The organism is Klebsiella sp. RIT-PI-d (genome assembly GCF_001187865.1).
GTDB lineage: Bacteria > Pseudomonadota > Gammaproteobacteria > Enterobacterales > Enterobacteriaceae > Superficieibacter.
In genome coordinates this window covers 634,387-749,729 of record NZ_LGIT01000009.1, presented here as the reverse complement: position 1 = coordinate 749,729, position 115,343 = coordinate 634,387, and the positions used below count along the sequence as shown (strand labels likewise).

At 52.3% G+C, this 115,343-nt stretch carries 91 protein-coding genes and 3 tRNA genes (2 of these 94 only partly in view); 36 read left to right on the top strand and 58 right to left on the bottom strand.

Features of this window, described 5'->3' with window-relative positions:
- The 7 genes from AC791_RS10020 to AC791_RS09990 all read left to right on the top strand — a co-directional run.
- Positions 1–535, top strand: partial view of a lipoprotein gene (locus tag AC791_RS10020; protein WP_049840305.1) — the 3' portion only. It extends 26 nt beyond the left edge of the window; the window shows 535 of its 561 coding nt (coding positions 27–561); its start codon lies off the left edge, out of view; its stop codon occupies positions 533–535.
- A gap of 152 nt (positions 536–687) precedes the next feature.
- A complete protein-coding gene (gene pyrC / locus AC791_RS10015; protein ID WP_049840304.1) occupies positions 688–1,734 on the top strand; it encodes a dihydroorotase in 1,047 nt (348 codons plus the stop codon).
- 70 nt (positions 1,735–1,804) lie between these two features.
- Positions 1,805–2,050, top strand: coding sequence for a DNA damage-inducible protein I (gene dinI, locus AC791_RS10010; RefSeq protein ID WP_049840303.1), 246 nt, complete (start codon positions 1,805–1,807; stop codon positions 2,048–2,050).
- Between the two features lie 283 nt (positions 2,051–2,333).
- A complete protein-coding gene (bssS, locus tag AC791_RS10005) occupies positions 2,334–2,588 on the top strand; it encodes a biofilm formation regulator BssS (protein ID WP_049840302.1) in 255 nt (84 codons plus the stop codon).
- Between the two features lie 125 nt (positions 2,589–2,713).
- Positions 2,714–3,832 carry an N-methyl-L-tryptophan oxidase gene (gene solA / locus AC791_RS10000; RefSeq protein ID WP_049840301.1) on the top strand — a complete coding sequence of 373 codons (1,119 nt, stop codon included), beginning with the start codon at positions 2,714–2,716 and terminating at the stop codon, positions 3,830–3,832.
- 370 nt (positions 3,833–4,202) lie between these two features.
- Positions 4,203–4,769 (top strand): cytochrome b, encoded by a 567-nt coding sequence (locus AC791_RS09995; RefSeq protein ID WP_049840300.1) that lies wholly within the window; start codon positions 4,203–4,205, stop codon positions 4,767–4,769.
- Position 4,770: 1 nt separating this feature from the next.
- Positions 4,771–5,346, top strand: a complete 576-nt coding sequence (locus AC791_RS09990; protein ID WP_049840299.1) for a YceI family protein — start codon at positions 4,771–4,773, stop codon at positions 5,344–5,346.
- A gap of 37 nt (positions 5,347–5,383) precedes the next feature.
- On the opposite strand, the gene AC791_RS09985 is transcribed toward AC791_RS09990, so the two are convergent.
- Positions 5,384–6,433 (bottom strand): rhodanese-related sulfurtransferase, encoded by a 1,050-nt coding sequence (locus tag AC791_RS09985; protein ID WP_049840298.1) that lies wholly within the window; start codon positions 6,431–6,433, stop codon positions 5,384–5,386.
- 219 nt (positions 6,434–6,652) lie between these two features.
- On the opposite strand from AC791_RS09985, the gene AC791_RS09980 reads away from it, so the two are divergent.
- The 3 genes from AC791_RS09980 (at position 6,653) to AC791_RS09970 (ending at position 9,563) form a co-directional block, all read left to right on the top strand.
- A complete protein-coding gene (locus tag AC791_RS09980) occupies positions 6,653–7,573 on the top strand; it encodes a Kdo(2)-lipid IV(A) acyltransferase (RefSeq protein ID WP_049840297.1) in 921 nt (306 codons plus the stop codon).
- 262 nt (positions 7,574–7,835) lie between these two features.
- Positions 7,836–9,068, top strand: a complete 1,233-nt coding sequence (gene mdtG / locus AC791_RS09975) for a multidrug efflux MFS transporter MdtG (protein ID WP_049840296.1) — start codon at positions 7,836–7,838, stop codon at positions 9,066–9,068.
- 117 nt (positions 9,069–9,185) lie between these two features.
- On the top strand, positions 9,186–9,563 hold the full coding sequence (locus AC791_RS09970) for a MysB family protein (protein WP_049840295.1): 378 nt from the start codon (positions 9,186–9,188) through the stop codon (positions 9,561–9,563).
- A 29-nt stretch (positions 9,564–9,592) separates the two neighbouring features.
- Here the strand turns inward: AC791_RS09970 and AC791_RS09965 are convergent, their stop codons facing one another.
- Genes AC791_RS09965 through mdoG form a run of 3 tightly spaced genes read right to left on the bottom strand, consistent with a single transcriptional unit; the run spans position 9,593 to position 13,943 of the window.
- The gene (locus tag AC791_RS09965; protein ID WP_049840294.1) at positions 9,593–9,820 is read right to left on the bottom strand and encodes a YceK/YidQ family lipoprotein; all 228 of its coding nucleotides are present in this window, start codon (positions 9,818–9,820) and stop codon (positions 9,593–9,595) included.
- Between the two features lie 54 nt (positions 9,821–9,874).
- Complete coding sequence (gene mdoH, locus AC791_RS09960) at positions 9,875–12,415, bottom strand: glucans biosynthesis glucosyltransferase MdoH (RefSeq protein WP_049840293.1); 2,541 nt, start codon at positions 12,413–12,415, stop codon at positions 9,875–9,877.
- Positions 12,408–13,943, bottom strand: a complete 1,536-nt coding sequence (mdoG, locus tag AC791_RS09955; RefSeq protein WP_148677819.1) for a glucans biosynthesis protein MdoG — start codon at positions 13,941–13,943, stop codon at positions 12,408–12,410. Before mdoG ends, mdoH begins: the two co-directional genes overlap by 8 nt.
- A gap of 270 nt (positions 13,944–14,213) precedes the next feature.
- On the opposite strand from mdoG, the gene mdoC reads away from it, so the two are divergent.
- On the top strand, positions 14,214–15,371 hold the full coding sequence (gene mdoC, locus AC791_RS09950) for a glucans biosynthesis protein MdoC (protein ID WP_049840291.1): 1,158 nt from the start codon (positions 14,214–14,216) through the stop codon (positions 15,369–15,371).
- A gap of 31 nt (positions 15,372–15,402) precedes the next feature.
- On the opposite strand, the gene AC791_RS09945 is transcribed toward mdoC, so the two are convergent.
- From AC791_RS09945 to ghrA, 7 genes are all read right to left on the bottom strand, one after another.
- On the bottom strand, positions 15,403–16,890 hold the full coding sequence (locus AC791_RS09945) for a phospholipase D family protein (protein WP_049840290.1): 1,488 nt from the start codon (positions 16,888–16,890) through the stop codon (positions 15,403–15,405).
- A complete protein-coding gene (gene ymdB, locus AC791_RS09940) occupies positions 16,823–17,365 on the bottom strand; it encodes an O-acetyl-ADP-ribose deacetylase (protein ID WP_049840289.1) in 543 nt (180 codons plus the stop codon). Before ymdB ends, AC791_RS09945 begins: the two co-directional genes overlap by 68 nt.
- Before the next feature lie 96 nt (positions 17,366–17,461).
- On the bottom strand, positions 17,462–17,779 hold the full coding sequence (locus tag AC791_RS09935; protein WP_049840288.1) for a hypothetical protein: 318 nt from the start codon (positions 17,777–17,779) through the stop codon (positions 17,462–17,464).
- 235 nt (positions 17,780–18,014) lie between these two features.
- Positions 18,015–18,467 carry a DUF1097 domain-containing protein gene (locus AC791_RS09930; protein ID WP_148677787.1) on the bottom strand — a complete coding sequence of 151 codons (453 nt, stop codon included), beginning with the start codon at positions 18,465–18,467 and terminating at the stop codon, positions 18,015–18,017.
- Positions 18,468–18,569: 102 nt separating this feature from the next.
- Positions 18,570–19,124, bottom strand: a complete 555-nt coding sequence (locus AC791_RS09925; protein WP_049840287.1) for a TorD/DmsD family molecular chaperone — start codon at positions 19,122–19,124, stop codon at positions 18,570–18,572.
- 21 nt (positions 19,125–19,145) lie between these two features.
- Positions 19,146–19,883, bottom strand: a complete 738-nt coding sequence (locus tag AC791_RS09920; RefSeq protein WP_049840286.1) for a phosphatase — start codon at positions 19,881–19,883, stop codon at positions 19,146–19,148.
- A gap of 74 nt (positions 19,884–19,957) precedes the next feature.
- On the bottom strand, positions 19,958–20,896 hold the full coding sequence (ghrA, locus tag AC791_RS09915) for a glyoxylate/hydroxypyruvate reductase GhrA (protein WP_049840285.1): 939 nt from the start codon (positions 20,894–20,896) through the stop codon (positions 19,958–19,960).
- Positions 20,897–21,151: 255 nt separating this feature from the next.
- On the opposite strand from ghrA, the gene AC791_RS09910 reads away from it, so the two are divergent.
- A tRNA-Ser gene (locus AC791_RS09910) sits at positions 21,152–21,239 on the top strand.
- 4 nt (positions 21,240–21,243) lie between these two features.
- Here AC791_RS09910 and AC791_RS20950 read toward each other — a convergent pair.
- Positions 21,244–21,453: a PAAR domain-containing protein gene (locus AC791_RS20950; protein WP_072094327.1), complete on the bottom strand. Its 210-nt coding sequence runs from the start codon at positions 21,451–21,453 to the stop codon at positions 21,244–21,246.
- A gap of 720 nt (positions 21,454–22,173) precedes the next feature.
- Between AC791_RS20950 and AC791_RS09905 the strand changes: the two genes are divergently transcribed.
- Positions 22,174–22,261, top strand: a tRNA-Ser gene (locus tag AC791_RS09905).
- A 185-nt stretch (positions 22,262–22,446) separates the two neighbouring features.
- Here the strand turns inward: AC791_RS09905 and AC791_RS09900 are convergent.
- The 6 genes from AC791_RS09900 to putP form a co-directional block, all read right to left on the bottom strand.
- The gene (locus AC791_RS09900; protein WP_049840284.1) at positions 22,447–27,672 is read right to left on the bottom strand and encodes a hypothetical protein; all 5,226 of its coding nucleotides are present in this window, start codon (positions 27,670–27,672) and stop codon (positions 22,447–22,449) included.
- Between the two features lie 261 nt (positions 27,673–27,933).
- Positions 27,934–28,722 (bottom strand): phosphate starvation-inducible protein PhoH, encoded by a 789-nt coding sequence (gene phoH / locus AC791_RS09895; RefSeq protein ID WP_049840283.1) that lies wholly within the window; start codon positions 28,720–28,722, stop codon positions 27,934–27,936.
- 497 nt (positions 28,723–29,219) lie between these two features.
- Positions 29,220–30,503, bottom strand: coding sequence for an iron uptake transporter deferrochelatase/peroxidase subunit (efeB, locus tag AC791_RS09885; RefSeq protein ID WP_049840281.1), 1,284 nt, complete (start codon positions 30,501–30,503; stop codon positions 29,220–29,222).
- Between the two features lie 4 nt (positions 30,504–30,507).
- Positions 30,508–31,635, bottom strand: a complete 1,128-nt coding sequence (gene efeO / locus AC791_RS09880; protein ID WP_049840280.1) for an iron uptake system protein EfeO — start codon at positions 31,633–31,635, stop codon at positions 30,508–30,510.
- 49 nt (positions 31,636–31,684) lie between these two features.
- Positions 31,685–32,518: an iron uptake transporter permease EfeU gene (efeU, locus tag AC791_RS09875; RefSeq protein WP_049840279.1), complete on the bottom strand. Its 834-nt coding sequence runs from the start codon at positions 32,516–32,518 to the stop codon at positions 31,685–31,687.
- A gap of 205 nt (positions 32,519–32,723) precedes the next feature.
- Entirely contained in the window at positions 32,724–34,220 is a 1,497-nt protein-coding gene (gene putP / locus AC791_RS09870) for a sodium/proline symporter PutP (RefSeq protein ID WP_049840278.1), read from the bottom strand.
- Between the two features lie 444 nt (positions 34,221–34,664).
- Here putP and putA point away from each other — a divergent pair, with 444 nt between their 5' ends.
- Both putA and AC791_RS09860 read left to right on the top strand, forming a co-directional pair.
- Positions 34,665–38,624 (top strand): trifunctional transcriptional regulator/proline dehydrogenase/L-glutamate gamma-semialdehyde dehydrogenase, encoded by a 3,960-nt coding sequence (gene putA, locus AC791_RS09865; RefSeq protein ID WP_049840277.1) that lies wholly within the window; start codon positions 34,665–34,667, stop codon positions 38,622–38,624.
- A 78-nt stretch (positions 38,625–38,702) separates the two neighbouring features.
- Positions 38,703–39,098 carry a lysozyme inhibitor LprI family protein gene (locus tag AC791_RS09860; protein ID WP_049840276.1) on the top strand — a complete coding sequence of 132 codons (396 nt, stop codon included), beginning with the start codon at positions 38,703–38,705 and terminating at the stop codon, positions 39,096–39,098.
- 143 nt (positions 39,099–39,241) lie between these two features.
- Here the strand turns inward: AC791_RS09860 and AC791_RS09855 are convergent, their stop codons facing one another.
- Positions 39,242–39,412 (bottom strand): general stress protein, encoded by a 171-nt coding sequence (locus AC791_RS09855; RefSeq protein WP_049840275.1) that lies wholly within the window; start codon positions 39,410–39,412, stop codon positions 39,242–39,244.
- 446 nt (positions 39,413–39,858) lie between these two features.
- On the opposite strand from AC791_RS09855, the gene AC791_RS09850 reads away from it, so the two are divergent.
- The 3 genes from AC791_RS09850 (at position 39,859) to AC791_RS09840 (ending at position 43,166) form a co-directional block, all read left to right on the top strand.
- Positions 39,859–41,559, top strand: coding sequence for a hypothetical protein (locus AC791_RS09850; RefSeq protein WP_148677786.1), 1,701 nt, complete (start codon positions 39,859–39,861; stop codon positions 41,557–41,559).
- Positions 41,560–41,833: 274 nt separating this feature from the next.
- Positions 41,834–42,706, top strand: a complete 873-nt coding sequence (locus AC791_RS09845) for a hypothetical protein (RefSeq protein ID WP_049840273.1) — start codon at positions 41,834–41,836, stop codon at positions 42,704–42,706.
- A 232-nt stretch (positions 42,707–42,938) separates the two neighbouring features.
- Positions 42,939–43,166, top strand: a complete 228-nt coding sequence (locus AC791_RS09840; protein ID WP_049840272.1) for a YccJ family protein — start codon at positions 42,939–42,941, stop codon at positions 43,164–43,166.
- 41 nt (positions 43,167–43,207) lie between these two features.
- Here the strand turns inward: AC791_RS09840 and agp are convergent, their stop codons facing one another.
- The 8 genes from agp to AC791_RS09800 all read right to left on the bottom strand — a co-directional run bounded on the left by agp (position 43,208) and on the right by AC791_RS09800 (position 59,859).
- Entirely contained in the window at positions 43,208–44,452 is a 1,245-nt protein-coding gene (agp, locus tag AC791_RS09835) for a bifunctional glucose-1-phosphatase/inositol phosphatase (protein ID WP_049840271.1), read from the bottom strand.
- Between the two features lie 274 nt (positions 44,453–44,726).
- Positions 44,727–45,107 carry a hypothetical protein gene (locus tag AC791_RS09830; protein ID WP_072094325.1) on the bottom strand — a complete coding sequence of 127 codons (381 nt, stop codon included), beginning with the start codon at positions 45,105–45,107 and terminating at the stop codon, positions 44,727–44,729.
- Positions 45,107–45,463, bottom strand: a complete 357-nt coding sequence (locus tag AC791_RS09825; RefSeq protein WP_049840270.1) for a hypothetical protein — start codon at positions 45,461–45,463, stop codon at positions 45,107–45,109. Before AC791_RS09825 ends, AC791_RS09830 begins: the two co-directional genes overlap by 1 nt.
- Before the next feature lie 12 nt (positions 45,464–45,475).
- On the bottom strand, positions 45,476–54,115 hold the full coding sequence (locus AC791_RS09820; RefSeq protein ID WP_049840269.1) for a hemagglutinin repeat-containing protein: 8,640 nt from the start codon (positions 54,113–54,115) through the stop codon (positions 45,476–45,478).
- 13 nt (positions 54,116–54,128) lie between these two features.
- Positions 54,129–54,656: a toxin-activating lysine-acyltransferase gene (locus AC791_RS09815; protein ID WP_049840268.1), complete on the bottom strand. Its 528-nt coding sequence runs from the start codon at positions 54,654–54,656 to the stop codon at positions 54,129–54,131.
- A gap of 10 nt (positions 54,657–54,666) precedes the next feature.
- On the bottom strand, positions 54,667–56,361 hold the full coding sequence (locus tag AC791_RS09810; RefSeq protein WP_077264621.1) for a ShlB/FhaC/HecB family hemolysin secretion/activation protein: 1,695 nt from the start codon (positions 56,359–56,361) through the stop codon (positions 54,667–54,669).
- A gap of 427 nt (positions 56,362–56,788) precedes the next feature.
- Positions 56,789–58,399, bottom strand: a complete 1,611-nt coding sequence (locus tag AC791_RS09805) for an FAD-NAD(P)-binding protein (RefSeq protein WP_049840267.1) — start codon at positions 58,397–58,399, stop codon at positions 56,789–56,791.
- A 221-nt stretch (positions 58,400–58,620) separates the two neighbouring features.
- Positions 58,621–59,859, bottom strand: coding sequence for a pyridoxal-phosphate-dependent aminotransferase family protein (locus tag AC791_RS09800; protein WP_049840266.1), 1,239 nt, complete (start codon positions 59,857–59,859; stop codon positions 58,621–58,623).
- A 186-nt stretch (positions 59,860–60,045) separates the two neighbouring features.
- Between AC791_RS09800 and AC791_RS09795 the strand changes: the two genes are divergently transcribed.
- Positions 60,046–60,861: an MBL fold metallo-hydrolase gene (locus tag AC791_RS09795; protein WP_077264620.1), complete on the top strand. Its 816-nt coding sequence runs from the start codon at positions 60,046–60,048 to the stop codon at positions 60,859–60,861.
- A 14-nt stretch (positions 60,862–60,875) separates the two neighbouring features.
- On the opposite strand, the gene AC791_RS09790 is transcribed toward AC791_RS09795, so the two are convergent.
- From AC791_RS09790 to AC791_RS09780, 3 genes are all read right to left on the bottom strand, one after another.
- A complete protein-coding gene (locus AC791_RS09790) occupies positions 60,876–61,160 on the bottom strand; it encodes a DUF2623 family protein (protein WP_049841583.1) in 285 nt (94 codons plus the stop codon).
- Between the two features lie 181 nt (positions 61,161–61,341).
- A tRNA-Ser gene (locus AC791_RS09785) sits at positions 61,342–61,429 on the bottom strand.
- A gap of 143 nt (positions 61,430–61,572) precedes the next feature.
- Positions 61,573–63,201, bottom strand: coding sequence for an ABC transporter substrate-binding protein (locus tag AC791_RS09780; protein ID WP_049840265.1), 1,629 nt, complete (start codon positions 63,199–63,201; stop codon positions 61,573–61,575).
- A gap of 269 nt (positions 63,202–63,470) precedes the next feature.
- On the opposite strand from AC791_RS09780, the gene yccA reads away from it, so the two are divergent.
- Positions 63,471–64,130, top strand: a complete 660-nt coding sequence (gene yccA, locus AC791_RS09775; RefSeq protein WP_049840264.1) for an FtsH protease modulator YccA — start codon at positions 63,471–63,473, stop codon at positions 64,128–64,130.
- An 88-nt stretch (positions 64,131–64,218) separates the two neighbouring features.
- Positions 64,219–64,548, top strand: a complete 330-nt coding sequence (tusE, locus tag AC791_RS09770; protein WP_049840263.1) for a sulfurtransferase TusE — start codon at positions 64,219–64,221, stop codon at positions 64,546–64,548.
- Here tusE and yccX read toward each other — a convergent pair.
- Complete coding sequence (gene yccX, locus AC791_RS09765; protein WP_049840262.1) at positions 64,545–64,838, bottom strand: acylphosphatase; 294 nt, start codon at positions 64,836–64,838, stop codon at positions 64,545–64,547. The two genes, tusE and yccX, sit on opposite strands and share 4 nt — an antisense overlap.
- Before the next feature lie 150 nt (positions 64,839–64,988).
- Between yccX and rlmI the strand changes: the two genes are divergently transcribed.
- Positions 64,989–66,179: a 23S rRNA (cytosine(1962)-C(5))-methyltransferase RlmI gene (gene rlmI / locus AC791_RS09760; RefSeq protein WP_049840261.1), complete on the top strand. Its 1,191-nt coding sequence runs from the start codon at positions 64,989–64,991 to the stop codon at positions 66,177–66,179.
- Between the two features lie 62 nt (positions 66,180–66,241).
- Positions 66,242–66,559: a heat shock protein HspQ gene (hspQ, locus tag AC791_RS09755; RefSeq protein ID WP_049840260.1), complete on the top strand. Its 318-nt coding sequence runs from the start codon at positions 66,242–66,244 to the stop codon at positions 66,557–66,559.
- Between the two features lie 54 nt (positions 66,560–66,613).
- Here hspQ and AC791_RS09750 read toward each other — a convergent pair whose 3' ends face one another.
- On the bottom strand, positions 66,614–67,027 hold the full coding sequence (locus AC791_RS09750) for a CoA-binding protein (RefSeq protein ID WP_049840259.1): 414 nt from the start codon (positions 67,025–67,027) through the stop codon (positions 66,614–66,616).
- A 180-nt stretch (positions 67,028–67,207) separates the two neighbouring features.
- On the opposite strand from AC791_RS09750, the gene mgsA reads away from it, so the two are divergent.
- Positions 67,208–67,666 carry a methylglyoxal synthase gene (gene mgsA, locus AC791_RS09745; RefSeq protein ID WP_049840258.1) on the top strand — a complete coding sequence of 153 codons (459 nt, stop codon included), beginning with the start codon at positions 67,208–67,210 and terminating at the stop codon, positions 67,664–67,666.
- Positions 67,667–67,673: 7 nt separating this feature from the next.
- Here mgsA and helD read toward each other — a convergent pair whose 3' ends face one another.
- Positions 67,674–69,728: a DNA helicase IV gene (helD, locus tag AC791_RS09740; protein ID WP_049840257.1), complete on the bottom strand. Its 2,055-nt coding sequence runs from the start codon at positions 69,726–69,728 to the stop codon at positions 67,674–67,676.
- A gap of 222 nt (positions 69,729–69,950) precedes the next feature.
- Here helD and yccS point away from each other — a divergent pair, with 222 nt between their 5' ends.
- Positions 69,951–72,083: a YccS family putative transporter gene (gene yccS / locus AC791_RS09735; RefSeq protein ID WP_049840256.1), complete on the top strand. Its 2,133-nt coding sequence runs from the start codon at positions 69,951–69,953 to the stop codon at positions 72,081–72,083.
- A gap of 45 nt (positions 72,084–72,128) precedes the next feature.
- On the opposite strand, the gene AC791_RS09730 is transcribed toward yccS, so the two are convergent.
- Positions 72,129–72,752 (bottom strand): TfoX/Sxy family DNA transformation protein, encoded by a 624-nt coding sequence (locus AC791_RS09730; RefSeq protein WP_049840255.1) that lies wholly within the window; start codon positions 72,750–72,752, stop codon positions 72,129–72,131.
- A gap of 217 nt (positions 72,753–72,969) precedes the next feature.
- Here AC791_RS09730 and sulA point away from each other — a divergent pair, with 217 nt between their 5' ends.
- Complete coding sequence (gene sulA, locus AC791_RS09725; protein WP_049840254.1) at positions 72,970–73,482, top strand: SOS-induced cell division inhibitor SulA; 513 nt, start codon at positions 72,970–72,972, stop codon at positions 73,480–73,482.
- A 351-nt stretch (positions 73,483–73,833) separates the two neighbouring features.
- On the top strand, positions 73,834–74,892 hold the full coding sequence (ompA, locus tag AC791_RS09720; protein WP_148677785.1) for a porin OmpA: 1,059 nt from the start codon (positions 73,834–73,836) through the stop codon (positions 74,890–74,892).
- A gap of 64 nt (positions 74,893–74,956) precedes the next feature.
- On the opposite strand, the gene matP is transcribed toward ompA, so the two are convergent.
- The gene (gene matP, locus AC791_RS09715; protein ID WP_049841582.1) at positions 74,957–75,409 is read right to left on the bottom strand and encodes a macrodomain Ter protein MatP; all 453 of its coding nucleotides are present in this window, start codon (positions 75,407–75,409) and stop codon (positions 74,957–74,959) included.
- Between the two features lie 182 nt (positions 75,410–75,591).
- Here matP and AC791_RS09710 point away from each other — a divergent pair, with 182 nt between their 5' ends.
- Together AC791_RS09710 and fabA are read left to right on the top strand one after the other, a co-directional pair.
- The gene (locus AC791_RS09710) at positions 75,592–77,352 is read left to right on the top strand and encodes an AAA family ATPase (protein WP_049840252.1); all 1,761 of its coding nucleotides are present in this window, start codon (positions 75,592–75,594) and stop codon (positions 77,350–77,352) included.
- Positions 77,353–77,420: 68 nt separating this feature from the next.
- Positions 77,421–77,939: a bifunctional 3-hydroxydecanoyl-ACP dehydratase/trans-2-decenoyl-ACP isomerase gene (gene fabA, locus AC791_RS09705; protein WP_049840251.1), complete on the top strand. Its 519-nt coding sequence runs from the start codon at positions 77,421–77,423 to the stop codon at positions 77,937–77,939.
- A 56-nt stretch (positions 77,940–77,995) separates the two neighbouring features.
- Here the strand turns inward: fabA and rmf are convergent, their stop codons facing one another.
- The 6 genes from rmf to rlmKL all read right to left on the bottom strand — a co-directional run bounded on the left by rmf (position 77,996) and on the right by rlmKL (position 85,922).
- Complete coding sequence (rmf, locus tag AC791_RS09700) at positions 77,996–78,166, bottom strand: ribosome modulation factor (RefSeq protein WP_049840250.1); 171 nt, start codon at positions 78,164–78,166, stop codon at positions 77,996–77,998.
- A gap of 254 nt (positions 78,167–78,420) precedes the next feature.
- Positions 78,421–78,984: a membrane integrity-associated transporter subunit PqiC gene (pqiC, locus tag AC791_RS09695; protein ID WP_049840249.1), complete on the bottom strand. Its 564-nt coding sequence runs from the start codon at positions 78,982–78,984 to the stop codon at positions 78,421–78,423.
- The gene (pqiB, locus tag AC791_RS09690) at positions 78,981–80,621 is read right to left on the bottom strand and encodes an intermembrane transport protein PqiB (RefSeq protein ID WP_049840248.1); all 1,641 of its coding nucleotides are present in this window, start codon (positions 80,619–80,621) and stop codon (positions 78,981–78,983) included. Before pqiB ends, pqiC begins: the two co-directional genes overlap by 4 nt.
- Position 80,622: 1 nt before the next feature.
- Positions 80,623–81,879 (bottom strand): membrane integrity-associated transporter subunit PqiA, encoded by a 1,257-nt coding sequence (gene pqiA, locus AC791_RS09685; protein ID WP_049840247.1) that lies wholly within the window; start codon positions 81,877–81,879, stop codon positions 80,623–80,625.
- A gap of 14 nt (positions 81,880–81,893) precedes the next feature.
- Positions 81,894–83,801 carry an ABC transporter ATP-binding protein gene (locus AC791_RS09680; protein WP_049840246.1) on the bottom strand — a complete coding sequence of 636 codons (1,908 nt, stop codon included), beginning with the start codon at positions 83,799–83,801 and terminating at the stop codon, positions 81,894–81,896.
- Positions 83,802–83,813: 12 nt separating this feature from the next.
- Positions 83,814–85,922, bottom strand: coding sequence for a bifunctional 23S rRNA (guanine(2069)-N(7))-methyltransferase RlmK/23S rRNA (guanine(2445)-N(2))-methyltransferase RlmL (gene rlmKL, locus AC791_RS09675; RefSeq protein ID WP_049840245.1), 2,109 nt, complete (start codon positions 85,920–85,922; stop codon positions 83,814–83,816).
- Between the two features lie 101 nt (positions 85,923–86,023).
- Between rlmKL and AC791_RS09670 the strand changes: the two genes are divergently transcribed.
- On the top strand, positions 86,024–87,130 hold the full coding sequence (locus tag AC791_RS09670) for a YcbX family protein (RefSeq protein WP_049840244.1): 1,107 nt from the start codon (positions 86,024–86,026) through the stop codon (positions 87,128–87,130).
- Here AC791_RS09670 and zapC read toward each other — a convergent pair.
- The 3 genes from zapC to AC791_RS20855 form a co-directional block, all read right to left on the bottom strand.
- Positions 87,127–87,666, bottom strand: a complete 540-nt coding sequence (gene zapC / locus AC791_RS09665; protein WP_049840243.1) for a cell division protein ZapC — start codon at positions 87,664–87,666, stop codon at positions 87,127–87,129. The genes AC791_RS09670 and zapC overlap by 4 nt on opposite strands.
- 163 nt (positions 87,667–87,829) lie before the next feature.
- Positions 87,830–88,840: a quinone-dependent dihydroorotate dehydrogenase gene (pyrD, locus tag AC791_RS09660; protein ID WP_049840242.1), complete on the bottom strand. Its 1,011-nt coding sequence runs from the start codon at positions 88,838–88,840 to the stop codon at positions 87,830–87,832.
- A gap of 125 nt (positions 88,841–88,965) precedes the next feature.
- The gene (locus tag AC791_RS20855; protein ID WP_265597047.1) at positions 88,966–89,097 is read right to left on the bottom strand and encodes a hypothetical protein; all 132 of its coding nucleotides are present in this window, start codon (positions 89,095–89,097) and stop codon (positions 88,966–88,968) included.
- Between AC791_RS20855 and ssuE the strand changes: the two genes are divergently transcribed.
- A complete protein-coding gene (gene ssuE, locus AC791_RS09655) occupies positions 89,090–89,662 on the top strand; it encodes an NADPH-dependent FMN reductase (protein ID WP_049840241.1) in 573 nt (190 codons plus the stop codon). The two genes, AC791_RS20855 and ssuE, sit on opposite strands and share 8 nt — an antisense overlap.
- Before the next feature lie 92 nt (positions 89,663–89,754).
- Here the strand turns inward: ssuE and pepN are convergent, their stop codons facing one another.
- Positions 89,755–92,367 carry an aminopeptidase N gene (pepN, locus tag AC791_RS09650; RefSeq protein ID WP_049840240.1) on the bottom strand — a complete coding sequence of 871 codons (2,613 nt, stop codon included), beginning with the start codon at positions 92,365–92,367 and terminating at the stop codon, positions 89,755–89,757.
- A 536-nt stretch (positions 92,368–92,903) separates the two neighbouring features.
- Between pepN and pncB the strand changes: the two genes are divergently transcribed.
- From pncB to AC791_RS09630, 4 genes are all read left to right on the top strand, one after another.
- Positions 92,904–94,106: a nicotinate phosphoribosyltransferase gene (gene pncB, locus AC791_RS09645; RefSeq protein WP_049840239.1), complete on the top strand. Its 1,203-nt coding sequence runs from the start codon at positions 92,904–92,906 to the stop codon at positions 94,104–94,106.
- A 177-nt stretch (positions 94,107–94,283) separates the two neighbouring features.
- On the top strand, positions 94,284–95,684 hold the full coding sequence (asnS, locus tag AC791_RS09640; protein WP_049840238.1) for an asparagine--tRNA ligase: 1,401 nt from the start codon (positions 94,284–94,286) through the stop codon (positions 95,682–95,684).
- Positions 95,685–96,306: 622 nt separating this feature from the next.
- Positions 96,307–97,380: a porin OmpF gene (gene ompF / locus AC791_RS09635; protein WP_049840237.1), complete on the top strand. Its 1,074-nt coding sequence runs from the start codon at positions 96,307–96,309 to the stop codon at positions 97,378–97,380.
- A gap of 184 nt (positions 97,381–97,564) precedes the next feature.
- Positions 97,565–98,755, top strand: coding sequence for an amino acid aminotransferase (locus AC791_RS09630; protein WP_049840236.1), 1,191 nt, complete (start codon positions 97,565–97,567; stop codon positions 98,753–98,755).
- Between the two features lie 60 nt (positions 98,756–98,815).
- On the opposite strand, the gene AC791_RS09625 is transcribed toward AC791_RS09630, so the two are convergent.
- From AC791_RS09625 to cmoM, 7 genes are all read right to left on the bottom strand, one after another.
- Positions 98,816–99,463 (bottom strand): MBL fold metallo-hydrolase, encoded by a 648-nt coding sequence (locus AC791_RS09625; protein ID WP_049840235.1) that lies wholly within the window; start codon positions 99,461–99,463, stop codon positions 98,816–98,818.
- 27 nt (positions 99,464–99,490) lie between these two features.
- Complete coding sequence (locus tag AC791_RS09620) at positions 99,491–100,042, bottom strand: YcbK family protein (protein ID WP_049840234.1); 552 nt, start codon at positions 100,040–100,042, stop codon at positions 99,491–99,493.
- 186 nt (positions 100,043–100,228) lie between these two features.
- Positions 100,229–102,025 carry a L,D-transpeptidase gene (gene ldtD, locus AC791_RS09615; RefSeq protein WP_049840233.1) on the bottom strand — a complete coding sequence of 599 codons (1,797 nt, stop codon included), beginning with the start codon at positions 102,023–102,025 and terminating at the stop codon, positions 100,229–100,231.
- A 174-nt stretch (positions 102,026–102,199) separates the two neighbouring features.
- A complete protein-coding gene (gene mukB, locus AC791_RS09610; RefSeq protein WP_049840232.1) occupies positions 102,200–106,648 on the bottom strand; it encodes a chromosome partition protein MukB in 4,449 nt (1,482 codons plus the stop codon).
- Positions 106,648–107,352 (bottom strand): chromosome partition protein MukE, encoded by a 705-nt coding sequence (gene mukE / locus AC791_RS09605; protein WP_049840231.1) that lies wholly within the window; start codon positions 107,350–107,352, stop codon positions 106,648–106,650. Before mukE ends, mukB begins: the two co-directional genes overlap by 1 nt.
- Positions 107,333–108,673 carry a chromosome partition protein MukF gene (gene mukF / locus AC791_RS09600; protein WP_049840230.1) on the bottom strand — a complete coding sequence of 447 codons (1,341 nt, stop codon included), beginning with the start codon at positions 108,671–108,673 and terminating at the stop codon, positions 107,333–107,335. Before mukF ends, mukE begins: the two co-directional genes overlap by 20 nt.
- Positions 108,666–109,460, bottom strand: a complete 795-nt coding sequence (gene cmoM, locus AC791_RS09595; RefSeq protein WP_049840229.1) for a tRNA uridine 5-oxyacetic acid(34) methyltransferase CmoM — start codon at positions 109,458–109,460, stop codon at positions 108,666–108,668. The genes mukF and cmoM overlap by 8 nt, the downstream gene beginning before the upstream one ends.
- 121 nt (positions 109,461–109,581) lie before the next feature.
- Between cmoM and elyC the strand changes: the two genes are divergently transcribed.
- On the top strand, positions 109,582–110,361 hold the full coding sequence (elyC, locus tag AC791_RS09590; RefSeq protein WP_049840228.1) for an envelope biogenesis factor ElyC: 780 nt from the start codon (positions 109,582–109,584) through the stop codon (positions 110,359–110,361).
- Here elyC and AC791_RS09585 read toward each other — a convergent pair.
- The 6 genes from AC791_RS09585 to msbA form a co-directional block, all read right to left on the bottom strand.
- Complete coding sequence (locus AC791_RS09585) at positions 110,338–111,231, bottom strand: YcbJ family phosphotransferase (protein ID WP_049840227.1); 894 nt, start codon at positions 111,229–111,231, stop codon at positions 110,338–110,340. The two genes, elyC and AC791_RS09585, sit on opposite strands and share 24 nt — an antisense overlap.
- Before the next feature lie 141 nt (positions 111,232–111,372).
- On the bottom strand, positions 111,373–112,119 hold the full coding sequence (gene kdsB / locus AC791_RS09580) for a 3-deoxy-manno-octulosonate cytidylyltransferase (protein WP_049840226.1): 747 nt from the start codon (positions 112,117–112,119) through the stop codon (positions 111,373–111,375).
- Entirely contained in the window at positions 112,116–112,298 is a 183-nt protein-coding gene (locus AC791_RS09575; protein WP_049840225.1) for a Trm112 family protein, read from the bottom strand. Before AC791_RS09575 ends, kdsB begins: the two co-directional genes overlap by 4 nt.
- A 52-nt stretch (positions 112,299–112,350) precedes the next feature.
- Positions 112,351–113,568 (bottom strand): winged helix-turn-helix domain-containing protein, encoded by a 1,218-nt coding sequence (locus AC791_RS09570; RefSeq protein ID WP_049840224.1) that lies wholly within the window; start codon positions 113,566–113,568, stop codon positions 112,351–112,353.
- A 40-nt stretch (positions 113,569–113,608) separates the two neighbouring features.
- Positions 113,609–114,589: a tetraacyldisaccharide 4'-kinase gene (gene lpxK / locus AC791_RS09565; protein ID WP_049840223.1), complete on the bottom strand. Its 981-nt coding sequence runs from the start codon at positions 114,587–114,589 to the stop codon at positions 113,609–113,611.
- Positions 114,586–115,343: the 3' portion of a lipid A ABC transporter ATP-binding protein/permease MsbA gene (gene msbA / locus AC791_RS09560; RefSeq protein ID WP_049840222.1), read on the bottom strand. 991 nt of this gene lie beyond the right edge of the window; the window shows 758 of its 1,749 coding nt (coding positions 992–1,749); the start codon falls outside the window, past its right edge; its stop codon occupies positions 114,586–114,588. The genes lpxK and msbA overlap by 4 nt, the downstream gene beginning before the upstream one ends.

Sequence of the window (115,343 nt, the reverse complement as noted above, 5' to 3'; positions counted from 1 at the left end):
TCTGGTTGCCAGCGGTCTGATGGCCGGATGCAATCAGCTTACCCAGTACACGGTAAGCGAGTCGGAAATTAACCAGGCCCTGCAAAAGCGAAATAATTTCTCGAAAGATATTGGTCTGCCGGGTGTTGCAGATGCGCATATTGTGCTGAATCATCTCACCAGCGCTATCGGTCGGGAAGAGGCAAACAAAGTTACCCTTAGTGGCGATGCGCTGCTGGATATGAATTCCCTGTTTGGCAGTCAGAAAGCCACCATTACCCTGAAGCTAAAAGCGCTGCCGACGTTTAATAAAGAACAAGGTGCGATCTACCTCCAGGAAATGGAAGTGATCAATGCCGACGTGAAGCCAGAAAAGATGCAGCCGGTAGTACAAACGTTATTGCCCTATCTTAATCAATCACTGCGTAACTACTTTAATCACCAGCCAGCCTACGTCCTGAAAGATGATGGCGGCAAGGGGGAAGCGCTGGCGAAGAAATATGCGAAGGGAATAGACGTTAAACCGGGCGTTATTGTGATCCCTTTTACCGATTAATCGTGTGTTAATCCCGCGGTCAGGCCCGATACGTCAATGCTATCGGGGCTGGCCCATGACAAAGCACAGCAATAAAAGAGTGCAAACGAAAACGTTTACGCTTATTCTTAGTGCCCGGCAAAAACCGTCCTGACACCCGCCGGAGCGCTCTAATGACTGACCAACTGCATGTATTAAAAATCCGCCGCCCTGACGACTGGCATCTCCATCTGCGCGATGGTGAGATGCTTAAAACCGTCGTACCTTATACCAGTGAAGTCTATGCCAGGGCGATCGTCATGCCTAACCTGGCACCGCCGGTGGTCACGGTAGATGCCGCAATAGCCTATCGCCAGCGTATTCTCGACGCCGTCCCTGCCGGTCACACCTTCACCCCACTCATGACCTGCTACCTGACTGACGATCTCTCCCCGGCAGAAATAGAGCGCGGTTTCCTTGAAGGCGTCTTTACCGCGGCCAAACTCTATCCGGCCAATGCCACCACGAACTCAAGCCACGGCGTCTCTCATATTGATGCCATTATGCCGGTGCTTGAACGGATGGAAAAACTGGGAATGCCGCTGCTGGTTCACGGTGAAGTGACCCAGGCGGATATCGATATCTTCGATCGTGAAGCACGATTTATTGAAACGGTTATGGTGCCGTTGCGCCAGCGTTTACCGGGGCTGAGAGTGGTCTTTGAGCACATTACCACTAAAGATGCCGCCGATTACGTGCGTGAAGGCGATGAGCGGCTGGCGGCCACTATCACCCCGCAGCATCTGATGTTTAACCGCAATCATATGCTGGTCGGTGGCGTGCGCCCTCACCTCTATTGTCTGCCTGTTCTTAAACGTAACATTCACCAGCAGGCGCTGCGAGAGCTGGTCGCCAGCGGTTTCGAACGTGTGTTTCTCGGGACCGACTCTGCTCCTCACGCGCGTCATCGTAAAGAGGCCAGCTGCGGTTGCGCAGGCTGTTTTAATGCGCCCACCGCACTTGCCAGCTATGCCACAGTATTTGATGAGATGAACGCGCTTGACCATCTTGAAGCATTTTGCTCCCTGAACGGACCGCGTTTTTATCAGTTGCCGGTCAATGACACGTTTATTGAGCTGGTACGCCAGGACAGTCAGGTTGTCGATTCGATTGCCCTGACTGATGATACCCTCATTCCTTTCCTCGCCGGCGAACGCGTGGGCTGGACCGTAGTGAAATAATTGTCAGCCCCTGTTGTAAATCGCTGCGCCAGACTGTATAAATATACAGTGCATTCAACAGGGGGCAATTATGCGTATCGAAGTCACCATCGCCAGAACCACATCCTTACCGCCCGGTGCGGTGGACGCTCTCGCGGGCGAGCTGTCCCGGCGGGTTCTCATTCATTTCCCTGATTGTGACGGTAACGTCAGCGTACGTTATGCTGCTGCCAATAACCTCAGCGTGTTTGGTGGTCTTAAAGAAGACAAAGATCGCATCCGTGAAATTCTCCAGGAGACCTGGGAAAGCGCTGACGACTGGTTCACTACCGATTAATTTTTGCTCCCTCATTGTGCATGTTTGCCGGGTCGCCCCGGCTTTTTTTATTTTTTTGCCGCTGCTTTTTTTAGTCAGTTTCTTATTGATTCCCGGAGTTGCTAAAAATTAAAGAATAAGCCCGCGCTTAATTGTTCAAAAAAAACACGGTAAGTAAAAAACATCCTGCGCTAAACCTATTTTCTGCACTCTTTTATCTTTTTATTGATATACTTAAGTTGCTTCAAACAAAACGCATTGAACCCAGGAGCTATCGTCTTTTAACGCATACAAAGGGGTCATGATGGAAAAGAATAATGAAGTCATCCAGACCCATCCTCTTGTCGGATGGGACATCAGCACCGTAGACAGCTACGATGCGCTGATGCTGCGTTTACATTACCAGACCCCCAACCAGCCTGAAACAGAGGATGCCGAAATCGGTCAGACACTGTGGCTGACGACAGACGTTGCACGCCAGTTTATTTCTATTCTGGAAGCAGGCATTGCTAAAATTGAATCCGGCGAATATCAAATTAATGAGTATCGCAGGCATTAACACAATGCAAATTTAATGCTTTATGTTCAGTTCAAAGGCACCCGCTGGGTGCCTTTCTTATTTGCGCCGCATCATAAAATACGTATGCTACTGGTTGTTAATTAATATTATTTTGTGGGAGCGCCATGCAATACGATCTGATCATTATTGGCAGTGGATCCGTTGGAGCCGCCGCGGGCTATTATGCGTCGCGTGCCGGGCTAAAGGTCTTAATGACCGATGCCCATCTGCCTCCCCATACTGAAGGCAGCCATCATGGCGATACGCGTTTAATGCGTCATGCTTACGGAGAGGGTGAAAAATACGTGCCGCTGGTCCTGCGGGCGCAAGCACTATGGGATACATTTGCCGCTGAAAGCGGTGAGGCGGTTTTTGAGCGAACCGGCGTGGTTAATCTGGGTCCGGCAAACTCACCCTTCCTGGCAAACGTTGCGGCCAGCGCACAACAGTGGCAGCTGGCGACAGAACATCTTGATGCTCAGGCGATAATGGCACGCTGGCCAGAAATCCGCGTCCCGGAAAACTATATCGGCATTTTTGAAGCAAATTCTGGCGTATTACGCAGCGAGCTGGCCATTAAAACATGGATTAATCTGGCCCGCGAGGCGGGATGCGCGCAACTGTTTAATTGCCCGGTCACTGCCCTTCACCATCATGATTCTGGTATCACCATTGATACCGCTGATGGCCAGTATCATGCCCGCAAAGTCCTGATCAGCGCCGGAACGTGGGTGACAAAACTGCTGCCCTCGCTGCCGCTGCAGCCGGTACGCAAAATTTTTGCCTGGCATCAGGCTGACGGTCGTTACAGTACTAAAAATCATTTTCCTGCCTTCACCGGCGAGCTGGCTAACGGCGATCAGTTTTATGGTTTCCCGGCAGAAGATAACGAACTCAAAATCGGCAAACATAACGGCGGGCAGATTATTCATGCGCCAGAGGAGCGTCATGCATTCGGCGCGGTTGCCAGCGACGGTTCGGAATCATTCTCATTTTTGCGCCAAATCCTTCCCGGCATCGGCGGCTGCCTTTACGGCGCAGCCTGCACCTACGATAACTCTACGGATGAGGATTTTATTATCGATACGCTGCCGGGTCATCCTGAGACATTACTGATCACCGGATTGAGCGGCCACGGTTTTAAATTTGCCCCGGCGCTGGGTGAAATCGCCGTGCAATTTGCGCAGGATGAACGCAGTCAATTTGACTTAAGCCCATTTTCACTTGCGCGCTTTCAGGCTTAATCCCGATGTTGCGGTTCGTCCGACCGCAACTTATTTTCTGGTCATGTTCATTCCATTTTGCTGCTATTTAATTAGCAGGCTCAGTGTTGGCCGCGCTTTATTCAGCATTACGACTAATGCTGACAAAAACTGACATTTTCTGAAAAAAGTTAAAAAATGCGCGTAAAATTTTGAATAATGGCCTTCACGGCTGAGCCTTCTCAACAGGCGTTTTTGGTTTAAAAAAACGAATACCCTGAATAAAAAACTGATTTTAATTCATAATAATTGATTAAGTTAAAATAGTTATAAAATTATGCTAATTTGATGTTGCAATATACAAGTCAGCCCATCATTGTAAGCACACTTAATTCGTTACGAGATGCCAGGTATGAACCTGCGAAATAGTTCTTATCGCTATGGATTTGTTTCAATTGCGCTGCACTGGCTGGTGGCCATTGCCGTCTATGGCATGTTTGCCCTGGGTCTGTGGATGGTCACACTCAGCTATTACGACGGCTGGTATCATAAAGCGCCTGAGCTGCATAAAAGTATTGGCATTATGCTGATGCTCACGCTGGTTGTTCGCCTGATCTGGCGCACGGTTTCACCCGCCCCTGCCCCACTGAGGCATTACTCAAGACTTACCCGCATCAGCGCGGTGCTGGCACATATCGCGCTATACCTGCTGCTGTTTGCCATCATCATCAGTGGTTATCTTATTTCTACCGCTGACGGTCAGCCAATCAGCGTATTCGGCCTCTTTGACGTGCCTGCGACGCTGACCGATGCTGGTGTCCAGGCCGATCTGGCGGGTACGCTGCATTTGTGGCTGGCCTGGAGCGTAGTCGTGCTCTCAGCACTCCATGCGCTTGCCGCATGTAAACATCATTTCATCGATAAAGACGATACCCTGCGCCGTATGCTGGGAACATCGTCACCTGACTCTGGAGCGTAATATGAAAAAAAGCCTGCAAGGATTGTTTCTCAGCACTCTGCTGCTGACCGCCGGTTCTGCCATCGCCGCCGATTATAAGATTGATAAAGAAGGACAGCACGCCTTCGTCAATTTCCGTATTCAGCACCTTGGCTATAGCTGGCTGTACGGCACATTCCGCGATTTTGACGGCACCTTTACCTTTGACGAAAAAAATCCGGCGGCGGATAAAGTGAACGTCACACTGAATACTAACAGTGTGGATACCAATCATGCCGAGCGCGATAAGCATCTTCGCAGCGCCGATTTTCTGAATGTGGCTAAATTCCCGCAGGCCACCTTTACGTCTACCGCAGTTAAAGCCAACGGCGACGCGCTGGATGTGACCGGTAATTTAACCCTGAACGGCGTAACAAAACCGGTCACCCTGAAAGCGAAAATGATCGGCCAGGGTGACGATCCGTGGGGCGGTAAGCGTGCGGGTTTCGAAGCAGCAGGGAAAATCAGCCTGAAAGAATTTAATATCAAAACCGACCTTGGTCCGGCCTCGCAGGATGTGGAGCTGATTATTTCGGTTGAAGGCGTACAGCAGAAGTAATATTTAGCCCGGCACGTTAACTGCCGGGCTGATTGCTCTACTCGGGATCGGGAATACCGAGTTGGGTATTCAGGCGTCCACGAGACTTGTTAAAAATCTTATTGCCATTTTCACGTCCGGCGCGCAGCTGGCGCTGCTCTTCTTCCGGCAATGCACGCTCCGTCTGGCAGGCTTCACTACAACAGCCAGAGTATTTCTCTGCGCAGGTCGGGCACTGGATAAACAGCAAATGGCAGCCGTCATTCAGGCAGTTAGTATGAAGGTCGCATGACGCGCCGCACTGATGGCAGTGCGCAATCACATCATCAGAAATTCGCTCGCCCATCCGCTCGTCGAAGACAAAGTTTTTACCGATAAAGCGCACCGGCAGTCCCTGTTCACGCGCGCGTCGTGCGTACTCGATAATCCCACCTTCAATATGCCAGACCTTGCTAAAACCGTTATGTTTCATCCAGGCGCTGGCTTTCTCGCAGCGAATGCCTCCGGTGCAGTACATCACAATTTTTTTATCTTTGTGCTGCTGCATCATTTCAACGGCTTTGGGCAACTGCTCGCGAAACGTGTCGGCAGGAATTTCCAGCGCATTCTCAAAATGCCCCACTTCATATTCATAGTGGTTGCGCATATCAATAAATAACGCGTCCGGATCGTCAAGCATCGCATTCACATCGGCCGCTTTAAGATAATCGCCAACATCGCTGGCATCAAAACTGGCATCGTCGATACCGTCAGCCACGATACGCTCGCGCACTTTCATGCGCAGTACCCAGAATGATTTACCATCATCGTCGAGCGCAATATTCAGACGCAGCCCCTGAAGCGCGGGATCAACGCTGTCCAGCAGCGCCCGTAGCGCATCGGTTTTGCTTTGCGGCACGCTAATTTGGGCATTAATACCTTCATGCGCCAGATAAATCCGGCCAAAGACGTTAAGCGTCGTCAGGGCAGCATACAGCGCGTCCCGGGTGGCTTTCGGATCGGCTATGGTAAAATACTTATAGAATGAGATTGTCGTGCGCGGTTCGGTCTCGGCCAACATCCGCGCTTTGAGTTCCTCATTCGAAATGCGGTTGTGTAACACTGGCATGGTGTACGTCCTGCAAAGTTGAATGAATGGTTTAAACGGGCGGCATCATATAGCAATAACTGCTAATTTACATCCCCACATTTTTAGCTACATTTCTTTCATCTTTAACCCTTACTATATATAACCGCTGCTTAAGTACTCACTTCGTCGCACAGCATGTTGGCAACAGAGAAAAAAATGCGACAATACGCACGTTGTAATTTTAATCACAGGAATGACATGACGCATTTACCGAAGTTCAATGTGGGGCTGCTGCATCCGCGATACTGGTTAACCTGGCTGGGCATTGGCATATTGTGGCTGGTCGTTCAACTCCCCTATCCGGTACTTTACCGCCTCGGACATGCTCTTGGTCATCTGGCACAGCGCGTGATGAAAGGCCGGGTCAAAATTGCACGCCGCAACCTTGAACTGTGTTTTCCGGAAATGAGCCAGGCGCAGCGTGATGATATGGTTCATAAGAATTTTGAATCCGTCGGCATGGGCCTGCTGGAAACGGGTATGGCCTGGTTCTGGTCAGATCGTCGCATGGCACGCTGGACGGAAGAGCGCGGAATGGACGCCATAAAAGAGCAAATTGCTCAGGGGCGCGGCATTTTGCTGATCGGCGTCCATTTTCTGACGCTGGAAATGGGCGCGCGCATTTTTGGCATGCATCTTCCGGGGATTGGCGTGTATCGCCCTAACGATAACCCGGTGCTGGACTGGCTACAGACCTGGGGTCGTATGCGTTCAAATAAAGATATGATCGATCGTAAAGACGTGAAAGGCATGATCCGCGCGCTTAAAAACTGCGATGTGCTCTGGTACGCGCCGGATCATGATTATGGTCCGCGTACCAGCGTATTTGTGCCTTTCTTTGCCGTTGAACAGGCAGCTTCAACCTCCGGGACCTGGATGCTGGCGCGGATGTCCAAAGCGTGTATTGCTCCTTTCGTACCCCGCCGCAAGCCCGATGGCAAAGGTTATGAGCTTATCGCGCTTGAGCCTGAGTGCAATCCGCCGCTGGATGATGCAGAAACAACAGCGGCCTGGATGAATAAGATCGTCGAGAAGTGCATTATGATGGCCCCCGAGCAGTATATGTGGCTGCATCGGCGTTTTAAAACGCGTCCGGCCGGAATGCCCTCACGCTATTAATTTAACGGCCACCGTGCCCGGTGATCCTCAGTTACCGGGCCGGTGCTGTGCCCCACGGTCTAATTTTTAGAATCAACGGGCCGGGCAAGATGCGGTTACCCCGGACATCACACATCACCATAGTGAATGGGTTTATTTATTTCCCGCCTCTAAGCTATAAAAGCTATCCCGTTTGCAGCACGGTCTACCCCGGCGCATAATCAATCGTATTATCCTGTTGTTAGCTAAACTACATCCATCATGTACTGCGTTGTGGGAGCCTATGCCCTCTTCAGATATCCCAATAAACTGGAAACGTAATCTTACCGTCACCTGGTTTGGCTGTTTCTTAACGGGTGCGGCATTCAGTCTGGTTATGCCGTTTCTGCCACTGTACGTTGAACAGCTTGGCGTCACCGGTCACAGCGCGCTAAATATGTGGTCAGGCCTGGTCTTTAGCATCACGTTCTTATTTTCAGCCATTGCCTCTCCACTGTGGGGCGGGCTCGCCGACCGTAAGGGCCGTAAAATCATGCTGCTGCGATCCGCACTCGGTATGGCGATCGTAATGCTGCTAATGGGACTGGCGCAGAACATCTGGCAATTATTGATCCTGCGTGCCCTGCTGGGGCTGCTGGGCGGCTTTATACCCAATGCTAATGCGCTGATCGCCACGCAGATCCCGCGCAATAAAAGCGGCTGGGCGCTGGGTACGCTCTCAACAGGTGCGGTAAGCGGCGCGCTACTCGGCCCGCTGGCAGGGGGGCTGCTGGCCGACACTTACGGCCTGCGTCCGGTATTCTTTATGACTGCCAGCGTACTGTTTTTATGCTTCCTTCTGACGCTATTCTTTATTCGCGAACAGTTTATCCCGGTCTCCCGTAAAGAAATGCTTCATGCACGTCAGGTTCTTGGCTCATTAAAGAATCCTCGTCTGGTACTGAGCCTGTTTATTACCACCCTGATTATCCAGGTCGCTACCGGATCAATCGCGCCAATTTTGACGCTTTACGTGCGCGAGCTGGCAGGCAATGTCGGTAACATCGCATTTATAAGCGGTATGATCGCATCGGTGCCGGGCGTCGCCGCACTGATGAGTGCGCCACGCCTGGGCAAACTGGGCGATCGTATCGGCCCGGAGAAAATCTTAATTGCCGCACTGGTTATCTCGGTGCTGCTGCTGATCCCCATGTCATTTGTGCAGACACCGCTGCAGTTAGCTATTCTGCGCTTTCTGCTGGGTGCCGCAGACGGTGCGTTATTACCTGCGGTACAAACGCTGCTGGTCTATAACTCAACTAACCAAATTGCCGGGCGTATTTTTAGTTATAATCAGTCCTTCCGTGATATTGGCAACGTAACCGGTCCGCTTATTGGCGCGGCTGTCTCTGCCAGCTATGGTTTTCGTGCCGTGTTCCTGGTAACCGCCTGCGTCGTACTGTTTAACGTCTTTTACTCGACGCTGACCCTTCGCCGCCGACGCGCTAAATCGCGACCGGAACAACCGCTTGATTAACCAGATTTTCCCCGGCAGCGGACACAGGGTAAATGATTTTTTAGCGTTGAACCTTGCACTGGCAAATATTCAGCTATCCTTTCCCTGAACAACACGTCGAACTCCAGGGAGAAACCAATGACTATGTATGCCACGCTCGAAGAAGCCATTGATGCGGCGCGCGAAGAATTTCTTGCCAATACTCCGGGTATTGAAGAGGAAGAGGCCAATATTCAGCAACTCAGTATTCAGAAATATGTGTTACAGGATGGCGACATCATGTGGCAAGCCGAGTTTTTTGCTGAGGAAGGCGAAACCGGTGAGGGGCTGCCCGTGCTGAGTGGTGAAGCGGCGCAAAGCGTATTTGATGACGACTACGACGAAATCGAACTGCGTCAGGAGTGGCTGGAAGAAAATACTCTTCATGAGTGGGATGACGGCGAATTTCAGCTCTCTCCTCCGCTTGATACCGAAGAAGGCCACGCGGCGGCTGACGAATGGGATATCCGTGATTAACGCATAACGCAATCCATCCTCACGGGCGGTTACTCATACGGCCCGTGACTCGCATCCAGCGGTAATAACAGCGTATCAAAAATCAGCGAAAACGGCAGATCCAGCACCGTTAGCCAGCGCCAGCTGGAGTCGCGCACATCCCACTGCACCCCAGGATAATATTGATTGCCATGACCCTGTCCGGGAACGGCTCGGCTGATAATACTTCCGCAGCCGCAGAGCATGACTGCCATCGCTATGATCAATACTAATCGCATGTACTCTCCAGCCTCAGGCTAAAAAAATACCGGCCCTGAGGCCGGTATTTGTGTTTAATCAGGATGATTCGTTTTCAGGGCCAGCGGGTTTAACGCCAGTTGCTGATAGTAATTCACCCAGGAAGAGTACCGTTCAGGCGCGCTCCACACGCGGTAATGGAGACGCGAAAGCGTAACCGGATCGCTCAACAGCACCAGACGACGGTCGCGATTAAGTTTTTCCGGCGTGTCGTTTAATGCCTGCTCAACATGGCGGGCGCGGGCTATCTCAAGGATATTCCCTTTTCCGTGGCGACCCGTAGCCATCGCGGTTGCCAGCGCGTTGAAGGACGGATTAAACACGGCATGCATAAAGCCGTTTTTTAACGAACGCTGAATGTTAAGTTCGAGGAAGCGATCGGTATCAACCAGCACCTGCGGCGGTGAATACTCTTCCGGGATCAGGAACAGTTTCCAGCGTTTGGTGCGCAGTCCGACGGTCGACCGGCTGGAAATAACCGATACGAATGGCGAGAGGATCAGCGAGAACACAATCGGTGCCAGCCAGAACAGGAAGCGCAGATCCAGCCACGCCATACCGACTGCCCACACCAGCCCTAACAACATTTGCGAGCCGTGGCGCTTAAAGGCTTCGATCCAGGAAGTGGAGTCATCATCACGCTGCGGTGAGTTCCACACCACTTCCCAGCCGAGGAACGCGCTCACCACGAATACCGTATGGAACAACATACGCACCGGTGCCAGCAGGACCGAAAACAAAACTTCCAGCAGCAAGGAGAGCGTGACGCGCATAAAGCCGCCGTACTCTTTAGGTCCTTTGCACCACACCAGAATGATACTGAGCAGTTTTGGCAGGAACAGCAGCACCATGGTGGAGGCAAACAGGGCAATAGCCAGTTCCGGACGCCACTGCGGCCATACCGGAAACAGCTGACGCGGCTGGAGGAAATATTGCGGTTCCGTCAGCGCATGAACGACCTGCAGAGCCGTCGACAGCGCCAGGAACATAAACCACAGCGGCGCAGAGAGATAGGACATCACGCCGGTTAAAAACACCGCGCGGTGAACCGGGTGCATGCCTTTCACCAGGAACAGGCGGAAGTTCATCAGATTACCGTGGCACCAGCGGCGATCGCGCTTCAGCTCATCAAGCAGGTTAGGCGGCAACTCTTCATATGAACCGGGCAGATCGTAGGCAATCCACACGCCCCATCCGGCACGACGCATTAGCGCTGCTTCTACAAAATCGTGCGACAGAATTGAACCGGCAAAGGAACCTTCACCCGGTAACGGTGCCAGCGCACAGTGCTCAATAAAGGGTTTTACGCGAATAATCGCATTATGTCCCCAGTAGTGCGACTCGCCCAGCTGCCAGAAGTGCAGACCGGCCGTAAACAGTGGACCGTAAACGCGGGTCGCAAACTGCTGACAGCGCGCGTAGAGCGTATCCATGCCGGACGCTTTCGGTGACGACTGAATGATACCCGCATTAGGATTTGCTTCCATCAGGCGCACAAGCCCCGTCAGGCACTCACCCGTCATCACCGAGTCGGCATCCAGTACCACCATATAGCTGTACTGACTTCCCCAGCGACGACAGAAGTCATCGATGTTGCCGCTTTTGCGTTTTACGCGGCGGCGGCGGCGGCGGTAGAAAATCTGCCCTTCGCCCTGCACTTCCGCAATAAGCTCCATCCAGGCTTTCTGCTCGGAAACGCAGATATCCGGATCGTAGCTATCGCTAAGGATATAGACATCGAAGTGCTGCTGCTGGCCTGTGGCTTTCACCGACTCCCAGGTGGCTCGCAAACCGGCAAATACGCGGTCCACATCCTCATTACAGATGGGCATGATAAGCGCGGTACGGTGCGCCGGGTCCAGTGGTTCATCGCCGGTGGTAGAGGCAGAAATACTGTATCTGTCCTTACCGATGAGCAGCTGCAAAAAGCCCATCAGCGCGGTCCAGAACCCCGCAGAAACCCAGCAGAACAACACGGCAAAGAGGATTAAGATCCCGGTTTGCAGGATGTAAGGCAGAAGCTGCATGAATGACACCAGCAGATCCTGTCCCATCATGTCACCGGGATTAATCAGCGCCCAACCCTGATAAGGAAGAATGGTCTTCATATACCAGGTGGCGACAACCGTCTGCGCCAGGGTTAATAACAGCAGGATATAACGGCGAATGGTGCCCATTATACGCCACTGTTGCTCGCTCACCTGCTGCTCTTTGGTCAATCGGGAAAGATAGCGCGGCTGCTGTTCGCGACCCCGCAGGCGATCCCAGAAGCGCCCGACCGGGTTGGTACGCCACGGATCGGGAAACATTGAGGAACGCTTCGCTTTCGGCATCGCGTGAAGCTGCGTACGTCCCAGATCGTCTTTTATCAGCTGATCTTTGCCTGAAGAGTCCGGCCAGCTATGTTCAAGACGTGACTTCACCGAACCCAGCGGAGAGTCATCTTCATGTTCGAAGCGCTGATGCTCAGCATCAAGCGCCTCATGCACCCCGCGGATATCCGTATCGGCTGGAATTGCCGCTTTTTCAGCATCCGTGAGCGGCAAAGCGTCGATATACTTCGTTGTATTATTCATTGGCAGGTAACTGATAGCTCCAGGTTTCACTCAGCGTCTGGTCAGCGTTAACCAGCGCGGCGCGCATCTCAGTGGTCTGCTTCGGATCTTTGATCTTCGTACGCAGCGTCAGACGCCAGCCTTTGGTGACTGGATTATAGCGCACCGTGTTTTCAACGATTTCGCCGTTATCGCCGATGCTGACTTGTGCGGTGACAGGCGTCGTTTCCGGCAGTTTCTTCATCTCTTCGCCCGCGAAGTCAATGATGAGAGCCAGCGTGCCATCAGGCTGACGAATAAGATTGGATTGCTTCACATCACCCGCCGAGCGGCGTGTTTGGGTGACGTAGGCGTTATCCGCTGCGTGCAGCTTGTCTTCATCGCGACTGAAGGTAATGGCGTAATTAAAGTTCATCTCTTTACCGGCATCAGGCAGCTGATCCGGCGTCCAGTACGCCACGATATTATCGTTGGTTTCATCATTGGTTGGGATTTCTACCAGCTCAACCTTTCCTTTGCCCCAATCGCCTTTCGGCGTGATCCAGGCGCTCGGGCGCAGATCGTAACGATCGTCAAGGTCTTCATAGCGGTTAAACTGACGGCCGCGCTGCAACAAACCAAAGCCCTGAGGATTTTCCATCGCGTAGCTGCTTACCCCTAAATGTTTCGGGTTATTCAGCGGACGCCAGATCCATTCACCATTACCGGCATGGATCGACAGGCCATTTGAATCATGCAGCTCAGGACGGAAGTTGGTGGAGGAGGAAGGTTGATTCGGTCCAAACAGGAACATACTGGTCAGCGGAGCCACGCCCAGTTTACCGACTTTATCGCGCAGATAGACTTTTGACTGGACATCAACCACCGTGTCGCGACCCGGTATGATAGTGAAGCGGTAAGCCCCGGTTGCACGCGGGGAATCAAGCAGCGCGTAAATATTCAGCCGTTTATCCGTTGGTTTCGGTCGCTCAATCCAGAACTCGCGAAAATGCGGGAACTCTTCGCCGGATGGCAGCGCGGTATCAATTGCCAGACCGCGTGCGGAGAGACCATATACCTGCCCCTGACCCAATACGCGGAAGTAGCTCGCGCCAAGCATACTTACAATTTCGTCGTTCTTATCTTTACTGTTAACCGGGTAAAGCACTTTGAAACCCGCAAAGCCGAGGTCTTTTACCGTGTCTTTGTCATGCTGGACATTGCCAAAATTGAAGTAGTCCGGGCTGTATTTAATTTTACGCACGGCATTGGACGTGACTTCATTAATCTTGACTGGCGTATCGAAGTACATCCCCTGATGATAAAATTCGAGCTTGAATGGAGTCTTGATGTTGCTCCAGTAAGCCTTGTCGTGGTTGAATTGAATCTGCTGATAATCCGCATATTTCATGTCGCGGAAGACGGAGGGCAGATTGCTTTTAGGTGCATCGTAGCCTTTACCAGCCAGAGACTGAGCCTGCTTCGCTACATCATCAATGGAGAACGCCCATGCAGATGAGGAGCACAGGGACAACGTTATGGCTACGCCTAACCAGCGCATTTTCATCATCTGTAATTTATTTTTCATAGTAAGTAAGCACTTCCCCCTTTGTGTGCTTAAATCGATCCGATCCATTTTAATGGAAACTCTGGCAATCCGACAACATAATCCCCAATTTGTTCAGCTTGCAGCTTAGGGTATAAGCAACCTTCAGCCGCATTTTGCACTTTACGTGCTTATCCTGGAGACAGCTCTTCCGTCCTGGTGTAGGGTTGCAGCGGATGTTAACATTATCGCGTCTGGTGATAAGACGAAAAGTCTGAGAATGCAAACAATTATATGAGCAAATTACCCGCACAACGTGAATATTTCCTCGACTCCATTCGCGCATGGTTGATGCTTTTGGGGATCCCCTTTCATATTTCGTTGATCTATTCCAGCCACAGCTGGCATGTAAATAGTGCCGAACCATCGTGGTGGCTGACGCTGTTTAACGATTTTATTCATGCTTTTCGGATGCAGGTTTTCTTCGTTATTTCCGGCTATTTTTCATACATGCTTTTTTTGCGTTATCCCCTCAAAAAATGGTGGAAAGTCCGCGTTGAGCGCGTCGGTATTCCGATGCTTACGGCAATACCATTATTAACGCTACCGCAGTTTATAATGCTGCAATATGTAAAAGGCAAAACCGAAACGTGGCACACGCTTTCATTATATGAAAAATATAATACCCTGGTGTGGGAACTGACTTCGCACCTGTGGTTTTTATTGGTCCTGACCATTCTGACCACCTTAGGGCTATGGCTATTTAGCGTGCTTCGGCGGCGACAGGCACGGCAGCAGGGTACATTGCTTGCCAATATTACCCTCGGCAAACTCACGATTGCCTTTCTGATCCTTGGCATTATTTACGCCGCGCTGCGTCGTGTACTTCTGATTGTCTGTTCGCCGGTGCTTAGCGATGGGCTGTTTAACTTTGTCGTCATGCAGACGTTATTTTATACCCCATTTTTTGTCCTCGGTGCGCTGGCCTTTATTAATCCCCGCCTGAAAGAGCTTTTCACCACCCCGTCTCGCGGGTGCATGTTCGGCGCGATTGTCGGATTTGTCGCCTATCTGCTGAATCAACGCTACGGCAGCCCGGACGCGTGGATGTATGAAACCGAATCGGTTGTCACCATGGTATTTGGCCTGTGGATGGTCAACGTCGTGTTTTCTTTTGGGCATCGACTGCTTAATTTCCAGTCGGCGCGAGTCACTTATTTCGTTAATGCCTCGCTATTTATCTACCTGGTTCATCACCCGTTAACGCTATTGTTTGGCGCTTATATCACGCCGCAGATTAGCTCTAATACGCTGGGATTTTTTACCGGGCTGATTTTCGTTGTCGGTTCAGCACTAATCCTGTATGAAATTCATCTGCGCATTCCACTGCTGCGCTTTCTTTTTTCAGGCAAACCGCAACCCACGAAAGATAAACCGCCGGTGGCCGTTTAATAATAAATAGCCCCCTGGTATGGGGGGCTACTTATAATAACCATTCGACCGGCAGGCGATAAACCAGTCTGACCAGTACACGCTGCCAGAAACGTGAATCAGGCTCTTTTTTCAGTACAACTGTTTTACCGTCCTGTTCTTCAATCCAGTTAACTCTTCCCCAGCGATCCAGTTTTAATTGCCAGGCCGCGTGACGCTGGCTCTTAAGAAAATTATGGTGAATTTTTTGCGCCAGCGGTTCGCTGTCAATCACAAAGCCCATTTCGGTATTGAGCATCGCCGAGCGTGGATCGAAATTAAATGAGCCAATAAAAACCTTGCTGTTATCCACGCTGAACGTTTTCGCGTGCAGGCTGGAACCTGAGTTTCCGGTCAGACCGCTATCATGCAGGCCCGGCGCAGGCTTTGACGTCGGCTTGAGCTCAAAAAGCTCTACCCCATGGCGCAGCAGTTTTTTACGCCAGCGGGCATACCCGGCATGCACCACTGCCACATCATTTGCCGCCAGCGAATTGGTCAGGATCGCGACTTTGACGCCACGGCGGACCATTTGCAGGATCATCGCCACGCCTGCCCGTCCCGGCACAAAATAAGAAGAGATAATATCGATCTGTTTTTCCGGCGCACCCATGACATTCATCAGGCGCTGCGGCAGCAGCGTACGCTTGCGGGCTTTCCCCTGCCCCTTACGAGGATCGTCGCTAAGTAAGCGGGTATACGCCCACAGCAAAGGAAGCGTACCCTCTTCCAGTCGTGAAACAAATAAGGTAGTTTTCAGCTTGTGTAGATATTGCTGCGCGTATTTATCATTAAGCCATTCATCAGGGATAGTGACACGACGGTTAATATCTTCTTCAGAAATATCGAGCACTTGCTGGAGAGTAGATACGGACTTACATTCCCAGTAACGCTGAAAATCGTCTGCGACGTCCTGTACCACATGACCCAGCGCCATAACATCAAGATCGGTAAATAACGGCTCTTTTCCCGCACCAAAATAGGCATCACCAACGTTTCTGCCGCCAATAATGGTCACCTCACCATCGACGGTAAAACTTTTGTTGTGCATCCGGCGATTAAGACGGGCAAAGTCAGTGAGATATCCAAGAATACGCAGCGTGCGAAAAGAGAAGGAATTAAACAGACGAACTTCTATATTGCGGTGAGCATCCAGCAGGCGCAGCGTATCATCCAGCCCCACCGTGTTGTTGTCATCCAGCAAAAGACGGACTTTGACGCCCCGCTCCGCCGCTTCAAGCAGCACGCGAAACATCAGGCGACCGGACATATCGTCTTCCCAGATATAATACTGTACATCCAGGGTACGCTCAGCCATTTGCGCCAGCCGATATCGTGCGGCAAAGGCGTCAAGGCTATCTTCAAGAGGTAAGAGACCGCAAAGGTCGGGATGTGCCGCACGGGCCGGGGCGATTGCTCGCCCCAGACGCGTATTATGCGACTGGCTTGTGTCCCTGCCGGGTGAGTAGTCGCTCATAAAGTTCTGCATTTTCCTCATCATAACAAACGAAGTATATCTGCTCTGGCTGAGGACGCCGGGTTATGTAATCCGAAACGGCATTAAATGCGATTTCTGCGGCTGCCGCTTTCGGGTAGCCATAAATACCCGTACTGATTGCAGGGAAGGCAATGGAGTGGAAATCGTTGTCACGGGCAAGCTGCAAGCTGTTACGATAAGCATCTTCCAGCAGTCGGGCTTCGTTATGCTCTCCCCCACGCCAGACAGGCCCCACCGTATGAATCACGGCTTTTGCCGGGAGATCTCCCGCCAGTGTAATGACAGCATGGCCCGGCGCACATTCACCCTGTTGCTGGCGCACGACCTTGCAGGCGTCCAGTAAAGCGGAACCTGCTGCATGATGAATGGCCCCATCCACGCCGCCGCCGCCCATTAAGCTGCTATTCGCCGCGTTGACGATGACATCTACCTGCATAGTGGTGATATCACCCCGAATAACCTGGATGCGAGATTGCATATTTTTCTCCTGCTGGCATCGGTACCGTTCAGTTTATCTTACTCCGATACAGAGAAGAAGGCGCGCTCTGACAATGTCTCTAAGCAGGCTAACGAATTAACGATATCGGACGGTATAGATCCCGAGGGTTCGCTGTGCATCCAGGTACTGTAACGACGTTTTTTCAAACAGCGCACTGTTGATTTCCTGAGGATACGACGTACCCAGCGCGCGATGATAAGTCTGCGCCTGGCCATCGCGTACGCAGGTCATCGTCAACTGACGGTCAGCTGTATTGATGCCGCACACAGGCTCAACTATTTGCCCCTGAAAACGAATGGTGCCCCCGGGTGCCTGCTGTTGGGCATAAGCCTGAGTAGATAACGCGCCGATTGACATCTGAAACGCAAAAAACAGGTAATAAGATAATTTCATGTTTACTATCCTTGGGCAAAAAGCCGCGAAGACCGGAATTAAAACGAATCGTTACCTATATTTATTACACTTTTTTAACAAATTGACAAATAAGCATTAACTATTAAATTAATTTACTTTTCCGAAAACGCATACTTTAAATGACAACAAATTCGAGCGAAAAAAAAGATGATAAGGTCCACATACCCGTCAAAAACAGGGATCTCTTGTGCAGAAAAGGAACAGGGGAAAGGGATTATTTTGTGCGGGAGGCCAGCCAGAGACCGCTATTTTTCATGGCAAAACCGAATATCAGTCCGAGCAACACCGACGGGACGACCAGCTTGTAGTCACCCTGCCCGGCGAAGGTAGCGCAGGCACCGATAAAGGTTCCGGGAACAAAAGAGAGTAATAACTGCTTTGCCTGAATGCACATTAAAAAGGCGACAATGCCGGTCATCAGGTAACTGATAATCTCGATATGTGGGGCCAGCGCACTACCATACATAATAACTAAAGCCCATACCACGCCACTCATTAACGTACAGGCAGAAACCGCCAGCCCCCTGAGGCCGCCTTGCGGACAGGCAAAATATGCCGTACATCCGAGAAACCCGGCCCAGCTTAATAAGCCTAATGAGACAGCAGCCCAGCCCCAGAGACCGGAGAGAATGCCCGTTGTGATTGCAATAGCGAGAAGTGTGCTCATGGCGCGCATCATATCAGATGCGCGCCGAACAAAAGAGATCTGACGCACAATGATTACAGCAAAAATTGCTTCATTGCATTTTAATTGTGATTTTAGTCACAATTATTCGCCCTCTTCTTCTTCCAGTTCTTCCCACATTGCAGCGATGGCCTCACGCGTAAGCTGTGCAAGGGTTCGCCAGAACGGCGTTATCGCATGGGCTTCGACTTTACCGAGGAAAGTCTCAAACCACGGCAAAATAAACTCTGCAAAAAGCGTGTCCTGCGCTTCGCTTTCATCTTCCGCAGCTTGATCTTCAAGCCACGAGGCCGCGAGCAGCAATGTACCAAAATGGTCGGCTGGCGCTTCAGTCAGTGGCATACCGCGCGCGCTAAGAAAGGCGCGAACCTCATTTTCCGTCGCACCCTCGACCCACGCGCTGCGAAACGGCGCTACGGCGCAATCTGCACCGACAAACAGAGCGTTATAGTCGGCAGCCACTGGCTCAGGATCGAAACTTTTTTGCAGTCGAGCCAGCAGTTCGTCCTGCTCCAGCGGCCAGCTTGCGGTCAGTTTTCCCTCTTTGATCAGGGTAAACAGCGGGATCAGCAGCGGATCTTGTGGTTGTCGGTAGTAAAGCGAGCCAAGAACGCGGCACAGTATTGAAAACTCATTCATGCAGTAATTCCATTCATCAGATTAAAAATCGGCAAATTCAGGGATGGGAGCCATGCCGCGGGACTCCAGAAAATTCAGTAACCGCCGTGGTGAAACGTTGAGAATACGATCCTCAGGGAAATTAACCTCATCAAGAATTTTACGGCACTCGGTAAAATCGCCTAGCGTGAACGCAGTATGAGAATCTGAACCCAGCGCAACCCAGCCGCCCGCGTCGCGCACCGCCGCCGCAATCGCCCGGCAGTTATCGCTGCTGCCTTTGCGGGAGTGCACAAATGACGAGTTGTTAATTTCCAGCGCCACCTGATATTTTGCCGCCGCCGCCGCAATGGCCGGAATATCCACCGGAAATTTAGGATTGCCTGGATGGCTAATGATATGGACGAGGCCGTTGGCCATAGTGGCAATCATCGCCGCAGTATGCGCGGCTTTATCCTGCGGCGGGAAGACCTGCTCGTGGAAACCCGCGATGATAAGATCAAGCGAGGGTAGCATTGGACCGGAGCAGTCAATCTCACCTGGCGTGGTTTTGATGTTGGCTTCAATGCCGCGCAGAATGCCGACACCGTCGACAATGCGTGGCCATATGCGCATATTAATAAAGTGCCAGTAATGTGGCGCATCGACCATATCCGGACCATGATCGGTGATAGCAAACAGTTTGATGCCTTTACTCTTCGCCTGGGCAATATAGTCGCTAAGCGTGCTGTAAGCATGGGTGCTGGCGACGGTATGCATATGCAGATCGACAGGATACATCGTTCTCTCCTTTGATATTTAGCGCAAGGATAACAGGTAATACACAGCGATATTAAGTAAAACCCGGGCCGGACTCAGTAACCGCGCTGGCGATCGACCAGCCCCGTCACTGGCTGACCGTTTTCAAACCCGCGGATGGTTGTGGCAATAAAGTCGATAGCCTCCGCAGGGCGCGTTACCGCTGCCACATGAGGCGTCATTGCCACGCGCGGATGTGCCCACAACGGGCTATCGGCATCGAGCGGCTCATGAGAGAAAACATCGAGCATGGCACCTTTTAACTTGCCGCTGTCCAGCGCCTGTAACAGATCCGCTTCAACCACGTGAACGCCACGCGCCAGGTTTAGTAGATAACTTTGATCCTGAAGTTGATTTAACCGATCAAGATTAATGATGCCCACGGTTTCGGGCGTGTGCGGTAGTAAATTGATCAATACCCTGGTGCCGGCAAGAAAGTCATTTAGTTCATGTTGCCCGGCAAAACTTTCCACGCCAGGCCACGATTTCTGGCTGCGGCTCCAGCAGCGAAGTGGAAATCCCCATTCCTGAAGACGTTCTGCCACTTTCTTGCCCAGTACGCCTGCACCGAGGATGCCGACGGTGAAATCCTGCGTTTGATACGCCTCCAGCGGCTGCCAGCGGGCCTGAGATTTCAATGCCTGATAGTCATCAAACCGACGGAACCAGTGTAATACCTGACTGACGGCATATTCCTGCATCTGCTGGCCCATCCCGGTATCTTCAAGACGAAACAGCGCGGTGGCGTCAGCCAGCATCTCAGGATGAGCGTGCAATTTTTTCAGGATCGAATCAACGCCGGCACCGAGCGCAAACACCGCCTTTAGCTGACGCCCCTGTAACATCTCTACGGGTGGCTCCCAGACCAGCGCATAATCCGCAGGCCGCTGGTCTCCCTCCTCCCACTGCCGCACCTGCGCGCCGGGAAGTTTATTTTCCAGAGCGTTTTTCCAGTATTCAAAATCAAAGGTAGGATGATAAAAAATCAGATCCATATTCACTCCTGCTTGTACGACGCCTCTGCACCAGCGTCCATTTCTAATTGATCTACTGTGATTTTGAGGATAACAAATTTCTGCGGCGAGTTTGGTAAAAAGCCATGCGGCGATAAAAAAGACGCTTTTTGTTTATTCCGAAAGCAACCTGACGCAAGTTTAGCTAAACGCTTCATTAAAGGTAAAAAGAGCATTGACGAGAGCGGCGAATTTACTTACATTAGCGCCCGTTCCACTAGCGTGGACCAACAATTTGGTGAGGTGTCCGAGTGGCTGAAGGAGCACGCCTGGAAAGTGTGTATACGGCAACGTATCGAGGGTTCGAACCCCTCTCTCACCGCCATCTTTTAAGAAGAGCCCGTACGCAAGTACGGGCTTTTTTTTATGCTTCCTGACCAGAGGAGGCAATAACGGACAACCGTTCGTTGCCCGCAGGTTGCTTTATCGCCTTCTCTTGCAATGACTTTTCCAGACAGGCAATGGTATTCACAACCCTCTGCGATGCTCCCACCGCAGGTGGTTTTATCCCCACGAACCAGATAATTACCTTTCGCCATAATGGCATTTACTTTCACTCACGCTCGGCGTTAATGGTGTAGCAATGCAGTCCGCGCCGGATCGATAGCAATTAGCTCATCCGCAGACGAAATTGTGAAGCCAGACATCATTTTGGTGGTAAAAAGAGAACACTAATATTGCTTTATTACAGCCTCTCGTTGTGATCGATTTAAGCCGCATAAGCAAAGATGCTGCAGCGTGGAATCAAATTCAAGCAGAATTTACTTTTAGGATTTTGCCCCGGAAAAAACCACCTATTATGCACTATCTAAACACTTTCATTTGATTAACATTAAAAATATTTCGTTTTATAACCTTCAGGCCATCAAGCTACAAAATATTCAAATATATCAAACATATGTGAAGTCACTTTCAAATATCCGGATATCTAACAAGCCTGCGCAAACCTTAAAAACATAACCATACAACTAACTCAGAATTGAATAAAAAATACGAACTGGCAAGATCTTATATATGATAAAATGGTTTTCAGCTAATAAATTTCGTATGTGAGGTAAGACGAATGAACCTCTCAAGAATAAAGTAAATCTTTATTAACAGCCCACTTTGCAAGCAGCTATCAGGATGGAAGTGAGTCAGCAACACTGTTTAAGTCTTAACCGGAAGATCGATAAAACGTAAAATCTTCTTGACCGTTTTAGCTCAACTCCCTATAGTAGCGCCCCGTTGCCCTGCAAGGTCAGGCAGCGATACAATATGGTGAGGTGTCCGAGTGGCTGAAGGAGCACGCCTGGAAAGTGTGTATACGGCAACGTATCGAGGGTTCGAACCCCTCTCTCACCGCCATATTCAAGTTGAGAGCCTGTACGAAAGTACAGGCTCTTTTCTTATTTGTAAAAGATTTTAGATAATCTTACCTGTAGAAAATAGTGCCTTGATCTTAACGTCAGTCAAGACTCATGTTTATGAGTTGGCACACTTTTTAGTGCAATCCACTTCTAAAAGTTCTGATTAATTTAACAGTATCCTTTTCAGTTCGTTACAGAACTGCCTGAGGCGGTATTACCATCTTCATCTGCGAAATGTTGATCATAAAAAACCTGTGCTTCGCTATTTACAATTTGATCAATGTTTTTTCCAGCTATTTCTACTTCTGGAACCCTGGAGTAATCCAACTGAAAGAATCTAATCGCAACATCCAGGCCTCTATCTTTAGCAAGTCTGCTCTTAAAAAAATTAACCATATCGGTATACTTTTTAAAATAGGCCATACCGTAATTAGGATCATAAAAAATATATTCTACTTTACCATTTCTTTTTACTTTCGATAATAACATAGTATGTTCGGGGATATCTACCCTGACTGCCCCACCCTCGACGCCAAACAAATTAGATTCAGAGTTGCTCAATGTATTAATATTGACCTCTGGAAGTGCTTTGCCGTTAAATTCGGAAGGGTTGTTATTTCCATGTAACTCCACGAGCGATTGATAGATAGGTTCGTTCTTAATATCTGTTGACTCGTAGAGGCCCATCAATTTATCTGCAAACTGAGATTCCTGTCCAATTTGTATGGCCCAGCCCATCATAATCGATGCTGGCAGGCACCTACCCGACTTTCCTCTTAAGAAAATGTTTTGTGGAAAAAGAATAACCTTATGTGCTTTTATTGCCGACGATTTCCACTCTTTAGCTTGCACGGCGGCATTATATAAATTAATTTCCCTGAGGGTTTCATTGATCCTACTGCTTAAAGCTCCACGGGTGGTCGCTTTGGTCTCAGGATCAAGGAATAAGTCGAGTTGCTCATCAAAAGTTAGATCGTCATATATACGATATTCGGTAGCTTTATAATTTTCTCTGGCATCCTGGAAATCCTGTCGAGCTTTGATAATTCGTTCCGAGCCAGCCGATGTTGAAGCATAAGTTTTAGAAATTCGTGATACGTCGTTAACTTTATTTTCATCAAATTTAATACGTTTGAACGTGTATTTACCAATAACAATCTTAGTTCTAAACACATTAGACAATAACCCTCCCCCGGCATTTTGAAGCCTGTAGGCTAACAAATGCAGTTTATTCCCGCGTACCCAGGTTACACCATTATCATTCGAGACCTCAATTTGCCCATTATTGACTCTGCCAAGCAATTCCACTTCCCCAACTACGAAGGTGCGTTCTGGCATAGTTGAACTAAGAGTGTATTCAGGGCTATTATTATGAATCGATTCAAGCTCTTCCAGCGATGCACTTTCCTCGATAGTTTTGCTAAATTTCAATTTTGAGCACATATTTTTTGTCGTCAAATAAGAATCTGCAACACTCAGGCCTGACGCTAAAAGTGCCTGGTAGATGGCAAGTGGATCACCCGTTTCTGCGGCTATTTTAATAGCGTTTCCAAGCATCGCTAAATCGATAACTTTATTTCCAATCATCATTGCGTATTTTATCAGCTGGCCGCCAAGACGGGTGAATTTCCCTACTTTAGCAGCAGCACTACCACCAGGAAGTATACCGAGAACTAAGCCAGCTACAGCTAATGGATCAGGCTCTCTGCCTTCCAGCAAATCATGCGTAATGTTCGCGACAGATTGTGTGAAATTAAGAACACATCCCATCGGGGAAAATGATGTCACCACCCCAAAAGTGGTATCAATCCAGCTACCTATATACTCAGCCTGGTCTATAAGTATTTCAGTTTCCTGGATCGTCGCGCCTTCCAGAGCACTACTAATTAACTGCACCTGCCCGCTAAGTTTTGAGAATGGCTTTGCAAATGACTCAGTATATTGCGACGCTGTAAGGCCAGCCCATGTAAATTCAAGAGGCATTTTCATAGGCACTTTTGTAATCCCGGAATTATGATGCGAGGATTGCACCGGATTTGAGGCAGCGGCGGGAACCTGATGCGGTTGTTGACGAGGCTGAGGGTCAAAAGCGTCAGGCGGTATTCCTCTTTTGACCCTGCCTGACGAAGAACCGGAAGCGGCCTCGCGACTATCTGAAGGCGGCTCAACATTCGGATCCTGCTGTAATGACGATGATTGACTTACCGGCCCGTCGTCCGTATCGCTTAACCCAGGATTTATCCATGCCGCGTCATTATCTTCAGACGTAATCTCATCTGTTTGACCGGGCGCTAATGCTTTTTTATCTCCTGCACTATAATATTCGGCCGGGTGCGGTGTATTGGGAATAATACCGTTTTCGATTTTTTCTGTACGCCAGCCCGCGCTCACGCCCTTAAAACCGCTAATAAACATGCCATCGGTTATTGAATCGAATGCCATTCTCTCTGGAGAATCCATTTTAAGTTTTTTCGTTTTTTCACCTTCTGCTACCGACTGAAAGACTGCAACAAAACAATTTTCATTACGTTCCCAATACAAATTATACAACGCTGCGCCGATAGTGACTCCAGCACCTATACCAAGTTTAACCATGCCGGGCACAGGCGTGGTCAATAAGCTAAAACCAAGCTGGACTAATTTCTTTTCCAGCATGCTATAAATTGCTTTGTAAGGCTTGTCATTTCCGGGCATTGTATAGTTGTTAACTTTATTAACTTTGTAGGGTATTTTTATTGATGCTTTTAAAATTTTATAAGGTAATCGTACGAGGTTACTTAATGAATATGTTACTGTATCCAGGGTTGACTCGAAAGCCAGTTCAATGACAACACGCGTCACTCCTCGCGATGTTCTTCTCTGTCCCCACGATACAATATAATCACTAATCTTCTTTTCCAGGTCCACATATTGCTGTGGACTCATTGGCAATCTTAGCTCGTTATTGTGGGCATTTTTAAACTCAGTGGCGAGCCTGGTTGAAAAAAGATATCCTTCCGGATCTCCGGTCGAAAGTATATCCTCTGTTAGCCCTACCTTTTTAAGCGAGGAAAGCATCTGTGCAGGCTCAGGTAAAGGTAGATTGTGCCGATTCACTGCTCTGGAAAGCGTGGCCCAATGCTTTGTAAGCCGTGAGCCTCGCGAATATTCATCCAGCGATCTTTCGGCGAGCCGCGAAGAGGCTATCGATATTTTTTCCTTTATCTTTACCGCCAATAATTGCGCTTTTCTGGCCTCAGTTTTAGTTACAGATAAATTTCGACTCGACTTTTCAGCCGCCATCAGGGCGTTATTTAATGCGTTTACGGCAGTGGCAAGCTCTCTGGCGATATCAGGCATGAAATGTTCTGCCATCGTATTAACTTTTTCCCACAGGACGTTTGCGGTATCATCAGATAATCTTTCGTCTGCTATATTCTTAACTGAAAGCCACTGACGTTCAAGCTCATCCTGAATACCCTCAGTGGTGCAACCGTGATTTTCAACAACCTTTCGGGCATAATCAATATCACCTTGTAATAATCGTTCTAAAACCGCCAATTTCTCTTGCAGTTGATTTTCGGGTTTTTCCTGATCCAGGCTGCTGCGTATCCATTCCCTGACCAGGACGTTTATATCATCTTCATCCTGTATGCTGACCACATTATCATCATCTTTCGACTCTTTTTCACAAATCTCAGCATCAGGCATTAACATTGCGTCTATTTTTCGTAGACCTTTGGCTTTTATCAGTAGTGCACTGCTGGCATACTGAATTTTTATTGCTGGCTGTTGCCATTGCCATAAAATGCTTCTGATGACAGAGTTGGCAATGGTATTTTCCATTTGTTTTGATGAGAGGGTAGTTGTACGATCACTTTTCAAAAGCCGGGCAATTTTGTATATATACCCCGTTCCTATCGTCGCCCCTACCTGTAGTTGTAGATACCTCTTATCAAAAAATTTTACGATGCCTTGTCTAAGCGAGGTCGATCGTGATAAAGACGTCGTCACCTTTTTTCCATCCACTTTATCCAGGGCCCCGGAAGGAGCATGGATATTTGAGTTAAGCGATATTTCTGTTAGTTCGCAAAACAGCTGCTGGAGATAATCGGCTAATTTGATAAAGAAAACCCTGGGCCCGCCCGACAGCTGATACGCTTTTATATTGGCTTTTTTGGTTTCATCGGATATGGCTTTGATGACGGGATCAAGGACGGTCAATACCCATGATGCCGTTCTGGCTCCCATTAGATAAGACCAGTCAGCTTTTGCCGCAGGATTTGCGATTATCTTCTCTACGGCTCCCGTTATCGTTTCTTCATTATAAGCATCAGGATCGGGTAAGGTGTCAATAAGCTCGGTGACGAGCATCTTATGCCTTTTTTCTGGTGTACTGTAGTTATCTATGGAAAATAATACCTGGATAATACGGATGAATATCCGCAGCGTTGACTCCAGTCTTCTGACCAGTGACTGGGCGGCTTTCCGACTTCCCAGTGTCTCGTCCCCTGATGTAGGACCCTTTATAATCGCAACTTGTTGATTAACCCAATCCTGTGCGCTGCCGTCTAAAAAGCGGTACGAAAACCACTTTATTTGATTTATATGATTAACCAGCCACTCACAATCTGGTGGCGCGCTGACAGAGGCCTGAAGGGCCAAATAAGATTCAGCCTCCGCAAGGGTTTGACGCAGCTGCGTCACTAACATTGGGTCCATGCCGGGGATCTGGCGATTATGCCCCTTTCGCCTGAACTCCTGTGCTTCTCGTAAACGCGCCTCACTGATAAAAGATAATATACCGCCATCATCATTGTCAGGCATCGGTGATATCGAGACATTATGCATATCATCAGCGGATGATGAGACGAAGGAGGTGCTAATTAGCGGCAAAATCATATGCGCATTTTTCAAAACATGCTGCGCCATGATATTTCTTAGTAATCCGACTGCTTCAGGAGACTCAGGGTGTAGATCCTGCTGCTCAAGTAACTGGAATCGCTCTTCAGACGTCAGGCCCATTAATATGGTCCGATAGAAGCAATCGCCATCTCTTGCAATAGCTATTTCTTTACCATCGTCTAATAGTGTGTAGTGATTAAGGTGTAAGCGCAATTGCAGTGCCTCACGACCCTCAGTCAGAGATTCTGGATAACAGTGTTGATATTTTTCAACATCAATAATAAGTGCACGATTTTGTGGCCATGAAGGCAACTGCGTAATCAATTGAGGAATAATATCTGCCGCTAAATTATCCCAGGAACCTGGAGTAACAATATTTTGCAAAAAATCATCCAGAGCTCCATCATGCTCTTTAATATTATTATTTTTAGACGCATTTTTTTCAGCTACATCAGCCTGATTGCACCCACTATAATTTCTGTGTTTATACTCATATTGATAACCATTACTGTTAAAACGTATCATGATAAATCCAGAGTTATTGATAAGCAGAAAATAAACATTAAATTTATTAATGTATATTACTCTAACTGACTCCGGCCGAAATAAATTACTATTTATTTCAGCTGACGATACAAACGATAAAGGATCATAAGCTCGTAAAAAACACAGATTCCGCTGCGACGTAAAGTGCCACAGAGCTTATTTTTTAAATTTTAAACTGCTTATATTCACCAGGTAGAAAAAATAAGGCCCGGTTTCCCGGGCCTGGGGCAGAAACAGATATCAGTAATAGGCCTGCAGCGTACGCTGACAGAGCGCCGAGCGCACACAGTCGTCGGTGGTAAAACGGACCACGCCAATCATTTCATCTTCTTCAAAACGCGCCAGCGCATCGCTCAGCCCGGAGTTAACATGCGACGGCAGATCGCACTGGGTGATATCACCATTAACGATGACCGTCACATTTTCCCCAAGGCGGGTTAAAAACATCTTCATCTGCGCTGCGGTTACGTTCTGAGCCTCGTCAAGAATGACCACCGCGTTTTCAAAGGTGCGTCCACGCATATAGGCGAACGGCGCGATTTCTACCTTGCCGATTTCAGGGCGCAGACAGTACTGCATAAATGAGGCCCCCAGTCGTTTAACCAGCACGTCGTAGACAGGGCGAAAGTACGGTGCAAACTTCTCGGAAATATCGCCGGGTAAGAAACCGAGGTCTTCATCGGCCTGCAAAACCGGGCGTGTGACAATAATCCGCTCCACGTCCTTATGGATCAAGGCTTCTGCGGCTTTGGCTGCACTAATCCAGGTCTTGCCGCAGCCTGCCTCACCGGTAGCAAAAATCAACTTTTTGCTTTCAATTGCATGCAGATAATGTGCCTGAGCTTCATTGCGTGCTTCTATGGGGGAATTATCACGGCAGTCCCGCGCCATCCCGATAGATTCTACGCCGCTCATCTGGACAAGCGAGGTGACCGACTCTTCTTCACGTTGTTTATGGCTACGCGAATCCCGTCTCAGCACACGTTTCGCTTCACGACGCGCTTTGATCACTGCTTTTTGTCTTCCCATGGATAGCACCTTGAGTTGTTAATTAACATCCACGTGTCACCTGCGACACGATTATGTACAGAAACATCTGCGATTTGGCTTCCTTGTAAGCCATGACGTGCATTTTAACGGACAGCCACGCACGGCTTATTATCCCGCACGTACTGTCGGTAAACTCGTTTGCTGACCTGAATAGGGAAAAAAATGGGCTGGAGTTGAGAGTGACGAAGGAGCTACCTCCGCATTTACAGGGATGAATTATTGCCACAACATGTCTGATTCTGGATGCTACCATTCACCCTCTCCTGCTGCAAAGACATCCTGTCAAAGGTCATCACTCATACTTAAGTAAATCAAATAATCGCAAACTTGCAACATTACGTTTACGTTAAAGTAACAAAAATATCTGATTTGTGATGTCCCAAGCGTCTTATATTTATGTTACAGCAATATAACAATGGATGAATAAGCGGAAAAAGTTATGATCTGACGCGCCAGTACGCCCGTCAGATCGTAGATTAAGCTTGCAGAAGCGTTTGGCCGAGATAATGCGTGCTGTCCCGTACGCCAGGCAATACAAAAAAGTAGCCGCCGCCAACAGGTTTAATGTACTCCTCCAGCGCTTCGCCGTTCAGTCGATGTTGTACTGTCAAAAAGCCCTTTTGCAGATCGTGTTGATAGCAGACAAAAAGCAGTCCCATATCAAGCTGGCCCGCATTAGTTACGCCAAGTGAATAACTGTAGCCCCGGCGCATCATCAGACTGGATTGGGTCTCAGGCGTGCGAGGATTGGCCAGCCGAATATGGCTGTCCAGCGCAATCCTCTCGCCATCTGGATCCTTTGTGTAGTCGGGTACATCATATTCATGATGCATCCCAAGCGGCGCGCCGGTAATTTTATCGCGCCCAAAAATAGTCTGCTGCTCCTTAAGCGGTGTGCGGTCCCAGAACTCAACGTGAAACTGAATGATACGTACCGCCTGATAGCTACCGCCGATCGCCCAGGCCGGTTCATTCTGATCTGGCGTGACCCATACCACGTCATCCATCAGCTTACTATTCTGGCTATCAGGGTTCGCGGTGCCGTCTTTAAAGCCCAGCAGATTAATCGGCGTCTCTTTACCGTGACTGCGGGCAGCATGATCGGAGATAAATCCTTCCCGCTTCCAGCGCACGCTCAAGAGATCCGGAGTGTGCTTAATAATGTCACGCAGGGCATGGATCACCGTGTCCTGGGTATTGGCGCAGATTTGCAGCAGCAGATCGCCATGACACAACGCGGCATCCAGTGAATCATTAGGAAAGCGGGTCATCTTTTGCAAATTTTTCGGCTTATGCGCTGCCAGACCAAAACGGTCGTCAAACAGTGAGTGACCGAGCGACAGCGTGATGGTCAGGTTATCCGGCGCAATAAATTTGCCAAGAATGCCTGAATCAACAGGCGGCATCCGCGGGTTTGGCGTGTCGGGCGCAGGACCACCGGCAGTTAAAAAGGCGATTCGCCGGGTGAGCAGGCGGAATAGCCGCTCCAGCGCGGCGTTGTCATCTGCCAGCACATCAAAGGCTACCAGCATCATTGCCGCCTGCTGCGGGGTCAGAACACCAGCCTGATGAGCGCCGTAAAAAGGCTGGGTTTCCATTCGCGCCTCCGGTGACAGAGTCCCTGGCGCGCTTTGTGGTTTGCCCGCGTAGGCCATCGGACAGCCGCCTCCCACCACCAGCGCGCCGCCCAGCGCGCCAAAATTTTTTAATAAGCGCCGGCGTGAGGGCTGGTCAACGCCGGCGCTTTTACGATCGGACATGAGATTAATCCAGTCCCAGAATGCCGCGTAGCTGCGCCAGGTCTTCTGCCAGCGTGGTGACAGGGCCTTTCAGGGCGTTACGATCCGCATCGGTAAGTTTGTCATAAGTTTCAAAACCGTCTTTGATGCGGTATTTCGCCAGGATAGTATCGACTTTTTTGAAATTAGCATCGACCTTTGCCAGCAATGCAGCGTTCTCTTTCTGCAACTGTGGACGCAGCAGATCGACAATCTTCTGAGCACCGTCAATGTTGGCCTGAAAATCCCACAGATCGGTATGGCTATAGCGATCTTCTTCACCGCTAATTTTGCTCGATGCAACCTCTTCAATTAGCCCCGCTGCGCCACCGACGACTTTTGACGGTGGGAAAGCCAGCTCACTAATGCGTTTTTGCAGCTCAACGACATCGGTGTACAGTCCGTCAGCGTAAGCTTCCATGCCTTTAGTACTGTTGTCGCCGAACAGCGCTTTCTCCAGACGGTGGAAGCCGGTGAATTTTGGATCGGCCGCTTTTTGCTCATAATCATCTTCACGGGCATCAATCGCACCATCAAGATCGGAAAACAGTTCGGCGATGGGTTCGATGCGCTCGTAGTGCTGGCGGGTCGGGGCGTACAGCGCTTTGGCCTTTTCAATATCACCGGCTTTAACCGCATCCGTAAACGCTTTGGTTTGTTGCACCAGCGCGGCGGTTTGTGCTGTTACATAGGTTTTATACTCTGCGATCGCCCCGCTTAATGATAAAAGCGCGTTGCTTTTACCGGCATCCGCTGTTGCGGCGCCAGTCACCGTAAGCTTACCTTTTGGATTGGTCAGCAGACCACAGGTCATGTCATATTCCCCTGGCTGAAGCGTGGCGGTCATTTTTTGAGTGAACCCCGGCGCGATGTTTTCCCGCTCCTCGACCACCATAACCCCTTTAAGGATCTCCCATTCCAGCGCTTTCTGGCTGTGGTTTTGAATAATGAACTGCGTTTTACCGGCTTTCACCGTCAGATTCATGGGTTCACACTGCGTATCAGTGACCGTGACTTTGACCTGCGGCACATCGGCAGCCTGAACAGCAAAGGCTGACGCAATCAGCGCTGCGACGCTCAGTTGCAGGGCACTACGGCTAATATTGGTGGTCATAGTACATCCTTTCAAAAGTATGTTGTAACTAAATGGCTATCGGATGGCATCAGGGTGCAGAGGTCTGTGATGCCGCGCCGTTGCGCGGCGGCCAGACAAACAGGATCAGCGCCGGGATGAGGTAAATAAAATAAACCGCAACTTCACTGATGCTCGGCGCTTCCTGATAGCCAAAAATGCCCTCAAGCAGCGTCCCGAACAGTGAATGGGTCGACAAAACCTGGCTTAAATCAAACGCCAGGTTCTGGAAATGGTTCCACAATCCAGCCTCGTGAAAAGCGCGGATCGCCCCTGCCGCCAGTCCGGCTGCAACGAACAGAATAAACAAGCTGGTCCATTTGAAGAATGCGCCGAGGTTAAGCCGCACGCCGCCCCAGTAGAGCAAAAAGCCCAGTACGATCGCGGTTGCCAGACCGAGGACTGCGCCCAGCGAGGGCCAGATCCCCACGTCCTGCTGAAAAGCCGCCAGCAAAAAAAACACCGACTCCAGTCCTTCCCGCGCCACGGCGAAAAAGACCATCAGGATCAGCGCCCAGCCGTGGTTACCGCCGCTGTGAAAAGCGTTATCAACGGCCTGCTCCAGCTGCTGCTTAACGTTGCGTGAGACCTTACGCATCCAGAACACCATCCAGGTCAGGATCGCCACGGCAACCACCGCGACCAGTCCCTCAAACAATTCCTGCTCTTTTTGCGGAAACTCACCGGTAGTTTCGTTAATAAAAATACCGAGAGACAGACAGAGCGCGGCGGCCAGTACCACGCCGAGCCACATAATGCCGATCCAGCGTCCCCGCTGCGTACGCTTCAGATAGCTGGCAATCAGGCTGACAATCAGCGCCGCCTCCAGCCCTTCGCGTAACATAATGAGAAATGGCACGAACATCGGTACGCCCTTATCTCAACTACGGTCAATAGTTGAAAAGAAAAGTAAATGTGAGTGATAGTGATTATCATTACGCCAAAAAGAAAAACAAGCGAAATATTGTTACGCGACGGGAATAATTGATACGGGAGTGAAGAGTAACGAAGATTATCAGCAATAAAAAAGGCGGGGAAATATCCCCGCCTTATCAGAAACGCCTGAAGCGTTATTTTGCCGGAGGCGCACTGTTATAATGTGCATCCGCCTGAGCGAAGCGTTGCTGCATGGTGGCCGACGGGGCTTTACCGATCAGGCTGAAGACGATAATCCCGACGCTCGCAAAAATAAACCCAGGAATGATTTCATACAGGCCAAACCAGGCAAATTGCTTCCAGACAATCACGGTGACTGCACCAATGACCATTCCGGCCAGCGCACCGTTACGGGTCATTCGCGACCACAGTACCGAGAACAGAATAACCGGTCCGAATGCGGCCCCGAACCCTGCCCAGGCGTAGCTCACCAGACCCAGCACCCGGTTTTCTGGATTTGCCGCCAGCGCAACTGAAATCAGCGCAACCACCAGCACCATCATTCGTCCGACCCATACCAGTTCTTTCTGGCTGGCCCCTTTGCGTAAAAACGCTTTGTAGAGATCTTCGGTAATGGCGCTAGAGCACACCAGTAACTGACAGCTTAAGGTAGACATTACTGCCGCGAGGATCGCAGAGAGTAATATTCCGGCAATCCACGGATTGAACAGCAGCTGTGCCAGCTCAATGAATACGCGCTCCGCATTCTGGTTAACGGCACCCGCCAGCGATGGATTATTATTAAAGTAGGCAATGCCGTAGAAACCGACGGCGACCGCACCGGCCAGACACAGGACCATCCAGATCATACTGATGCGACGTGCATGAACGATAGTGTGATGCGAATCGGCCGCCATAAAGCGCGCCAGAATGTGCGGCTGACCGAAATAACCCAGTCCCCAGCCCATCAACGAAATAATCGCAACCACATCCAGCCCTTTCAGCATATCGACGTTATCCACGCTCTTCTGACGGATAACCTCAAGCGAATCGCCAAAGCCACCCACTGAGATCACCACCATAATCGGCGTCAGGATCAGCGCGAAAATCATCAGGCTGGCCTGCACGGTATCGGTCCAGCTGACGGCCAGAAACCCACCAATAAAGGTGTAAATAATGGTCGCTGCGGCACCGGCCCACAGTGCAGTTTCATAACTCATGCCAAAGGTACTTTCGAACAGACGCGCCCCGGCAACGATGCCCGATGCACAGTAGATGGTGAAGAAAATCAGGATTACCACGGCAGAGATAATACGCAACAGACGGCTGCTATCTTCAAAGCGACCCGAGAAGTAATCTGGCAGGGTCAGGGCATTGTTATTGGCCTCGGTGTGCACACGCAACCGCCCGGCAACCAGTTTCCAGTTGATCCATGCGCCCAGCGTCAGCCCGATGGCAATCCAGCTCTCTGAGATGCCGGAAATAAAGATAGCGCCGGGCAGCCCCATTAAAAGCCAGCCACTCATATCCGATGCTCCGGCAGAGAGTGCGGTCACCAGCGGCCCCATGCGGCGACCACCAAGAATATAATCATCAAAGTTCTTTGTTGAGCGCCAGGCAAAAAAGCCAATCAATATCATGCCAAAAATATAAATAAGGAATGTCACCAGCATTGGGGTGCTTATAGCCATTAACCATCTCCAGAGTGTTATAGACCCGTCATCATTCTTGTAGCCGGGATCCCGGCTGCGCGAAGTATGTGGGCACATCTTTTATTATGCCGCCGATTACGGTGGCAATATGCTGTCATCGTCAGGCGACGTATCCTGCCGCAACCTTTTACTATTCACAAATGGTTTAACACAGCATTCACATCATTTTTATCACAACACAAATATGATTTTCTTTTAGGTTGCACTCGCTCACGCTTTTCACGGTTGCACCGGACAAAAGTGTTAAGTGGCGCATATAACGCGGCACCACGGTTAACCGATACTCACGAATCCAGGTAACTTTTAGTTAACATTAATGGTAATTTCATCCTTGCAAGCGCGGTCACATTTAACAAGGTTGCACAAAGTTGCAACATGCCGGATAGTCATTCGCTATAACGAACAGCACAACAGGAGTACGGCATGGCGACCACCACTATGGGTGTTAAACTTGACGATGCCACGCGCGAGCGAATTAAAGCGGCGGCAAACAGAATCGATCGCACCCCGCACTGGCTTATCAAGCAGGCTATTTTTAATTACCTCGAACAGCTGGAAAGCAACGAGCCGGTTGCCGAATTTCCGGCGCTGCACGGTAATATGGCTGAACAGGATGATGCTCCGGCACACGTGGACGAAATTCATCAGCCTTTTCTCGACTTTGCTGAACAAATTCTCCCGCAGTCGGTGAATCGGGCAGCCATTACCGCCGCCTGGCGACGTCCGGAAAGCGAAGCGGTTTCAATGCTGCTGGAACAGGCGCGCCTCCCGCAGGCCATTGATGAAAAGTCGCATAAACTGGCTCACCGGCTGGCGCAAACCCTACGCCAGCAAAAGAATGCCAGCGGTCGGGCCGGTATGGTCCAGAGCCTGCTACAGGAGTTTTCGCTCTCATCGCAGGAAGGCGTGGCGTTGATGTGTCTCGCTGAAGCCCTGCTGCGTATCCCGGATAAGGCCACCCGCGATGCGCTAATCCGCGACAAAATCAGTAATGGCAACTGGCAATCGCACATTGGCCGTAGCCCGTCGCTGTTTGTTAATGCTGCCACCTGGGGTCTGCTGTTCACCGGCCGCCTGGTGTCCACGCATAACGAATCCAATCTTTCACACTCGCTTAACCGGATCATCGGTAAGAGCGGTGAACCGCTGATCCGCAAAGGCGTGGATATGGCGATGCGTCTGATGGGCGAGCAGTTTGTGACCGGCGAAACCATTTCTGCGGCGCTGGCAAATGCCCGTAAGCTGGAAGAAAAAGGCTTTCGCTACTCTTACGATATGCTGGGCGAAGCCGCACTGACCGCCACAGATGCCGATGCCTATATGGTGTCTTATCAGCAGGCGATTCATGCTATCGGTAAAGCCTCTAACGGACGCGGGATCTACGAAGGTCCGGGAATTTCCATCAAGCTTTCTGCCCTGCATCCTCGCTACAGCCGCGCGCAGTATGACCGGGTGATGGACGAACTTTATCCACGTCTTAAATCGCTCACGCTATTAGCTCGTCAGTATGATGTCGGGATCAACATTGATGCTGAAGAGGCCGATCGGCTGGAGATCTCCCTCGATCTTCTGGAAAAACTCTGTTTTGAGCCAGAACTGGAAGGCTGGAACGGAATTGGTTTTGTGATCCAGGCGTATTTGAAGCGCTGTCCGTTCGTCATTGATTATCTGATAGATCTCGCCACCCGCAGTCGTCGTCGGCTGATGATCCGTCTGGTAAAAGGTGCGTACTGGGATAGCGAAATTAAACGGGCGCAAATGGAAGGGCTGGAAGGGTATCCGGTCTATACCCGCAAGGTGTATACCGATGTATCTTACCTCGCCTGCGCTAAAAAACTGCTGGCGGCGCCTAATCTGATCTATCCGCAGTTTGCCACCCATAATGCGCATACCCTGGCGGCAATTTACCATCTGGCCGGGCAAAACTACTATCCGGGACAGTATGAGTTCCAGTGTCTGCACGGGATGGGTGAGCCGCTGTATGAGCAGGTGGTAGGAAAAGTGGCCGACGGCAAACTTAATCGTCCCTGCCGCATTTATGCTCCGGTTGGCACCCACGAAACGCTGCTGGCCTATCTGGTTCGCCGCCTGCTGGAGAATGGCGCGAATACCTCTTTCGTCAACCGTATCGCTGATACCACCCTGCCGCTTGACGAGCTGGTGGCAAACCCGGTGACCGCCGTCGAAAAGCTGGCGGTTCAGGAAGGTGAAATAGGTCTGCCGCATCCAAAAATCCCGCTGCCGCGGGATCTGTATGGTACCGGACGCCTGAACTCTGCCGGGCTGGATCTGGCGAATGAACATCGTCTGGCGTCGCTTTCTTCGGCATTACTCAATAGCGCGGCGCAAAAATGGCTGGCGCTTCCGGTGCTGGCAGAAGCGGTTGAAGAAGGTGAGATGACACCGCTGGTGAACCCGGCCGAGCCGGGCGATATTGTTGGTTTTGTGCGTGAGTCCAGCGATGCCGAAGTTGATCGCGCCCTGACCCACGCGCTTAATCAGGCTCCGGTGTGGTTCGCCACGCCGCCGCAGGAGCGCGCTGCTATCCTGCAACGCGCAGCGGTGCTGATGGAAGACCGAATGCAAACACTGATCGGTATTCTGGTACGCGAAGCAGGAAAAACGTTCAGCAATGCCATTGCCGAAGTACGCGAAGCGGTAGACTTCCTGCATTATTATGCGGGACAGGTGCGCGATGATTTTGACAACGAAACCCATCGTCCGCTGGGACCCGTGGTGTGTATCAGTCCGTGGAACTTCCCGCTGGCTATCTTCACCGGACAAATTGCCGCCGCGCTGGCCGCGGGTAACACCGTGCTGGCTAAACCCGCGGAGCAGACGCCGCTGATTGCCGCTCAGGGCGTGGCGATCCTGCTTGAGGCAGGCGTTCCGCCCGGCGTAGTGCAGCTGCTGCCGGGACGCGGTGAGAGCGTGGGTGCGCGTCTTACTGCCGACGAGCGCGTACGGGGAGTGATGTTTACCGGCTCCACTGATGTGGCCAGTCTGCTCCAGCGCAGCGTTGCTACGCGGCTGGATGCGCAGGGCCGTCCGACGCCGCTTATCGCGGAAACCGGCGGACTTAACGCGATGATTGTTGACTCCTCGGCGCTCACTGAGCAAGTGGTGATAGACGTGCTGGCCTCCGCATTTGACAGCGCCGGTCAGCGCTGCTCGGCGCTAAGGGTATTGTGTATTCAGGAGGATGCCGCCGATCATACGTTAACCATGCTGCGCGGTGCGATGGCTGAGTGCAGGATGGGCAATCCGGGGCGTCTGAGTACCGACATCGGTCCGGTGATCGATGCTGAAGCCAAAGCCAACATTGAGCGTCATATCCAGGAAATGCGCGCCAAAGGACGTCCCGTTTTTCAGGCTGCCCGCGATGTCGGCAGCGACAGCCGTGAATGGCGCAGCGGCACGTTTATTCCGCCAACGCTGATTGAACTGGACAGCGTGGATGAGATTAAAAAAGAGATTTTTGGTCCGGTGCTACACGTCGTACGCTACGCGCGTCGCGAACTGCCGCAGCTGCTGGAGCAGATTAATGCCGCGGGTTATGGTCTGACCCTGGGCGTTCATACCCGAATTGATGAAACCATTGCTCAGGTGACAGGTAAAGCAAAAGTAGGCAACCTCTACGTTAACCGTAATATGGTGGGCGCGGTGGTCGGCGTACAGCCGTTTGGCGGAGAAGGTTTGTCCGGAACCGGTCCGAAAGCGGGTGGGCCACTGTATTTATATCGCCTGTTGGCCAGTCGCCCGCAAAATGCGCCTGCCACCACCCTCGCCCGTCAGGATGGCGAACGTCCGGTTGATGCACAGATGAAAACGCTACTGATCCAGCCGCTTATCGCGCTGACGGCGTGGTCCGCTGACCGCCCTGCTCTTCAGATCCTGTGCCAGCATTTTAGCGAACAGGCGCAAACCGGCACCCAGCGCCTGCTGCCGGGGCCTACCGGCGAGCGTAATACCTGGACCCTGATGCCACGTGAAAATGTGCTTTGTCTGGCAGATAATGCAGAAGATACGCTGGTCCAGCTTGCTGCCGTCATGGCGGTGGGTGGTCGTAGCATATGGCCAGAAGGCGCACTACATCGCGATCTCTATCAACAGCTTCCGGCGCAGGTGCAGGCTCGTATCGATTTTATAGCGCTGCAAAATATCGCGTCAGAAGAGATGGATGCCGTTATTTTCCACGGCGATTCGGATAAGCTACGTGAGCTGTGTGAGGACATTGCCCGCCGCGAAGGAGCAATCATTCCCCTGCTCGGCTTTGCCCGCGGTGAGACAGATATTCCGCTGGAGCGCCTCTACATTGAGCGTTCTCTGAGCATCAACACTGCCGCCGCAGGCGGAAACGCCAGCCTGATGACCATTGGTTAATATTTTTAGGCCGGTAAGCCTGTGGGGTAAATGCCGCACGGGCTTAATCCCGGGAACATTTATTGATTGAGGAATACCATGAAGCGAATGACGTTGCTGATAACCAGCGTGCTATTCAGCATCCCGGCTTTTGCCGACGACTGTGGCAATGCCGCTACACAGCTGGAGATGAACCAGTGTAGTGGGCAACAGTATCTGGCTGCCGATAAAAAATTAAATGAGACCTGGAAAACGGTGCTGAGTCGTGCAGAAGCTCCACAAAAGGAATTATTTAAAAAGGCGCAGCAAAAATGGATCGCCCTGCGCGATGCCGATTGCGAACTGGTCGCCTCAGCGACTGAAGGAGGAAGCGTTCAGCCGCTTATTCGCAACCAGTGCATGACCGAAAAGACAGAAGAGCGCAACGCCTGGCTGGGTTCGATGCTGCAATGCGAAGAGGGGGATTTAAGCTGCCCGCTGCCACCAGCCCGTTAGCCGATAATCATTAAAAGCAGGCAAAGAAAAACCGCCGGGGGTAAACCCGGCGGTCAGGGGGGACTTCAGGAAATACACGTTTTTCAGTTACTGATTTAAGCGACTTACCTGATCTACTTCAACTGCAACTTCAAAACAGTCATCTAGCTACTGCTATTACGACTGCTCTTACCCCCTTTTTTGCCAGCTTCAGAGGCGCGCTGAGGATCGTTCTTAAAATTCCCGCCGCTCTGCTGACCACCTTTACGGCCTGCTTCTGATGCTCTTTCCCGGTTCTCTGCAAAGTTGCCAGAGCCACCACGATGGTTTGCCATTACTGACCTCCACTATTGATTAGACATCATACTGCATTCAGTAAAAGAGTTTTCTTTCACCTCACGGCAATCTGCTCAAACATAATCTGCGCCGCGTAGAGTTAAGCATAGTGAAATACGGCTTGTTGACCAGCGTTCATTAATATTTTGCAACAGCATCAGCGGCAAAAAGGGTCTTTTTCTGCTCGGCAAAACATAAGCATCTATTATGTGTTGGAAAATTAAGGGCGATAAAATGTTTCATTTTACTACCTGCCTGTTAAAAAACTGATACCAGTAAAAAGATAAGAGACGTTAAGCGTTAAAAGACTAAACAAAGTCAAAATAAAATCAAATAAATGGCTTAAAAAGTCATAAATAGACTTGCTAATGACTTTTCCAAGTGTAATATACGCGCATCAAAAGCCAATGCTAACCCTAAAGTCTATATTTCTTCTTCAGGAATAATGATGATGCCATATCATGCTAACTCTTTGATCTCTTTTTTTGTTCTTGCCTCACTATCATCTTTTTCACACGCGTCAAACGTAGATGTGAATGCTTTTTTTCACAAAGTTGATAACGCTAAAGCAGATCTTTCGCGCTACGATCTGTTCAACGAGGCAGTCAATGCCTGGGATAATCTGAATGCAAGAGATCGGATGGTAACGGAAAGCCTTGCGGATAAAACGTCTGACGCAAGCATCATTGGCGATGTTATTGGCACAGCGAAACAGCGTGGTCACGATGCTCCTATCCCGACAAACTGGGATCGGAGCAAAACGCAGGCATTTCTTGATCAGGCGCATCAGCAGCAGTCAGGGCTGCTGGCTGGAACAGCGACGAACGATCGGGCGGAAATGAATGCTGCCGATATTCAAAAACAAATCCGTCAGCTTGAAGCGATTAATGCACGCGTTGGCGATGATCACACCCAGATTAACACGCTCGAAACGACTCTTGCTGGCGATGAAATCGCTCAGGCAAACCGCGATCGTACCGCCAGCCAACATGTACAGCCGGTTGTGGGTAGAGATGGCATGGATGGCAAAGATGGTATCGATGGACGTAACGGCGTGGATGGTAAAGACGGCATGGATGGCAAAGACGGTAAAGACGGCGTTACCACTACGATTATTAAAGTTAAAACGGATACCATCACACAAAACCAGGTAAAAGCTAATACGGCTCAAATCGCCAGACAGAGCCGTGCTAACGACCTTCAGATTGCTCAGCTCGAAATGAACAGGCTGCGCATTGATGAAAATCGTGCCGATATGAGTGCAACAAAAGCCTCTCTACACGGCGATGAGCTTGCTCAGGCAAACCGCGATCGCACCGCCAGCCAGCACGTGCAGCCGGTCGTGGGCCGGGACGGGATAGATGGGGTGACGACCACCATTACCAGGATTGAAACAGATACCGTCACACAAAATCAGGTGAAAACCAATGCTGCGGAAATCGCTAAGCAGACACGGCAGGTTGAAGCCACCAATGAGCGTATTGATGAAAGTCGTGCGGATATCAGCGCAACGAGAGCCACATTGCAGGGCGATGAGCTTGCCCAGGCAAACCGCGAGCGTACCGCCAGCCAGCATGTGCAGGCGGTCGTGGGCAAAGATGGCATTGACGGTAAAAACGGTGCTGCAGGTAAAGATGGAGAGACCGGTCAGAGGGGGAAAGACGGCGCCATCACAACTATCACCAGAGTTGAAACTGACACTGCCACGCAACAACAAGTCAGCAACAATAAAACCGCTATCAGTAGTAACACGGCGGCAATCCGCGGCGTGCGTTCTGAACAGGCTACGCAGGGTGAGTATATTCAACGTCAGGCGAACGTGATTAACCAGCACTCAGTGCGAATTGAGCAAAACTCTGCTGCTATATCACGCAACAGCCAGCGGATTGATCAAAATGCGAAGCGTATTGATGATACGCGTGAGGATCTCAAGCGCGGTCTGAATAACGCAGCCGCCATGACCGGCCTGCATTATCACTCCAATGATGCATATGCTTTGTCAGCCGGCACCGCCAATGGCGACGGCGCTGCGCTGGCGGGCGGTTTGTCTCACAGCCTTACTGACCATACGTCGGCCACTGCTCAGGCATCAAGTGCCATGAATGGTAACTGGATGGCCTCTGTTGGTTTTTCAGGTGATTTCTAAGTAATACCAGGCTTTCGCGCCGTCAGAGTATGCTTTCTGACGGTGCGAAAAGGCGCAATTGATTTAAAAATCTGTTCTCTGCTCGCTTTCAACAAACATCGATTTTCTGAATAATTTAAGCTCTTACGCCTGCCATCTGTAAGCGTTCAAAACATCAGGCTACAGTCTTTACGTAATCTTACTCTTCAGAGACTAAAGCCGCATTGTGAGCTAACGTATTACTATAATAAGCTATGTTATTATGCCTGAGGTAAATCTACAGGGAATCACCTAAATGCCACATATATTTATAGAGCTAAAAGGCATCAAGCCTGGCGTAGAGACGCCTGCGGATCTCAGCTATGTTATTAAAGATGACAAGCATACCGTTTTTTCAATGTCGGCGACCGTAGTGGAATGGATTAAAGGCACCGTTGATTTTGCCGGCGGACAGCCCCTGACAAAACTTAAAAATTGCTGCTTTGCATTTGACGATGGTAAAGAGTTCATTGAGTTTGACAGCAAGGGAAAAGTTAAGCCTTCTACCACAGTTACGCCTGACTGGTTTCCCGATTGCGGCAAGTTTATGCGCGAACAGTGGCTAAAAAATAATGAGATGTACGATCTTCCGGTTGTCGATTTTATTAAAACGTTCCTCGACACCTTCGACGATGTAAAAGATCGCCGCAGGCATTGCGATCTGCTGTTTGATCTTCATCTCGATCAGGTGAAAATACCTCCCGTTAGCGATGCGCATCCCCCGGCAGGTAAGATCGGTAATAAAAACAGGTTATCCACGCAACCTAAAATTCATGACCTGAATTCCTTCGACATCTTCGATCGTTTTTTTGAGCGGCTGGCGGAAACCGTAGAAAAAAATCAGTTTCCCACGATGCAAATTCTCACCGGCTATGAAAATCTTAATAAAGCGCCGACGCCGCTTAAGGGCGCGATGAGAACCTGGTTCCGGGCCATCACCGGCGAGCTGCCGCCAAATAATAAACGCGTCGATGCCGGTAATTCAGCTCTTTTTTGTGCACCTATTCGCACCACGTTGCAGCAAATCCGCCAGTATGGCAAAGAACGTTATTACGGCGAATTGTCGCAGGCGATTCAGCAGGCCGGAGAATTAACCCTCGATAAGTTTACGTTCAGATTTCCGCGCTGATCCGTTTTACCTTACTCTTCAGGCTGCCTTTCGGCAGCCTTTCCCGGCGATAATACACCTGAGTGGTCGTCAAGCATCCTGGACCAGGACTTCTCCGCATAGCTACATAACAAAATCAAGACTATAGTTTTAATGAGCGTACAGGAGTCCTTGCAAACGCGCCCTCCGGGTCTCGCGGCCGGGATCGTACAGGCAGTAAAATGCCATGGCACATTTTTCACAGGAGAACAGAATGTCTACTCAAGAATCGAAAGCGCATCGCGTAGGTGAATGGGCCAGTTTACGTAATACCTCGCCTGAGATTGCGGAAGCTATCTTTGAACTGGCTGACTACGATGAAACGCTGGTCGAGAAAATCTGGGAAGAAGGCAATGACGAAGTGCTGGTCCGTGCCTTTGAGAAAACGGATAAAGACTCGCTGTTCTGGGGTGAGCAGACCATTGAACGTAAGAACGTGTAATCTGCGTCTCCTCCGCACCGGCGGAGGAGAACCATCTTATCTTAATTTTTGACTGCCGCCTGCATCACCTCTTTGAATTTATCCATCGGGCAAAAACCATCTGCATCTGTCGGGCAACCGCTTAGCGCGAGGGTGACACGCTGCGGCGGCGCATCCAGAGTCAATTTGTCCGTATTGCGGATCTGTTTTGCGCTTTGATAAACATACTCAATCTTCATCAACTCACGATTGCCTTTCTCATCATGCCAGCGCTCGAAGACAATTTTGCCGCCGATCGGCGTGCGCTCATTCTGATCGTGCAGTTCATAAGGTTTAAAATCGAGTGCGGTTAATAGCGAGCCAATATTGGAATCGTGTCCCACCAGCAGGGTAATTTTTGGCGTTTTATCCGCCTCTTTGACCAGCGCATTATCAATATATTTCACCAGCGGCGCGGCCACGTTGCGTGCTACTTCCGGCGAAGTAAACAGGCTATCCTGATAGCCGTTTTTCAGACGAGAAAGCACGCGCCACTGCTCGTCGGTTTTTATCTTGCCCCAGGCCACCTGATCCAGCGGAAAACCTTCATAGTATTGCAGCGTAAAAGCGTCTACCAGCGAGTTACCCACTTTCAATGGCCCGGACACGCCCGGCTCCGCCTGATATTTGGCGCTAAAGGTATCTTTTGGCTCGGTCAGCGAACAGGTCTGCTTCTCTTTACAGGAGGGCGAGTCTTTATAATCCACAATTTGCTCCAGCAGCTGGTAGCTTTCAGCAAGCTTCATCTGCTGACGTTCTTTATCCATCGCCGTGGTCGCCGTCTCTCTAAACGCCTCAGAATTATCGGTGATCACCGGGTTAAACGTGGGATCCATGGTACCCATTTTTTCCTGATGATGGACCGGCATATCACAGCCGGGAAAGGCGCCGGTAATAAAGAACTGGGCCGTGGCCACGGTACGTTGCAGGCTGTTGGCATACGCATAAACGGTTTCCGGGGCCGGACATTCACCGGAGGTCACCATTCCCTGCTGCGCCAGCCATTCACGCATATAGTGGCCCATATAAACCTCAAGGATGCCGCCTTTAGTCGTGAGCTGACCGCCTGGTACATCCCACTCCGGCCATTTTTGTGGCGTCGACTGTTCCAGCACGCTGCCGTTATTGGCAAGCGGGGCGCGCAGATTGTGGCGGCTCATGATCAGAACCTGCTGGAGCGTATAGCCTTCCGGAGTAGTTTGCGCCTGCGCGCCGCCTGCTGCTAACAGCGATCCCGTGACCACTGCTGCGAGTAATGTTTTTTTCATGCCCTGCCCTCAATGTTAAGCGTGGGTTAATTGTGACAAATTTATGACACACAGCGATGAGATGGCGGGATTACGGTGGCGATTCTGTGACAGAGCGCATATTCAGGGCGTAAAAAAGGCCGCCGTGGCGACCTTGCGGTTTACTTTTTCTCAGGAGTCGGCTGTTTATCACCCGATTCCGGGGCATTGTGCGGATCGTCTTTTTCAATAGTTTGCATAGTTTCTCCTTCGAATGAATCTGGAAAGAGTAAGTATAGACTATCGCCAGACGAGCCTAGTTGCATTTGCCGGTGGGCGCTTTAACAGGTCCGCACTCACCATAGCTAATAATCACGTAGCCTTTATCTTTCATACAGCTTTCAATGTTCTTACGCCGGGCGACAACGGTCTGGAGCGTCTCGCCCGGTTTCGCGGTAGACGGGCTGTAAGACCCATCGTCCAGGTTGGCATTTTTATCGATCCCACAGCTATACAAATCGGCTTTGCGCTGAGCCGTATCGGTGTTGCCGATGGTTGCAGGTTTCTGGAACGTTTGTGCGTAGTTCACAAACTGATAGTCCGTTGAGTCCATATTCCCCACCGCGCAGCCGCTCAAATTAACGATGCACAGCAGCAGAAGCGCCTTGAGCAGGCGCCTTGTGAATAAATACGTCATTAATTGCATTCTCCGTTAGGCGCTTTAAGTGGGCCACATTGATCATACCCTAATGCAACATATCCTTTGCTTTGCATGCAGCGTTTAAGCTTATCGTCTCGCGCGGCAACCTGCTGCAATGTTTCACCGGGTTTAGCGCTACTGCCATTCCATTTGCCGTCATCAAGATTAATATTTCTGTCAACGCCGCAACTATACATATCTTCTTTACGCTGTTGCCTGTCGGTATGCCCGATGCGATCGGCTTTCTGATAAGTTTGCGCATACGGTACGTACTCATAATTTGTTGAGTCCATATCCGCCACGACACAGCCAGAGAGAAGGAAAACGATGGATATCAGAGCAGCTGTTTTCATATTTTCATCTCTCTAGTGGCTATTATTAAAAATAAATTGTAGCAATTCCGGCGAAACCAGTTCGCTCATCGCAAACGGTGTTGCCAGAGGAATTGCGGCAATGGTCCAGGTTTCAGCGGCAACATTGGTTAACGGGCCGCGTCCACGTGTAGTATTGCCTAAATCATCATAGAAGCCGGGGAGCTGTCCGCCGACCAGATCGTGGGTGCCCGCATAGCTTTCCACCAAATCATCAAAGAATCCGCCCGACTTATAGCCGAAGCCTGCCATCAGGCCGCCATCGCCCTGGAACCCGCCGGTGGCACCAAACAGCCCCTCGCCCTCTTTTGACTCCAGCAGAGATTGAAATGTCGGATGAGCATCATCGCCGGTGTACTGCACGCGCCCATCAGGATCTAGTATGAGCTGATGGTTCTCATCGGTCAGACAACGCGTATTGCCGTCGCCGCAAATCGCATCCAGCCCCACGCGGACACCGCCAGCTTTGATACCGTCATAAAGACCGTCGCTGGGACCCGTGACATTATTGATAACGTTTCCTTTTTCATCCAGCACGCCCGGGAACAGCATAGAGTTCTTGATGGTTTCTTCACGCATTTTGGTCGCCGCAAGCGCCAGCGTACCCTGAGTGACTGCGGTATCCGGCGAACCAGCGACGACACCCACCAGCGTTTGCAGGAAGCGACGCTGATACTGTAGCTTGTAGATTTCAGCCAGCGCCTCATCCTGCTTCACTTTGTCGCCGCTTTTCAGCGCCGCCTGCAAGTCTGCCCGCGCTGCCGCCTGCTTATCATCCACGTATGAACTGATCTGCCGGTTCGCATTCTGCTTAAAGTCTTTAGTCACCTTAACCTGAAGATTCAGCTCTTTAAACACCTTGTCTTTATCAAAATTATTTTCGATATAACCTGCGTTGGCGGCGGCGTTTTCTGTGGTGATATCGGTTTTGATCTCTGCCAGAGTTTGATCCACGGTTTTGCCGGTCAGACGCTGCTGGGCATCGGCGTCGTTTATCGTGATATTCGCCGTGTTAATGCCGCTACGGGTAACCGAGCGTTCACTGTCGCTGTCATGACCGATGCCGAAGGACAGATCTTTCTGTAATGAACCATAACCCGTCGCCAGTTGCGTATTACCGTCTTTGTCGGTCACCGTTTTGCTGCTCTGCGCCGTGGCGTGCTCACCCAGCCCCAGGTCGGCGTTCATGCTCATAGAGCCACCCAGCCCGATGCCGGTTCCTTCGTATTCGGAATGGTTGTTGATGTCGCTCCAGGTAAGGGTGCCGGTGCTGAAGCGGTTTTTGCCCGCCTGCTCGGCACTCTCATTTGAGGTGATCAGACCACCCTTCAGGTTAGTCAGATCGTTAATATCAATCTGATAACCGTCGTCACCGGCAAAGATCCCCGACTGTTCGGCGACCGAGGCATAATCGGCATCCACTTTCGATTTGCTGAAATTGCCCGAGGCCGCAAAGCCGTAGCCCACTGTGACCTGACCACCCATATCGGTTTGCTTGCCCTCATATTTCATGGTGTCCTGAAGGCTTTCGATATTCAGATTGTCGGCCACGATATCGACACCTTTACCCAGCACCTGACCACCGCTTAAGGTGGTGTCGCCCCCGCTGATAATCTGCGTCTGGCTGTCCATATCACCGACGTGGCTGTTACGCCAGGAAACCTCGTCGCCGTCACCATAACCTTTGCCTTTGTTCGCGCCCGCCGTTACGCCAAAGGACGCGCCGCCTTCGCCATAGCTGACGGCGATACCGGCGTTCCAGCCGCTGGATTTATTATCCGAACGCTCGTGGCGTTCCTGCTGCGCAGCGACAATATTGACGTCGTTATCGGCCTGAAGCAGCGTGCCTTGTTTACCGCTGACGTCCGAGCCAATAATATTAATATCAGAGCGTTCACCGCCGCGTGCGACCACCACCGCTTTTTGTCCGGCGTTAACCTTGCTGGCCAGCGCGCTGGTGCTGGTGGTGTCCTGGGTGCTGCTCTGCTTGCTTTGCCCGTAGGTCAGAGACACGCTGACGTTCTGCGCCACGCCCTGCGCGCCGTTTTGCATCACGCCCTGGGCACTGTCCATCATCGCATTCGCCGCGCGCGCGCTGTCCCAGCCGGCGTTAGCCGCGGCCAGCATGTTAATGCGATCGTCATTACTTTCACCGACGCGTTTCACCGATGCGGCAGCGGCTTCCAGCGCCTGGATCACCGGTACGTTAACCGCGAGGGTAAAGCCTTTCTGCTCCACCGCATGTTTGTATTGTGAAGCGTAGGTATCCTGCGCGGCTTCGATGGTGACGTTTTTCCCTTCAATTACCACGTTGCCGTTCGGTGAGGAGACTGTGCTGCCGGTCTGACGATAGTTATTGCCCGCCACCAGCACGGTATCGCCCTGTAGACTGCCGACCAGCGAACTCTCGCCGCTCTGCGCCTGGCTGGCCTGTTCAGTCGTCTCTTTGCGTGAACCGACAGTAAAGCCAATACCGCCAGATCCCATCAGGCCGGATTTTTTCTCCTGCTTGAGGTGCGTTTCGTCGTTACGGCCCGCCATACTACTGATGGTGAGATCGTTGCCCGCTTTCATCGCCACATCACCGGTACCGGCAATACTGCTGCCGATCACCCCGATATTATTACCGGCAACCACTTTCACCGTGTCGGCGCTCAGTTCACTGCCCTGCACCGTTTGACGATCGATCGTGTCGCGGGTGGTCGTGGTTTTTTTCGACAGCCAGCTGCTGCTGCCGGTCACTTTATGCCGCTCATCGAGATCAGTCTCGTTGAGCACGCCGCGAATATTAACGTCGTTGCCGGCATTCAGGTTCAGCGCCTGTTGTGAGGTCATCGATGAACCCTCGACATTGATATTTTGCCCGGCGGCAAGCGCAGTATCGCCCTGGGTTTTGATCTGCGTCCCGACGCGATCGACCCGGCCCTGATTCAGGGTATTGTCTTTATCCCATACCAGATTATCGCGGCCCGAGGTGGTAACGGTGCCAAGATTGATATCGCGGGCGGCACCAATCTGCGTCTGTCCGTTTTCCCCGCTATTAATCACCTGCGCGCCGGTCAGATTAACGTCACGACCCGCTTTCAGCGACAGCTTGCCGTCGTCGCCCTGCACGTAGATGCCGGACACGCTATCAATAGTGGTGCGGGAGAAACGGTTCTGACCTGCCGCACTTTCCGCGCTGCGGGTAGTGCTGGTGGCGTTAATATCCCGCCCGGCATTCACCAGCAGGCTGTCGGTGCCCTGCAATACGCCGCCAATATTATTCACATCGGTGCGGGCCGTCAGGCGCGCATCCGCCGCCTGAATTGTCCCCGCCTCGTTAGTAATATTATTGGCGTCCAGTTGCAGCACCCGGCGTCCGGCGATGGTGCCGCGGTTGAACAGGTCGCCATCAAGTTTCATCACCACGTTGTTGCCAGCGATTAATGCTCCGGAACCGCTGATATCGCCCGGTTTTACTTTGGCATACACCTGCGGCATCAGCACCGACTGCATAGAGCCGTCAGGCATTTTTACCTGGGTATTCACCAGCCAGACGATATCGCCGGTCAGCAGCGACATCTGCTGCGGCGTCAGCGCCACGCCAAGCTTGAGCGAATACTGTTTGCCGAACGCCACCCCGGAATCCATCAATGCTTTAAACTGCTCTTCATCGCTGGTATAGCCTTCGAGGTAACGCTGCCCGGTCAGATCGACGATTTGCTCGCGGATCAACCGCTGCTCGTAGTACCCGTCGCCCAGACGTTTAAGTTTGTTGTCCTGATCCTGGCCAAGCGCGTCCTGCATGTAATCACTGCCGAGCCACGCTTTCTCATTAGTAAAGCGCGGATCGGTTTCCACCAGATACTGTTCGCTGGCGGCCGGGTTGATTTTAAACAGACTGTTGTCCGGCAGTTGGGTATTTGGCCCAACAATACGAATACTGTCTTCACCTGGCTTCACGGTAAACTGCTGGCCCGGCGGCGGCGTCACCGGCTCGCCGTCAGAAACGGTTTGCTGCCACGGGGCGTGCACACTGGCATCCACTTTGCCGGTTACTGCCCCGGATTGCGCAATCGCTACGTCGGTACCCTGCGCGGTCAACGGCGCAATCGTCACGTTACTGCCCTCAACGGTACCCTGACTGACGATCTGCCCCGGCTTCAGGGAGATCGACTGGATCACCGTTGGCGGCACATAAGCGGTACGATCGCGACCCTGCTCATCCGATCCTTTGTGACGGATACGGTAATAGTGGGTCACCGTGCCGACATCCGTGGTGTGACGCTCGCCGTTAACCGCATCATTGATGGTTTTCTTGATACCGTCGGTCATCAGGGTTCCGCCGGCAATGACCTGGCTTTTATCATTAAACAGTTCATCGGCGACAATCGTCATATCGCCACCGGCGATAATTTTCGCCGGATCGGTTTCCTTGATGCGTGTCTCTTCAACAGTACGGTTGTAATCATACTGGTTGAAGTTGTCGTTGTTCGCGCCAGTATCGTCCGGGGTATTCAGGTTGCGCAGGCGATCGGCGGAGTTTCCGTCAACGAAAACACCTTCAGTGTTCGCATTCCAGCGGGTCGGTGAACCGCTGTGCTGATATTCGCGGATCTGCTCCTGTGAGACCGTCACCAGCTCGGTAGAAAAACGGTCGTTGACATTGTTGATCTGCCCGGCGGTGATCCACATGCTGCCTGCCGATTCGATGGTCGAGCTGTGATTGTTGATAACACCCACGCGTCCGGCCACGTTACCCTTGTCATCCAGCTGGCCGCCGATCGCCATATCGCCGCCGCTGTAGACCAGGGCGTGATCATAGTTGTTCAGCGTGCCGGTGCCGATATCCACCCGCTCGCGCCCGGCCAGCGTCGCCGCTTTGCCGTCTGCCGCCAGATTATTAAAGGTGACGGTGTTAATGCCGATGGCGTCGCCGTAAATGCGCCCGGTGCCGATATTATTCAGGGTATTGGCATCAATGCGCGTATAGCTACCGTCGATAAGCCCGTAGTTGGTGAGCGTGCCGCTAACATGAAGACGGTTTTCCCCGGCGTTGATTTCGCCGCTTTCCGCATTGCTCAGGCTGCCGCCGTGCAGATCCAGCGTTTTCCCGGCCAGCAGTTTTCCGCTGTTGCTGATGCTGCCCGGCGTGGTCAGGTGCAGGGTATTATTGGCAATCACTGAGCCGCTGTTGTCCAGGGCGCTTTGAGTGTTGAGGTTCAGATCGCCGAGCGAGAGCAGATCGCCGTCGCCGCTGACGCGCTGCGCGCTGATATCCAGCAGCTCACCGGCTTTTGCCACCCCGCCGGTATTCACCAGATCCAGCCCGGCGCCGGTCAGGATCAGGCTACCAGAGGAGGCCAGCGCACCACCAGTGTTGTCCAGCAGGCCGCCATTAGTGATGGCCAGTTTGTCATTCGCCAGCACGGTGCCGCGCTGATTGTTTAGCGTACCGGTGGTGAAGGTGATGGTATTTGCCTCCACGCCCTGATTGCTGCCCTGGGTATTGCGGTTATCGACACTCGCGGCGTTGACCGTCAGGTCTGCCCCGCTGCGGATAAGTCCCGAGACGTTATCAATCGCCCCTTTCGCCGCGTCGAGCAGCAGGTCGCCCACCGACTGAATTTGTCCGCCGCCGTTTTGCAGGCCGCCGCTGCTCAGGGTGGTATCCTGCTCCCCGATGATGCGGCCGCCGCTGCGGTTATCAAGGCTGGTCATTCCGGCATCGAACGCGCCTTTCGCCGCCAGGGTGCCGTTCTGGTTGTTCAGCGCCCCGCTGCTGAGGGTCAGCGCGCCGAGGCTGTTGAGCGTGCCGTCATTATTGGTAAAGGCGTGTCCGGCAGTGTCCAGCGTTACGCTGCCGCCCTGCATCAGGCCGGACGTATTGGTCAGCGTGCCGTCCAGCGCCAGATTCAGCGCATCCGTGGCCACCAGTTCGCCGGCGGTGTTATTCAGGGTGCCGCTGTTAAGCGTGATATCTTTCGCCGAGAGCAGGACGCCGTCGTTGTTCGCCACGCTGTCGGCGGTGAGAGTCATATCGCCGAGGCTGGTGATGCCGCCGGTATCGCCGCTGCGACGGTTGCTGAGGGTGCCGGCCGTCAGGCTGAGCGCGTCGCCGCTCTGGATCAGCCCGCCGTCGTCGTTATTAATATTTTCTCCGCCCAGCGTCAGCACCTGCTGCGCGGCAATCTGGCCTGCGCGGTTGTCCAGCGACTGCACCTGAATATCTGCCGCGTTGCCGCTGACCAGCACCCCGCGCTGGTTAGCCAGGGTGGCGGCATCAAGATCCAGCGCCTTGCCCGCGCCGATTACCCCGCGGGTATTATCAAGCGCGGCGGCGGTATCAAGCGCCATATCGCCGCCGGATTTCAGCGAGCCGTCGACGTTAAGGAGTGTCTCCGCACGGGCGGTCAGCGCCTGCTCCGAACCCAGCTGGCCCTGGCGGTTATCCAGGGTATCGGCGGTGAGGCTGAGACCCCCGCCGCTGACCAGCACGCCCTTGCGGTTATCAATATCGCCCGCCGCGAGGCTCAGCGTGCCGCCGCTGCTGATGCCGCCGGTGGAGCCGCTGTCGCGGTTGGTTAATGCGGCGCCGGGGGTGTCGAGCCAGCTATTGCCTGCCGCCTGGATCAGGCCGGCGGAGTTGTCCAGCCCGCCGCTGTCGATGCGCAGGTCGCCCTGCGAGAACAGCGTGCCGGCGGTATTGGTCAGGGGGCCCCCATGCGTCTGTACGGTGGGGCCGCTAGCAACAATTTCGCCTGACTTATTATCGAGGCTGGCGGCATCCAGCGTCAGCGCGCCTGCGCTTTCCAGACGACCTTTCTGGTTGCTGATATGACCGCCGCTGATAAGATCCGCCTGGCCTGCGGAGGCAGAAATGAGGCCTTCATCGTTACTCAGGGCACCGGCGCTGAGACGCACGTTGCCGCTGGCAGCCAGCGAGCCTTTACTGTTGTCCAGGTCGCCACGGATGTCGGCGCTCAGGCTGCCGTTCTGCGCCGCAATAACGTCTCCCTTGCGGTTATCCAGCGACTGCGCGCGCAGCGTTACGTTACCGTTGGCGGCAATCTGCCCCTCGCGGTTATTCAGTTCACCCGGTAGATCCAGCGACAGATCGCCGCGGCCGGTCTGCACGAGACGGCCTTTCTGGTTAGAGAGGGCATTCGCCTGCACGCTCATCGCGTCGGCATTGATGGTGCCGCCGTCGTTGTTCAGCAATTTACCGCTGCGGGCGGTCAGCTGACGGGAACTGACCAGCGCGCCGGACGTGCTCAGATCGCCGTCTCCGGCATCGAGCATGACGTTATCCGCCTGCGTCTGGCTGCCGCTCAAATCGACACCCTGCCCGCGCGCGCTGAGGTTTCCCCCCGCCAGCGTCTGGCCGTGTGCGGCAAGCTGCCCGTCGGTGCTGAGATCCAGATCGCCCTGCGCACCCAGTTTACCGTCATCCTGCACCCCGGCGGCCAGTATGCCCTGTTTTGAGCCGGTCAGGCTGGCGGCCTGCACGCGGGTGTTATTGCGCGCCACCAGCGAGCCGCGGTTGTTCAGCTCGCCGCCGCTCTGTACGCTGGCGTTATTGCCTGCATATACCGCGCCGCTGTTATCCATACCGCCGGTCACAGCAATGTGCGTATCGCCGCTGGCGCTGATGTTGCCGCTGTTCTCAATGCGGCCGTCGGCGGTTAGCGTGACGTTGCCCGCCTGCGCACCAATATTCCCGGCGTTGCGTACGCCAACCCCGCTTTCAGTGCCGACCATGCGAATTTTACCGGCGTACATCCCGCCGAGGCTGGCAACATCCAGCGCCATCTGCGGTCGCGTGGTCGGGTCGTCGCTGGTTTTAGCGATCTGCTGATGATCCGCATCCACCTGGTTTCGACCGGTAGTCACGTTTAGCTCGTTGGCCCACACCCCGGCGTTCACCTTAACCGAGCGGGCAATAATATCGGTGTAGTCGGCACGTGAACTGTCCAGCCCCTTGCCGTCAATGTGGATTTCACCGCGTTCAACGTTATAGCCGGTGAGCTGCCCGTTGTTCATCTGCGGCTGGCCGGTGGTCAGGGTACCGCGGTTGGCGTTAATAAAGCCGCAGCCGTCGCAGCTGATGCCTGCCGGGTTGGCAATCACCACCTGCGCTTTTTTTCCCGCCACTTCGACATAACCATTAAGGCGGCTCGGATCGCGGGAGTTTACTTCGTTAAGAATAACTCTGGCCTCGCCCTTGCCGAGCCACGGGTTACCCGCCACCATGCCGCCCAGTTGCGTCTGAACGTTTTTATGCGAGTTATTCAGAATAACGCCCTGCTGATTTACATCGAACTGGCCGTATTTATTGTGTGACACACCTGCGGCGGACGGGGTCTGAATATTAACCTGCGGCGTACCGTTGGCGCTGTTGATAATGGTCGGCTGCTGATTTGCCGGTGCGCCGCGGTCGGCCACCACGTTAGCGTGGACCGGCTGTATCACGCCCATCGCCAGCCACAGGCTGAAGCTTAACGCCCCCACTTTACCGATAAGGCTGCTCAGCGTATGTCCGGTGCCGGACCTGCGCGAGGAGGAAGCCCGGCCCGAGCGGGCGATATCCGCTACCACCATCAACATACCGCGCGCTTTGTTGAAGACGATACGATACAGGTTCTTGTTCATGGATATTTCCTTGTTAAGCTTCCGGCAGATCTATCGCCAGCGGGTGCTCGCGTCGCCAGTGTCGTGCGGCTTCACGGCTGACCCGCGTGCCATGAAAATTCATTACCCGTTTTCCGCGCTCCTGGCCCCGGTGCCAGAGCGATCGCGCGCAGCCATCAAGGAAAACCTCTTTTTGCAGCAGGCGATACATCTCGCGGGTATGACCAAACGGCGCGATCCAGTCGCAAAACCACATCCGGTCACCGCTGTCCCAGTCTTCTTCCGGCATATGAATCGATGCGCGGGTGAGAAAGCGGGCTTCTGATTCGGGATTGAGCCACGCCCAGCTTAAAAAGAAGACTGGCCGTTCGTGCCGGGAGACCAGTACATACTGGCCACGTTTGATAATGGGCAGCAGTAGCGTTGGCAGGGCGTGCAGGGGCGCATCGCGGTGCATCGGCGAGTGCATCCACAGCCATACCGTTGCGCCGAGCACTTCGGCTTCACTCACCTGTCCGCCCAGCATCAGCGGGGCTTTAATGTCATACTCGCCAACGCGCATCTGCGGCTCCTTACCAGTCCCAGTTAAGATTAAATCCGAGGGTCAGATCGCTGGTATCAAAGCCATCCGGTTTCGAGAATGGCGTTCCGGCAAACATGTCATAGCCGGTATTAAAGGCGTAGCCACGCAGGCCCGCGACGCCACCCGCCATGTGTTTGCCGACCAGATATTCCGATCCGGCACCGCCCACTTCGCCGTAGTCCGCGCCGAGGTAAAATTCCTGCGACGGCAGCGGCGTGCTCCAGCCGATGTCGTTGCGCACATACCAGCCGTGGCTGGCGTTCAGCGTGCGCTCGCCGTCAAAACCGCGGACTGTCCAGCGGTTGCCGATGGCAAACTGATCCTGCGGCGTGAGCGGCGTATTGCTCATCTGGCGCTGGTACTGCACGTTGTAACGGAAGTTCTGCGTGCCGATTTCAAAGGGCACGTTAAGCTGAGCGTTAAATTGCAGGATTTTACTCAGCGCGGTGGCTTCGTCGAAATACTCTTCAGGGGCCGGCGTTGCGCCGAACCAGCGCGTCCCGCGCTGATAACTCACCCCGGCGTCCAGCGTGGACTGACCGATGTAATGGCGGTGCTGCAAACCAAGACGCCATGCAGAGGTCTGACGGCGCTGAACGTCGATTTCGGTGTCGTCAATATAGCTGCGGGTTTTACGCACCAGCACGTCATAGGTCATGGTGGTTTTCTGCGTGCCGCTGCGGTGCAGGACGCGGCTCAACTGGACATCAAGATTTTTACTTTTGCCGCTGTAGCGATAGTCTTCACTGGCGCCGGCGACGGTCTGGTGATAGTCGTAATCGTTGCCGGTCACCGACAACATCCAGTAGCCGAACGGCACGGAATAGTGACCGGTGTAGTTTTTACTGCCCTTACCGCCCTCACCCTGTAAATCATGAGATGCGGAAAAATAGAGTAAATCACTGAGCGAGAACGGATTATCAAGAGAGAGGGTTAACCCGCCCTGATAGCGCCCGGTGGCTTTGGTACCGGCATCGTCCAGCGACGCCCCAATACGCCACATTTTTTCCTGCTTCCAGCTCACGGCGATGTCGCTTTCACCAGGCTGCTCGCCGGGAACAATCTCCATATCTGCCTTAACGGTGGGCAGACGCTGCAGGTTTTCCAGCCCCTGTTCAATATCACGCAAATCAAGCAGGCTGCCTTCGCGCGGTGGGAAAGCGCTGTAGAGCTGAATGTAACGATCGCTGTCCGGCGTTAGTTTTACATGACGTACATAGCCCGGCACCAGCACCAGGGTTAACACGCCGCTGTTTAAATCCTGCGACGGGGCCAGCACGCGGGTGGTGATATAGCCGTGATCCACCAGCCGGTTTTGCAGGGTGCTCATCAGCAGATTAATGCCCTGTGAGCCGAGGCACTGCCCTTCAGCTTCTTTCCCGAGATGCTGGATTGGCAGCCAGCGCGGCAGTTTTTCTTCGCCGCTCAGCACCACATGCTTGATCGGGAAGCAGGGTGTTTCAGCCGGGTAGTTAATACGACCAAAACCAGAAGATGGCGGCGACAGGCGCACGTCAGGGGTGGGCGGCGTTAATTGCTGCTCCAGCGCACGCTGGCGCTGCTGCTGAATAATGACCTGCTCATCCGCCCCGGCAATGCTGTCGGCGGCGCTGACGACAGGCGTCAGAAGCAGGCCGGTCACGGTGAAAAAAGCGTAGCGTGATGCGATTCGATTACAGGCCATCTGACGTTCCCTGTGATGTAAGGAAATAGTGATTAATGTTAATTTCTGTAAAATTTGAACGCATTATCCACGTCAGGCCATGGGCAACAATTACCAAAATTTATAGGTAGCAAGACGCTTCCTCTGGACTGGGCGCAACCGGATATTTTTATAATAAATATATAAAACAAATAGTTAAATAATTATCCAGGGTATAAAGCCTCCTCTGATGAGCGATTATTTTTTCATCAAAAATAAGATTTTTGCTTAAAAATAAGATTAATCTCAGGGTGACAACCAGGGTTTTATAGGCCACGGGCGATGTATCTGAATGTAATTCACTCCGCTCGATTTGCCTGATTTCGCCCCAGGGCAACGATGAATGTAAAAATCCCGGCTCAGGAGCCGGGATTTCAGATGGTGCAGCGTTCTTTAACGACGCCCGTCACTAGATTTCAATAGAGGGCAATCGGCGGCGGGACCATGAGGCCGGCTGTGAAATGGCTTTTGCCATCGCCGCGCCAATCTCCGCGCAGGCGGTGATCCCCTGAACAAAGGGCCTGTCGTGCATCAGATAAGGCAGTGCGCCAAACGCAATGTGGCCCCGGGCCAGTTCAGGCTCCTGCAACGTATAATCTTCTCCCACATCCGGAATATCATCCCCCGTTTCGAGAAGCTGTTTACGCAACGTCGGAAACGGCAGATCTTTGGTTTTCAGCGCCTGCTGCCCGCGAGCATCAATAAAGACATCAAACGTCCAGCTATTTTCCCCGCTGAAGATCCGGGTCTGATTTTCCCCGACCTGCATGTCGTAATCCTGACCGAGCGCGAGAATGTTAATTAATCCGGCTTCACGCAGCGCCAGCAAACGACGAATTGATTGCGACGGGATCGCCGCGTAATTGTCGATAAAAATCCGCGCCAGGCCCGATGTGAAACGCTGAACATCCTGCTCATTTAGGTGTGGAACGATTTCTTCTATCTGCTCATGCAGGCGCAAAATAGTGTAGCGCCAGGCGACCGTGCGCTTATCGCGCTTGTTGCGTTCCACTTCATTAAGATTGACCTGCGCCCAGCGGAACGGATCGTACTTTTTGCGATCGGCAAACCATGCTGCATTGATGGTATCGGCCGTCAAAGTATTAAGCCCGATACGCTGACTCCAGTACGGATCGGCCTGCTCGAGCTCCTGCACCACCAGCGCAAAAACGCGGTCCAGCAGGCCGTCTGAGCCTGCGGCTATCGCCTGCTCAATAACCTCAGCGGTGGCCACGTTTAGCGGTTCATAGGGAATAGGACAGTAGAAATCGGCCTCCGGCAGAACCCCCGAGCGCGACATCAGGGTAATATTGAGCGCCTGACTGCGGGCATCCCGTCTGAAATGAAGCTGGCCGTCATCAGATTCAAAAAACTCGCCGTGCTGAACAACGACTGCCATCGCCGCATCAATACCGCTTAGCGAGGTGCCCATGATGCCCACATTGCAGGCTCTGATGTTGGCTTCCATCAGCCCTGACCAGGGGCTGGGGAAAAACGTTCGGGTGCAGGTACTGTCATCAGGCCAGACGTGACCGGTGGCGATCACCGCGAGGTCAAAGCGCTCGGCGACAGGTTCATTTTCCACCCATAGCTTCACCCCGGTCTGCGTGGCTTCCAGATCGGTAACCTGACAGGATTCATGGATATTGACCTCGAACCCCTGCTCTCTTGCGCTGGCAACCAGTTGGATAAACTGATCGCGAAAATATTCACCGAGTAAAATGCGCGGCAGAAACTGACGGACATGTAGCGAGTTGCGATCCACGCGATAGCGGGCCAGGTGCGCTTCATCCTGCTCGCGCAGCCAGTCGATATAGGTTGAGAAAATAGGCGGAATTTCAATACTGGCAATATTGGCCAGCATCATTTTTGAATTGTCTTCATTGCTGTAGGGCATTCCTACCCCCGCTTCATCTGACTGTTCATAGACAGTAATAGACAGCGGAACTCTTTTTTTCAGCAGCGAGAAAAACGTATATATGCCCGTCGGCCCTGCGCCCACAATAGCGATCTTTTTCATGAATAATTGTCCGATGTGTTTTCGATCATCTGTATGCAGGAAGTCTGTGCGTGTGTACACACACGGGTTGAAGAGTCATTGGGAAACCCTTCCCTGTAGAATACAGTGTGGTCGAAAACGCTTAATCAGCAACCCTGTGAGAGAAAGATCGGCGGCACGGCGGCAAACAGTCGTTGATACTGACTTGCAGCCTGTTGCCGTTTGCGCATACAAAACAGAGGCTAATGGCCCTCCCGATGATAATGATCCCATGCGGCCTGCATCGCAGCCCCCTGAATCACCGGAAATTTAAGATAAGTGAGTACCGACTCCAGCGCGCTCAGGGTGGTCATTACGCACGCTTTTTGGGCGTTATAGCCCATTGTGCCAATCCGCCAGACTTTACCGTGCAGTGGACCAAACGAGGTCCCAATTTCGATGCCGAAATCGTCGAGCATCAATTGACGCACCCGATCTCCGTCAATGCCCGGCGGAATAAGCACGCCCAGCACGTTGTTCATTTTGTGCCGCACATCACCAAAAATGTCCAGCCCCATCGCCTGGATGCCGTTACACAATGCCTCGCCGTGGAGTTTATGACGCGCAATGCGGGTTTCCAGACCCTCCTGGAGGATCAGCCGGGCGCATTCGCGTGCGCCGAACAGCGCCGTCGTGGCTTCGGTATGATGATTAAGGCGCTCCGGTCCCCAATAATCCATTATCATGCCGAGGTCGAAATAGTTGGAGTAGATCATCTCATCACTGCCATCCTGATGGTTCCGGGTCCGGATGCCCTCTTCAACACATTTACGCTGGCGGATAACCTCTTCCATCCTGGCACTCAGGGTAACAGGCGACGTGCCGGAAGGGCCGCCAAGGCATTTCTGCATTCCCGCCGACACCGCATCGAGCTGCCAGGCATCGGTTTCGAGCGCATTACCTCCCAGCGAGGCCGTCCCATCCGTGTAAAAAAGAACACTGTGCCGGCGGCAAATCTCGCCCAGATCCGCCAGCGGCTGGAGCATGGTCGTGGACGTATCGCCGTGCACCGTTAACAGCAGACGTGGACGAACCTGCTTAATGGCATCTTCTATACGATCCGGGGTAAATACTTCACCCCACGGCACGTCGATGGTATGCACCTGCGCCCGACAGCGACGGGCTATTTCGCACAGCAACTGACCAAAGCGGCCAAACACCGGGACCAGAACCTTATCGCCGGGACGAATCGCAGAAACCAGAATTGCTTCAATTCCGGCGCGCGACGTCCCGTCAATCAGCAGCGTCCAGCGGTTTTGCGTACGAAACACGCTCCGGTACAGGGCCATCACCTCATTCATATAGTGGGTCATCGCCGGATCGTACTGACCAATGAGCTGACCAGACATCGCCCGCAATACGCGTGGATCGGCATTAATTGGCCCCGGTCCCATTAACAGGCGCGGCGGCGGATTGATTTGCGGAAACTGGCTGACGTCCATTTATCATCCTTTATGGCGAAGGGTGGGATTGTGGGCACTATATCGCTAAATGCCTTTTTGAGGTAACAACGATACAGAGTCGCCTGGGCTATCTTTGCAGATCCTTGATTTCGCTAACAACTGGCGTCGCTAAGATCGTATAACCTGTGCGGCAGGAAAGCATGAGTGCGCGATGGAGAATCGTTGATGCTAAAAATGACTGTACTGGTTGAAAATCGCCTCTCGCCGCGCGCCGTGGCCGGAATACGCCCGCGGGCAGGTTTGAGCATTCTGCTGGACGACGGCGACCGTCGGATCCTTTTCGATACCGGGCCTGATGACACGTTTATTCATAACGCCAGGCTGATGCAGGAGCCCCTTTATAATCTGGATGCGGTAATCCTGTCTCACGGTCATTATGACCATTGTGGCGGCACGGGCGGGCTTCATGCAGGAACCCGAATTGTCTGTCATCCCAGGATTGTGCAGGAGAGGTATGCGTGCATCAGGCTTCCTGCCAGGGCCATACCGCTCAGGAAACTGTCTCTGCCGCTTGATTTCAGCCGACTTGACCTGGTCGCTGATAAAAATCCCCGGCAGCTGGGGACGCGTTTTGTCTGGACAGGGGAAATTCCGGTAAAACAACCGGTGGTGTATGGCCTGACTGATGTGAATGCCGGTACACCCGATTATATCTGCGATGAGGGCGCACTCATCTGGCGATCGTCTCGTGGTCTGGTCATCATTACCGGCTGCGGGCACCGCGGTCTGGAGAATATCGTTCGTCACTGTATTACTATTACCCAGGAAACCCGGTTATATGCGCTTATTGGCGGCTTTCACCTTCGTGCGGCCTCGCCGTTAAAACTCATCAACCTCAGGAGATACTTGAATAATCTGAATCCTGAAATAATCATGGGATGTCACTGCACGGGACCGTGGGGAAGATTATGGCTCAGGGATAAATACGCGCTTTCCTGCGGCGATGTCTTTACCTTTGACGACTCGCGTGCGTCGGAATGAACGCAGCACCGGCGCTACCCACCAGCATAGCCAATGTTAAAATAGTGCAGGAATCTCTCCGATCGAAATTCGGAAAAAAATTCAGACATGATGACTTTATCGAGATTGTACTGCCGGGTCAGTCTTCCCGCCTCAAGCGCAGCAAGTTTCCTCTCACCCGTTTTCTTTTCCAGCTGATAGCAGTAACCCAGCACCATACCGCGTATGTAGTCATTGCAAAATTTAGCGGGGACCGCAGCCGGACAGGGGCCAGCCAGGTTGTACCCGTTCATCAGACCTTTTCCAAAATGATTGTTCATCATACCTACCCATTCGTTATATAAATTATTATATAACGCTTCACAGCGTTTTTAAACACCTCTCTAGGGTTACGGTCTGCTGTAGGGAGAAGCAGCGATGCGATGCGCCATCAATACATTCGCGCTATGTCACCGGACAAAAGCAAAAAGGGGTTACCTTTCGGTAACCCCTTTTCTTATTTGGCGGAAGCGTAGAGATTCGAACTCTAGAACCCTTTCGGGTCGCCGGTTTTCAAGACCGGTGCCTTCAACCGCTCGGCCACGCTTCCTGTTGAGGCGCAATATAAACATCTCGGTGCATCGTGTAAAGCACTAATCTGTTCGTTTGCCTTAAAAATCACCAAAATGTTGTTAATCGCCTGAAATAACAGCACATTGGCTAGATAATCAGCAGTAATGCTCCCTGATACGCTTAATGTTTTTTGATGTAGAGATCTTTAGTGAACAACCGGCCCTGGTTGTCCGGCGCAAAACCGCCCACCCACGGCTTCACCAGATACGTACGCACATAGTGATAGACCGGAATAGCCGGAACATCCTGGCCCAGAATATCTTCGGCCTGCTGATAATAGTCGCCGCGTGCTTTCAAGTCCGTGGCCTTCGCAGCATTGACCAGCGCCTCGTCATACGCTGGATTGCTGTACTTACTGGTGTTCTCGCTATCGTGGGTACGGAAAGTATTCAGGAAGGTGGTAGCATCATCATAATCGGCAATCCATGCGTAGCGCACTACATCAAAGCTGCCGGTATGCATCGCGTCCAGCATGGTTTTCCACTCCTGGTTCTGGAGTTTGACCTCGACGCCAAGATTTTTCTTCCACATTGAGCTGGCGGCAATCGCGATGCGTTGATGACTCTCCATCGTGTTATAGAGCAAGCTGAAGGTTAACGGATGATCGGGTCCAAATCCGGCTGCTGCCAGCAGTTTTTTAGCTTCATCAAGACGCTTTTCGCGCGGCCAGTGAGCATATTCCGGCCCCTGTAACGTTACACCGCCAATCTCCGGCTGGCTTATAACCCATGCCGGGCGCTGCCCCTGCCCCAGCACTTTGTCCGCAATAATATCTTTATCAAGAGCCATGTTCAGCGCCCGACGTACGCGCGGATCGTTAAACGGCGCTTTCTGGGTATTAAACTGGTAATAATAGGTGGCTAACTGCGGCGAGACGTGAACCTGATCGCCGAGGGTCTTTTTCAGCTGGGCAAACTGGTTTAACGGTATGGTGGAAGTGATATCAATTTCGCCCGCGCGATAGCGATTGACGTCAGCAGTCTGCGATGAGAGCGGCAGATAAGTGACTTTATTGACGATCGTTTTTTTATCGTCCCAGTAGCGTGGGTTACGCTGCGCCACAATGCGTTCATTAACAATCCATTCTGAAAGGGTATACGCGCCGCTGCCGATAAAATGTTCGGGTTTCGACCATTTGTCGCCAAAACGATTAATCAGCACTTTATCAACCGGCACCATCGAAGGATGCGCCAGCATGGCAAGAAATGATGCATTAGGCTGGGTTAGCGTGACTTCAAGCGTGGTGTCATTTATGGCTTTCACGCCCAGCGTGTCCGGCGACTGTTTCCCCTGCGCGATTTCAGCGGCATTCACAATATGCATATTGCCGGGGTAGCTACCATAGGGTGACAGGGTTGCCGGGGAAACCAGTCTTCGCCAGCTATATACGAAATCGTGAGCGGTGATCGCTGTCCCGTCTGACCATGTAATGCCAGGACGTAAATGAAAGGTCCAGACGGTATTGTCTTTATTGTCCCAGCGTTCGGCGAGATGCGGTGCAATGGAGCCATCATCTTTGACCCCCACCAGCCCGTCGAACATATCGCTAATAAGGTTAAATTCGACGTCACTTTCTACTTTATGCGGGTCAAGAGAGGCAGGCTCGCTGCCGTTATTTCTGACGATCTCCTGTTGTGCCGCAAGTTCAACGCCCGGGGGCACACTGGCGGCAACTACGCTGCCGCTGAGGGCCAACAGACTTGTCGCAAGTATCGTATAGTGGAATGTTTTATTGCTTATTGGATTCATTTCCTTTGCCTCATCAAATGGATACAACTGACACGCTCTCTCCACTCTTATCGGCTGTTTGCAGGCGGCGCAACTGTTTTAAGTGACCTATAAGATATTGATCTCATCCGCCGCAGAGATCGTTAATTGATGCTGCTTCTGGCTTATTTCCTGCTATTTTATTCTGCCGCGGAAAAAACACGTGAGTAAAGATGGGTAAAACCGATATGCCGTCAGGCTTTGATTTTCTATTATCTTTGCTAATTACATCTGTCATAAGAGAGTGACTCATGGATCGTTTTATTACTACCTCACGCGAGCATTCATCGCTGTTGAGTACCCACAAAGTATTGCGTAATACCTATTTTCTGTTGAGCCTGACGCTGGCATTTTCTGCCATCACCGCTACGGCCAGCACGGTACTGAATCTGCCATCGCCGGGGCTTATCCTGACGCTGGTCGGTATGTACGGCTTAATGTTTCTGACCTATAAGCTGGCGAATAAGCCTTCTGGTATCCTGGCGGCTTTCGCCTTTACCGGTTTCCTTGGCTATATTCTCGGTCCTATCCTTAATGCCTACCTTTCCGCCGGTATGGGCGATGTGATTGGTATGGCGCTGGGCGGTACAGCACTGGTGTTCTTCTGCTGTTCTGCATATGTGCTGACCACCCGTAAAGATATGTCCTTCCTCGGCGGTATGCTGATGGCAGGTATCGTGGTGGTTTTGGTGGGAATGGTCGCCAATATCTTCCTGCAGCTTCCGGCTCTGCATCTGGCAATTAGCGCCGTATTTATTCTGATCTCCTCCGGGGCTATCCTGTATGAGACCAGCAATATTATTCGCGGCGGTGAAACGAACTACATCCGTGCAACCGTCAGCCTGTATGTGTCGCTGTATAACATCTTTATCAGCTTGCTGAGCATTCTGGGCTTCGCCAGCCGCGATTAACCGGTCATCAGCTGTACTCCAGGCCCCGCTTATGCGGGGCTTTGTTTTTTGCTACACTGCCGCCAGTTTACTGACGTTGTGAAAAATTATGCTGAACTTTGCAGGCCGTGAAATTGAAACCGATAGCGATGGCTATCTGAAAGATACCCAGCAGTGGAGTGAAGAACTCGCTGAAGCAATTGCTGAACACGAAGGTATTACGCTTTGTGCAGAACACTGGGAAGTGGTGCGATTTGTCCGCGCATTTTATCTTGAATTTAATACCTCACCGGCGATTCGGATGCTGGTAAAAGCGATGGCGAACACCTTCGGTGAAGAAAAAGGTAACAGTCGCTATCTCTATCGCCTGTTTCCGAAAGGCCCGGCTAAGCAGGCAACAAAAATTGCTGGCCTGCCTAAACCGGTGAAGTGCATTTAATAGCGGATGGTGAAGCGCGTCCATGCCGGATCGCCCTGAGAAGGTTCGGTGAGAACCTTCTCCACGCTGGCGCTACGCGGCCCTCCCGCTTTCAGCCACTGAAGTAGCTGTTCGACAGGCTCGCTTTCGCCGCAGGCCACCACTTCGACACTGCCATCATCCAGATTACGCGCATAGCCGGTTAATCCCAGTTTCTGCGCTTCATGCTGAGTGGTATAGCGGAATCCGACGCCCTGCACTCTGCCGTAGACCCAGCATTTTATGCAGCGAGCCGATTTTTCATCAGACATAGAAACCTCACCGTTTTCAAACCTTAGCTTCAGTTTAACAGCAGATGCCGTGGTGTAGGATAGCGAAAAGGGTTTCTCTTAACGCGTTGCATTTCCTCTGTGAACTCGGGAAAATGCGCCCCATTCCTCTCTTTGACAGAAAAGTGAACTATGAGTGTACGTTTAGTATTAGCAAAAGGGCGTGAGAAATCACTGCTGCGCCGCCATCCGTGGATTTTCTCCGGTGCGGTATCCCGCATGGAAGGAAAAGCAAGTCAGGGTGAAACCATTGATATCGTTGATCATCAGGGTAAATGGCTGGCACGGGGCGCGTATTCCCCCGATTCGCAGATCCGCGCCCGCGTCTGGACTTTCGATCCGCAGGAGTCAGTGGACATCGACTTTTTTATTCGTCGTCTGCAACGCGCGCAAACCTGGCGTGACTGGCTGGCAAAGCGCGACGGTCTGAATGCATGGCGACTGATTGCCGGTGAATCTGACGGCCTGCCCGGCGTAACCATTGACCGCTTTGGCGATTTTCTGGTGTTGCAACTGCTGAGTGCCGGGGCAGAATATCAGCGCGCGCCGCTGATCTCCGCTCTCCAGACTCTGTGGCCGGAATGCGCGATTTACGATCGCAGCGATGTAGCAGTGCGTAAAAAGGAAGGACTGGAATTGACTCAGGGACCGGTTACCGGCGAACAACCGCCCGCCCTGCTCCCTATCCAGGAACACGGTATGCAACTGCTGGTGGATATCAAAGCGGGTCATAAAACCGGCTATTATCTCGATCAGCGCGACAGCCGTCTGGCAACGCGTCGCTATGTAGAAGATGCGCGCGTTCTGAACTGTTTTTCCTATACCGGGGGGTTTGCGGTATCCGCATTGATGGGTGGCTGTCGTCAGGTTATCAGCGTTGATACCTCTCAGGAAGCGCTGGACGTGGCCAAACAGAACGTTGAGTTAAACCAGCTCGACCTCAGTAAAGCCGAGTTTGTGCGCGATGACGTATTCAAACTGCTGCGTAAATACCGTGATAACGGCGAAAAATTTGACGTCATCGTCATGGACCCGCCGAAATTTGTCGAAAATAAAAGCCAGTTACAGGGTGCCTGCCGCGGCTACAAAGATATCAATATGCTGGCGATCCAGCTGCTTAATCCCGGCGGCGTGCTGCTGACCTTCTCCTGTTCTGGACTGATGACCACCGATTTATTCCAGAAAATTGTTGCCGATGCCGCTATAGATGCCGGACGTGATATACAATTTATAGAGCAGTTCCGTCAGGCCGCCGATCACCCGGTGATCGCAACCTATCCGGAAGGACTCTATCTAAAAGGGTTTGCCTGTCGCATCATGTAACTTGAAAAATGGGAAAGTAACCTTACATAGACTGTAGCGATATTTTTCCTCAGGAGGTGACAATGATTGCCAGCAAATACGGCATTGGTCAGCAGGTACGCCACAACCTGCTGGGTTATCTGGGCGTTATCGTGGATGTGGATGCCGAATATTCCCTCGACGAACCTGCTCCGGAGGAACTTGAGGTGACTGACGAATTACGTGCCGCGCCCTGGTACCATGTTGTGATGGAAGATGACAGCGGACAACCTGTTCATACCTATCTTGCTGAAGCACAGCTTAGCGGCGAGATGCTTAAAGAGCATCCCGAACAACCGTCTATGGACGAACTGGCCCGGACAATCCGTCGCCAGCTCCAGGCGCCCAGACTTTGTCACTAACCAGTACGACGTAATCTGTTAAAAAGCCCGTCGGGAAACCGACGGGCTTTTATTTTATTTCGCCAGTCCCAGGCGGGGGATCTCAATGGCCGGGCAGCGGTCCATAACCACGTTTAACCCGGCATCACTCGCCAGCACTGCCGCCTGTTCATTAATGACGCCAAGCTGCAACCATAGTGTTTTTGCGCCTACAGCAATAGCCTCCTGCGCCACGCCCCACGCGGCTTCTGAATTGCGAAATACATCGACCATATCAATGGCCTCCGGCACATCAGCCAGAGAGGCGTAGCCCTGCTGACCCAGCAGCGTTTTGCCTGCCACTTTGGGCGACACCGGAATAACGTGATATCCCTGGTCCAGCAGATATTTCATGACCCGATAGCTGGGACGTTCAGGTTTATCGCTCGCGCCGACCAGCGCGATAGTACGTGTTGATGTCAGAATGCCTGCAATATCGTGCTCTTTCATCTTTTCCTCCGGGCAGTTTCAGCCAGTGTACGATAATCCTGGCAGAGCCACCACCAAACCCACCAGCGGGCGATGTCTGAAAATCGCCGTCATTGCATAATTCACATTTTTTGACGCTATCATTTGCAGGCGCAGCGACTTTCAGTACTCTGTAAGCAAACTACTTCAGGGATATTTATCATGGAACTTACAACACGCTCGCTTCCACCGCGCAAACATATCGCGCTGGTAGCGCACGATCACTGCAAATCAATGCTGATGAAATGGGTGGAGCGTCATCAGCCTTTGCTTTCACAACATATTTTGTATGCCACCGGCACGACGGGAAACCTTATTCAGCGGGCAACCGGACTTGAGGTTAATGCGATGCTGAGCGGCCCAATGGGCGGCGATCAGCAGGTTGGCGCGCTGATTTCTGAGGGCAAAATTGACGTACTGATTTTTCTCTGGGATCCGCTAAATGCCGTGCCGCATGACCCGGATGTTAAAGCGCTGCTGCGTCTGGCAACGGTATGGAATATTCCGGTTGCCACCAATGTTTCGACCGCCGATTTTATTATTCAGTCGCCGCAGTTTAGTGACAGCATTGATATTCTAATCCCGGATTATCAACGCTATCTTGCAGAACGCCTGAAATAAGGCTGGCTCAGGGTTTGCACGCGACCGGTACATCAAGCTGTTTTAGCGTTTCGACAAAACGGGATGGCCGGTCCTGATCAAATAATAGCCAAACCCGCTGTCGCGCCCGGGTGATTGCCACGTACAGCAGACGTCTCTCCTCTGCATCCGGGAAATCTTCCGGCTGCGGAAGTAGCGCCTGTTCCATAATCGACTCGCGCGCTGGCGCAGGAAACCCCTCCAGCCCTTCCTGAAGCCCCAAAACGATCGCGTAATCAGCCTGCTGTCCTTTACTGGCATGGATGGTCATAAAAGCCAGGTTCAAATTTGGCCACCGCGTTTTGGCTTTTTCCAGCACGGCCGGTTTCAGATAGTGATAACGCGCCAGCAGCAGGATCTGCTCTTCGGGCCGGACATAGCCGCTGAGCTTATCCAGTAGCGCATCCAGATGTTGCCCGGCGATAAGAGTAACCGCTTTTTTGTCACCGGCTTGCAGACTGTTAAGCGGCTTTTTAAGCTGGTGCGGGTTTTGCTGAATAAACCGGTTGGCAATTTCACCAATCCGCCCGTTAAAGCGGTAGGTGGTATCCAGCGCGCAGCGTTCGCCTTCGCCAAAATAATCGTTGAACGCCGTGGTCAAGGACATCTGCGCCCCGCTAAACCGGTAGATAGCCTGCCAGTCATCCCCGACGGCAAAGAGAGTGGTTTGCGAATTTTGTTTACGCAGGGCGGCCAGCAGTGCGGCTCGTTGCGGTGAGATATCCTGAAACTCATCGACCAGAATGTGCTTCCACGGGCTGACAAAACGCCCTTTCTCCAGCACATTAATGGCCTGGTGAATTAATCCTGAAAAATCCACCGCATTCTCCGCTTTCAGCGCCGTCTTCCACGCCTTCAGCAAGGGAGACATAAGCTTAATACGCCGACTAAAGAGATCACGTACCTCCTCAGGTGCAGAGCTAATCATCTCTGCCTGTGCACCGCCGTGCATACGCATCAGGCTCACCCAGCGATCAAGGCGGCTTCCCATCCGTCGCAGCAGGCTTCTGTCATCCCAGAAATTGCCTTCCGGTAGACTCCAGCCCATTTCATCTTCCAGCCACTGTCGCCAGCCTTTGGCCTGCGCTTTTTTTTCCTGACACTGTTGTTGCCACACGTCGGTAAACAGTTTCTGACGGGCGGTGGCATCATTTTCCAGCACGCTGACCGCGGGCACTTTTTTACTGCTCTGGCGAATAATATGCAGCGCCAGAGAATGGAAAGTGCGGGCAGAAATATCATCCGTCTGCAATCGCTCGCGGATACGCTCGTCCATCTCCTCCGCTGCTTTACGACCAAATGCCAGCAGGAGAATTTGATCGGCGGCCGCCTCGCCGCGCTCAATCAACCAGCCGGCGCGGGCCACCAGCACGGACGTTTTACCGCTGCCCGCGCCGGCCAGGACCAGCAAGGAGGGTTCACCGTTGACCACCGCCCGCGCCTGTGCGGGATTCAGCGGAGAGCTTTCAACCTGCGCGAAAAAGTCAGCATACTGTTTAAGCATTGCTTTAGTGAAAACCTGATTATGCGCCTGTCTGGATCGCTCGCTGTCTTTTAACCACGCCTGGCACTGTTGCCACGCATCGCGACAGTTTTCAAAGCTTTCAAGCCGATAAACAGGGAGCGGCAGAGCCTCAAGGGCGTGGCGGATATGGATCTGAAGCCCCTGCGTCTGTTGACGCGTTAACCACTTGCCATCATCGCTGCGGCGGGCAATCTCATCAAGCTGCTGGTTTAACACCTGCGCGGCAATCTCACTCATTTGTGCGCTCCAGGCGTCCCACAAAGAAATAAGATGAGCATGAAAGCGCTGCGTTTCGCTCCACTCCGTACCGTGCAGGCGCACCACTTTATTTTCCGGTAGCATAAATTCCAGTTCACCCCACACCAGGCCCCGCTTGCAGGTAACGGAAACTAACTGATTGAAAGGGATAATATATTCGTGACGCTCTCCGGACACCTTAACCCCGGCGTGCAACATCTCCGCCCGGTCATAAGGATGCTGCGCCATGCGTTTACCCAGCGATGTGGCTTTTAGTTCCATGCGACGTTCAACCCTGACAATACCTGTTATCACCCAGTTTAACCGTCAGATACCAGGTGCTCCAGCCAAAAAAACGGTACAATCACCGGGAATGATTATTCCCCTGATTTTATTGAGGCTGTATGCGCACTGTTTTGAATATCCTCAACTTTGTTTTGGGAAGCGTTCAGTCGACCCTCTGCTGGCCTGCAACCTCATTTTTAGTACAGGATCGTTAACGCTATGCTAAGCCCTCTGATCCGTCGCTGTCTCGGTAACAGCGTCTGGCTTTACAACGTCAGAATTTTCATCGCCCTGTGCGGGACCGTCTCAGTGCCGTGGTGGTTAGGCGAGGTAAAACTCACCATCCCGCTCACGCTGGGCGTGGTGGCTGCGGCACTGGCCGACCTGGACGATCGGCTTACCGGTCGCCTGCGTAATCTTGCCATTACGCTGGTGAGTTTTTTTATCGCCTCGGCATCGGTCGAATTGTTATTCGACTGGCCGTGGCTATTTGCCATCGGGTTAACTATTTCAACCAGCAGCTTTATCCTGTTAGGTGGACTGGGCCCGCGCTATGCGACCATCGCCTTTGGCGCATTGCTCATCGCTATCTATACCATGCTTGGTACATCGCTCTATGAGCACTGGTATCAGCAACCGCTTCTGCTGCTGGCGGGAGCGGTATGGTACAACTTGCTCACGTTAAGCGGGCACCTGATTTTTCCTATCCGCCCGCTACAGGATAATCTTGCCCGCAGTTATGAGCAGCTTGCACACTATCTTGAGTTAAAGTCGAGGCTGTTCGATCCCGATATTGAAGAAGACAGCCAGGCACCCATGTACGATCTGGCGCTGGCAAACGGACAGCTGGTGACGACCTTAAACCAGACTAAAGCTTCACTTCTGACGCGTCTGCGCGGCGATCGTGGGCAACGCGGGACGCGGCAGACGCTGCACTACTATTTTGTTGCACAAGATATTCATGAACGTGCCAGCTCCTCTCATATTCAGTATCAAACCCTGCGCGACAGCTTTCGTTATAGCGATGTGATGTTCCGTTTTCAGCGTCTGCTCTCAATGCAGGCCCAGGCCTGTCAACACCTTGCCCAGGCCATTCGTCTGCGCACGCCCTGGCAACACGATCCGCGTTTTGAAAAGGTATTTATCCACCTTGATGCGGCACTCGATCGGGTGCGGGCTTCAGGCGTACCGGATGAGCAAGTTAAAGCGCTGGGATTTTTGCTCAATAATTTGCGAGCCATAGATGCACAGCTGGCGACGATTGAGTCCGGTCAGCCGCAGGGGCAACACAGCGAGACTGAAAATCTGCTGGCCGACGACAGTCTGCACGGTTTTAGCGATATACGTACACGACTTGCGCGTAACTTTACGCCAGAATCTGCCCTGTTCCGCCATGCGGTACGTATGTCGCTGGTACTGTGCGGGGGATACGCGTTGATCCAGTTTACCGGTATGCACCACGGTTACTGGATACTGCTCACCAGTCTGTTCGTTTGCCAGCCTAACTATAATGCCACCCGTCATCGGCTGGCACTGCGCGTTATTGGTACTCTGGTGGGTGTGGCAATCGGATTACCGGTTCTGTTCTTTGTGCCGTCAATTGAAGGACAACTGGTGCTTATCGTTGTGACAGGCGTGCTGTTCTTCGCCTTCCGCAACGTGCAGTATGCCCATGCGACCATGTTTATTACACTGCTGGTACTGTTGTGTTTTAACCTGCTCGGTGAAGGATTTGAAGTGGCCCTGCCGCGCATTATAGATACGCTTATCGGCTGCGCTATTGCCTGGGCGGCAGTAAGCTTTATCTGGCCCGACTGGCGGTTTCGCAACCTTCCACGCGTCCTGGATCAGGCAATTAACGCCAACTGTCGCTATCTCGACGCTATCCTCGAGCAGTATCACCAGGGCCGGGACAACCGTCTTGCCTACCGCATCGCGCGCAGAGATGCCTATAACCGTAACGCTGAACTGGCTTCGGTGGTTTCGAACATGTCGACGGAGCCTAACACTTCGGCTGAGATGCGGGAGAGTGCGTTTCGCCTGCTGTGCCTGAACCATACCTTTACCAGCTATATCTCAGCGCTGGGCGCGCACCGTGAAAAGTTAAACAATGAAAACGTGCTGGCGCTACTGGATGATGCAGTGTGTTATGTCGATGATGCCTTTCATCACGCTCCTGACGATGCGCCACGTGTCCGCCAGGCGCTGGACGAACTCAGCGAACGTATTCATCATCTTGAGCCATACACCCAAAGCAGCGAGCCGCTGGTTCTGCAGCAAATCGGGCTGCTCATCGCAATGTTGCCGGAAATTAGCCATCTGCAGCAGCAGGTTACACCGCCTTCGGCATAGTCGCGTCGCCCTCCTGCATAACATGCAGCAGGAGGGCGGAGGCCGCTATCTCACTACCTCATATCGGGGTGCTGGTAAACAATTATGCCATTCCGTCAACTGTTGCCGTCTTTGTGGCGACAGCCTGGCTTCATGCATTCCGGCAATGGCCCCTTCAAGCGCATAAAGAAGCCTGACAGAAAGCGACGTTTTCTTTTCCCTGATTTTAAGCCATGCCAGTTCCGCTCCCAGGGCGCGTAACTCCTCCTGAGTGCCGATCCCTGCCTCCATCAACAATATTTCAAGGTGGAACGTGATATTCGGCAGATCTTTTAGCCTCTTAACCCTCCCGCGCCGGGCTTTTTCGAGGCGTGCTGCCTGAAGAGAAAATGAGCTGAGATGCAAAAGGGTTTGCCGGTCGCTCCACAGCGTTTCATCGACCCGGTAATAGTTCAGTAATACAGGGCGGCCTCTTTTGTGCAGCGTCAGTAGTGGCGTGGGATGATTTACACGATAGGGTGCGCTTTGTTCACATACACGTAGATATAAATCCCCTTCCGCTACCATGGCAAACACCGTGTCATCTATCGCCAGACTGTATCCACCAAAGAGCGCCCGGTAGTGAACCGGTCCAAGCGGAGAGAGATATTCTTGCGACTGATAAATCCGTTTGTATGAGATATTGCTCATGATTAATCCTTATAAATCATGTATATAAAATATATATATTACTAACGGATCCGCTAATCAGGAAAATAGGCAACTTCGTGCCTGACAGCAACATGAATTTTGCAATCGGTCAAAATGGCGTTCAAATTTGCGAGTTGCTTTCAGAAAATGAGGTTGATCTTTATACGCAGCAGAGTTACTGTATATATATACAGTAACCATCAGGGCTGGATTAATTATGTACACTTCACGTCATGCAAATCGCACACCGTCTTCATTTTCGAAAACCTCTACTGCAAGTGTCTATTCTGCAACGGAGCAGTGCTCTACGGGTTTGATAAGCGAAATTGTCTATCGGGAAGACCAGCCCATGATGACGCAACTCTTGTTGTTGCCGCTGCTACAGCAGTTAGGCCAACAGTCGCGCTGGCAGCTCTGGCTCACGCCACAGCAAAAACTCAGCCGGGAATGGGTTCAATCAGCCGGGCTTCCGTTAACGAAATTGATGCAAATTAGCCAGATGCCACCGTGCAATACACTGGCCGCTATGATTCGTGCATTACGCACCGGAAACTACAGCGTGGTAATTGGCTGGTTGTCGGAAGAATTGACCCCCGAAGAGTATTCTCTTCTGGCAAAGGCGGCAGAGGAAGGTCATGCAATGGGGTTTATTATGCGTCCCATTCAGGGGGACAATCGTAGCGGCAGACATTCTGATGCGCTAAAAATTCACTCAAATTTGTATCATTAGTCGCAATTAAGATTTTTCCTGGTAAATATTTTAAACTTTCGGCAACCTTTTTATTGTACTGGCAAATTTAGCGTCAATGCTTGTCTGGTGCGGTCTCAGGCGGCATGGACCGACGAAAAATGACACACGAATGTTTCACAATGTGTCCGACAGCCTTTTTTTTTCATATGCCTGACAGAGTTCACACTTGTAAGTTTCCAACTACGTTGTAGACTTTACATCGCCAGGGGTGCTCGTCTTAAGCCGTTAATAACGGCGGCGTATTCAACAAGTCGCGCCCCCGGTGAAGGATTTAACCGTGAGTTTCTTTGAATATTCATGGCGATTTTGGATGATAACGAGGCGCAAAAAATGAAAAAGACAGCTATCGCGATTGCAGTGGCACTGGTTGGCTTCGCTACCGTAGCGCAGGCCGCTCCGAAAGACGAAACCTGGTACACTGGTGCTAAACTGGGCTGGTCCCAGTATCATGACACCGGGTTTATCCCGAATGACGGCCCAACCCGTGATGACCAGCTTGGCGCTGGTGCGTTCGGTGGCTACCAGGTTAACCCGTACGTTGGTTTCGAACTGGGTTACGACTGGTTAGGCCGTATGGCTTATAAAGGCGGCAATGTAAACGGTGCTTTCAAAGCACAGGGCATTCAGCTGACCACCAAACTGAGCTACCCAGTAGCTGACGATCTGGACGTTTATACTCGTCTGGGTGGTATGGTATGGCGTGCAGATGCTAAAGCTCAGTCTCGCGTAAGCGGCGACACCTTCAAAGATCACGATACTGGCGTTTCTCCGGTATTCGCTGGTGGTGTTGAGTGGGCTGTTACTCGTGATGTTGCTACCCGTCTGGAATACCAGTGGACCAACAACATTGGCGACGCTAACACCGTTGGTACTCGTCCGGACAACGGCCTGCTGAGCTTAGGTGTTTCCTACCGCTTTGGTCAGCAGGAAGACGCGGCACCGGTAGTTGCACCGGCTCCGGCTCCGGCTCCAGAAGTACAGACCAAACACTTTACCCTGAAGTCTGACGTACTGTTCAACTTCAACAAAGCTACCCTGAAGCCGGAAGGCCAGCAGGCGCTGGATCAGATGTACTCTCAGCTGAGCAACCTGGATCCGAAAGACGGTTCTGTTGTGGTTCTGGGCTTCACCGACCGTATCGGTTCTGACGCTTACAACCAGGGCCTGTCCGAGAAACGTGCTCAGTCTGTTGTTGACTACCTGATCTCTAAAGGTATCCCGGCTAACAAAATCTCCGCACGTGGTATGGGCGAATCTAACCCAGTTACCGGCAACACCTGTGACAACGTGAAAGCACGCGCTGCACTGATCGATTGCCTGGCACCGGATCGTCGCGTTGAGATCGAAGTTAAAGGTATCAAAGACGTTGTAACTCAGCCGCAGGCTTAAGTTTATCGTCTAATAAAAAACCCCGCGATGCGGGGTTTTTTTATGTCTTCAGATTGAGTAAACGTTATTCTTTGCCCAACATCGCCTTCAGGTCGCTTTTCAGGCTGCTCATGCGCGTTGCATATTTCTCTTTGTTTTCGGCATCCTCGATCAGCTGAACAATGGTTTCGGACAGGGTTTTTCCGCGTCGTTGAGCCAGTCCCGCCAGACGCTGCCAGACAGCAAACTCCAGATCGATAGATTTTTTACGCGTATGCTGATGTTCAGCATTAAAATGCCGTTTACGCCGGGCACGGATAGTCTGCTTCATGCGGTTCAACAACGCCGGATTGATGTGCTGCTCAATCCAGGCAGTAACCTGAACCGGTTCATTTTCGAGTTTTAGCAGTGCGTCGACAGCCTCTCTGGCCGCGCTGGTTTCGATGTAGCGGGTGATCAGCTCCCCCTCCCGGTGCTTTTTCACCAGGTACTTCCACTTCCAGCCGCTCTCAAGGTTTTCGAGTTGTTGATATTTCATCGCGATCTCAATGTGACCGTGTAACTCATTCAGGATAACAGTTTTTTTGCATTGTGCTGAGCACAAATCGCAGACCGTAATCAAAATGCGTTTTCCCAGACGTTGGTTATCTATTATCCGTGTGCTCATCTGTCTCATGCGGTATAATCTCGCGCTTTGAATCTGACTAAAAAATATCGACTTTGACCATAAATAAACTTGCCTGGCGCGATCTTACACCTGATACCGAAAGCTATCAGACCGTGTTCGCACTGCCAGATTTCGCATCTGAAGACGATACGCTGTTAAGCGGCACTCAGGACCGTCTGCTCTATGCGTTTGAGCAGTTGCTTCGTCCGCTGTCGGTATCTCCCTTTATGCTGGTGAAAGCACCAGAAGAAACAGAATATCTGCATCTGCTGACGACTACCGCTCAGGCGCTCTATCCTACATCAGAGCAATTGACCGGCGTTCGCTATCAGATTGAGCGCCAACATATTACTCTGCAACCAGCGCAATCCTTGCAGGATAACTTTGCCAGCACTGGCCAAATCATTTGTGCCGACTGGGTTGAAGCCGAACAGCTTTTTGGCTGTGTTCGCCAGTTTAATGGCGAAGTCACTCTGCATCCGGGCCTGGTACATCAGGCAAACGGTGGCGTGCTGATTGTCTCTCTTCGCACCCTTCTGGCTCAGCCGCTGCTGTGGATGCGGCTGAAAATGATTGTCGCCCTCCAGCGCTTTGACTGGGTTGCCTTTGATGAATCGCGCCCGCTGCCGGTTAGCGTCCCGTCAATGCCGCTCTCATTAAAGGTTATCCTGATTGGCGAGCGTGATTCGCTGGCTGATTTCCAGGAAATGGAGCCGGAGATTGCCGCCAACGCTATTTACAGCGAGTTTGAAGATAACTTTCAGGTTGCCGATGCGGAAGATATGCAGCAGTGGTGCGGATGGGTCCACCAGGTTGCTGGCTACTATCAGCTACCGATGCCGGGCGCAGATGCATGGCCGTTTTTTGTCCGTGAAGCCGTCAGATACACTGGCGATCGCGACACGCTACCGCTCTGCCCGTTATGGATAGCGCGTCAGCTTCGCGAGGCTGCGGCATTTACCGGGGAAACCACCTTTAACGCTGAGCAGCTTCAGGCGATGCTGTCCCAGCGTGAATGGCGTGAAGGCTTCCTTGCCGAACGAATTCAGGATGAGATCCTGCTTGAGCAGGTGTTGATTGAAACCGAGGGTGGACAAGTTGGACAGATCAACGCCCTGTCGGTGATCGAATTTCCGGGACATCCTCGCGCCTTTGGTGAACCTTCACGTATTAGCTGCGTGGTGCATGTGGGTGATGGCGAGTTTACCGATATCGAGCGTAAAGCAGACCTGGGCGGTAACATCCATGCCAAAGGCATGATGATCATGCAGGCGTTTTTGATGACCGAGCTTGAACTCGATCAGCAAATTCCCTTCTCTGCCTCGCTGACATTTGAACAATCTTATAGCGAGGTTGACGGCGACAGCGCCTCGCTGGCCGAGCTTTGCGCGCTGATTAGCGCCCTGGCTAACGCGCCCATTAATCAAAGTCTGGCGATTACCGGCTCGGTCGATCAGTTTGGTCGTGTTCAGCCAGTCGGCGGACTCAATGAAAAAATCGAAGGCTTCTTTACGATTTGCCAGCAGCGCGGTCTGACGGGACATCAGGGCGTGATTATCCCTGCGGCTAATGTGCGTCATTTGAGTCTCGCCCAGTCGGTGTTAGACGCCGTTGAAGCAGAACAATTTTTCATTTGGGCAATTGATGATGTGACTGATGCCCTGCCTCTTCTGACTCAGATCCCATGGGACGATGAAGGGCAGACTTCACTCTTACAAACTATTCAGGAACGGATAGCACAGGCTAATCAGCCGGACGTACGTCATCGCTATCCCTGGCCGTTACGCTGGCTCAATGGTTCAGGTTCCAACTGATCGGACTTGTTCAGCGTACACGTGTTAGCTATCCTGCGTGCTTCACTAAAATAAGGCTTACTGAGAACATGGTAGATAAACGCGAATCCTATACTAAAGAAGACCTCCTGGCCTCTGGTCGCGGTGAACTATTTGGCGCTAAAGGCCCGCAGTTACCTGCACCTCAAATGCTGATGATGGACCGTGTCGTAAAAATGACAGAAAAAGGTGGCCACTATCACAAAGGCTATGTGGAAGCAGAGCTGGATATCAATCCGGATCTGTGGTTCTTCGGCTGTCACTTTATTGGCGATCCGGTGATGCCAGGATGCCTGGGTCTCGACGCAATGTGGCAGCTGGTAGGGTTCTATCTCGGCTGGCTCGGCGGTGAAGGTAAAGGCCGCGCGCTGGGTGTGGGCGAAGTGAAATTTACCGGTCAGATCCTGCCTACTGCGAAAAAAGTTACCTACCGTATTCACTTCAAACGTGTCATTAACCGTCGTCTGGTAATGGGTCTGGCAGATGGTGAAGTGCTGGTTGACGGGCATCTGATTTATGAGGCAAAAGATCTGAAAGTGGGCCTGTTCCAGGATACGACTGCTTTCTAACATGTTGTCAGGCGAAACCTCCGCGCGGCGGAGGTTTCTCTTCTAAAGAGACAGAATCAGGCTGCCATTACGGCCCTGTCCTCCATGGCCTCTCGCCAGCCTCCAAGCCAGTACGATCTCTGATTCAGCGCCTGATAGGGGCAAAGTTCTTTTGAGCGTCCGGCAATACCTGCCTGATACCCTCTTTGATGTGCCCGTTCCAGGCGATCTCGTTTTTGTCTCTTCATGCCTCGTTTCCCTCATCGTTTGGTCTGGTGGAAAAGAAAACAGTGATTACAAAACGCGCAACCACAGGTAACGAATACCGCGAAAAAAGCTGAGCGTCAATGCGCAAATTTCATACCGATGTCATAATTGTGAAGTAAGCAGAGTTTCATTTGTATGAAATTTGTGAGCCATCGCGGGTAACGGCCTGATGATAAAAACAAAAAAAACCGTATCGCCAGCGTGCACGATACGGCTTTATGATGATTAATTTTACTTATGGCAAGCGTTTAATCTCGCTGGCAATCGCCAGCGCTTCCTGATCCCAGGCTTTCGCCAGCATTTTCACCATCTCATCATATCCATCTTTCTGCTGCGCCAGTTCAATATGGAACGGTCGCTTGATTATCTGATCTTTATGGTTGAGCAGCCATTCACCGCTGACAATAACGTGACCATCATAGCGTCCCTGGAAGCCAGTCACCGTCACGTTCAGCGTATCCTGCTCACTGCCCAATGGCTGAGAGGCGACAACCCAGCCCGGAAGCTGATTGCTCAGGTTTGCTACCAGCGTAGTACGCAGTTGTTGATCCAGCGGGCTGGCCCACAGATTACTGTTAGCAATCACGTACTGCACATCCGTAGTCTGGTAAACCACGCCGTTTCCGGCGAGGTAGTCCGGTACGTTAACCTGCTCTACCCACAATAACCGGTTGCCCTGGCTGGCAACGCTTTGCGTTAACAGCTGCGATGAGGGCAGTTGATACCAGGTTTTGCTCTCTTCACTGCTGCTGCACGCGGTTAATGCCAGTGCCATCATAACCATCAGCCACTTTTTCATTGTTTTGCCCTCTTCGGCTCAGGATCTTTTTTGCTTTTCGCTTCAAAGACCAGCGCATTGCTTTTATCGTTCAGCGTTTTCAGTACTGGTTGCAGCTCACGTAATACCTGATCCAGACGCTGCATGTCGCCGACCATTTTGTTATAGGCTGCAGAGCCTGGCTGGAAGCCCTGCATACTTCGATTCAGCTCACGCAGCGTTTTCTGCATATCCGCCGGAAGCTCCTGAGCTGACTGGCTGGCGGTCAGCTTGTTGAGATTATCCAGCGTCGTTTGCAGGCGGCGCAGCGTCTGCTGGCTTTCCGTCAGCGTATTGGTGGCCTGCTGAAGCATTGGGTTAAGCGGCAGGTTATTAATCTTATCCAGGGTATCCATCAGACGCTGCTGGATCTGCGCCAGTCCACCGCTTTCGGTTGGGATAACCTTAAAGCCGCCGAATTCACGTATGCCCGTTACCGGCGTGGCTTTTGGATAAAAATCCATATCCACGTACAGCGCACCGGTCACCAGGTTACCGGTTTTAAGCGAGCCACGCAGACCGCGTTTCAGCAGATCTTCCAGATGTCCTGCAACATTCGGATCTTCACCTAATTGCTTAGCCAGACGTTCAGGTTCGATGCGGATCAGGACCGGAATACGGTAATCGGTATTCAGTGCCTGACGCAGACCCGGAACAAAGAATGGCACCTCACCCACGGTTCCCAGACGAATACCGCGGAATTCAACCGGCGCGCCGGGTTGCAGGCCACGGATTGAGTCTTTAAAGAACATCAGGTAGTCGATGTGATCGGTATACAAAGATTCCTGAATATTTTTCTGGCTGTCATACAGATTAAATTCACTTTTTTCCGCTACCGGCTGGCCCAGATCCAGTCCGTCAGGGACGTCAAAACTTACGCCGCCGCTAAACAGCGTCGTCAGCGACCCCATTTCGACGCGCATACCTGATGAGTTGAGATCGACGGCGATCCCACTGTCTTTCCAGAAGCGCACATTACTGGTGACCAGGCGGTCATTCGGCGCATTGATAAACAGTTGATAGCTGATAGCGCGCTTTTGCGGATCGAAAGTGCTGGTCTCAACCGATCCAACCCGATAACCGCGGAACAGAACCGGATCGCCGGGACTGAGCTGGCCGGCTTTTTTACTGTCGAGGATCACGCGAATGCCTTTGGCATCCGGCGGCGCAAGTGGAGGAGAATCAAGCAATTCATAGCGCTCGGGCTCAGTGCCTTTTTTGCCCGGCTGTAGCTCAATATACGCGCCAGAAAGCAGCGTTCCAAGGCCGCTGATGCCTTCCCTGTCGACCTGCGGTTTCACCACCCAGAATACGGAGTCCTCATGCAGCAGTTTTTCCATGCCGGCATTAAGACGAGCCTTAACCTCAACATGCGTGAGATCGTCAGTAAGGATAGCGCTTTCAACCACGCCAACGTTCACGCTGCGGCTTTTAATGGTGGTTTTACCGCCTTCAATACCCTCAGCGTTGGTGGTGATGAGCGTGACGACCGGCCCCTGATGGCTGTAATGATAAAACAGGATCCATGCGCCAATCAGCGCGGTGACGATAGGAAATATCCACACCGGGGACCAGTTCTTCACCTTTGTAACCTGGGCCTCGCCCTTTTTCGTTTCCATGTTATAACGATTCCTCATGGCTGCTTTCCGGCTCGCGATCCCAGGATAAACGCGGATCGAAGATCATTGCCGAGAACATGGTCATTATCACCACCAGCGCAAACATGAGCGCGCCCATAGCAGGATAAATATTCATAAGTCCCCCCATGCGCACCAGCGCAGAGAGGACCGCGATAACAAATACATCAATCATCGACCAGCGGCCAACGAACTCTACCACTTCGTAAATCAGGTGCATTCTTTCACGATCGCGCTGACCGTGGCCTTTGGCATCCCAGCAGAGCCAGGCAATAGCAATCATCTTTAACGTCGGTACCATAATACTGGCTATAAAAATGACCCCCGCTACCGGATACGAGCCTTCACTCCACAGCAGGACCACGCCGGCGAGAATGGTCGAAGGCATTTTATCGCCCAGCAGATCGGTTATCATAATCGGCAGGATATTGGCCGGCAGATAGAGCAGAATCGAGGTAACCAGAAGCGCCATCGTCCATTGCAGACTATTTTTACGCCGTACGTGCCCATGAGAGTGGCAACGCGGACACACTTTTTGGTCGGCAGGCAAAATCGCCGTGCAGCAGGTACACGAGCGCAGGCCCTGACGTATTCCCGTAGTGCCCGGCTGCAAAGGCTGTGCTACCGACGGCATGGGTTCGATATCATCCCATAGCCAGCGGCGATCTACGCACTGAAAAGCCCGCAGTTGCACAATACAAAACAGGCACCACGGAATAAAACTGCTGCCCACGCCAATATCGCCGTAGGCCATCAGTTTAACAAAGCTCACCAGAACGCCGGCGAGAAAAATTTCCGCCATCCCCCAGTTTTTAAGCTGAAACAGCACCCGGGCCAGCATGCGCCTGAGGGTTTCCGGAATGTCTGCCCGATTGACCAGCAGGAGGATAGTGAACAGGCAAAACGCCGGGACCAGCTGGACGAAGACGATAAAAAAGGTGCCCAGACTGGCGTAATTTTCAGCGAACATGACGCGTGGGATCGCCAGCAGCGTCACTTCACTTTTGACACCCGCCACGTTCATATTGACGAAAGGGAACAAGTTTGACAGCAAGAGCATAAACAGCGCCACCAGCGCATAGGCTGTCGGGCGCTGTCGCGGCGCAAACCATTCAGTCGTCAGGGTCGTATCGCAACGTGGGCACGTCGCTTTATGACCGTGCGCCAGCGGCGGTAGGGCCACCAGCAAATCACACTGCGGACACAAAATATGTCGCGCAGCATGATGGCTATCACACATACACGCTCCTCGGGTTATGCGCCGTTTTTGAGCGCTTCCAGATATTCCCAACGCTCAAATGCTTCTTCGAGAGCCAGCTCAGCTGCGGCCATGTCGGCCAGCACTTTCTGCGTGCGATCGTGCGGCTGGTTGAAGAACGTGGCGTCAGCAACCTGCGCCTGAAGTGATTCAAGATTGCTCTCCAGCGTTTCCAGCTTCTGCGGTAGCTGTTCAAGTTCACGCTGTAGGTTATAGCTTAATTTACCGCCACTGCGCTTAACATTTTCCGCTTTTGCCGCGACGGGTTCCGGCGTTTTATTGCTGGCAACCCCTTTTTGCGCCTGAGATTGCGCCTGCTGCCCGCGCGCATCGTGATATCCGCCGACGTAACAGCCAATCTTGCCGTTACCTTCGAAGATCCAGCATTCTGTGACGGTGTTATCAACAAACTGACGATCGTGACTTACCAGTAATACGGTGCCCTGATAACCGTCGATCAACTCTTCCAGCAGCTCCAGCGTTTCGACATCAAGGTCGTTGGTCGGTTCGTCGAGGATCAATAAATTACTTGGCTTGAGGAACAACCGTGCCAGCAGCAGACGGTTACGTTCACCGCCGGACAGGGCCCGCACCGGCGTCATCGCCCGCTTCGGATGGAACAGGAAGTCCTGCAGATAGCCGAGAACGTGGCGCGGCTTACCGTTGACCATGACCTCCTGTTTACCTTCTGCCAGATTGTCCATTACCGTTTTATCAGGATCCAGCTCTGCACGATGCTGGTCAAAGTAGGCAACTTCGAGTTTAGTGCCGACGTGTACCCGCCCGCTGTCGGCCTTAAGCTGACCGAGCATCAGTTTTAACAGCGTGGTTTTACCACAGCCGTTAGGACCAATTAAGGCAATTTTGTCGCTGCGCTGTACCTGGGAGGAGAAATCCCGTACCAGCACTTTGCCATCAACCTGGTAGTTTGCATTCTCAATTTCGAAGACGATTTTCCCTGAGCGGGTGGCCTCTTCAACCTGCATCTTCGCGCTGCCCATCACTTCACGACGCGCGCTGCGCTCGTTGCGCATGGCTTTAAGGGCGCGTACGCGGCCTTCATTACGCGTACGACGCGCTTTAATGCCCTGACGGATCCATACCTCTTCCAGCGCCAGCTTGCGGTCAAACTCCGCATTCTGTAACTCTTCAACGCGCAGCGCTTCTTCTTTTTCCAGCAGGTACTGATCGTAGTTGCCCGGATACGTCACCAGCTTGCCACGGTCCAAATCGACAATACGGGTCGCCATATTGCGAATAAATGAACGGTCGTGCGAAATAAAGATAATCGTACCGTTAAACGTTTTGAGGAATCCTTCCAGCCAGTCGATAGTTTCGATATCCAGGTGGTTAGTCGGCTCGTCAAGCAGCAGAACGCGCGGCCCGCTGACCAGCGCCCGACCTAAAGCGGCTTTACGCAGCCAGCCGCCGGAAAGAGAAGCCAGCTCGGTATCAGCCTCCAGTCCTAACTGAGCCAGCACCTCATTAATACGATTTTCCAGCTGCCACAACCCGTGATGATCCAGCAGATCCTGCACTTTTGCCAGCTCTTGCAGGTTCTTATCGCTCGGATCGGTCATCACCAGATGAGAAATATCATGATAGCGCTTAAGATAAACCGCCTGCTCTTCGATACCTTCAGAAACGAAATCGTACACGCTGCCTTGTACGTTGCGCGGGGGATCCTGCTGCAGGCGAGCGATGATCAGATCCTGTTCATAGACAATGCGACCGTCGTCCAGCCCCTGTTCACGATTAAGAATTTTCATGAGCGTCGACTTGCCGGCGCCGTTACGGCCTACCAGACAAACGCGTTCGTTATCTTCGATATGCAGTTCTGCGTTATCCAGCAGCGGCGAGTCGCTAAATGACAGCCATGCACCGTGCATACTGATTAATGACATTTATTTTTCCTTTCAGGCTGCAGTGATCAGCCAGCAGTTATGTATCTGACGGTTGCGGGCAAAATCCTGCGACAGCGTTTTTTGGGTGATCTCGTGTGCTTTCAGCCCCAGTTCAGCCAGTCCGTCGTTATCCATGCGGAAACCGCGCTTGTTGTTGGAGAACATGATCGTGCCGCCTTTGCGCAGCAGGCGTTTAAGATCGCGCATCAGACGCAGATGATCGCGCTGCACATCAAACGTTTCTTCCATTCGTTTAGAGTTGGAGAAGGTAGGCGGATCGATAAAGATCAGATCAAATTGCTCGTCAGTTTCGGCCAGCCATCCCAGTACATCGGCCTGCATCAGACGATGCTGACGTCCGGTCAGGCCGTTTAGTCGCAGATTCCGCTCGGCCCATTCGAGATAGGTACGTGACATATCAACCGTTGTGGTCGAGCGTGCGCCGCCAAGACCTGCGTGAACGCTGGCGCTGCCGGTATAGGAGAACAGGTTCAGGAAATCTTTACCCTTACTCATCTGACCCAGCATCCGGCGGGCAATACGGTGATCGAGGAACAGGCCGGTATCAAGATAATCGGTGAGGTTGACCCAAAGCCGGGCGTTGTATTCACCAACCTCAATGAAATCACCCTTCTCGCTCAGTTTTTGATACTGATTTTTGCCCTTCTGCCGCTCACGGGTTTTAAGGACCAGCTTGTTCGGAGCCATCTCCAGCACCGAGAGGGTCGCCGCGATAATATCAAACAGACGCTGACGCGCTTTATGTTCATCGATGGTTTTCGGTGCCGCATACTCCTGAATGACGATCCACTCGCCGTAGCGATCGACCGCCACGTTATATTCCGGCAGATCGGCATCATACAGGCGATAGCATTCAATCCCTTCCTGACGCGCCCACTTCTCCAGTTTCTTGACGTTTTTACGCAGGCGGTTAGCATAATCTTCTGCCACCGTCGCCGGTTTGCTGTCACTCGTTGTTTCGGCAAGGTGATAATTTTTCTGCACGCAGTCCAGCGGGCCGTTTTTGGCTTTGAACTGACGGTCAGCGCGCAGTTGTAGACAGTTAAGCAGATCCGGGGAAGCGCTGAACATAGACAGGTTCCAGCCGCCAAACTGGTTTTTCATGCAGCGACCCAGCAGGCTGTGCAGCGCAATGAGTGCCGGTTCGCTTTCCAGACGCTCGCCGTAAGGCGGGTTGCTGATCACCGTGCCGTAAGGCCCTTTTGGCAGCGGATTAGTGAGCTGGGCGACATCTTTTACGTCAAAGGAGATCAGTTCGCCTACCCCTGCGCGACGGGCGTTGCTGCGCGCTCGCTCGATCACCCGGCCATCAACGTCCGAGCCATAAAATTGTGAACCATAATCGGCAAGCCCCTGACGAGCGCGGGTTTGCGCCTCGGCTTTGACCTCTTGCCATAACGCATCATCATGCTGTGCCCAGCCGCCAAAGCCCCAGTGTCCGCGATGCAGTCCCGGTGCACGATCGGTTGCCAGCATCGCCGCTTCGATTAATAAGGTGCCGGAGCCGCACATCGGGTCCAGCAGTGGTGTTCCCGGCTGCCAGCCTGAGCGCATAACGATAGCCGCCGCGAGGTTTTCTTTAATTGGCGCAATGCCGGTACGATCGCGATAGCCGCGCAAGTGCAGACCTTCTCCGCTTAGATCGAGAGAAATATGGGCCGTTTCTTTATTCAGCCAGACGTTGATGCGCAAATCCGGTAATTCACGGTCGACGTTTGGGCGCGGCAAATTTTTGCGCGTGAAGGCATCAACGATGGCATCTTTCACTTTCAGCGCCCCGTACTGGCTGTTACGGATACTGTCATTAAGCCCGCTAAAATGAACCGCGAAAGTGGCATCCGGGTTGAACATTTCGGTCCACGGAATGGTTTGTACGCCAAGATAGAGGTCGAGATCGCTGTAAACGCTGCATTCTCCGAGCGGCATCATGATGCGCGACGCCAGACGACTCCACATCAGGCTTTGATATAAGAGCCGCGCGTCCCCCTCAAAGTGGACACCACCCTGAACCACCTGGCAATTTACCGCACCAAGTCCTTCGAGTTCAGTTTTTAACAGCTCTTCCAGCCCACGGGCCGTACTGGCAAACAGAGAATTCATATCGTCACTTTTACTCTAATAAAATTGCTGCGCATTATAGCCAATCTCAACGCTATGTCATAAAGTTGAGGGCTTATTTTCATGTATTTAAGGGACAGGTTGTGGCCACGTTATCCAGACTTTTCATTCATCCGGTTAAATCCATGCGTGGTATTGGCCTGACACATGCCTTTGCGGATATCAGCGGCATGGCATTTGACCGAAACTTTATGATCGCTGAGCCTGATGGCACCTTCATTACTGCCCGTCAATTTCCACAAATGGTTCGCTTCACTCCTGCGCCCCTGCATGACGGGCTTCATCTTACCGCACCAGACGGCAGTAGCGCCCAGGTTCGCTTCGCTGATTTTTCGACGCAGGGCCAACCAACTGAAGTATGGGGAAATCATTTTACCGCACTCGTCGCTCCCGGGGAAATTAACCGCTGGCTTTCGACGTTCTTTGGCCGCGATGTGCAGTTACGCTGGACAGGCGCGCAACCAACGCGGCGCGTAGCGCGCTTTGACGATGTGCCGCTTTCCTTTGCCGACGGCTTTCCGTTCCTGCTGACCAGCGAAGCCTCGCTACGTGATGTTCAGAGCCGCTGCCGCGCCGGAGTAAAAATGGAGCAATTTCGCCCTAACCTGGTGGTGGCGGGAACTCAACCGTGGGAAGAAGATACCTGGAAAACCATTCGTATTGGCGACGTGGTTTTCGATATCGTCAAGCCCTGTAGTCGCTGTGTGCTGACCACGGTCAGCCCGGAACGCGGTCACAAACACCCTTCCGGCGAGCCGCTGGCAACATTACAAACGTTTCGTACCGCAGACAATGGCGACGTCGACTTTGGACAAAATTTGATTGCCCGTAATAGCGGAGTCATCCGCGCAGGTGATGAAATAACCGTTCTTGCCACCGGTCCTGCCAGATCCTATGGTGCAGGCGAGGCGTACGAAAATATCACGCCTCAACAGCAGGCTGATGCGACGGTAGCGATTGACTGGCAGGGGCAAACGTTTAGCGGCAATAATCAGCAAATCTTGCTGGAGCAGCTTGAACAACAGGGGATTCGCATCCCTTACTCATGTCGCGCCGGGCTGTGCGGGCGCTGTCGTATTCAGCTGGTAGAGGGAGAAGTGAACGAATTACGGAAAGGGGCCGTCGCGCAGGACGGAACCATCCTGTGCTGCAGCTGCGTGCCTAAAACGTCAATCCGCCTGAAAAATTAAACGGCGTGCTCCAGATAGCTGGCCACGCAGTCGATTTGGCGGAGTCTGTCGTTCATAACTTTAATGGCGTCTCCCAGCTGCATGGCGCGCCCGGCAATCATTACGCCGGGTTGAGCAACCAGGCACAGCGCAGCGTTATCGCCAGCTTCAACCACCAGTAAATTTACCTGCTCTCGCGAGTCGCTAAGCCATACGCAGGCGGCATCGCCCATGGCTGGCGTCCAGCGTGAGGAATGGGAGGTAAAGTGCCAGCTCTTCGGCATTTGCGGTTTCAGGAAACGAATGGCGACCAGAGCGTTAAGTACCAGTTCAGCCCGGTGCTCTTTGGTGAGGTGGAGATCGCGACATTTCTCTTCGAATGAAAAATACAGTGCAGCATCATCAACACAAAAGCCGGAGGATTCGAAAGCATCTGGCGTAAGCATCCGTCGGGAAAAGCGAGAACGAAAAAGCATACCGTTCGCTAAGTCGAGCATCATGCGATCGTGCTCATCATCGAAATACCAGCGCCAGTTATCGTCAGGTTTAATACGCATCAGGTTCCTGTCCCCTTCAGATTTACATTTCGGCATTGTCCTTTGCCGCTTCGTTTGTTGCCTCAATAATAAAAGACCAGAACGTTCAAATAAGCAACAAGAGGGGGGAATATAAAACAACCAGGGCTGAAAATAAAGCCCTGGCAGGTCACAAAACGTAAGATTAAAGGTGAGAAATGATGTCTTTAATCAGCGGAGGGCCTTTAAAGATAAATCCGGAGTAGATTTGTACCAGAGACGCACCTGCCGCCATTTTCTCGCGGGCAGCCATTACTGAATCAATACCGCCAACACCAATAATAGGTAATTGTCCTTTTAATTCAGCCGCCAGCATACGAATAATTTCAGTACTCTTTAACTGTAATGGCCGGCCGCTTAACCCGCCGCTTTCATCACAATTTCTCATGCCCTGAACGAGAGAGCGATCCAGGGTGGTATTAGTGGCAATAACGCCGTCAATATTATGGCGAAGCAGACTATCTGCGACCTGAATCAGTTCTTCCGCAGTCAAATCTGGGGCAATTTTCACCGCTACCGGAACATATTTGTGGTGCCTGGCCTGAAGATCGTTTTGCTTATTTTTTATCGCTGTTAATAAATCATCCAGCGCTTCACCGTATTGCAGCGTGCGCAGGCCAGGCGTATTTGGAGAAGAAATATTAATCGCAATATAACCGGCATAGGCATAGACTTTTTCCATACAAATCAGATAGTCATCCTTGCCATTTTCAACTGGCGTATCTTTATTTTTGCCGATATTAATCCCCAGCACGCCATCAAAATGGGCTTTTTTAACGTTCTCAACCAGATTATCGACGCCGAGATTATTAAAGCCCATACGGTTAATCAGGCCTTCAGCCTCGACGAGACGAAAGATACGCGGCTTGTCGTTGCCAGGCTGAGGACGCGGCGTGACCGTGCCGATTTCTATCGATCCGAAGCCCATGGCCCCCAGCGCATCAATACATTCACCATTTTTATCCAGTCCGGCAGCGAGGCCAAGAGGATTTTTAAAGGTTAGCCCCATACAGGTTACCGGCTTGTGCGGCACCTTTTGACGTACCAGCGCTTCGAACGGTGTACCCGACAGGCGGCGTAATTGCTGAAAGGTAAATTCATGGGCGCGCTCTGGATCGAGCTGGAAAAGGGCTTTACGAACGAAGGGGTAGTACATGAACTCTCCTGGATTCCCGGTGTGCAAACCGGGGGCGTATTATGGGTGATAACCTGACGAAAGGGAATTGACCTGCGGCAAAAAATGACCGTTTATACGCAAACGTTTTCTTTTCTCCGTTTCGGTTATGCATTTTTTGATAATTTATCGCCGGATAAATCATTTAATGAAATAAAGCGCGTCTGCCACACTCCTTTTTCACTGTTCCCCATGCTGATGAAAAAGCGTGTATCGTTATCAGGAGTAATCATGCGCATTGTTACCCTCGCCGGCAGTCCCCGCTTCCCGTCACGCTCAAGCGCCCTGCTGGAATATGTTCGCGAAAAGCTCTCGGCCGTCAACGTAGAAGTCTGTCACTGGCATTTGCAAAATTTTGAACCTGAAGATCTGCTTTATGCACGTTTTGACAGCCCCGCGTTACACGCGTTTAACGAGCAGTTGGCCAGTGCCGATGGCCTGATAGTGGCTACGCCGGTTTACAAAGCGGCCTATTCCGGCGCCCTGAAAACACTACTCGATTTATTGCCCGAGCGGGCGCTGGAAGGGAAAGTGGTGCTGCCGCTGGCGACCGGAGGCACCGTTGCCCATATGCTGGCGGTGGATTACGCGCTAAAACCGGTACTGAGCGCGCTGAAAGCGCAGGAGATTTTACACGGCGTTTTTGCAGATGATACGCAGGTTCTTGATTATGAACATAAACCGCGTTTCTCCTCTCTCCTGCAAAGCCGTCTTGATAATTCGCTGGATACCTTCTGGCAGGCATTGCACCGTCGGGAGAGTCGTGTTCCTGCATTTGCCCCACCGGGCGTGGTGCATCTCTAAGCCCGACGTAACATACTGCTTTTTCATCCTCCGTTCAGACGTAAAAAAACCGGGCAACGCGAAGGTTGCCCGGCCTGCATGACTTAGAATAATCAGGCCAGCGCTTTGGCGATTTTTTCGTACAAGTCGCCGGACAGATTAGGCAGATTTTTCAGCTGTTCCAGTGCGGATCGCATCAGCGCCTGACGTTTTTCATCATAACGTTTCAGGCGGATTAGCGGTTCAATCAGACGAGAAGCAACCTGCGGATTACGGCTGTTTAGCTCGGTAAGCATTTCAACCATAAACGCGTAGCCGCTACCATCTTCTGCATGAAACGCGCCCGGGTTGCTGCTGGCAAAAGCGCCAATCAGCGAACGGATGCGGTTCGGATTACTGAGCGTGAACGAACGGTGGTTCAGTAAACCACGCACCGTCTCCAGCACGTTATCTGCCGGACTTGTGGATTGCAGTACGAACCACTTATCCATCACCAGACCATCCTGATGCCACTTGTCATCATATTCCTGCATAAGTGCATCACGGCACGGCAGCTGTGCGGCAACCGCGGCGGAAAGGGCTGCCAGCGCATCGGTCATGTTATCGGCATGATGGTATTGCTGGCTGACCAGTTTGACCGCCAGCGTTTGGTCGCCAAATGCCAGATAGCGCAGGCAGATGTTACGCAGCGCACGATGGCCAATATCCGCATGCTCGACACGATAGGTTTCCAGTTTATGCGCGTAATAAACCGCCAGGAACTCATCGGCCAGCTCGGTGGCCAGAGTACGCGTTAGCGCTTCCCGCACCGCAACAATCGCCACCGGATCGATGATATCGAACAGTTCAGCAATTTCAGTGGTGGATGGTAAGGTCAGGATTTCTGCGGCCAGCGCGGGATCAATATGCTCATCCAGTAAAATGCCGCGGAAAGCGTCGACCACGTGAACCGAAACTGACAGCGGCTGTCCCTGCTGATAGCGAGCAACATTCAGCTTGATCCAGATAGCCAGCAGGCTCTGGGCCGCATCCCAGCGGGAGAAATCATTACGCGCATGACGCATCAGGAATGTCAGTTGCTGATCGCTCCATTTGTACTCCAGTTTTACTGGCGCAGAAAATTCGCGCAGCAGTGACGGCATGGGTGGAGTATCAATATTATCAAAGATAAAGCTTTGCTCGGCTTCAGTTACATTCAGTACGTGATGGACCGGATGCCCGTCTTTTTGCAGCGCAATCACCTTCCCTTCGCTGTCATACAGTTCAATATCAAACGGAATGTGCAGCGGCGCTTTCTCTGGCTGCTCAGCGGTTGGCGGTGTACGCTGGCTGATGGTCAACGTGTATCGGCTGTTTTCAGCATCATAGTCATCACGAACGGTGACAATCGGCGTACCTGACTGGCTATACCAGCGGCGGAAATGAGATAAATCAACGTTGGAGGCATCTTCCATCGCCTGCACGAAGTCGTCGCAGGTGGCTGCGCTGCCATCGTGACGCTCGAAATACAGCTGCATACCTTTCTGGAAGTTTTCCTCCCCGAGCAGCGTATGCAGCATACGAATCACTTCCGCCCCTTTCTCGTATACGGTCAGGGTATAAAAGTTATTCATTTCAATCACCTGATCCGGACGGATCGGGTGCGCCATCGGGCTGGCATCTTCGGCAAATTGTAAACCGCGCATAGTGCGTACGTTATTGATACGATTTACCGCCCGTGAGCCAAGATCAGAACTGAATTCCTGATCGCGGAATACCGTCAACCCTTCTTTCAGGCTGAGCTGGAACCAGTCGCGGCAGGTAACGCGGTTACCGGTCCAGTTATGAAAATATTCATGACCGATGACGCGCTCAATATCCAGATAGTCTTTGTCCGTCGCGGTATCAGTACGCGCCAGCACATATTTGGAGTTAAAAACGTTCAGTCCTTTGTTTTCCATCGCGCCCATATTGAAGAAATCGACGGCGACGATCATATAAATATCCAGATCGTATTCCAGTGAGAAACGATCTTCATCCCACTTCATTGAGTTCTTCAGCGACGTCATCGCCCACGGCGCGCGGTCAAGGTTGCCGCGATCGACAAAAAGCTCCAGCGCAACTTCACGGCCAGAGCGCGTGGTATAGGTATCGCGCAGAACGTCGAAATCACCGGCTACCAGCGCAAACAGGTAGCACGGTTTCGGGAACGGGTCCTGCCACTGTACCCAATGTCGCCCATTCTCCAGCTCGCCCTGGTCAATACGATTCCCGTTGGAAAGCAGATACGGATAGAGGGTTTTATCCGCAATAAGCGTGGTGGTAAAGCGCGCCAGCACGTCCGGACGGTCAAGATACCAGGTAATGTGGCGGAAACCCTCGGCTTCGCACTGGGTACATAGAGCATCGCCCGACTGATAGAGCCCTTCAAGGGCCGTATTCGCAGAAGGGCTAATTTCATTCACAATACGCAGAGTAAAATGTTCCGGCAGGCCGGAAATGACCAGATGACGTTCTTCTTGCTGATAGTCAGTCCACGGCTGGTCATTAATATGCACGGAGACGAGGGTTAACTCTTCGCCGTCCAGTTTCAGTGGAACGTCAGATGCTCCCTGGCGTGTCACCTGGCTTACGGCCGTCACCACGGTTTTGGCGGCATCCAGATCAAATGTCAGGTCTATATCACTAATCAGATAATCTGGTGCACGGTAGTCGTGGCGGTATTTGGCTTGTGGCTGTTGTGTCATAAAAAACCTTTAGCATCTTCAGTTATATAGAGGATCCAGTTTATTCCTGTTGCCAGCATCACGCTATGCGGAATACGTAACTTTTCCACAGCAGAAAGCGTAAATGTCTATGCCGCTGCCGTTCAAAGGTTAATAGTTTGTACCATTATTGTTATTGTAACAGCTTACAATTCTCAGTCTCAGGCTCCATATGTAAATCTCCGTTTCGGGGCAGGTGATAAGAAGCGCAGACACAAGATAGCAACGCGTGTTTTAGTCGGCAGAGGGTTCGCTATACTAAACAAAAAAGTGTGGGCATTTTTTGCAAAGCATATCCAGCGGCAGCCAAAAAACAACATAAAAACCCTTTATTTTCTGTAAGTTAAGCAATTACAATCTACACTTGCATAACATGTGGCACGAAATGTTCTCGATCCTGCAGACAGCTTGTGGTGTGATTGGGGTTTAATAAACAAATAATCAGGGTATAATCCTGCGTCTTTTATCTACCCGGTTTGAGATGGAAACGCTCCTGTAAGAGGACGCTACAGCGCATTATGAAACCATTCGCTTCTCCTGTTCTGCACTCGGTGCTTGATACGGATGCCTACAAGCTGCACATGCAGCAGGCTGTTTTCCACCATTACGGTGATGTACAGGTTGCCGCTGAGTTCCGCTGCCGTGGGGACGATCTGCTGGGTATTTATGCTGATACCATTCGCGAACAAGTTGAAGCGATGCAGTCGCTCAGCTTGCAGGATGATGAATACCAGTGGCTATCCGGCCTGCCCTTCTTTAAAAAAGATTATCTCGACTGGCTTCGTACCTTTCGTTACGACCCAACGCAGGTCACCGTCAGCAATGAAGGCGGTAAGCTGAGTATTCGCCTTGCCGGGCCGTGGCGGGAAGTCATCATGTGGGAAGTTCCGCTGCTTGCAGTGGTCAGTGAACTGGTCCACCGCTACCGTTCGCCGGAAGCCACCACCCAGATGGCACTTGATCATCTGGAGTACAAGCTTGAGGCGTTTTCAGCACTGACAGCCGATACCGACATGTCTGCTTTCCGGTTAATGGATTTTGGTACCCGCCGCCGTTTTTCCCGCGACGTTCAGCAGACCATTGTCAATCGCCTGCAACAGGAGTCATGGTTTGTCGGCACCAGCAATTACGATCTCGCCCGACGCCTGGCGCTGACGCCAATGGGAACCCAGGCGCATGAATGGTTTCAGGCACATCAACAGATAAGCCCGGATCTCGCCACCAGCCAGCGCGCCGCGCTCGCCGCCTGGCTTAACGAATACCCGGATCAGCTGGGTATCGCGTTGACCGACTGTATTACTATGGATGCCTTCCTGCGTGATTTCGGTCCCGAGTTTGCGACCCGCTATCAGGGGCTGCGTCATGATTCCGGCGATCCGGTTGAATGGGGGGAGAAAGCCATTGCCCACTATCAAAAACTGGGCATCGATCCGCTGAGTAAGACGCTGGTATTCTCTGATAACCTCGATTTGAATAAAGCGTTCGATTTGTATCGCCACTTTGCCGACCGGGTTAATCTGGGCTTTGGGATTGGTACTCGCTTAACCTGCGATATTCCTCAAGTTAAGCCCCTGAATATCGTCATTAAGCTGGTGGAGTGTAACGGTAAACCGGTGGCGAAATTGTCCGACAGTCCGGGTAAAACCATTTGCCACGATAAAGCATTCGTTCGTGCGCTGCGTAAGGCCTTTGACCTGCCAAAAGTCAAAAAAGCCAGCTAGTGTCAAAGGGGAGCCGCAATGGCTCCCTTTGTTATTGTTATTTTCCGATTTCTTCTCTTTTCGCTGCGAATTCTGCTTGTCTGCTCGCGGATGACAGGTAACATAGGTATCCCCCCGCCAAGGCGGCCGGGAACGATGTGTTTATTGCACTATTAACAGATAACAGAGAGACTATTTATGAGCGTTGTGCCTGTAGCCGACGTACTCCAGGGCCGCGTTGCCGTTGACAGTGAAGTCACCGTGCGCGGATGGGTACGCACCCGTCGAGATTCAAAAGCTGGCATCTCCTTCCTCGCCGTTTATGACGGTTCCTGCTTTGATCCTGTCCAGGCCGTCATAAATAATACTCTGCCCAATTACAATGATGACGTCCTGCACCTGACAACAGGTTGCTCCGTTATCGTTACCGGCATAGTCACCGCCTCGCCGGGACAAGGTCAGGCATTTGAACTGCAGGCAACGTCTGTGGACGTCGCCGGCTGGGTAGACGATCCGGATACCTACCCGATGGCGGCAAAACGTCACAGCATTGAGTATCTGCGAGAAGTGGCGCATATGCGTCCGCGCACCAACATGATTGGCGCGGTCGCCCGCGTGCGTCATACGCTGGCTCAGGCGCTGCATCGTTTCTTCCATGAACAGGGCTTCTTCTGGGTATCCACGCCGCTTATCACTGCCTCCGATACCGAAGGCGCAGGTGAGATGTTCCGCGTTTCCACTCTGGACCTGGAAAACCTGCCGCGTAACGATCAGGGTAAAGTCGATTATGATAAAGACTTCTTCGGTAAAGAAGCTTTCCTGACGGTTTCCGGCCAGCTTAACGGTGAAACCTACGCCTGTGCGCTGTCTAAAATCTACACCTTCGGCCCAACCTTCCGTGCTGAAAACTCTAACACCAGCCGCCACCTGGCGGAGTTCTGGATGCTGGAGCCAGAAGTCGCGTTTGCCGATCTTGAGGATAACGCCCGTCTGGCAGAAGCCATGCTGAAGTATGCTTTCCAGGCCGTGCTGAATGAGCGTCTTGACGACATGAAATTCTTCGCTGAGCGCGTGGATAAAGAGGCGATCTCGCGTCTGGAAAACTTCATTGCCGCTGATTTTGCTCAGGTTGACTATACCGATGCGGTCACCATTCTTGAAAACTGCGGGCAGAAATTCGAGAACCCGGTTTACTGGGGCGTGGATCTCTCGTCAGAGCACGAACGCTACCTGGCTGAGAAACACTTTAAAGCGCCGGTAGTCGTGAAAAACTATCCAAAAGATATTAAAGCGTTTTATATGCGCCTTAATGACGACGGTAAAACCGTCGCGGCGATGGATGTTCTGGCACCGGGTATCGGCGAGATCATCGGCGGCTCCCAGCGTGAAGAACGTCTGGATGTGCTGGACGCTCGCATGGCGGAAATGGGTCTCAACAAAGAAGATTACTGGTGGTATCGCGATCTACGTCGTTACGGTACTGTTCCACACTCCGGTTTCGGTCTAGGCTTTGAACGCCTGATTGCCTACGTTACCGGCGTACAGAACGTACGTGATGTCATTCCGTTCCCGCGCACGCCGCGCAGCGCCACCTTCTGATACCCGCGAGCCAGCCATAGCTGGTGCGACTGCACATTCCTGAAGCCAGCTTATGCTGGCTTTTTTTTATGTCAGCGTTTTGTCAATTTCTGCCAGTAAATCTTTCTTTCAACCGCCCCGCGCATCCGGACTGTAACACCCTGTGTCAGCGTTACAAAAATGTACAAATTAAGCCCCTATTCTTATTGCGCCTAAGCTTTATCTGATGTCATAGCATAATTTAATCCTAAATTCCGGCTATCTGGACGGCTATAAGTTTTAAAAGAAAAAAACATATCGCCGCCTGCTCATCGATAAGAAAGGCTTTTATCTAAATTAAACATAAGCATTTCATATATATAGGATATAGACCGTCATTTTAATACACGATTGCGTCGGAATTTAGAGGTAACTCACAAAGTTCCTTAAAATACATACTTATTTACACATTATTTCTTTTTGTTACTTATTTAGGACATTTGTAGCACTTTCAGGCTAGCGAAACGTTGTTATGAATGGAAAGATGCCTCTCAGACACAGAAAGACACCAAACTCTCATCAATGGTTCCGTAAATTTATATTGACAGAATGTATTGACGGCAGTGGCAGGTGTTCATAAAAAAACCAATGAGGGTAATAAATAATGATGAAGCGCAACATTCTGGCAGTGGTAATCCCTGCTCTGCTGGTAGCAGGCGCGGCTAACGCTGCTGAGATCTATAACAAAGATGGCAACAAAGTTGACATCTACGGTAAAGCAGTTGGCCTGCACTATTTCTCTAAACATAACGGCGACAATAGCTACGCCCCTAACGGCGATCAGACTTATGCCCGTCTTGGTTTCAAAGGTGAAACTCAGATTAATGACCAGCTGACCGGTTACGGCCAGTGGGAATACAACTTTAGCGGCAACAACTCTGAAGGTGGTGCTGACGCGCAGGACGGTAACAAAACCCGTCTGGCATTCGCGGGCCTGAAATTCGGCGACGCGGGCTCTTTCGACTACGGTCGTAACTACGGTCTGGTGTATGACGCACTGGGTTATACCGATATGCTGCCAGAATTCGGCGGCGATACTGCCAGCTCAGACCAGTTCTTTGCAGGTCGTAACGGTGGTCTGGCAACGTACCGTAACTCTAACTTCTTCGGTCTGGTTGACGGCCTGAACTTCGGTGTTCAGTACCTGGGTAAAAACGAGCGTGACGATGCCAGACGTTCAAACGGCGACGGCTGGTCCAGCTCTCTGAGCTACGAAGTTGACGGCTTTGGCATCGTAGGTGCCTATGGTGCAGCTGACCGTACTAACGCTCAGCAGGATCTGGCGTTAGGTCGTGGCGACACTGCTGAGCAGTGGGGCACCTCTGTTAAGTATGATGCGAACAATATCTACCTGGCCGGTACTTACAGCGAAACGCATAACGCAACCCGTATTCCGGGCGGCTATGCTAACAAAACTGAAGACGTGCTGCTGGTTGCGCAGTACCAGTTCGACTTCGGTCTGCGTCCGTCTATTGCCTATACCAAGTCTAAAGGCAAAGACATCGGCGCATTTGGCGATGTTGATCTGGTGAACTACTTCGAAGTGGGCGCGACTTACTACTTCAACAAAAACATGTCTACCTACGTAGACTACATCATCAACCAGATCGACAGCGACAATAAGCTGGGTATTGGTTCTGATGATACTGTTGCTCTGGGTATCGTTTACCAGTTCTAATCAGTACGCCTCGTTGTTATATGCTAAAAAAACAGGACTTCGGTCCTGTTTTTTTATGTCCTTCAGCAAAAAGTTTTCTCTTGTAAAAAGACCCGCGCTTTTTGTCGCAAACGGTTGGCATTTAGGTAATCAACCGTTAACCTGATAGCGGATCTCCCTTCTGTAATCACAATGGAACTTCGCCATGTTTGAGAACATTACCGCAGCCCCTGCCGACCCGATTCTGGGCCTTGCCGATCTATTTCGCGCCGATGACCGTCCGGGAAAAATTAATCTCGGTATCGGCGTTTATAAAGATGAAACCGGCAAGACGCCGGTACTGACCAGCGTGAAGAAAGCCGAACAATATCTGCTGGAAAACGAAAACACCAAAAACTATCTTGGTATTGACGGTATCCCGGAATTTGGTCGTTGTACCCAGGAGCTGTTATTCGGTAAGGGTAGCGCCATTATCAGCGATAAGCGCGCCCGTACAGCGCAAACCCCGGGCGGCACCGGCGCACTGCGCGTAGCGGCTGATTTCATCGCTAAAAATACCGATGCCAAACGCATTTGGGTCAGCAATCCGAGCTGGCCTAACCACAAAGGCGTATTTAACGCAGCCGGACTGGAAGTGTGCGAATACAACTATTACGATGCAGCGACACACTCGCTGGATTTTGACGGTATGCTGGCCAGTCTGAACGCTGCCCAGGCCGGTGATGTGGTCCTGTTCCACGGCTGCTGCCATAATCCAACGGGTATTGATCCTACCCTGGATCAGTGGCAGCAGTTGGCACAGCTTTCCGTTGAGAAAGGCTGGCTGCCGCTGTTTGATTTCGCCTATCAGGGCTTTGCCCGCGGGCTGGAAGAAGATGCCGAAGGTTTGCGCGCGTTTGCTGCCCTGCATCAGGAACTGATCGTCGCCAGCTCCTTCTCTAAGAACTTCGGCTTATATAATGAGCGTGTCGGTGCCTGTACGCTGGTAGCCGCTGATGCAGCCACTGCTGACCGTGCATTCAGCCAGATGAAATCCACCATCCGTGCTAACTACTCTAACCCACCCGCGCACGGTGCAGCCGTTGTTGCCACTATTCTGAGCAATGATGCGCTCCGGGGGATCTGGGAGCAGGAACTTAACGACATGCGTCAGCGTATTCAGCGTATGCGTTTACTGTTCGTCAACACCCTGCAGGAAAAAGGCGCGAACCGTGATTTCAGCTTTATTACCAAACAAAACGGCATGTTCTCGTTTAGCGGTCTGACTAAAGATCAGGTGCTGCGTCTGCGTGAAGAGTTTGGCGTGTATGCTGTGGCGTCTGGTCGGGTGAACGTGGCAGGGATGACGCCGGATAATATGTCCCCGCTGTGTGAGGCGATTGTCGCGGTACTGTAAGCGCGATAATACGCATAAAAAATGCCGCACTGTAATGCGGCATTTTTTTGCAATCAGCGATTACCAGACCGGCATTTCATCCTGAAGAAACGGATTATGCAGCCGCTCATGGCCGAGCGTAGACTGTGGGCCATGGCCCGGGATAAACGTCACGTCGTCACCCAGCGGCAACAGCTTACGTTTAATAGCGTCGATCAACTGATTATGATCGCCGCGAGGGAAATCACTGCGCCCCACCCCACCTTTGAAAATAACATCACCGGAAACCAGCAGGCGCGAAAGCGGGTCAAAGAAAACAATATGCCCTGGCGTATGACCTGGACAGTGCAGAACCTCAAGATTAACGTTACCCACGCTGACCTTGTCGCCCTCATTCAGCCAGCGATCCGGCGTCAGTGGCTGACAATCTTCCAGTCCAAACATTCGACTTTGCGCGGGCAAACCCTGTAGCCAGAACTCATCTTCTTTTTCCGGCCCGACGATCGGCACGCTGTAAAATTCAGCCAGCTCAGCGGCGGCACCTACGTGATCGAGGTGCCCGTGAGTCAGTAAAATTTGTATTAGCGTCACACCAGATGCGGTCACTTCCTGTTTAATGCGTTCGGCGTCACCGCCCGGATCGACCAGCGCGGCCAGTTTTGTCTGCTCACACCAAATCAATGAACAATTCTGGGAGAATGCGGTTACCGGAATAATACGATAGTTCATGCTGCTCCTGTTTCATTAAGCATGTGCTTACCAGTGCCGTACCGGCCCGGTATCAATATGCACAAAGTTGCTACTCGGGTAATATCCTACACCACCTGAACGCATAGATAACGCTGCTTTGCGAACATTGCTTAATGAAACACCGTCAATGTGAAAATCCATCGCCTGGCCTTTGGTATGGTAGCTGTGTTTAGCCACTCCGCTGCCGTGTTTGCGCAGGTCGTCATTGGTATTTAATGAACGATAGCCGGAGATAAGCTGCACCGGTTTACGCGTTTGCAGTAACATTTGCAGGCGATAAAGCTGATCGAACAATTTTGGATCGATAGACTTCATTTTATTCGCACGATAGTCGCGGAAAAAATGATTAAGTTTTGCTAATTCATCCTGAATATAGCCTCTGCCATCAAAAAACTCTGCCTTAATTGACTCACCGGTATTCAGGTTGTTTAACGTCAATATACGCGGACGTGGGGTCGAGAGGGTGGCAAATGCAGGCGTTGGTAAGATGGCCGCTGCGCCCAGCGCAACACCACCTAACGCCAGCAGTTTGCGGCGATTAGCGTCAAATTTGTCCATGATAATCAGGTCTACAGTAAAAGTATTAGTGTTGGTAATTTATGCATTTCTGGCGCACGAAGGCACCTTACCGGGCATTATCTCTGACGTCAAGGCTACCCAATCCAGCAAAAACGGGCCGTGCAGCGATGCAGGCCCGTTTTTTTACTGATACTTTCGGTACTTACTTTTTTTGAACTACTTCATTTACCTGATTAATTGTTCCGCTTTTTCTATAATTTGTGCGCCAGATCGCGCAGTCAGATCATAATTGTAAATATCTGTTCGATATTGCGCTTTACCATCTGCGCCAATAAATGCGGTCAAATAATAGAGATTTACCGGAATAGTTTGCGGAATATTAACGTAACGGGTATCCCCCTGCTTTAACGCACCGGAAATGCGCGTATTGTTCCAGCCTGCATCGGTCAATAACATATTAGCCAGTTCAGAGGCTTTATTAACGCGGACACAGCCGGAGCTTAATGCGCGTGCATCACGCTGGAAGAGAGTATGGTTTGGCGTATCGTGCAGATAAATCGCATCCGAACTCGGCATATTAAATTTGTAGCGGCCCAGTGAGTTATGCGCCCCGGGAGCCTGCTGGAAACGGAACGGGAGGTTAGATGGCGTAATAGTCGCCCAGTCAACGTTCCATGGATCGATGGCATCGCTACTGTTCCAGCCGCGCATGACCGTATAGCCATGGCGCTCCAGATAGCCCGGATCGTTCCACACTTTCGGCAGAATATCTTTGCGTGCCAGCGTCGGCGGCACATTCCACGGCGGGTTAACCACCACATTGTTCAGTGCGCTACTCATCATGGGCGTTTTGCGGTCGGGACGTCCAACAATCACTCTGGAATCCAGCACCGGATCGCCATTCTGATAGTAAACCAGCGAATAGGCAGGAATATTAACCATAATGCCGGTTGAAAGCTTGTCCGGCAGCAGGCGTAACCGCTGGATATTCAGCGCCAGTAACCCCGCACGTTGTGCAGGAGAAACATTCAGCCAGTCACGCGTTGAACCACCAATGATGCCATCGGCGCCAAGCCCCTGCCATGACTGAAAACGCTTTACGGCATTGACCAGCGTTTTATCATAGGCCGCCGATACGGCGGTGGACTTTTTAGCCGGAGTGCGGGTTTCGGCAGAAGGACTGACTACCGCATCGCCAGGCAGCACAATCTCCGGACCGCCATCCAGCATACCGTTACGCACCAGGATTTCACGCAGGGCCGGAACATCGTTACTCCACTGCCCCGGGCGTAATGACGTTTTCGCTTTCAGCACTGGCCACGGGCGGCGATCTTCGGTTAACGCCAGTAACGCCTGATGCATCGCCTCATACTGCGAATGCTGCGGCGCGAGAATGGCAATAAAATGCGTTAAAGAGCCGTTATCCAGCGCCATCTGCCACTGATTAATGACCGACAGCGGCGGCGTAGCCAGGGTATAAGGTTTAGTGCTGTAGAGCCAGCGATTCCCTTTGATTGGGATACCACTGACAAAATGAAGATAGCCCATCATGGCGTCAGAAAGCACTACATCACGCGTCATACCGGTGACCGCGGGGTCGGTCAGCAACTGAACCCAGGCGGTAAATTGCGGCTGGAAGCCTGCAATAGCGACTTCGGCAAGCTGCTGCTGAAAGGCTTTTACTGCCTCACGGTCTTCCCACATCGGCTTCATTTCTCGCGATGCATACAGTGAGGCCAGGGCGTTCATATAGACCGGCGTATATCCCGCCGGCAGCATGGACGTTATTGCCATACGGCTCGCCTGGGGAGAGCTGTTCTCCGGGAATGCCTGCTCTCCCGTCATCATTTCTATCGCGCCGGACTGTGTTAGCGGCTGCGCGCTTTCATTCGCCGCCGTTATGCTATCTCCGGCAACAACTTCAGGCTCATCGGCCTGGGCGCTGAACAGTGGAGCCATTGCGAAAGCCAGGCATAGACTTAATGCTGACAATCGGCGACCATAATTATGCGTTAGCAACATCCCTTGCCCCCTGTTTTGTCGATGTAATATCCGCTTACTTTTAGTATATAAAGATAAAAACGGTTTTGCCTTGCCTAATGTAAAGAACATTAAAGATAGTATCACCGTTAGAATGTAATACTAAATATAAAAAAGGCGACATAACTGTCGCCTTTTTTATCCTGTCAGGGCGCGTTAAGACGCGCCTGCCGTGCCGGGAAGCGGCTCCGGAAGCTGAGGCGTAAAGCCGCGCAGCCCGACAACATGTACGTGCTCTGTGTTGTTAAACACTTTACGCACTAGCTTGTAGGTCGTGCCTTTTTCCGGGCTGATATTTTCCGGCGCAGCAATAATCAGCTGCATTTCAAGACGATCGCATAACTCAAAGAGCGTGGCAATTGAGCGCGCATCCAGGCGGGCGGCTTCGTCGAGGAACAACAGACGGCACGGCGAAATATCTTTTCCACGCAGGCGGCGCGACTCATCTTCCCAGCTCTGTACCACCATAACCAAAATGGACATCCCGGTACCAATTGCCTCCCCGGTCGACAGCGCACCCGATTCTGCGCGCAGCCAGCCATCCGATCCACGGTTAACTTCGACTTCCATCTCCAGATAGTTACGGTAGTCGAGCAGTTCTTCCCCGATGGTTTGCGGCGTACGCTGCCCCATATCAATATGCGGATTCAGACGTTGATACAGCTTCGCCAGCGCTTCTGAAAAGGTCAGACGATTGCTGTTGAACAAGTCCTGATGTTGCTCATGCTGTTCGGAAAGTACGTCAAGCAGCGTCGCATGGGCTTCACGCACATTGACGTTGAGCCGCACGCTATTGACCTGACCAAAGGAAACGCTTTGAAGCCCCTGGTTGAGCATCCGGATACGATTCTGCTCGCGCTGAATCGTCTTGCGGATAATATTGGCCGCGCTTTTTGAGCTGATGGCCAGTTTCTGCTCGCGGGAGGTCAACTCTTCCGTCAGGCGGCTCAGTTCAATTTCCATCTGTTCGATGGCTTCAACCGGATCGTCAGTGCGAATAATATCCTGACGGATACGCTCGCGCAGATGCTGATAAACCGCTACAAAGAACTGAATTTTGCGCTCAGGGCGTTTCGGATCTTCAGACAGACGCAGAACATCTCGCAGATGTTCGTTGTCAGCCACCGCCAGACGCAGCGCCCCCAGCGCCTTATCCGACATTGAACGCAGATCGTCGGCGGAAAGGTACGCCAGTTCACGACGATGTAAACGACGCTCAACGCCGTTATCTTTCACCAGCCGCATTACCGCGCACCAGCCCGCTTTAGCCGTTACCACCTGCTCACGCATGGCAAGGTAATCCCGCTCCAGCACGCGCAGTTTACGGGTCAGGTTATCCATTTCTGCTTCGCAGAAAGTGAGCGCTTTTTCCAGCTGATTACGCCGTGCGCGGTTGTTACTTAACTGACTGTGCAGCTCGTCACGGCGGCTGCGGGCGCGCTCCTCTGCACCACTGTCCGCTCGCACGCCAATATCCTGCAACTCTTTTTGCAGATCGCCCAGCAGCTCTTTTTTCATGTCGTACGAGCTTTTCAGCGATGCCAGCACCTGATTGTACTGGCCAAGCTGTGCAGCATGGGCGCGCAATGCTTCACGTGCGCGGGTACGTTCAGCTTCTGCCTGCTCAAGACGACGGCGCAATTTTTCATTCAGATCGCTATTACCGTTAAGCATATCCGCCGAATCGGAGTAGCTAAAGTGCGCCCGACGCTGCACCACTTCTGTCAAAGCAAACGCCTGCTGACGCGCGTCGCGCTGGGTTTGCTGCGACCAGCTATAGTCCTCTTTTAGCTGTTCGAACTGCTCCGGATCGCTTTGCAGTACGGAGAGAAGCGGCTCCAGTTTGGCCAGCTGATGACCATGCTGTTGAACAAAGCGTACGGCTTCCTGAGCGTCATCCAGACGTTCCTGAATGTCGTCAACCCTATCGGCCAGCGTTTCGTCTGCCAGCAGGTTCAGACGTGGCAACAGGCGGTTGAGCTGCGATACGCCCTCTTTCGCCAGTTCAAACTGCGTACGCTGCTGCTCGTTATCATTTTCGTGGGCGGTGAGCGCCCGTTCCAGCTCACTACGACGGGTAGTTAACTGGCGGATTTCGACTTCCGGATCGTCTTTAAACGCCACGGCCAGATGGCTGCCGATAAAGCGACTGAACGCCTGGTGCAAACGCTGTGTTTTTTGCACATCAAATGAGAGCGTAGCAAACCGTTCTGCCAGCTTCTCACGCTCGGCATGCAGCGTCTCGATACGACTTTCGCGGGCGGCGCGGCCGAACAGCGGCACCTCCGGGAAGCGGGAGTAACGCCACTGGCGATCGGCCGTTTTTACCACCACCGCTTTTTCCAGCTCGTCGACGGCAAATACGCTATCGTCGAAGGATTGCGGATCGCCCTCAATCAGGTAGAGATCTTCCGGACAATCTTCCAGCCCTTCAAGCTGCTCTGAAATCTGCGAAAGATCCGGAACCACGATGGCGTGACGTGACGGTCCGTAAAGCGCAGAAAAGTACGGTGCATCTTCAAAGCTGACGTCATCGTAAATTTCAGACAGCAGTACGCCGCCAAATCGTTCGGCCAGCGCATTAAGACGCTGATCTTCCGAACCCCCCGGCTGGCTAAGCCGCTCTATTTCTTCATCAATGGCGTTTTTACGCGATCCAACGTCATCACGTTCAACGATAGTTTCGCGTTCGCGCTCCAGCAGCTGCTGTAAATACTCTGTGACATCCTGGCTGGTTTCAAAGGCCTCACCGCACTGTTCAGCAAGCTGATTAAGGCTGCTTTGTGCTGCCAGCCAGACCGGCGCACGTTTTTGCAGCGACTGAATGCGGGTCTGGGTCTGCTCCAGCTCCTGGCGCAGGTGCATCCGCTTTTCGTGCGCAGTAGAAACGTTGTCTGACAGATCGGCAATCCGCGCTTCCAGGGTCTGATGCAGCGTTTCCAGTTCGTCAACATCATAGTGCCTGCCCTGACGTTTGCAGAACTCTGCCAGCAGGCGTTCGGCATCCTGCTGTTCACGCAGGCGCTGTTCCAGTTCGCTCAGACGAGCGCGCAACGGCTGTGCCTGCTCGGCCAGATGACGCTGATTGACGCCATCGTGCAGCAGTTCACGGCCAATATCCCAGGCATCACCCCGCGCCAGCGGACCGTTAATAGCCTCAACCAGTTGAAAAGCCTGTTCAAACTGTTTATGTGCCGTTTGCGCAACGCTGATTTTTTGTTCCAGAGACAACAGGCGCTCAGTCGCTTCCTGTTCTTTCGCCTGAAACGTCTCCAGCCACCCGTCAGCGCTCCCGGCAGTGAGATCCGGCAAATGGCACAGCTCACGTGCGCGCTGAAGCGCCTGTAACGCCTGATGATACTGAATAGCGCGAGTTTGCTGAACATCCAGCGCCTGCTGATAGTCGGCAAGCTGGCTTTTTAGCTCGTCTACTTCCAGTTCGGCGGCTTCTGCCCGGCCTTCGTTATCTTCCTGACGATCGACCGCTTCGGCGACAACTTCATTTTGTTCTTCAAGACGGATCTGCAACTCCTCCAGATCCGACTCGTAGCGTTCAATTTTTTCCTGCTGCCGCAGCGCAGTTTGTACCAGATTCAGGTGATCGCTGGCTGCCTGGTAATCGGCTTCAAGATCGCCCTCAGCGCCGTTATGCTCCTGAAGCTCACGGGCCATCTCGACATGCTTGTACTGTTCTGCTGCCAGTTTCTGACGCGAGCTAAACAGGTCACGACGATATTCCAGCGCTTTGTCGAGATGCACCCGCCGCTCGTTGGCATGACGCATATAGTCCGCGGCAACATAATCTGTTGCTTCGGAAATTAAATGCTTAAACAGGTCGCGGTCCGACTGAGTCACCCGGATAGCTTCAAGCGTCATCCGGTTTTCCCGCAGCGCGGCTTCCATATCCTGGAACGCTTTACGCACGCCGCTGTTTTCCGGCAGCAAATAGTCGCGCAGGGAGCGCGTAATGGCGCTGGAGATACCGCCATACAGCGAGGCTTCGATCAGGCGGTAGTATTTGCTACGATCGGAGGCCGAACGCAAACGACGTGCAACCACGCCCAGATCGAACATCAGCGAATGGTAGTCGATAATGGAGTTGAACTGTTTGAACTGAACGCCCTCGGTCTCTTCAAGTTTTTCTTTCAGTTCCTGAAGCGTTAACACGCGGGCCTGACGTTCATTAAGCGCTTCAGTCAGCAACTCGGTCGGATTGACCGACATGGGGAGCCCCTGAATAGCAAACGGCTTTATATCGACTTTACGGTCGCGTCCGGCAACCTGCTGTAAACGTACACCTACCACCACGCGCTGATGGCGGGAGTTAATGACATCCAGCACCGAGTAGCAGACACCCGCTTTCAGCTTGCCGTGCAGGCCTTTGTCGCGAGAGCCGCTGGTCGCACCCGCTTCCGTGGTATTACGAAAATGCAGGAGCGTGAGATCTGGAATAAGCGCCGTGACGAAGGCCGCCATGGTCGTGGACTTGCCGGCACCGTTGCCGCCAGACAGCGTGGTCACCAGTTCATCAAGATCGAACGTACGGGCAAAAAAACCGTTCCAGTTAATCAGCGTTAGCGAGCGAAACTTACCGCGTTCTATCATTATTCTTCTTCTCCGCTGTCAGGCTGAGGTTCTTCGGCTTCATCATTAAGCTGTAAGTGATTTTCGATCGGCATCGCTTCTCCGTCACGGATCATGCGCAGCTGCGCATCGCGCGGATCGTCGCCGCTGCGCACGTCGGCACCAAAGCGGAACACGGACTCCGTGATGCGAAACTTGCTGCTGTCGTGGCCCATGAACCACACCATCCCCAAACGACGCAGGCGGTTAAGCGATGAACGCACCTTTTCCTGCAGTTTCTGCCGATCAACATCAGAGCCGGTCGAACGGTTGTTGACAAGCTTGAGCAATTTACTTTCATCAGCCAGCGTCAGCAGCTCATCGTACAGCTCCTGCTGAGTGAAAATGCCTTCGTTTGCCAGCCGTTCAGGACTGAGATAGAGATAACAGAGGATCTTGCCGACCATCATGTCCAGCTCAGAAAGTACCGAGCGCGGAATAAGCGTGGTAGAGCGCGGTCGCAGGTAGAAGAAGCCCTCCGGGGCACGAATCAACTCAACGTTATAACGGGCGTAAAATTCTTCCAGATATTCCTGGAAATCCATCAGGAATGCGTGGTTATCCAGCTCGTCAAGACCAATATGGCGACCCGCACGCAGTGCGCTATCCAGCGCAGGAAAAAGTGGGTTGGCCAGAGCCTGTGCCATTTTAACTGGCATCATTTGTTCAATATTTGTCAATGACATGCGCCTGTACCTTGGCTCCGTAATCATTAATTGGCTGCCATTGTGCCTGCAGCCCGCTGAAATCTGCTTGTGCCACACCCAGGCGTACGGCCTGGTCGACAACAATACGCGCAACGTCAAAATGACGCGCACGCGGGTATTGCGTCAGATACTCGCGTACAACCAGGCCAAGATCGAGCGGCAGCTGTCTGGTTTTATACATTTCCAGCTGCTGTTCAATCATCGCCGCAAGCTGCTCGCGAATTTCGTTAAACTCTTCATATTCCAGATCCGATGGCAGTTCACCGGTGACCTCTTCATCACGTAACGTCATCTCTTCATCGCGCATGTCGAGCAGACGCTCGGCGCTGGCGTAGGTCAGTGCCCACGGCGCATCGAGATAAGTTTGCACCGACTGGCGTAGCCGCTGGGCAAAGACGCGATTTTTATCCATATCGATAGCGGTACGGATAAATTTATGCACGTGACGATCGTAACCGATCCACAGGTCAATCGCCTGCTGGCCCCAGCTTACAATGCGATCCAGCTTGCTTTGCAGGTCGATAACCAGCCGGTCAACGAAATAAAGATCGTCGCGAAACAGCGTGGCATCCTGAATGCGCAGCAAATTGGCCTGAAGCTTATCGCCTGCGGCATCCAGCGTATCCTGCAATTCACGCAGCGTGCCGGACGTTTCAGAGAGCAGCAATTCACAGCTGGAGATTGCCGCACGCCAGTCTTTATTCAGCAACTGCGCAATATCATCTTTTACCGACTGCTGCTGTTCATCCATCAGACGCTGAGTGAGATCGATACTGTCAAAAATTTCCGCCACCGAATATTTCAGCGGGGCGTACACATTGCGATGCCAGTGGAACTCGTCGCCCCCTTTAACCGCACCGTCGGCTGCTTCTGCGGCGTCGGCCGCGCGTTTTAATTCACCAGCCACAATCGACAGCTGCATAGAAAGCCGCAGGGTAGAGAATTCACGCTGGCGAATGTAATAGTCGGTAATGCCAATCCCCAGTGGCGTTAGACGATAAATGGCATTGCCTTCTGCCTGCTCGCTGGTAAAGCGGTTCAGTAAACGCTGACGCACCATGTCATTGATGGCGTTATTCGCCCGTACGCCAATGGTTTCACTGGTTTGCTCAAACGTATCGCTGACGTGGCGGAAAGCATCAATAAGGATACCCTCCGTCATTTCACCTTCCAGCCTTTCGCTATTCAGGGTCGCCACGGCCAGTAAAAAGGACAGCCTGTCGACCGGCAGCTGAATGGAGAAATCATTCTTTCTGGCCCAGGCAACCAGTTCGGGGACTGTCTGGGAAAATTCACTCATCGGTTATCCTTGCATCTTGCTGCGGCTTACGCGCAGTGACGTGAATGTAACGGCCCAGGCTAATATAGGGTTCCTGACGGCAATAACGCGTTTCCAGCTCCAGCAACGCGGCAAAACAGTCGTGCTGATGGCGTTTGTCGCGCAGATAATCATGAAATATGCGCACCCCGGTTTTGCCGGTAATCTGCCATCCTGCCGCATCCAGCCAGTCATAAACGAGCTGCGGATCGCGCGGGTAGTCAGGCGAAAGGGTCCGCTTTTTCTTTTTCGGCATTCCCAGTTGCACGTAGTCAAAATTGCCGACCACCATGTTACGCATCAGAAGACCATGAGCGTTATAGAACATCAGTGATAACGCTCCGCCGGGGCGCAATACTGACCATAAACGTTGCAAAACGCTTTGCGGCTCGGCGATCCATTCAAGCACCGCGTGAAACAATATCAGATCGACCGGCGAATCCAAATGGTGAGCGATTTCCTGAACCGGGCATTGTACAAAATGCATGTTGTCGCTCATACCTTTATCTGCCGCTGCCTGCGTAGCGCGGGCGATCATTTCAGCGGAAATATCGCACAGCGTCACGTGGTGACCGCGCTGCGCCATTTTAATCGCCGTCTGCCCTTCTCCGCCACCCGCATCTAATATACGCAGCGGCCGATCGCCGAAGGAGGCAAGCAGTAAATCGAGGTCCTGCCACAGGATCGCCTGACGCAGTTGGCCCTTGGTCGTGCCATAAATATTGCGGGCAAATTTTTCCGCGATGCCATCAAAATTGCGACCCTGCATAATCTCACTCCGCGATCCTGTCAAAGAGGCTATTTTGTCACAGCCGGGCAGAGAATGAAGCAATCTGGTGTAATATCCCGAACAAAGCAAGGTTGTATGGTTAAAAAAGGAGCCAGGAAGGATGCTTTTTACGCTAAAAAAGGTCGTTGGCGGGTTGTTGCTGCCCCTGCCACTGTTACTTTTACTGATAGGCTGCGGCATAGCACTGGTCTGGTTTAGCCGTTTTCAAAAAACCGGAAAAACAGTGATTACCCTGGGCTGGCTTACGCTCCTGCTGCTCAGTCTGCAACCGGTCGCCGATGGTTTACTTCGCCCGGTAGAAAATACCTATCCGACCTGGCGCGGTAGCCAACAGGTTCAGTACGTAGTAGTGCTGGGAGGCGGTTATACGTGGAATCCGGCGTGGGCGCCCAGTTCGAATTTGATTAACAACAGTTTGCCGCGTCTTAATGAAGGCATCCGTTTATGGCGGGCAAATCCCGGATCAAAACTGATCTTTACCGGTGGCCCGGCGACGGGTAATGCGGTGAGTACCGCTGAAGCGGGAGCCAGGGTCGCCGAAAGTCTGGGCATACCGCGCAGCGATATTATTACCCTCGACCAGCCGAAGGATACGGAAGAAGAAGCGGCAGCGGTAAAAAGCGCGATTGGCGATGTCCCTTTCTTATTAGTGACCTCCGCGTCCCATCTTCCGCGCGCCATGATCTTCTTTGAAAACGCTGGCCTGCATCCACTACCGGCTCCCGCCAATCAGCTGGCAATTCATTCGCCGCTTAACCCCTGGGAACGCGCCATTCCGTCTCCGGTATGGCTGGGCCATAGCGATCGCGTGGCCTATGAAACGCTGGGCAGAGTCTGGCAGTGGCTAAAGGGGGCGTCAGGCAAGCCAGGGCATGAGTGATTTAGCGGCCAAATCAAATCGCCTGCGATCAAAACGACCGGTATTGACCAGCTGCGCTACTTCATCCCACAACAGATACAGCCAGCGCCGCCAGAGAAAGGCCTCTGCCACCGGCGCACGCTGCAGGTAGTGCCACAGTAAATCTTCTGCGAGCTGATTATCTGCCAGGCGAAAGAGTTCATACTCTCGCGGGGCCCAAAGTGTAATGCCGGGCCCGGTCATGGCGATCAGCTGATCGCTACGGGCGTCTTTGAGCATACTCATTAGGGTTAAATTACCATGCACCAGCACGCAATTGTCGTTGAAGCCGTCAAACAGCGCAGGCAGGCATTCCCGGGCGCGAAATAACAGACGCTTATCCTGCATGGTCAGGCCGGTATTGCTGTAGAGATTAAGCGTATTCCAGAGTTTATCGACGCGCTGACGATACCAGTGCGGCCATACATTTTCCTGGGTATTATCAACCGAGCCAACACAGCCCCGGCTGTCCTGCCGGTGCCAGGAAAGAAGACCTTCCACAATCTGATCTTTAAGCTGCTCCCAGCGCTGCGAAGTGCGGGCCGGCGCTTCTACCGACACGCCACGCAGACGCTCCATAAGCAGAACATCCGGCCCCGGATGTTCCTCATGCGTCAGGACGCCATAGACAACTGGCATTCTTACCGTGCCGCTGCGTGCAAGCATTGAGATCTTCCAGGCAAGCTGCCTGGCCAGCCCCGAGGTCGTAAAACTTTTTGCCATCAGCGGCATGGGGTTTCCCTGAGCGTCATAGAGTGACCACAGCGAAGAGTGAATGTTCTCATTGACGCACTCCATTCGACTGAGATCCTCCCCCAGAAGATGGCTTAATTCGGCACGTAACTGTTCCATCTCAGATAATCCTTATGAATATTACTGATTTCATAATGAGCGCCTGAATGGAGGATGTCACCGGATAAGATCAAAGCGGCTACAGAAAAGTTGAAAAAAAATGAAAAAGTTTCTCCCTCCCGGGCGGGAGGGAGATGAGGACTAGCACATCTCAGCGCGGACGCGCTCCAGATCTTCCGGCGTATCAACCCCGGTTCCCGGAACCTCATGCGCTACGGCAACGTGGATTTTTTCGCCGTACCACAGCACGCGAAGCTGCTCCAGCATTTCAATCTGTTCCAGCGGACTGGGTACCCAGCTCACATAGCGGCGAATAAACCCGGCACGATAAGCATAAATGCCAATATGGCGCAGCAGCGTATCGCCAATAGCGTCGCGTGATTGCGCAAAACGGTCGCGATCCCAGGGGATGGTCGCCCGGGAGAAGTACAGCGCATAGCCCCGCTCATTGATCACGACTTTAACCGCATTCGGATTAAAGGCCTCTTCGGCATCGTGAACAGGCACCGCCAGGGTTGCCATACCCGCATCGCTGGCCGCCAGATTTTCTGCCACCTGACGTACAATCGCTGGCGGGATCATCGGCTCATCACCCTGAATATTCACAATGACTGTATCATCACTGAATGCGCATTTCTCAACCACTTCCGCCAGTCTTTCAGTGCCTGACTGATGGTCGGCGCGGGTCATACAGACCTCACCGCCGGCCGCCTCTACCGCGCGGGCGACATCAGGATGATCGGTGGCCACAATGATACGTGCCGCACCGGATTCACGGGCGCGATCCAGTACGTGCAGGATCATCGGTTTGCCGTTAATGTCCTGTAGCGGTTTGCCAGGCAGGCGAGTTGATGCGTAGCGTGCCGGAATGATAACCACAAAACTCATGGACGACTCTCTTCTGCATTTAGCTGACGCGCTTGTGTTTCCAGCAGCACCGGAATGCCTTCACGCAGCGGAAAAGCCAGATGATCGGATTTACAGATAAGTTCCTGTTTATCCTGACTGTAATAGAGCTTGCCGTTGCAAACCGGGCAGGCAATGATTTCAAGCAAACGATGATCCATAAATTCTCCTGATGGACCGGTAAGGTCCGTTGCAGCATAGCATAATGACACCTCAGTCTACGTCAACTTCCCAGCCGCCGCGCTGATGTGCAAATAGCATTTCCGGTAATAATCCCGTGATAATACGCGTTGCGCCCTGCCAGCGGGCAAAATCATTAATCGCAGAGGTGAGTCCTTTTTCAAGGGTACGGTTCACTTTTTCACCCTTCTCCAGCCAGAGCGAAATAATCTCCAAAACCTGAGCTTTACGGTGCATTTTGCAATCCATACGCCCGACGAGCCGCCCCTGATGCAGCAGGGGCAGAACAAAATATCCGTATTTACGTTTTGCCGCCGGCGTGTAGCACTCCAGCCGATAGCTGAAATTAAATAACTGTTCGCCACGTTTACGATCCCAGACCACGGGATCAAATGGTGAGAGCACTGCGCTATGGGTGGCGCGTAACGTACCCGCCTGCGCGGCAGGAAGTAACGTCTGGAGATCGGCATGCAGCCACAGGGTGCCGAGCGTTTCAACCTCGACGGGAATAACCCGTTTTTCGTCCTGCCAGCGGGCCAGCAATGCGGCGGTGTCTGGCTGGCGTAACCGGTAATAATCGGCCAGCCACTGCGGTCGAAAAATGCCCAGGCTGCGGGCGCTGTTTTGCAACATGATCTCTTCTGCCGCCGGCTGGCTAAGTGCGTCACGCGCATCATCCCATTCAGGCAGTACCCGATGGGTAAGATCGTAAACCCGCTGAAAATTACGCCGCTCCACTACCATGACTTTTCCGGCGGTAAACAGCCCTTCGAGATGGCGCTTATGCGGTTTCCATGCCCACCAGCCGCCGCTCCCCTTCTGCGGGTGTGTAAAATCGGCAGCGCGTACCGGACCCTGCGTCTGGATCCAGGCCATTAATTGTTCAATATCGTCGGCGTTCTCTTCCATCCACGCCTGGCGATATTTCCAGCCCATTTTTTCAGGTGCCAGCATCCGGTGGCGCAGCAGTGAGAAATCACTGCGGGGCAGAAAACAGGCTTCATGTGCCCAGTACTCCATCAGCTCCCCCCGACGTAACGCCTCATCCAGCCAGCTTTGAGGATACGCTCCCAGACGGCTAAAAAGGACCAGGTAAGGACTGCGGGCAACAATATTAATGGTGTCGATTTGCAGTAAAGACATTTGACGGATGATGCGCAGAATGTCGCTACTCTGTGCACGATGGCGGGGCTTTTTAAGCAGCCCCTGGGCGGCAAGATGAAGGCAGCGTGCGGCATTAAGAGAGAGCATGTATTCCTCCGTCATCCATACCGGCGCTCGCAGCGTAGGGCTAACGTTGCGCCAGTCGGGTCAGTTTTGCCAGAAGCTGTTGCGCGCGTTCGCCTTCAGGTTGCGCATTGACCGGTAAATACCACCAGTTCGGTTGTGCAAAAGCCCGGCATTTCACCGCATCTTTCTCCGTCATCAGAAGCGTTTGTTCAGGCGTAGCCATGGCCTGGACCTCAACCTGCGTTAACGCCTGATGATCGGCCAGCGCAATAGTGTTGACTGGCTGAACACCGCTATTTTCGAGGGTAGCAAAAAAACGTGGCGGATGCCCGATGCCGGCCATCGCCACGACATTGGTTAGCGCTGCAACCTCACGCCGTTCACCGGTAAGTAAATTTACCGCCTGCCCGGGACGGAGAGTCATTGAGATCTCGCCCGGCGCAGGCGTACCGCCGTTAGTAATAATGGCATCCACCGTTTTCAGCCGCGATACGCGCTCACGCATAGGCCCGGCAGGAAGCCACCAGCCGTTGCCGAAGCGTCGGACGCCATCGACCACCACGATTTCGACATCACGCGCCAGCCGATAGTGTTGCAGACCATCGTCGGTAATAATGAGCTGTAAATCGTGCCGGGCCAGCAGCGCACTCACCGCGTCGGCTCGCACCGGAGAAACGGCAACAGGTGCGCCGGTACGCTGATAAATAAGTACCGGCTCGTCACCCGCGCTGGCGGGCGTGGTCTGGTCATTAAGCAGCAGAGGGTAACGTTCGGCTTTACCACCGTAGCCGCGAGAGACAACCCCTGCGCGAATGCCACGTTGCTGAAGCTGTTCGACCAGCCAGATGACAACAGGGGTCTTGCCGTTGCCTCCGGCGGTAAGATTACCCACCACCACCACAGGAACCGGGGCGCGCCACGACTTCTTCAGACCAAGCCGGTAGCTCAGGCGAATTAGACCGCTGACGAGGCCATAAAGCCAGGAGAGCGGCAGTAAAAGTCGCCACAGCGGTGATTCACCGGACCAGATACGGGCGATCATTTCCCGAATTGCATCTTATGCAGTTGCGAATAAACCCCACGCTGTTCGATCAGATCGTGATGCGTTCCGCGCTCTACGATACAGCCATCTTCAACTACCACGATTTCATCAGCCTGTTCAATGGTTGACAGGCGATGGGCAATCACCAGAGAAGTACGGTTCTTCTGCAATTCATCCAGCGCGGCCTGGATTGCACGCTCAGATTCAGTATCCAGCGCTGAAGTTGCTTCATCAAGGATCAGGATCGGACTGTCGCGCAGCAGCGCACGGGCAATGGCAATACGCTGACGCTGACCGCCGGAAAGCATTACCCCATTCTCACCGATAATCGTATCAAGGCCGTTATCCATTTTGTTGATGAAGTCCATTGCATACGCCATACGTGCCGCTTCTTCAATTTGCTCGCGGCTGTACACTTCGGTCCGCGCATAGGCAATGTTGTTCGCCACCGTATCATTAAACAGATGCACGTTTTGGGAGACTAATGCGACCTGATCGCGCAGCGATGAGAGCGTGTATTCACGCAGGTCGCGGCCATCAAGCAGAATACGTCCTTCGTCAATGTCATAAAAGCGGGTGATCAGGCTGGCAATCGTCGATTTACCCGAGCCGGAGCGACCGACCAGCGCAACCGTTTTACCTTGTGGAAGATTCAGGTTTATATCACGCAGAGCCGGCGCTTCACGCCCTGCATAGGTAAAAGTAACGTTGCGAAATTCGAGATTTCCTTGTGCACGTTCAACCACATAAGTAC

What these genes read in the sequence shown, in the direction of transcription:
- AC791_RS09820 (WP_049840269.1), bottom strand. Translation starts at nt 54,115, where the DNA reads ATGAACAAGAACCTGTATCGTATCGTCTTCAACAAAGCGCGCGGTATG.
- mdoH (WP_049840293.1), bottom strand. Translation starts at nt 12,415, where the DNA reads ATGAATAATACAACGAAGTATATCGACGCTTTGCCGCTCACGGATGCT.
- sulA (WP_049840254.1), top strand. Translation starts at nt 72,970, where the DNA reads ATGTACACTTCACGTCATGCAAATCGCACACCGTCTTCATTTTCGAAA.
- AC791_RS09570 (WP_049840224.1), bottom strand. Translation starts at nt 113,568, where the DNA reads ATGCTCTCTCTTAATGCCGCACGCTGCCTTCATCTTGCCGCCCAGGGG.
- AC791_RS09970 (WP_049840295.1), top strand. Translation starts at nt 9,186, where the DNA reads ATGACTATGTATGCCACGCTCGAAGAAGCCATTGATGCGGCGCGCGAA.
- AC791_RS09815 (WP_049840268.1), bottom strand. Translation starts at nt 54,656, where the DNA reads ATGCGCGTTGGCGAGTATGACATTAAAGCCCCGCTGATGCTGGGCGGA.
- AC791_RS09935 (WP_049840288.1), bottom strand. Translation starts at nt 17,779, where the DNA reads ATGAAATTATCTTATTACCTGTTTTTTGCGTTTCAGATGTCAATCGGC.
- yccA (WP_049840264.1), top strand. Translation starts at nt 63,471, where the DNA reads ATGGATCGTTTTATTACTACCTCACGCGAGCATTCATCGCTGTTGAGT.
- pncB (WP_049840239.1), top strand. Translation starts at nt 92,904, where the DNA reads ATGAAACCATTCGCTTCTCCTGTTCTGCACTCGGTGCTTGATACGGAT.
- mgsA (WP_049840258.1), top strand. Translation starts at nt 67,208, where the DNA reads ATGGAACTTACAACACGCTCGCTTCCACCGCGCAAACATATCGCGCTG.
- AC791_RS09920 (WP_049840286.1), bottom strand. Translation starts at nt 19,883, where the DNA reads ATGTATCCTGTCGATCTGCATATGCATACCGTCGCCAGCACCCATGCT.
- AC791_RS09620 (WP_049840234.1), bottom strand. Translation starts at nt 100,042, where the DNA reads ATGGACAAATTTGACGCTAATCGCCGCAAACTGCTGGCGTTAGGTGGT.
- AC791_RS09625 (WP_049840235.1), bottom strand. Translation starts at nt 99,463, where the DNA reads ATGAACTATCGTATTATTCCGGTAACCGCATTCTCCCAGAATTGTTCA.
- lpxK (WP_049840223.1), bottom strand. Translation starts at nt 114,589, where the DNA reads ATGATCGCCCGTATCTGGTCCGGTGAATCACCGCTGTGGCGACTTTTA.
- ompA (WP_148677785.1), top strand. Translation starts at nt 73,834, where the DNA reads ATGAAAAAGACAGCTATCGCGATTGCAGTGGCACTGGTTGGCTTCGCT.
- phoH (WP_049840283.1), bottom strand. Translation starts at nt 28,722, where the DNA reads ATGGGAAGACAAAAAGCAGTGATCAAAGCGCGTCGTGAAGCGAAACGT.
- AC791_RS20855 (WP_265597047.1), bottom strand. Translation starts at nt 89,097, where the DNA reads ATGCGCATGATTACTCCTGATAACGATACACGCTTTTTCATCAGCATG.
- pyrD (WP_049840242.1), bottom strand. Translation starts at nt 88,840, where the DNA reads ATGTACTACCCCTTCGTTCGTAAAGCCCTTTTCCAGCTCGATCCAGAG.
- putP (WP_049840278.1), bottom strand. Translation starts at nt 34,220, where the DNA reads ATGGCTATAAGCACCCCAATGCTGGTGACATTCCTTATTTATATTTTT.
- ompF (WP_049840237.1), top strand. Translation starts at nt 96,307, where the DNA reads ATGATGAAGCGCAACATTCTGGCAGTGGTAATCCCTGCTCTGCTGGTA.
- zapC (WP_049840243.1), bottom strand. Translation starts at nt 87,666, where the DNA reads ATGCGTATTAAACCTGACGATAACTGGCGCTGGTATTTCGATGATGAG.
- AC791_RS09980 (WP_049840297.1), top strand. Translation starts at nt 6,653, where the DNA reads ATGACGCATTTACCGAAGTTCAATGTGGGGCTGCTGCATCCGCGATAC.
- pqiC (WP_049840249.1), bottom strand. Translation starts at nt 78,984, where the DNA reads ATGAAAAAGTGGCTGATGGTTATGATGGCACTGGCATTAACCGCGTGC.
- elyC (WP_049840228.1), top strand. Translation starts at nt 109,582, where the DNA reads ATGCTTTTTACGCTAAAAAAGGTCGTTGGCGGGTTGTTGCTGCCCCTG.
- matP (WP_049841582.1), bottom strand. Translation starts at nt 75,409, where the DNA reads ATGAAATATCAACAACTCGAAAACCTTGAGAGCGGCTGGAAGTGGAAG.
- rlmI (WP_049840261.1), top strand. Translation starts at nt 64,989, where the DNA reads ATGAGTGTACGTTTAGTATTAGCAAAAGGGCGTGAGAAATCACTGCTG.
- dinI (WP_049840303.1), top strand. Translation starts at nt 1,805, where the DNA reads ATGCGTATCGAAGTCACCATCGCCAGAACCACATCCTTACCGCCCGGT.
- efeB (WP_049840281.1), bottom strand. Translation starts at nt 30,503, where the DNA reads ATGTCCGATCGTAAAAGCGCCGGCGTTGACCAGCCCTCACGCCGGCGC.
- AC791_RS09585 (WP_049840227.1), bottom strand. Translation starts at nt 111,231, where the DNA reads ATGGAACAGTTACGTGCCGAATTAAGCCATCTTCTGGGGGAGGATCTC.
- mukE (WP_049840231.1), bottom strand. Translation starts at nt 107,352, where the DNA reads ATGTCATTGACAAATATTGAACAAATGATGCCAGTTAAAATGGCACAG.
- tusE (WP_049840263.1), top strand. Translation starts at nt 64,219, where the DNA reads ATGCTGAACTTTGCAGGCCGTGAAATTGAAACCGATAGCGATGGCTAT.
- AC791_RS09825 (WP_049840270.1), bottom strand. Translation starts at nt 45,463, where the DNA reads ATGAAAACAGCTGCTCTGATATCCATCGTTTTCCTTCTCTCTGGCTGT.
- ssuE (WP_049840241.1), top strand. Translation starts at nt 89,090, where the DNA reads ATGCGCATTGTTACCCTCGCCGGCAGTCCCCGCTTCCCGTCACGCTCA.
- AC791_RS09805 (WP_049840267.1), bottom strand. Translation starts at nt 58,399, where the DNA reads ATGAAAAAGATCGCTATTGTGGGCGCAGGGCCGACGGGCATATATACG.
- solA (WP_049840301.1), top strand. Translation starts at nt 2,714, where the DNA reads ATGCAATACGATCTGATCATTATTGGCAGTGGATCCGTTGGAGCCGCC.
- AC791_RS09630 (WP_049840236.1), top strand. Translation starts at nt 97,565, where the DNA reads ATGTTTGAGAACATTACCGCAGCCCCTGCCGACCCGATTCTGGGCCTT.
- AC791_RS09945 (WP_049840290.1), bottom strand. Translation starts at nt 16,890, where the DNA reads ATGATGAGGAAAATGCAGAACTTTATGAGCGACTACTCACCCGGCAGG.
- AC791_RS20950 (WP_072094327.1), bottom strand. Translation starts at nt 21,453, where the DNA reads ATGGCGAAAGGTAATTATCTGGTTCGTGGGGATAAAACCACCTGCGGT.
- AC791_RS09810 (WP_077264621.1), bottom strand. Translation starts at nt 56,361, where the DNA reads ATGGCCTGTAATCGAATCGCATCACGCTACGCTTTTTTCACCGTGACC.
- agp (WP_049840271.1), bottom strand. Translation starts at nt 44,452, where the DNA reads ATGAAAAAAACATTACTCGCAGCAGTGGTCACGGGATCGCTGTTAGCA.
- mdoG (WP_148677819.1), bottom strand. Translation starts at nt 13,943, where the DNA reads ATGATGAAAATGCGCTGGTTAGGCGTAGCCATAACGTTGTCCCTGTGC.
- AC791_RS09855 (WP_049840275.1), bottom strand. Translation starts at nt 39,412, where the DNA reads ATGGCAAACCATCGTGGTGGCTCTGGCAACTTTGCAGAGAACCGGGAA.
- AC791_RS09850 (WP_148677786.1), top strand. Translation starts at nt 39,859, where the DNA reads ATGATGATGCCATATCATGCTAACTCTTTGATCTCTTTTTTTGTTCTT.
- rmf (WP_049840250.1), bottom strand. Translation starts at nt 78,166, where the DNA reads ATGAAGAGACAAAAACGAGATCGCCTGGAACGGGCACATCAAAGAGGG.
- pqiA (WP_049840247.1), bottom strand. Translation starts at nt 81,879, where the DNA reads ATGTGTGATAGCCATCATGCTGCGCGACATATTTTGTGTCCGCAGTGT.
- ldtD (WP_049840233.1), bottom strand. Translation starts at nt 102,025, where the DNA reads ATGTTGCTAACGCATAATTATGGTCGCCGATTGTCAGCATTAAGTCTA.
- AC791_RS09925 (WP_049840287.1), bottom strand. Translation starts at nt 19,124, where the DNA reads ATGAATGAGTTTTCAATACTGTGCCGCGTTCTTGGCTCGCTTTACTAC.
- helD (WP_049840257.1), bottom strand. Translation starts at nt 69,728, where the DNA reads ATGGAACTAAAAGCCACATCGCTGGGTAAACGCATGGCGCAGCATCCT.
- AC791_RS09680 (WP_049840246.1), bottom strand. Translation starts at nt 83,801, where the DNA reads ATGTCATTAATCAGTATGCACGGTGCATGGCTGTCATTTAGCGACTCG.
- rlmKL (WP_049840245.1), bottom strand. Translation starts at nt 85,922, where the DNA reads ATGAATTCTCTGTTTGCCAGTACGGCCCGTGGGCTGGAAGAGCTGTTA.
- AC791_RS09750 (WP_049840259.1), bottom strand. Translation starts at nt 67,027, where the DNA reads ATGAAAGAGCACGATATTGCAGGCATTCTGACATCAACACGTACTATC.
- yccX (WP_049840262.1), bottom strand. Translation starts at nt 64,838, where the DNA reads ATGTCTGATGAAAAATCGGCTCGCTGCATAAAATGCTGGGTCTACGGC.
- AC791_RS09790 (WP_049841583.1), bottom strand. Translation starts at nt 61,160, where the DNA reads ATGAACAATCATTTTGGAAAAGGTCTGATGAACGGGTACAACCTGGCT.
- ghrA (WP_049840285.1), bottom strand. Translation starts at nt 20,896, where the DNA reads ATGGATCTGATTTTTTATCATCCTACCTTTGATTTTGAATACTGGAAA.
- AC791_RS09900 (WP_049840284.1), bottom strand. Translation starts at nt 27,672, where the DNA reads ATGATACGTTTTAACAGTAATGGTTATCAATATGAGTATAAACACAGA.
- mukB (WP_049840232.1), bottom strand. Translation starts at nt 106,648, where the DNA reads ATGATAGAACGCGGTAAGTTTCGCTCGCTAACGCTGATTAACTGGAAC.
- asnS (WP_049840238.1), top strand. Translation starts at nt 94,284, where the DNA reads ATGAGCGTTGTGCCTGTAGCCGACGTACTCCAGGGCCGCGTTGCCGTT.
- efeU (WP_049840279.1), bottom strand. Translation starts at nt 32,518, where the DNA reads ATGTTCGTGCCATTTCTCATTATGTTACGCGAAGGGCTGGAGGCGGCG.
- bssS (WP_049840302.1), top strand. Translation starts at nt 2,334, where the DNA reads ATGGAAAAGAATAATGAAGTCATCCAGACCCATCCTCTTGTCGGATGG.
- AC791_RS09830 (WP_072094325.1), bottom strand. Translation starts at nt 45,107, where the DNA reads ATGACGTATTTATTCACAAGGCGCCTGCTCAAGGCGCTTCTGCTGCTG.
- pqiB (WP_049840248.1), bottom strand. Translation starts at nt 80,621, where the DNA reads ATGGAAACGAAAAAGGGCGAGGCCCAGGTTACAAAGGTGAAGAACTGG.
- pepN (WP_049840240.1), bottom strand. Translation starts at nt 92,367, where the DNA reads ATGACACAACAGCCACAAGCCAAATACCGCCACGACTACCGTGCACCA.
- efeO (WP_049840280.1), bottom strand. Translation starts at nt 31,635, where the DNA reads ATGACCACCAATATTAGCCGTAGTGCCCTGCAACTGAGCGTCGCAGCG.
- AC791_RS09995 (WP_049840300.1), top strand. Translation starts at nt 4,203, where the DNA reads ATGAACCTGCGAAATAGTTCTTATCGCTATGGATTTGTTTCAATTGCG.
- AC791_RS09845 (WP_049840273.1), top strand. Translation starts at nt 41,834, where the DNA reads ATGCCACATATATTTATAGAGCTAAAAGGCATCAAGCCTGGCGTAGAG.
- cmoM (WP_049840229.1), bottom strand. Translation starts at nt 109,460, where the DNA reads ATGCAGGGTCGCAATTTTGATGGCATCGCGGAAAAATTTGCCCGCAAT.
- AC791_RS09840 (WP_049840272.1), top strand. Translation starts at nt 42,939, where the DNA reads ATGTCTACTCAAGAATCGAAAGCGCATCGCGTAGGTGAATGGGCCAGT.
- mdtG (WP_049840296.1), top strand. Translation starts at nt 7,836, where the DNA reads ATGCCCTCTTCAGATATCCCAATAAACTGGAAACGTAATCTTACCGTC.
- AC791_RS09730 (WP_049840255.1), bottom strand. Translation starts at nt 72,752, where the DNA reads ATGAGCAATATCTCATACAAACGGATTTATCAGTCGCAAGAATATCTC.
- mdoC (WP_049840291.1), top strand. Translation starts at nt 14,214, where the DNA reads ATGAGCAAATTACCCGCACAACGTGAATATTTCCTCGACTCCATTCGC.
- fabA (WP_049840251.1), top strand. Translation starts at nt 77,421, where the DNA reads ATGGTAGATAAACGCGAATCCTATACTAAAGAAGACCTCCTGGCCTCT.
- AC791_RS09930 (WP_148677787.1), bottom strand. Translation starts at nt 18,467, where the DNA reads ATGAGCACACTTCTCGCTATTGCAATCACAACGGGCATTCTCTCCGGT.
- AC791_RS09985 (WP_049840298.1), bottom strand. Translation starts at nt 6,433, where the DNA reads ATGCCAGTGTTACACAACCGCATTTCGAATGAGGAACTCAAAGCGCGG.
- AC791_RS09575 (WP_049840225.1), bottom strand. Translation starts at nt 112,298, where the DNA reads ATGGATCATCGTTTGCTTGAAATCATTGCCTGCCCGGTTTGCAACGGC.
- AC791_RS09800 (WP_049840266.1), bottom strand. Translation starts at nt 59,859, where the DNA reads ATGGACGTCAGCCAGTTTCCGCAAATCAATCCGCCGCCGCGCCTGTTA.
- putA (WP_049840277.1), top strand. Translation starts at nt 34,665, where the DNA reads ATGGCGACCACCACTATGGGTGTTAAACTTGACGATGCCACGCGCGAG.
- pyrC (WP_049840304.1), top strand. Translation starts at nt 688, where the DNA reads ATGACTGACCAACTGCATGTATTAAAAATCCGCCGCCCTGACGACTGG.
- mukF (WP_049840230.1), bottom strand. Translation starts at nt 108,673, where the DNA reads ATGAGTGAATTTTCCCAGACAGTCCCCGAACTGGTTGCCTGGGCCAGA.
- ymdB (WP_049840289.1), bottom strand. Translation starts at nt 17,365, where the DNA reads ATGCAATCTCGCATCCAGGTTATTCGGGGTGATATCACCACTATGCAG.
- yccS (WP_049840256.1), top strand. Translation starts at nt 69,951, where the DNA reads ATGCTAAGCCCTCTGATCCGTCGCTGTCTCGGTAACAGCGTCTGGCTT.
- AC791_RS09860 (WP_049840276.1), top strand. Translation starts at nt 38,703, where the DNA reads ATGAAGCGAATGACGTTGCTGATAACCAGCGTGCTATTCAGCATCCCG.
- AC791_RS09990 (WP_049840299.1), top strand. Translation starts at nt 4,771, where the DNA reads ATGAAAAAAAGCCTGCAAGGATTGTTTCTCAGCACTCTGCTGCTGACC.
- kdsB (WP_049840226.1), bottom strand. Translation starts at nt 112,119, where the DNA reads ATGAGTTTTGTGGTTATCATTCCGGCACGCTACGCATCAACTCGCCTG.
- AC791_RS09965 (WP_049840294.1), bottom strand. Translation starts at nt 9,820, where the DNA reads ATGCGATTAGTATTGATCATAGCGATGGCAGTCATGCTCTGCGGCTGC.
- AC791_RS09795 (WP_077264620.1), top strand. Translation starts at nt 60,046, where the DNA reads ATGCTAAAAATGACTGTACTGGTTGAAAATCGCCTCTCGCCGCGCGCC.
- hspQ (WP_049840260.1), top strand. Translation starts at nt 66,242, where the DNA reads ATGATTGCCAGCAAATACGGCATTGGTCAGCAGGTACGCCACAACCTG.
- AC791_RS09780 (WP_049840265.1), bottom strand. Translation starts at nt 63,201, where the DNA reads ATGAATCCAATAAGCAATAAAACATTCCACTATACGATACTTGCGACA.